The 115,343-nt window shown below is 35.4% G+C and carries 124 protein-coding genes, 4 tRNA genes and 7 pseudogenes (2 of these 135 running past the window's edge); 59 read left to right on the forward strand and 76 right to left on the reverse strand.

The window, feature by feature from the left end; genetic code table 11:
* Positions 1-411 carry the 5' portion of a DinB family protein gene (locus QWZ06_RS15730; protein WP_290299442.1) on the reverse strand. Its footprint begins 93 nt before the window's first position, so the window shows 411 of its 504 coding nt (coding positions 1-411); the start codon lies at positions 409-411; the stop codon falls past the left edge of the window.
* Positions 412-594: 183 nt separating this feature from the next.
* Between QWZ06_RS15730 and QWZ06_RS15735 the strand changes: the two genes are divergently transcribed.
* The 10 genes from QWZ06_RS15735 to QWZ06_RS15780 all read left to right on the forward strand — a co-directional run bounded on the left by QWZ06_RS15735 (position 595) and on the right by QWZ06_RS15780 (position 8,447).
* Positions 595-1,734, forward strand: a complete 1,140-nt coding sequence (locus tag QWZ06_RS15735) for a tetratricopeptide repeat protein (RefSeq protein ID WP_290299444.1) — start codon at positions 595-597, stop codon at positions 1,732-1,734.
* A gap of 338 nt (positions 1,735-2,072) precedes the next feature.
* Entirely contained in the window at positions 2,073-2,585 is a 513-nt protein-coding gene (locus tag QWZ06_RS15740; protein WP_290299445.1) for a hypothetical protein, read from the forward strand.
* 315 nt (positions 2,586-2,900) lie between these two features.
* The gene (locus QWZ06_RS15745) at positions 2,901-3,815 is read left to right on the forward strand and encodes a GNAT family N-acetyltransferase (RefSeq protein ID WP_290299447.1); all 915 of its coding nucleotides are present in this window, start codon (positions 2,901-2,903) and stop codon (positions 3,813-3,815) included.
* 9 nt (positions 3,816-3,824) lie between these two features.
* Positions 3,825-4,616, forward strand: coding sequence for a class I SAM-dependent methyltransferase (locus tag QWZ06_RS15750; RefSeq protein ID WP_290299449.1), 792 nt, complete (start codon positions 3,825-3,827; stop codon positions 4,614-4,616).
* A 10-nt stretch (positions 4,617-4,626) separates the two neighbouring features.
* The gene (locus tag QWZ06_RS15755; protein WP_290299451.1) at positions 4,627-4,962 is read left to right on the forward strand and encodes a nuclear transport factor 2-like protein; all 336 of its coding nucleotides are present in this window, start codon (positions 4,627-4,629) and stop codon (positions 4,960-4,962) included.
* Positions 4,963-5,073: 111 nt separating this feature from the next.
* Entirely contained in the window at positions 5,074-6,063 is a 990-nt protein-coding gene (locus QWZ06_RS15760) for a helix-turn-helix domain-containing protein (RefSeq protein WP_290299452.1), read from the forward strand.
* A 15-nt stretch (positions 6,064-6,078) separates the two neighbouring features.
* Complete coding sequence (locus QWZ06_RS15765) at positions 6,079-6,819, forward strand: GNAT family N-acetyltransferase (RefSeq protein ID WP_290299453.1); 741 nt, start codon at positions 6,079-6,081, stop codon at positions 6,817-6,819.
* Positions 6,820-6,821: 2 nt separating this feature from the next.
* A complete protein-coding gene (locus QWZ06_RS15770) occupies positions 6,822-7,301 on the forward strand; it encodes a DUF7000 family protein (RefSeq protein WP_290299454.1) in 480 nt (159 codons plus the stop codon).
* A gap of 347 nt (positions 7,302-7,648) precedes the next feature.
* Positions 7,649-7,954 (forward strand): thioredoxin family protein, encoded by a 306-nt coding sequence (locus QWZ06_RS15775; protein WP_290299456.1) that lies wholly within the window; start codon positions 7,649-7,651, stop codon positions 7,952-7,954.
* Positions 7,955-7,958: 4 nt separating this feature from the next.
* A complete protein-coding gene (locus tag QWZ06_RS15780; protein WP_290299458.1) occupies positions 7,959-8,447 on the forward strand; it encodes a DUF2938 domain-containing protein in 489 nt (162 codons plus the stop codon).
* 213 nt (positions 8,448-8,660) lie between these two features.
* Here the strand turns inward: QWZ06_RS15780 and QWZ06_RS15785 are convergent, their stop codons facing one another.
* From QWZ06_RS15785 to QWZ06_RS15795, 3 genes are all read right to left on the reverse strand, one after another.
* Positions 8,661-9,128 carry a DUF6624 domain-containing protein gene (locus tag QWZ06_RS15785; RefSeq protein ID WP_290299459.1) on the reverse strand — a complete coding sequence of 156 codons (468 nt, stop codon included), beginning with the start codon at positions 9,126-9,128 and terminating at the stop codon, positions 8,661-8,663.
* A gap of 4 nt (positions 9,129-9,132) precedes the next feature.
* Positions 9,133-9,558 carry a GNAT family N-acetyltransferase gene (locus QWZ06_RS15790; RefSeq protein WP_290299461.1) on the reverse strand — a complete coding sequence of 142 codons (426 nt, stop codon included), beginning with the start codon at positions 9,556-9,558 and terminating at the stop codon, positions 9,133-9,135.
* A gap of 74 nt (positions 9,559-9,632) precedes the next feature.
* Complete coding sequence (locus QWZ06_RS15795) at positions 9,633-10,205, reverse strand: AAA family ATPase (RefSeq protein ID WP_290299463.1); 573 nt, start codon at positions 10,203-10,205, stop codon at positions 9,633-9,635.
* A 16-nt stretch (positions 10,206-10,221) separates the two neighbouring features.
* Between QWZ06_RS15795 and QWZ06_RS15800 the strand changes: the two genes are divergently transcribed.
* Entirely contained in the window at positions 10,222-10,527 is a 306-nt protein-coding gene (locus QWZ06_RS15800) for a hypothetical protein (protein ID WP_290299466.1), read from the forward strand.
* 407 nt (positions 10,528-10,934) lie between these two features.
* Here the strand turns inward: QWZ06_RS15800 and QWZ06_RS15805 are convergent, their stop codons facing one another.
* The 8 genes from QWZ06_RS15805 to QWZ06_RS15840 form a co-directional block, all read right to left on the reverse strand.
* Positions 10,935-11,255 (reverse strand): helix-turn-helix domain-containing protein, encoded by a 321-nt coding sequence (locus QWZ06_RS15805; RefSeq protein ID WP_290299469.1) that lies wholly within the window; start codon positions 11,253-11,255, stop codon positions 10,935-10,937.
* Between the two features lie 43 nt (positions 11,256-11,298).
* Positions 11,299-11,685: a transposase gene (locus QWZ06_RS15810; RefSeq protein ID WP_353959976.1), complete on the reverse strand. Its 387-nt coding sequence runs from the start codon at positions 11,683-11,685 to the stop codon at positions 11,299-11,301.
* A gap of 473 nt (positions 11,686-12,158) precedes the next feature.
* Positions 12,159-12,962 carry a phage tail-like protein gene (locus QWZ06_RS15815; protein WP_290299471.1) on the reverse strand — a complete coding sequence of 268 codons (804 nt, stop codon included), beginning with the start codon at positions 12,960-12,962 and terminating at the stop codon, positions 12,159-12,161.
* 32 nt (positions 12,963-12,994) lie between these two features.
* On the reverse strand, positions 12,995-13,288 hold the full coding sequence (locus QWZ06_RS15820) for a hypothetical protein (RefSeq protein WP_290299473.1): 294 nt from the start codon (positions 13,286-13,288) through the stop codon (positions 12,995-12,997).
* Positions 13,245-13,796 (reverse strand): hypothetical protein, encoded by a 552-nt coding sequence (locus QWZ06_RS15825; RefSeq protein ID WP_290299476.1) that lies wholly within the window; start codon positions 13,794-13,796, stop codon positions 13,245-13,247. The genes QWZ06_RS15820 and QWZ06_RS15825 overlap by 44 nt, the downstream gene beginning before the upstream one ends.
* Positions 13,797-13,825: 29 nt before the next feature.
* The gene (locus QWZ06_RS15830; RefSeq protein WP_290299477.1) at positions 13,826-14,623 is read right to left on the reverse strand and encodes a phage tail-like protein; all 798 of its coding nucleotides are present in this window, start codon (positions 14,621-14,623) and stop codon (positions 13,826-13,828) included.
* 17 nt (positions 14,624-14,640) lie between these two features.
* Positions 14,641-15,759, reverse strand: coding sequence for a phage tail-like protein (locus QWZ06_RS15835; RefSeq protein WP_290299478.1), 1,119 nt, complete (start codon positions 15,757-15,759; stop codon positions 14,641-14,643).
* A gap of 529 nt (positions 15,760-16,288) precedes the next feature.
* Positions 16,289-16,645: a winged helix-turn-helix transcriptional regulator gene (locus tag QWZ06_RS15840; RefSeq protein ID WP_290299481.1), complete on the reverse strand. Its 357-nt coding sequence runs from the start codon at positions 16,643-16,645 to the stop codon at positions 16,289-16,291.
* Between the two features lie 101 nt (positions 16,646-16,746).
* On the opposite strand from QWZ06_RS15840, the gene QWZ06_RS15845 reads away from it, so the two are divergent.
* Positions 16,747-17,898 (forward strand): MFS transporter, encoded by a 1,152-nt coding sequence (locus QWZ06_RS15845; RefSeq protein ID WP_290299484.1) that lies wholly within the window; start codon positions 16,747-16,749, stop codon positions 17,896-17,898.
* 70 nt (positions 17,899-17,968) lie between these two features.
* Here the strand turns inward: QWZ06_RS15845 and QWZ06_RS15850 are convergent, their stop codons facing one another.
* The 16 genes and pseudogenes from QWZ06_RS15850 to QWZ06_RS15925 form a co-directional block, all read right to left on the reverse strand.
* On the reverse strand, positions 17,969-18,604 hold the full coding sequence (locus tag QWZ06_RS15850; RefSeq protein WP_290299486.1) for an ABC transporter ATP-binding protein: 636 nt from the start codon (positions 18,602-18,604) through the stop codon (positions 17,969-17,971).
* Complete coding sequence (locus tag QWZ06_RS15855) at positions 18,591-19,502, reverse strand: hypothetical protein (RefSeq protein WP_290299487.1); 912 nt, start codon at positions 19,500-19,502, stop codon at positions 18,591-18,593. The genes QWZ06_RS15850 and QWZ06_RS15855 overlap by 14 nt, the downstream gene beginning before the upstream one ends.
* A 28-nt stretch (positions 19,503-19,530) precedes the next feature.
* Complete coding sequence (locus QWZ06_RS15860; RefSeq protein WP_290299489.1) at positions 19,531-20,637, reverse strand: hypothetical protein; 1,107 nt, start codon at positions 20,635-20,637, stop codon at positions 19,531-19,533.
* 155 nt (positions 20,638-20,792) lie between these two features.
* Positions 20,793-20,993, reverse strand: coding sequence for a hypothetical protein (locus QWZ06_RS15865; RefSeq protein ID WP_290299491.1), 201 nt, complete (start codon positions 20,991-20,993; stop codon positions 20,793-20,795).
* Positions 20,994-21,128: 135 nt separating this feature from the next.
* On the reverse strand, positions 21,129-22,181 hold the full coding sequence (locus tag QWZ06_RS15870; protein ID WP_353960021.1) for a sodium:solute symporter family transporter: 1,053 nt from the start codon (positions 22,179-22,181) through the stop codon (positions 21,129-21,131).
* Positions 22,100-22,627: a sodium:solute symporter family transporter gene (locus QWZ06_RS15875; protein WP_290299493.1), complete on the reverse strand. Its 528-nt coding sequence runs from the start codon at positions 22,625-22,627 to the stop codon at positions 22,100-22,102. Before QWZ06_RS15875 ends, QWZ06_RS15870 begins: the two co-directional genes overlap by 82 nt.
* A 193-nt stretch (positions 22,628-22,820) precedes the next feature.
* Complete coding sequence (locus QWZ06_RS15880; protein ID WP_290299495.1) at positions 22,821-23,465, reverse strand: hypothetical protein; 645 nt, start codon at positions 23,463-23,465, stop codon at positions 22,821-22,823.
* An 18-nt stretch (positions 23,466-23,483) separates the two neighbouring features.
* Positions 23,484-26,051, reverse strand: coding sequence for a M1 family metallopeptidase (locus QWZ06_RS15885; RefSeq protein ID WP_290299497.1), 2,568 nt, complete (start codon positions 26,049-26,051; stop codon positions 23,484-23,486).
* A gap of 93 nt (positions 26,052-26,144) precedes the next feature.
* Entirely contained in the window at positions 26,145-26,663 is a 519-nt protein-coding gene (locus tag QWZ06_RS15890) for a hypothetical protein (protein ID WP_290299498.1), read from the reverse strand.
* Positions 26,664-26,682: 19 nt separating this feature from the next.
* Positions 26,683-27,018, reverse strand: a complete 336-nt coding sequence (locus QWZ06_RS15895) for a hypothetical protein (RefSeq protein ID WP_290299499.1) — start codon at positions 27,016-27,018, stop codon at positions 26,683-26,685.
* Between the two features lie 93 nt (positions 27,019-27,111).
* Positions 27,112-27,663, reverse strand: a pseudogene (locus QWZ06_RS15900) (REP-associated tyrosine transposase).
* Positions 27,664-28,081: 418 nt separating this feature from the next.
* On the reverse strand, positions 28,082-28,360 hold the full coding sequence (locus tag QWZ06_RS15905; protein ID WP_290299501.1) for a hypothetical protein: 279 nt from the start codon (positions 28,358-28,360) through the stop codon (positions 28,082-28,084).
* Positions 28,357-28,761, reverse strand: coding sequence for a head-tail connector protein (locus tag QWZ06_RS15910; protein ID WP_290299503.1), 405 nt, complete (start codon positions 28,759-28,761; stop codon positions 28,357-28,359). The genes QWZ06_RS15905 and QWZ06_RS15910 overlap by 4 nt, the downstream gene beginning before the upstream one ends.
* Positions 28,762-28,834: 73 nt before the next feature.
* Entirely contained in the window at positions 28,835-29,092 is a 258-nt protein-coding gene (locus QWZ06_RS15915) for a hypothetical protein (protein ID WP_290299506.1), read from the reverse strand.
* An 86-nt stretch (positions 29,093-29,178) separates the two neighbouring features.
* Positions 29,179-29,550 carry a hypothetical protein gene (locus tag QWZ06_RS15920; protein WP_290299508.1) on the reverse strand — a complete coding sequence of 124 codons (372 nt, stop codon included), beginning with the start codon at positions 29,548-29,550 and terminating at the stop codon, positions 29,179-29,181.
* The gene (locus QWZ06_RS15925; RefSeq protein WP_290299509.1) at positions 29,540-29,767 is read right to left on the reverse strand and encodes a hypothetical protein; all 228 of its coding nucleotides are present in this window, start codon (positions 29,765-29,767) and stop codon (positions 29,540-29,542) included. Before QWZ06_RS15925 ends, QWZ06_RS15920 begins: the two co-directional genes overlap by 11 nt.
* 976 nt (positions 29,768-30,743) lie before the next feature.
* Between QWZ06_RS15925 and QWZ06_RS15930 the strand changes: the two genes are divergently transcribed.
* The 9 genes from QWZ06_RS15930 (at position 30,744) to QWZ06_RS15970 (ending at position 40,691) form a co-directional block, all read left to right on the forward strand.
* The gene (locus QWZ06_RS15930) at positions 30,744-31,625 is read left to right on the forward strand and encodes a cupin-like domain-containing protein (protein WP_290299512.1); all 882 of its coding nucleotides are present in this window, start codon (positions 30,744-30,746) and stop codon (positions 31,623-31,625) included.
* An 87-nt stretch (positions 31,626-31,712) separates the two neighbouring features.
* Positions 31,713-32,435: a hypothetical protein gene (locus tag QWZ06_RS15935; RefSeq protein ID WP_290299513.1), complete on the forward strand. Its 723-nt coding sequence runs from the start codon at positions 31,713-31,715 to the stop codon at positions 32,433-32,435.
* Positions 32,436-32,866: 431 nt separating this feature from the next.
* On the forward strand, positions 32,867-33,295 hold the full coding sequence (locus QWZ06_RS15940; RefSeq protein ID WP_290299514.1) for a transposase: 429 nt from the start codon (positions 32,867-32,869) through the stop codon (positions 33,293-33,295).
* Between the two features lie 233 nt (positions 33,296-33,528).
* The gene (locus QWZ06_RS15945; RefSeq protein ID WP_290299516.1) at positions 33,529-34,065 is read left to right on the forward strand and encodes a TetR/AcrR family transcriptional regulator; all 537 of its coding nucleotides are present in this window, start codon (positions 33,529-33,531) and stop codon (positions 34,063-34,065) included.
* A gap of 44 nt (positions 34,066-34,109) precedes the next feature.
* Positions 34,110-34,961 (forward strand): tail fiber domain-containing protein, encoded by an 852-nt coding sequence (locus QWZ06_RS15950; protein ID WP_290299517.1) that lies wholly within the window; start codon positions 34,110-34,112, stop codon positions 34,959-34,961.
* Positions 34,962-35,052: 91 nt separating this feature from the next.
* Positions 35,053-36,747, forward strand: a complete 1,695-nt coding sequence (locus tag QWZ06_RS15955; RefSeq protein ID WP_290299520.1) for a hypothetical protein — start codon at positions 35,053-35,055, stop codon at positions 36,745-36,747.
* Positions 36,744-37,514 (forward strand): hypothetical protein, encoded by a 771-nt coding sequence (locus QWZ06_RS15960; protein ID WP_290299521.1) that lies wholly within the window; start codon positions 36,744-36,746, stop codon positions 37,512-37,514. The genes QWZ06_RS15955 and QWZ06_RS15960 overlap by 4 nt, the downstream gene beginning before the upstream one ends.
* Positions 37,435-38,952, forward strand: coding sequence for a hypothetical protein (locus QWZ06_RS15965; RefSeq protein WP_290299522.1), 1,518 nt, complete (start codon positions 37,435-37,437; stop codon positions 38,950-38,952). The genes QWZ06_RS15960 and QWZ06_RS15965 overlap by 80 nt, the downstream gene beginning before the upstream one ends.
* A gap of 14 nt (positions 38,953-38,966) precedes the next feature.
* Positions 38,967-40,691, forward strand: coding sequence for a hypothetical protein (locus tag QWZ06_RS15970; RefSeq protein WP_290299523.1), 1,725 nt, complete (start codon positions 38,967-38,969; stop codon positions 40,689-40,691).
* 86 nt (positions 40,692-40,777) lie between these two features.
* On the opposite strand, the gene QWZ06_RS15975 is transcribed toward QWZ06_RS15970, so the two are convergent.
* Complete coding sequence (locus QWZ06_RS15975) at positions 40,778-41,377, reverse strand: hypothetical protein (RefSeq protein ID WP_290299524.1); 600 nt, start codon at positions 41,375-41,377, stop codon at positions 40,778-40,780.
* Positions 41,378-41,657: 280 nt separating this feature from the next.
* Between QWZ06_RS15975 and QWZ06_RS15980 the strand changes: the two genes are divergently transcribed.
* From QWZ06_RS15980 to QWZ06_RS16000, 5 genes and pseudogenes are all read left to right on the forward strand, one after another.
* Positions 41,658-42,491 carry a sigma-70 family RNA polymerase sigma factor gene (locus QWZ06_RS15980; RefSeq protein WP_290299526.1) on the forward strand — a complete coding sequence of 278 codons (834 nt, stop codon included), beginning with the start codon at positions 41,658-41,660 and terminating at the stop codon, positions 42,489-42,491.
* A gap of 83 nt (positions 42,492-42,574) precedes the next feature.
* Positions 42,575-42,931: a nuclear transport factor 2 family protein gene (locus QWZ06_RS15985; protein WP_290299527.1), complete on the forward strand. Its 357-nt coding sequence runs from the start codon at positions 42,575-42,577 to the stop codon at positions 42,929-42,931.
* Positions 42,932-43,104: 173 nt separating this feature from the next.
* The gene (locus QWZ06_RS15990; protein ID WP_290299528.1) at positions 43,105-43,488 is read left to right on the forward strand and encodes a hypothetical protein; all 384 of its coding nucleotides are present in this window, start codon (positions 43,105-43,107) and stop codon (positions 43,486-43,488) included.
* 116 nt (positions 43,489-43,604) lie between these two features.
* Positions 43,605-46,414, forward strand: a pseudogene (locus QWZ06_RS15995) (TonB-dependent receptor).
* Positions 46,415-46,417: 3 nt separating this feature from the next.
* Positions 46,418-47,455 (forward strand): phytase, encoded by a 1,038-nt coding sequence (locus QWZ06_RS16000; protein WP_290299529.1) that lies wholly within the window; start codon positions 46,418-46,420, stop codon positions 47,453-47,455.
* Between the two features lie 235 nt (positions 47,456-47,690).
* Here the strand turns inward: QWZ06_RS16000 and QWZ06_RS16005 are convergent, their stop codons facing one another.
* Both QWZ06_RS16005 and QWZ06_RS16010 read right to left on the reverse strand, forming a co-directional pair.
* The gene (locus tag QWZ06_RS16005) at positions 47,691-49,673 is read right to left on the reverse strand and encodes an ATP-binding cassette domain-containing protein (RefSeq protein ID WP_290299531.1); all 1,983 of its coding nucleotides are present in this window, start codon (positions 49,671-49,673) and stop codon (positions 47,691-47,693) included.
* Positions 49,646-49,939: a P-loop NTPase family protein gene (locus tag QWZ06_RS16010; protein WP_290299532.1), complete on the reverse strand. Its 294-nt coding sequence runs from the start codon at positions 49,937-49,939 to the stop codon at positions 49,646-49,648. Before QWZ06_RS16010 ends, QWZ06_RS16005 begins: the two co-directional genes overlap by 28 nt.
* Before the next feature lie 51 nt (positions 49,940-49,990).
* Here QWZ06_RS16010 and QWZ06_RS16015 point away from each other — a divergent pair, with 51 nt between their 5' ends.
* Together QWZ06_RS16015 and QWZ06_RS16020 are read left to right on the forward strand one after the other, a co-directional pair.
* Positions 49,991-50,413: a MarR family winged helix-turn-helix transcriptional regulator gene (locus QWZ06_RS16015; RefSeq protein ID WP_290299533.1), complete on the forward strand. Its 423-nt coding sequence runs from the start codon at positions 49,991-49,993 to the stop codon at positions 50,411-50,413.
* A gap of 64 nt (positions 50,414-50,477) precedes the next feature.
* On the forward strand, positions 50,478-50,756 hold the full coding sequence (locus QWZ06_RS16020; RefSeq protein ID WP_290299535.1) for a hypothetical protein: 279 nt from the start codon (positions 50,478-50,480) through the stop codon (positions 50,754-50,756).
* A gap of 172 nt (positions 50,757-50,928) precedes the next feature.
* On the opposite strand, the gene QWZ06_RS16025 is transcribed toward QWZ06_RS16020, so the two are convergent.
* From QWZ06_RS16025 to QWZ06_RS16085, 13 genes are all read right to left on the reverse strand, one after another.
* Entirely contained in the window at positions 50,929-51,651 is a 723-nt protein-coding gene (locus QWZ06_RS16025; RefSeq protein WP_290299537.1) for a sterol desaturase family protein, read from the reverse strand.
* 168 nt (positions 51,652-51,819) lie between these two features.
* Positions 51,820-52,089, reverse strand: coding sequence for a hypothetical protein (locus QWZ06_RS16030; RefSeq protein ID WP_290299538.1), 270 nt, complete (start codon positions 52,087-52,089; stop codon positions 51,820-51,822).
* Positions 52,090-52,125: 36 nt separating this feature from the next.
* Positions 52,126-53,469 (reverse strand): S41 family peptidase, encoded by a 1,344-nt coding sequence (locus QWZ06_RS16035; protein ID WP_290299541.1) that lies wholly within the window; start codon positions 53,467-53,469, stop codon positions 52,126-52,128.
* Positions 53,470-53,475: 6 nt separating this feature from the next.
* Positions 53,476-54,216 carry a hypothetical protein gene (locus tag QWZ06_RS16040; protein ID WP_290299542.1) on the reverse strand — a complete coding sequence of 247 codons (741 nt, stop codon included), beginning with the start codon at positions 54,214-54,216 and terminating at the stop codon, positions 53,476-53,478.
* A gap of 178 nt (positions 54,217-54,394) precedes the next feature.
* Positions 54,395-54,739: a T9SS type A sorting domain-containing protein gene (locus QWZ06_RS16045; RefSeq protein WP_290299543.1), complete on the reverse strand. Its 345-nt coding sequence runs from the start codon at positions 54,737-54,739 to the stop codon at positions 54,395-54,397.
* Between the two features lie 2 nt (positions 54,740-54,741).
* A complete protein-coding gene (locus tag QWZ06_RS16050; RefSeq protein WP_290299545.1) occupies positions 54,742-54,960 on the reverse strand; it encodes a hypothetical protein in 219 nt (72 codons plus the stop codon).
* A 437-nt stretch (positions 54,961-55,397) separates the two neighbouring features.
* Positions 55,398-56,273 (reverse strand): beta-helix domain-containing protein, encoded by an 876-nt coding sequence (locus tag QWZ06_RS16055; protein WP_494337516.1) that lies wholly within the window; start codon positions 56,271-56,273, stop codon positions 55,398-55,400.
* Positions 56,273-56,695 (reverse strand): beta-helix domain-containing protein, encoded by a 423-nt coding sequence (locus QWZ06_RS16060; protein WP_290299548.1) that lies wholly within the window; start codon positions 56,693-56,695, stop codon positions 56,273-56,275. The genes QWZ06_RS16055 and QWZ06_RS16060 overlap by 1 nt, the downstream gene beginning before the upstream one ends.
* A gap of 334 nt (positions 56,696-57,029) precedes the next feature.
* Positions 57,030-58,334 carry a beta-helix domain-containing protein gene (locus QWZ06_RS16065; RefSeq protein ID WP_290299551.1) on the reverse strand — a complete coding sequence of 435 codons (1,305 nt, stop codon included), beginning with the start codon at positions 58,332-58,334 and terminating at the stop codon, positions 57,030-57,032.
* 31 nt (positions 58,335-58,365) lie between these two features.
* Positions 58,366-59,238, reverse strand: coding sequence for a TonB-dependent receptor domain-containing protein (locus QWZ06_RS16070; RefSeq protein WP_290299555.1), 873 nt, complete (start codon positions 59,236-59,238; stop codon positions 58,366-58,368).
* 8 nt (positions 59,239-59,246) lie between these two features.
* The gene (locus QWZ06_RS16075; protein ID WP_290299557.1) at positions 59,247-61,652 is read right to left on the reverse strand and encodes a TonB-dependent receptor; all 2,406 of its coding nucleotides are present in this window, start codon (positions 61,650-61,652) and stop codon (positions 59,247-59,249) included.
* A gap of 53 nt (positions 61,653-61,705) precedes the next feature.
* Positions 61,706-62,374 carry a FecR family protein gene (locus tag QWZ06_RS16080; protein ID WP_290299558.1) on the reverse strand — a complete coding sequence of 223 codons (669 nt, stop codon included), beginning with the start codon at positions 62,372-62,374 and terminating at the stop codon, positions 61,706-61,708.
* A complete protein-coding gene (locus tag QWZ06_RS16085) occupies positions 62,317-62,652 on the reverse strand; it encodes a hypothetical protein (protein ID WP_290299560.1) in 336 nt (111 codons plus the stop codon). Before QWZ06_RS16085 ends, QWZ06_RS16080 begins: the two co-directional genes overlap by 58 nt.
* Positions 62,653-62,894: 242 nt before the next feature.
* On the opposite strand from QWZ06_RS16085, the gene QWZ06_RS16090 reads away from it, so the two are divergent.
* Positions 62,895-63,521 (forward strand): RNA polymerase sigma factor, encoded by a 627-nt coding sequence (locus QWZ06_RS16090; protein WP_290299562.1) that lies wholly within the window; start codon positions 62,895-62,897, stop codon positions 63,519-63,521.
* Between the two features lie 83 nt (positions 63,522-63,604).
* Positions 63,605-64,090 (forward strand): hypothetical protein, encoded by a 486-nt coding sequence (locus tag QWZ06_RS16095; RefSeq protein WP_290299564.1) that lies wholly within the window; start codon positions 63,605-63,607, stop codon positions 64,088-64,090.
* Between the two features lie 9 nt (positions 64,091-64,099).
* On the opposite strand, the gene hxpB is transcribed toward QWZ06_RS16095, so the two are convergent.
* Both hxpB and QWZ06_RS16105 read right to left on the reverse strand, forming a co-directional pair.
* Complete coding sequence (hxpB, locus tag QWZ06_RS16100) at positions 64,100-64,747, reverse strand: hexitol phosphatase HxpB (RefSeq protein WP_290299567.1); 648 nt, start codon at positions 64,745-64,747, stop codon at positions 64,100-64,102.
* Positions 64,748-64,849: 102 nt separating this feature from the next.
* Positions 64,850-65,389, reverse strand: coding sequence for a helix-turn-helix transcriptional regulator (locus QWZ06_RS16105; RefSeq protein WP_290299569.1), 540 nt, complete (start codon positions 65,387-65,389; stop codon positions 64,850-64,852).
* A 191-nt stretch (positions 65,390-65,580) separates the two neighbouring features.
* Between QWZ06_RS16105 and QWZ06_RS16110 the strand changes: the two genes are divergently transcribed.
* From QWZ06_RS16110 to QWZ06_RS16140, 7 genes and pseudogenes are all read left to right on the forward strand, one after another.
* On the forward strand, positions 65,581-66,207 hold the full coding sequence (locus QWZ06_RS16110; RefSeq protein ID WP_290299571.1) for a superoxide dismutase: 627 nt from the start codon (positions 65,581-65,583) through the stop codon (positions 66,205-66,207).
* Positions 66,207-66,728: a DUF2480 family protein gene (locus QWZ06_RS16115; RefSeq protein ID WP_290299573.1), complete on the forward strand. Its 522-nt coding sequence runs from the start codon at positions 66,207-66,209 to the stop codon at positions 66,726-66,728. Before QWZ06_RS16110 ends, QWZ06_RS16115 begins: the two co-directional genes overlap by 1 nt.
* 6 nt (positions 66,729-66,734) lie before the next feature.
* Positions 66,735-67,298: an NADPH-dependent FMN reductase gene (locus QWZ06_RS16120; RefSeq protein WP_290299575.1), complete on the forward strand. Its 564-nt coding sequence runs from the start codon at positions 66,735-66,737 to the stop codon at positions 67,296-67,298.
* 11 nt (positions 67,299-67,309) lie between these two features.
* Positions 67,310-68,361 (forward strand): annotated as a pseudogene (locus QWZ06_RS16125) (NAD(P)/FAD-dependent oxidoreductase).
* Positions 68,362-68,366: 5 nt separating this feature from the next.
* Positions 68,367-68,690, forward strand: a complete 324-nt coding sequence (locus QWZ06_RS16130; protein WP_290299577.1) for a 2Fe-2S iron-sulfur cluster-binding protein — start codon at positions 68,367-68,369, stop codon at positions 68,688-68,690.
* Positions 68,691-68,827: 137 nt separating this feature from the next.
* Positions 68,828-69,178 (forward strand): 4Fe-4S dicluster domain-containing protein, encoded by a 351-nt coding sequence (locus QWZ06_RS16135; protein WP_290299580.1) that lies wholly within the window; start codon positions 68,828-68,830, stop codon positions 69,176-69,178.
* 109 nt (positions 69,179-69,287) lie between these two features.
* Positions 69,288-70,172 carry an alpha/beta fold hydrolase gene (locus tag QWZ06_RS16140; protein WP_290299581.1) on the forward strand — a complete coding sequence of 295 codons (885 nt, stop codon included), beginning with the start codon at positions 69,288-69,290 and terminating at the stop codon, positions 70,170-70,172.
* A gap of 82 nt (positions 70,173-70,254) precedes the next feature.
* On the opposite strand, the gene QWZ06_RS16145 is transcribed toward QWZ06_RS16140, so the two are convergent.
* The 10 genes and pseudogenes from QWZ06_RS16145 to QWZ06_RS16195 all read right to left on the reverse strand — a co-directional run bounded on the left by QWZ06_RS16145 (position 70,255) and on the right by QWZ06_RS16195 (position 79,434).
* Complete coding sequence (locus tag QWZ06_RS16145; protein WP_290299583.1) at positions 70,255-71,685, reverse strand: tetratricopeptide repeat protein; 1,431 nt, start codon at positions 71,683-71,685, stop codon at positions 70,255-70,257.
* Positions 71,686-71,754: 69 nt separating this feature from the next.
* Positions 71,755-72,084, reverse strand: coding sequence for a helix-turn-helix domain-containing protein (locus tag QWZ06_RS16150; RefSeq protein WP_290299584.1), 330 nt, complete (start codon positions 72,082-72,084; stop codon positions 71,755-71,757).
* Positions 72,085-72,158: 74 nt separating this feature from the next.
* Complete coding sequence (locus QWZ06_RS16155) at positions 72,159-72,647, reverse strand: transposase (RefSeq protein WP_290299585.1); 489 nt, start codon at positions 72,645-72,647, stop codon at positions 72,159-72,161.
* A complete protein-coding gene (locus QWZ06_RS16160) occupies positions 72,629-73,150 on the reverse strand; it encodes a phage tail-like protein (RefSeq protein ID WP_290299586.1) in 522 nt (173 codons plus the stop codon). Before QWZ06_RS16160 ends, QWZ06_RS16155 begins: the two co-directional genes overlap by 19 nt.
* A 9-nt stretch (positions 73,151-73,159) precedes the next feature.
* The gene (locus QWZ06_RS16165) at positions 73,160-74,248 is read right to left on the reverse strand and encodes a choice-of-anchor L domain-containing protein (RefSeq protein WP_290299587.1); all 1,089 of its coding nucleotides are present in this window, start codon (positions 74,246-74,248) and stop codon (positions 73,160-73,162) included.
* Between the two features lie 320 nt (positions 74,249-74,568).
* Positions 74,569-75,503, reverse strand: a pseudogene (locus tag QWZ06_RS16170) (ketopantoate reductase family protein).
* Between the two features lie 430 nt (positions 75,504-75,933).
* Complete coding sequence (locus QWZ06_RS16180) at positions 75,934-76,512, reverse strand: Crp/Fnr family transcriptional regulator (protein WP_290299591.1); 579 nt, start codon at positions 76,510-76,512, stop codon at positions 75,934-75,936.
* 59 nt (positions 76,513-76,571) lie between these two features.
* Positions 76,572-77,366 (reverse strand): class I SAM-dependent methyltransferase, encoded by a 795-nt coding sequence (locus QWZ06_RS16185; protein WP_290299593.1) that lies wholly within the window; start codon positions 77,364-77,366, stop codon positions 76,572-76,574.
* A gap of 241 nt (positions 77,367-77,607) precedes the next feature.
* Complete coding sequence (locus QWZ06_RS16190) at positions 77,608-79,056, reverse strand: T9SS type A sorting domain-containing protein (RefSeq protein WP_290299595.1); 1,449 nt, start codon at positions 79,054-79,056, stop codon at positions 77,608-77,610.
* 93 nt (positions 79,057-79,149) lie between these two features.
* Positions 79,150-79,434: a hypothetical protein gene (locus QWZ06_RS16195; protein ID WP_290299597.1), complete on the reverse strand. Its 285-nt coding sequence runs from the start codon at positions 79,432-79,434 to the stop codon at positions 79,150-79,152.
* 358 nt (positions 79,435-79,792) lie between these two features.
* On the opposite strand from QWZ06_RS16195, the gene QWZ06_RS16200 reads away from it, so the two are divergent.
* Positions 79,793-80,347: a GNAT family N-acetyltransferase gene (locus QWZ06_RS16200; protein ID WP_290299598.1), complete on the forward strand. Its 555-nt coding sequence runs from the start codon at positions 79,793-79,795 to the stop codon at positions 80,345-80,347.
* Positions 80,348-80,742: 395 nt separating this feature from the next.
* On the opposite strand, the gene QWZ06_RS16205 is transcribed toward QWZ06_RS16200, so the two are convergent.
* On the reverse strand, positions 80,743-81,333 hold the full coding sequence (locus QWZ06_RS16205) for a GNAT family N-acetyltransferase (RefSeq protein ID WP_290299599.1): 591 nt from the start codon (positions 81,331-81,333) through the stop codon (positions 80,743-80,745).
* A gap of 310 nt (positions 81,334-81,643) precedes the next feature.
* On the opposite strand from QWZ06_RS16205, the gene QWZ06_RS16210 reads away from it, so the two are divergent.
* From QWZ06_RS16210 to QWZ06_RS16260, 11 genes and pseudogenes are all read left to right on the forward strand, one after another.
* Positions 81,644-82,006, forward strand: a complete 363-nt coding sequence (locus QWZ06_RS16210; protein WP_290299601.1) for a hypothetical protein — start codon at positions 81,644-81,646, stop codon at positions 82,004-82,006.
* A 108-nt stretch (positions 82,007-82,114) separates the two neighbouring features.
* A complete protein-coding gene (locus QWZ06_RS16215) occupies positions 82,115-82,468 on the forward strand; it encodes a hydrogenase maturation nickel metallochaperone HypA/HybF (RefSeq protein ID WP_290299603.1) in 354 nt (117 codons plus the stop codon).
* 1 nt (position 82,469) lies between these two features.
* The gene (hypB, locus tag QWZ06_RS16220) at positions 82,470-83,183 is read left to right on the forward strand and encodes a hydrogenase nickel incorporation protein HypB (protein WP_290299605.1); all 714 of its coding nucleotides are present in this window, start codon (positions 82,470-82,472) and stop codon (positions 83,181-83,183) included.
* A gap of 1 nt (position 83,184) precedes the next feature.
* Positions 83,185-83,661 carry an urease accessory protein UreE gene (locus QWZ06_RS16225; protein WP_290299607.1) on the forward strand — a complete coding sequence of 159 codons (477 nt, stop codon included), beginning with the start codon at positions 83,185-83,187 and terminating at the stop codon, positions 83,659-83,661.
* Positions 83,651-84,664, forward strand: a complete 1,014-nt coding sequence (locus QWZ06_RS16230; RefSeq protein WP_290299608.1) for an ABC transporter substrate-binding protein — start codon at positions 83,651-83,653, stop codon at positions 84,662-84,664. Before QWZ06_RS16225 ends, QWZ06_RS16230 begins: the two co-directional genes overlap by 11 nt.
* Before the next feature lie 95 nt (positions 84,665-84,759).
* Positions 84,760-85,673: pseudogene (locus QWZ06_RS16235) on the forward strand (FecCD family ABC transporter permease).
* Positions 85,670-86,440 (forward strand): ABC transporter ATP-binding protein, encoded by a 771-nt coding sequence (locus tag QWZ06_RS16240; protein ID WP_290299610.1) that lies wholly within the window; start codon positions 85,670-85,672, stop codon positions 86,438-86,440. Before QWZ06_RS16235 ends, QWZ06_RS16240 begins: the two are co-directional and overlap by 4 nt.
* 5 nt (positions 86,441-86,445) lie before the next feature.
* The gene (locus tag QWZ06_RS16245) at positions 86,446-86,967 is read left to right on the forward strand and encodes a GNAT family N-acetyltransferase (protein ID WP_290299611.1); all 522 of its coding nucleotides are present in this window, start codon (positions 86,446-86,448) and stop codon (positions 86,965-86,967) included.
* 26 nt (positions 86,968-86,993) lie between these two features.
* Complete coding sequence (locus QWZ06_RS16250) at positions 86,994-89,429, forward strand: TonB-dependent receptor (protein WP_290299613.1); 2,436 nt, start codon at positions 86,994-86,996, stop codon at positions 89,427-89,429.
* 381 nt (positions 89,430-89,810) lie between these two features.
* A complete protein-coding gene (locus QWZ06_RS16255; RefSeq protein WP_290299615.1) occupies positions 89,811-90,566 on the forward strand; it encodes a helix-turn-helix domain-containing protein in 756 nt (251 codons plus the stop codon).
* Between the two features lie 25 nt (positions 90,567-90,591).
* Positions 90,592-91,755 (forward strand): FAD-dependent oxidoreductase, encoded by a 1,164-nt coding sequence (locus QWZ06_RS16260; RefSeq protein WP_290299618.1) that lies wholly within the window; start codon positions 90,592-90,594, stop codon positions 91,753-91,755.
* A 903-nt stretch (positions 91,756-92,658) separates the two neighbouring features.
* Here the strand turns inward: QWZ06_RS16260 and QWZ06_RS16265 are convergent.
* The gene (locus QWZ06_RS16265; protein ID WP_290299619.1) at positions 92,659-94,080 is read right to left on the reverse strand and encodes a hypothetical protein; all 1,422 of its coding nucleotides are present in this window, start codon (positions 94,078-94,080) and stop codon (positions 92,659-92,661) included.
* Between the two features lie 108 nt (positions 94,081-94,188).
* Positions 94,189-95,619, reverse strand: coding sequence for a tetratricopeptide repeat protein (locus QWZ06_RS16270; protein ID WP_290299622.1), 1,431 nt, complete (start codon positions 95,617-95,619; stop codon positions 94,189-94,191).
* A gap of 488 nt (positions 95,620-96,107) precedes the next feature.
* Between QWZ06_RS16270 and QWZ06_RS16275 the strand changes: the two genes are divergently transcribed.
* On the forward strand, positions 96,108-96,587 hold the full coding sequence (locus QWZ06_RS16275; protein WP_290299624.1) for a GNAT family N-acetyltransferase: 480 nt from the start codon (positions 96,108-96,110) through the stop codon (positions 96,585-96,587).
* Between the two features lie 284 nt (positions 96,588-96,871).
* A complete protein-coding gene (locus tag QWZ06_RS16280) occupies positions 96,872-97,159 on the forward strand; it encodes a molybdenum ABC transporter permease (RefSeq protein ID WP_290299626.1) in 288 nt (95 codons plus the stop codon).
* A 261-nt stretch (positions 97,160-97,420) separates the two neighbouring features.
* Here QWZ06_RS16280 and QWZ06_RS16285 read toward each other — a convergent pair.
* From QWZ06_RS16285 to QWZ06_RS16330, 10 genes are all read right to left on the reverse strand, one after another.
* Positions 97,421-97,493 (reverse strand) — tRNA-Lys (locus QWZ06_RS16285).
* Positions 97,494-97,764: 271 nt separating this feature from the next.
* Positions 97,765-98,466: a DAPG hydrolase family protein gene (locus tag QWZ06_RS16290; RefSeq protein ID WP_290299628.1), complete on the reverse strand. Its 702-nt coding sequence runs from the start codon at positions 98,464-98,466 to the stop codon at positions 97,765-97,767.
* A 249-nt stretch (positions 98,467-98,715) separates the two neighbouring features.
* A complete protein-coding gene (locus QWZ06_RS16295) occupies positions 98,716-99,516 on the reverse strand; it encodes a helix-turn-helix domain-containing protein (RefSeq protein ID WP_290299629.1) in 801 nt (266 codons plus the stop codon).
* Between the two features lie 136 nt (positions 99,517-99,652).
* Positions 99,653-101,158, reverse strand: coding sequence for a beta strand repeat-containing protein (locus QWZ06_RS16300; protein WP_290299631.1), 1,506 nt, complete (start codon positions 101,156-101,158; stop codon positions 99,653-99,655).
* Positions 101,159-101,177: 19 nt separating this feature from the next.
* On the reverse strand, positions 101,178-101,420 hold the full coding sequence (locus tag QWZ06_RS16305; protein ID WP_290299632.1) for a T9SS type A sorting domain-containing protein: 243 nt from the start codon (positions 101,418-101,420) through the stop codon (positions 101,178-101,180).
* Between the two features lie 86 nt (positions 101,421-101,506).
* On the reverse strand, positions 101,507-101,659 hold the full coding sequence (locus QWZ06_RS16310; RefSeq protein WP_290299633.1) for a hypothetical protein: 153 nt from the start codon (positions 101,657-101,659) through the stop codon (positions 101,507-101,509).
* A gap of 173 nt (positions 101,660-101,832) precedes the next feature.
* A complete protein-coding gene (locus QWZ06_RS16315; protein WP_290299636.1) occupies positions 101,833-102,900 on the reverse strand; it encodes a glycosyltransferase family 2 protein in 1,068 nt (355 codons plus the stop codon).
* Between the two features lie 262 nt (positions 102,901-103,162).
* Positions 103,163-103,235, reverse strand: a tRNA-Lys gene (locus QWZ06_RS16320).
* 65 nt (positions 103,236-103,300) lie between these two features.
* A tRNA-Lys gene (locus QWZ06_RS16325) sits at positions 103,301-103,373 on the reverse strand.
* A gap of 70 nt (positions 103,374-103,443) precedes the next feature.
* Positions 103,444-103,516, reverse strand: a tRNA-Lys gene (locus QWZ06_RS16330).
* Positions 103,517-103,903: 387 nt separating this feature from the next.
* Here QWZ06_RS16330 and QWZ06_RS16335 point away from each other — a divergent pair.
* Positions 103,904-104,936, forward strand: a pseudogene (locus tag QWZ06_RS16335) (S66 family peptidase).
* Between the two features lie 162 nt (positions 104,937-105,098).
* Here QWZ06_RS16335 and QWZ06_RS16340 read toward each other — a convergent pair.
* From QWZ06_RS16340 to QWZ06_RS16370, 7 genes are all read right to left on the reverse strand, one after another.
* Entirely contained in the window at positions 105,099-105,731 is a 633-nt protein-coding gene (locus QWZ06_RS16340) for a DJ-1/PfpI family protein (protein WP_290299637.1), read from the reverse strand.
* 95 nt (positions 105,732-105,826) lie between these two features.
* Positions 105,827-106,213, reverse strand: a complete 387-nt coding sequence (locus QWZ06_RS16345) for a helix-turn-helix domain-containing protein (protein WP_290299638.1) — start codon at positions 106,211-106,213, stop codon at positions 105,827-105,829.
* 77 nt (positions 106,214-106,290) lie between these two features.
* Positions 106,291-106,827 (reverse strand): DJ-1/PfpI family protein, encoded by a 537-nt coding sequence (locus tag QWZ06_RS16350; protein WP_290299639.1) that lies wholly within the window; start codon positions 106,825-106,827, stop codon positions 106,291-106,293.
* A 179-nt stretch (positions 106,828-107,006) separates the two neighbouring features.
* Positions 107,007-108,599, reverse strand: a complete 1,593-nt coding sequence (locus tag QWZ06_RS16355; protein ID WP_290299642.1) for an efflux MFS transporter permease — start codon at positions 108,597-108,599, stop codon at positions 107,007-107,009.
* Positions 108,599-109,657 carry an HlyD family secretion protein gene (locus QWZ06_RS16360; protein WP_290299645.1) on the reverse strand — a complete coding sequence of 353 codons (1,059 nt, stop codon included), beginning with the start codon at positions 109,655-109,657 and terminating at the stop codon, positions 108,599-108,601. The genes QWZ06_RS16355 and QWZ06_RS16360 overlap by 1 nt, the downstream gene beginning before the upstream one ends.
* A 4-nt stretch (positions 109,658-109,661) precedes the next feature.
* The gene (locus tag QWZ06_RS16365; RefSeq protein ID WP_290299647.1) at positions 109,662-110,282 is read right to left on the reverse strand and encodes a TolC family protein; all 621 of its coding nucleotides are present in this window, start codon (positions 110,280-110,282) and stop codon (positions 109,662-109,664) included.
* A gap of 20 nt (positions 110,283-110,302) precedes the next feature.
* Positions 110,303-110,983: a TolC family protein gene (locus QWZ06_RS16370; RefSeq protein ID WP_290299649.1), complete on the reverse strand. Its 681-nt coding sequence runs from the start codon at positions 110,981-110,983 to the stop codon at positions 110,303-110,305.
* 132 nt (positions 110,984-111,115) lie between these two features.
* Here QWZ06_RS16370 and QWZ06_RS16375 point away from each other — a divergent pair, with 132 nt between their 5' ends.
* From QWZ06_RS16375 to QWZ06_RS16405, 7 genes and pseudogenes are all read left to right on the forward strand, one after another.
* Positions 111,116-111,913, forward strand: a complete 798-nt coding sequence (locus tag QWZ06_RS16375; protein WP_290299652.1) for an AraC family transcriptional regulator — start codon at positions 111,116-111,118, stop codon at positions 111,911-111,913.
* Positions 111,914-112,073: 160 nt separating this feature from the next.
* Positions 112,074-112,505, forward strand: a complete 432-nt coding sequence (locus tag QWZ06_RS16380) for an RrF2 family transcriptional regulator (RefSeq protein ID WP_250255170.1) — start codon at positions 112,074-112,076, stop codon at positions 112,503-112,505.
* A 57-nt stretch (positions 112,506-112,562) separates the two neighbouring features.
* A complete protein-coding gene (locus QWZ06_RS16385) occupies positions 112,563-112,967 on the forward strand; it encodes a hypothetical protein (RefSeq protein ID WP_290299656.1) in 405 nt (134 codons plus the stop codon).
* Between the two features lie 36 nt (positions 112,968-113,003).
* Positions 113,004-113,780 (forward strand): class I SAM-dependent methyltransferase, encoded by a 777-nt coding sequence (locus tag QWZ06_RS16390; protein ID WP_290299658.1) that lies wholly within the window; start codon positions 113,004-113,006, stop codon positions 113,778-113,780.
* An 18-nt stretch (positions 113,781-113,798) separates the two neighbouring features.
* Complete coding sequence (locus tag QWZ06_RS16395) at positions 113,799-114,221, forward strand: c-type cytochrome (RefSeq protein ID WP_290299660.1); 423 nt, start codon at positions 113,799-113,801, stop codon at positions 114,219-114,221.
* A 40-nt stretch (positions 114,222-114,261) separates the two neighbouring features.
* Positions 114,262-114,987, forward strand: a complete 726-nt coding sequence (gene ric / locus QWZ06_RS16400) for an iron-sulfur cluster repair di-iron protein (protein ID WP_290299661.1) — start codon at positions 114,262-114,264, stop codon at positions 114,985-114,987.
* 13 nt (positions 114,988-115,000) lie between these two features.
* A pseudogene (locus tag QWZ06_RS16405) lies at positions 115,001-115,343 on the forward strand (nitric-oxide reductase large subunit); it runs 1,898 nt beyond the window's last position.

Here is a 115,343-nt window from a genome sequence, read left to right on the forward strand (position 1 = left end):
CTCTGCCCGATGGTGAATCTCATGTTCTACCATTGCTCTAAGCCATTTCCATATTGAGATAGGGTTATTGGCTGGTGTTAAACATTTACGGTTAAGATCTTCATCTGAAAGCCCTTTGATGATTTCTATAGTTTGACGGTGCATCTCATTAAAGAATGTCACACTATTTTCATATCCGTCCGCTAGTTCTTTTCCACAACCCTGATAAGCACTCCTCCTTCCTGAAATGGTTTCACCATACATATATCTTTCTATGGCTGCAATGTGTCTTATCTGATCTCCAATGGTAAATTTCCCTGGTTTATAAGAAAAATCTAGACGTTCCGGAGGTACAATGGCAATAAGCTTATTGGTTCTTGCTCTTATTTTTTCATAATAATCTATGAATGCAGGTATCGATGTGATTTCCATTTTGAAAGGTCTTTAGTCATTAATAATTATTGTTTTTCTCCTTGTGAATATAAGAAATATAGAAACGTACATTTTATTCATCAACACTTATTGTTCAAAACACTAAAAATAATCACCAACAAGTGATGATAATATTTGCAGAATTAATGAATAACCAATATTTTAGTTATAAAAATCACAATAATGAAAATAGGACTTTCTATATTACTTGTGGGTCTAAGTTTCAAAACGATTATTGCTCAGACAGCAAAAATAGATCATGAAAAATTGCTTGGATATTATGAAACTCAGCGTTACTCTGATGCAACCTTATATCTTCAAAGCCTATACCCTGATGGCTCCCAGGACGTAAAAACATTATCTCAGATTGCTTATTGCCAAATGATGGCAGGAAAACTTTCTGATGCAGAAAAAAGCTATATAAAAGTGAATATAATGCAGCCCAATAGTATTCCTGTTCTGTTCAGTTTGGCCGGCATTAGTTCCAGAAGAAGAAATATTTCCTATGCGAAAGACTATCTTCAACAAATCATTCGGCTGGACAGTCTTAATTTCAGTGCTTATAAACAAATGGCAGCTTATGTGGATCAACCTCAAGCAAAGCTTGATTATCTTAAAAAAGCTTATCAACTCAATACAACAGATCTTGATGTAGCCTATGATCTTGCAATGGTATACAATGGCCTCAAGCAATATCAGCCTGCATATGATGTATTGAAAACAGCGATCATTGCTGATCCTGAAAATTTCACATTACAACAGGCACAACTTCCAATCTCCAACCGTTTAGGCAAATATCAGGAAGTTATAGATATGGGTGAAAAGTTATTAAAGGTTCATGAAGATGCTAATATCATGAATGAAATGGGACAGGCCTATTTCTATGTAAAAAAATACCAAAGATGTGTTGAAATTTATAAAATATTGGAAGATCTGGGAATGCAGAATGAGGGAACATTCTATTATATGACATTGAGTTATCGTGAACTAAAGGATTATGATAATGCCGCTCTCTATGCCCGGAAAACGATTGATGAAGCCATTTCAGACCACACTCCCCTTTATTATGCTGCATTAGCAGGAATTTACGAAGCTAAAAATCAATATAATGATGCTTTAACAGCCTATAAAAGAGGACTTACTTTTGGAAACAGCAATATTATTTATTACCGTTTGGCACTTTTATATGATCTTCATCTGAAACAACCAAAAAATGCTATAACCTACTATCATTTATATCTGAAGAATAATCCGGATCAGGAAAGGGAGAAAGAACAGGTTTCTTATGCCAAAGACAGGATTACTCTACTTGCGGCAAAATAAAATAAAGATGTAAGAAGGTTTAATAATACTGAAAACCGGAACTATAAAGTTCTTTTTTCATTTGTTTTTCTTTCTAGTTAAAAATAAAAACCAATAATTTAATTTAACAATAAATTATTCATTTGAATTATAAAATTCACTACATTTAGAAATATATTATTAATTCTAGTCTATACTAAAATCAATAATGTGTCAGCACAGGAAAAACAAGAAATATTCAGGTTATCTGTGCAATAGGGATGTACTTTTATAAATAACTGCACTGCATTATTTAAAGTTCTGTTTTCAAAAGCAGATCATTCTGACCTCATTTTCACCTACTAAAACCATGAAATATTATGAAAACAAATGTAATTACCCGACTTTATGTCATTGTTATTCTATGTCTTTTCTCTTTTTCTTTTGGGAAAAACTCCAATCCTACAGACAAAATTACGATCTATGAAAAATCAGTTGCAGAAGCTACAACCAGTAGCAACAAGATTTTAAAAACTAAAACCGGAGCGCTTTACGAAATGGTTATTATTTCCAACAGCAAAGGAGAAATTGCCAAAATAGACTTGCTCTTCACGAGAGATAAAAATGTTCTTATTGCGTGTATTGGCAGTTGCCCGCAATCTCCAGGAAATATAGATACTCAATGTGCATTAAGCTGTCTTGGAGATTATATGGGAAAGGATCTTAGCGATCCCAACATCATTTCAAAAATTCCTTTCTTCCTTTATTTTCCAATATTGGGCTTAAAATCCAAATTGGAAAACTGTATCAAAACCAATACAGCCGAGCAATGTGTGAATGATAATATAAATGAAATTGATCGCTTAGTTGATCAAATTCTAAAATATATTTAAGCCTATCCTCTAATATTTGATAAAACCCTTGCTTTTTTTAAAGTTGCAAGGGTTCTTTTTATTATTAAAGAAATAGTATTGGTCTTAGTAAGAGTTGATTATTCTCTACAGTATACATTCAGCTTCCAAGCTCCAGAATTTTATGAAAAACTGGGCTTTGAAAAAATTGCTACTAAGCATGATTTTCCCAAGGGTTTTGAAAAATATTATTAGAGAAAAACTTTGCAAAAATCTTAATAAGCTGTAACAAAAAATTAGAGAATAAGACAGATATCATGAAAACTTGGACTGAAACGATATTTAAACAGACAAACAATGAAGACAGAATACGTTTCCATCAACAACAAAAACTACATTTTACACCTTCAGTATCAGGATGATGAAAAACTGCGCCTGGAATTTAACCGCCTGACCCAAAAGGTTTGGAAATTTGATTTTGAAAACTATTATCAATCAGGATTCTGGGACGATAGTTGTATTTTATATTCCTTATTTGATGATGATGCCATTGCTTCACATATTACTGTAAATTTATTTAAAAGTAATATTGATGGCGAATTTAAAAATTTCATTCAATTAGGAACGGTAATGACTGATGAAGCCTACCAAAAGAAGGGACTAAGCCGATTTTTAATGGAAAAAATACTGCATGATTTTAAAGGAAAACATGATGGGATCTTCCTTTTTGCCAATGAAACAGTATTAGATTTTTATCCTAAATTCGGATTTACCCCAACAAAAGAATTCGAAGCCTTCCAAGTTATTGAAAATCTTGATCTTTCGATCCAATATAAAAAGAGAAAATTGGAACTAGATGAAGAAAATGATTTAAAATTATTTGAAGAATTGGTGGAACATACAATTTCCAATACGATATTCCCAACAAAAAATAAAAGTATAACCTTTTTCTACTGTTATGCTAGTCCAGAAATGGGGTATAAAAATTCTATCTACTTTATAGAAGAACTTCATTGCGCTGTTGTCATTGAGACTCAGGATAAAGCGTTGCATATTGTAGAGATATTCAGCCCTGAAGAAATCAATCTTAATCATGTCATTGCAGCTTTTGATGATATTCCGTTTGATGAAGTTGTATTGGGTTTTAGCCCTAAGCATAAAGGCTTCCAGTACAGATTATGGAAGGATGATGTACAGCTTTTTGTAACTCCTGAGTTATTATTGGTCTTTGAGAAATATCAAGTCATTGTTCCTTTACTTTCTCATACTTAAGAGCAGATTATGAAGCAGAATATTTATGATGATCCGAACTTTTTTATTGGATATAAAGCACTACGCGATGGAGATAAAGGATTAAACGAATTATTGGAGCAACCGATAATGAAAAGATTCCTGCATCCTGTTCAGGATAAAATAATTTTGGATATGGGATGTGGTTTGGGACATCAAATCCGATCATTATTGACCCAAAATCCAAAACATATTACGGGGTTGGATATTTCTCAAAAAATGCTGACTGAAGCCCAAAGCAGAGTTTCTTCTTCAAAAGTTGAATGGATATGTTCAGCATTGGAAGATTTTGACTTTGGAGTGAACAGATTTGACATAATTCTTAGCTCAATGACTTTACATTATATTGACAATCTGGAAACTCTTTTTCAAAAAATATACAACGGATTAAAAACAGGAGGACAATTTTTATTTTCCATGGAACATCCTATTTGTACGGCAGCATTAAAACCTTGGAAAGAATTGAATGGCGAAAAATACTGGTTAATCAATCGTTATTCTGAAGAGAACCTTAGAAAGCAGGATTGGTTTGTTAAAGATGTAGAAAAATACCATCATCAGTTAAGTACTATAATCAATGCTTTGCTAAAGGCTGGATTTACTCTTAAAAATATAGAAGAGCCAAGTCCTGACAAAGAACTGTTACAACTCCGACCTGATTTTGAACAACATACCCACTGCCCTCCTATTGTAATTATCAATATTGAAAAAATAAATAGCTCCTCATTTTGTGACGATAGTCACAAAGAAGATCACTTTTTATCCATTAATTTTGCTTTATAAAACAAAGTTTATGAGTACTACAACCCAAAACATCGCGGAACAGTTTATTCAGTATTTAAATGAAGAAGATTTTGATAAGGCAGAAAACTGTCTGGATCCTGCATTTAAATTCATAGGGGTACTGGGAACAAGAGAGAATGCTTCCATCTATATGAAAGACATGAGGCAGATGAAGTTTAAATATCAGATTATTAAAACCTTTACCTCAGGAGAAGACATCTGTTTCTGGTACATTATTGAGATTGGAGGTAAAACGATTGAGTCTTCCGGATGGTATCAGATCATCAATGGAAAGATCCATTCTTTAAAAGTATTATTTGATCCAAGACCACTACTGAACGATTAGTAGTGATCTTTCGAATATACTATAATGTAGCAGCTATTCTTTGAGAGTGGCTGCCTTATTCAAAGTATCTATGCAATTCATAGATATTTTGCTGTGTAAGAGCCGAGATCTGTGCCTATCTTTATAGCAACAGAACCTTTGGAGAAAAATATGAAACAGTCTGAGATCAGGGAACTGAAAAATGAACAAGATTTTAAAGATTTTTATCTGAATAATGCACCAGCCTCATTCTGTGAAGAATGTAGCAATATCACTTATGCCCATGGAAACGGATTTTTAGAATTGGCCAAGCTAGAAGAACTCAAAAAAGGACAAAAGTCTATAGAAGGAAAGCAGACAAGACGGAAATTTTACAGTATTATTTTGCTTACAGAAGGAGAAATAGAAGAGAATATTGGTCATCATCTCTATCACTTTCTGCCAGGAACCCTATATTTCATTGGAGAAAATCAGCTCCATGCGGTAAAACATTGGAGTGATGATGTAAAAGGAATTTTCTGCATGTTTGATGCTGATTATTTCCTGCTCTGCATTAAGCATCAGATCAAGCTTAATCAATTTCCATTCTTTCAGGTAAACCATGAACCGTTTATCAAACTTTCGGAAAGAGAAACCCAGATGATGGAACATCTTTTCTGGAAATTAAACAGCGAAAAATGCCAAAAGACAACTTTCAACGATGATCTTCTCACCCGCATGTTTCTGAATGTGATTCTTTTAGAAGCAGAACGCATTTACAATAAACAAACTTCTTCCGATATTTTCTCTTTATCCAGAAAAGATCAACTAACGGCACAATTTCAGTTACTGATTAATCAGCACTTTATAGACAAAAAACAAGTTACCGATTATGCAGAGCTTCTGCATGTACATCCCAACCATCTCAATGATGTTATTAAAGAAGTGACCGGATTCCCTGCCAGCCATTTTATACAAAAACAACTGATACAAGAAGCTAAATCGCGGCTTATTCAAACCAGTGACACCGTTTCTATGATTGCTATGGATCTTAACTTTACGGATGATTCTTATTTTGGCCGCTTCTTTAAAAAGCAAACCGGTTTTACTCCATTTCAATATCGTAAAAACCATAAACACTAATCAAATAAAAACAGAATGCGCACTACCAAAATCACATCACCTATTGTTCAGGAATATTGGAATGATCAGTTTCAGGGTGAAGTACTCTGTGATAATCCTACTTTTATCTTATTTCTTAATGATGAACTGGAGGAAGACAGTCAGATTATGACTTTAGAATTTCCAATCGGAAACAGCTGGGCAGTCATTAATTCTAAAGTGGCTCATTATTTCAAAAATATCAATTTTACCACGCTTAATTTTGAAAAGTTTGTGGCTATTTTAAAAGATAAGCACATCTTTTTATATGGAGCAGACTATATTTTCTATTTCTCTGAAGAGGAGAAAGCCCATATTTTAAATATTGAATCACCAGACAACACACGCCCTTTAACAGAGAATGATGCAGAACATTTCTCTACTTTTGAATCTTTATCCACGGAAGAAGATCTTGATGGTGCCTATGTAGAACTGGATCATTGGAAAGTATATGGAATATTTGAAGATCAGCAGTTAGTAGCCGCAACGAGTATGTATCCATGGCAGGGCACCAAACTGTCGGATATAGGGGTGATTACTCTGGATGAATTCAGAGGAAAAGGCTATGCTAAACAAGCTGTACAGGTTATTTCAAAAGCAGCATTAGAGGATGGATATGAACCGCAATATCGTTGTCAGTTGGATAATACGGCTTCTGTTGCCCTTGCTAGAAAACTAAATCTGAGCTTATTTGCTAAATGGAACTTTATTTCACCAGAATCTATAGAGAAATTATAGCCATGAAAGACATCAATATAACCATAAAATCTTATCAAAAAATAGTGGCGAAAAATGAGATCCCACAGGCTTATATGTACCTTATGCGTCTTATGACAGCATTAAAAGCTGATTTTTCGAGGCATTTTGAAAATAAGTTTTCTGTAGGAAATATTTCTCCCGGCTATATGGATTATACTTATTTTCCGTTTTTTGATGCTCCGCTTCGTGAAAACAAGCTCCGCTTCGGAATTGTTCTCAATCATAAAAAAATGCAGCTAGAATTATGGCTGATGGGACAAAATGCAGAAGTACAGCAAGAATATTGGGCAATCCTAAAGTCAACACCATGGAATAAACACCTGACATCCATGCCTAAATATTCTGTATTAGAGACTGTTTTGATAGAGAGTCCCGATTTTGAAAATAAAGAGGTTATTTATAAAGCCGTCATCAACAAAACATTAGAAATCGTTCCTGAAATCATGAAACTTCTGTCATAAAAAGAGTAATAGAAATATCTCATCATAACGAAACACATCAATAAAAATTACTGGTTTTCTCTTTATCAGCCAATACATTTCTGAAAAGCCTATGACTCGTTCATAATCTTTGAGGGAAAGAATCCAAACAAGATTCATTGGGAAATACGGATGAGAAAAACAACAAAAATAAAACTCACATTTATACCCATCATAAAAGCTCACTTTAAATACGACACTAGCTCCCGCCTCCCAGGCTTTATCTTCTTTTCTTAAAAAAATCTTTGATTTGTACCATTTTCACTCCGATTTGTGTCAGCAAAATCACTTGAGGTGTCTCTAATTTTGTATCAATAAATTTAAGAACAATGACAGAGAGAAATCAGAACGTACAGGAAATTGATTCATTGATGCTTTTTCAGTTTTATGCTGAATGGTGCTACCCATGCAAAATGATGATGCCTGTAGTAAATACCTTAAAAGTAAAATTGGAAGACTGGCTGAATGTACATCAGGTAGATGTAGATGAACAGCAGGAGTTGGCCGTTAAATACGGAATCAGATCAGTTCCTACATTTGTAGTTTTAAAAAACAATGTAGAAGTATGGCGCAGTTCAGGTGTCCTTTCGGAAATGATATTAGAACAAAAACTGAACAGTTTAAGATCAATCTAAAAAAATGAACGTGTTAATTGATGCTGTGTTACTTGGTGTAGGAGCGACCATCTTTATGGATGTGTACGCTCTTATCATCAAGAAATTATGGAATATTCCTTCCCTAGATTATCGTTTTTTAGGACGATGGATCGGACATTTCAAAAATGGAATATTTAATCATCCTAATATTATACAAGCAACTCCCATTAAGGGAGAAAAAGCTCTTGGATGGATGGCTCATTACTCCATCGGAATTGTATTTGCCTATGTCTTGCTTTTCATTTGGGGAGAAGGCTGGCTGATATATCCTACTGCCTTTCCTGCTATTTTTATTGGTCTTGCCACAACCCTAGCGCCATGGTTTATGATGCAGCCTGCTTTTGGTTTTGGTATTGCAGCCTCTAAACTACCCAATCCTATGATTGCCAGATTACGAAGTCTGCAGGCACATCTTATTTATGGTATTGGACTCTATTTGGCAGGATTATGTATTTCCATCTTATTTAAATAATGATGAAAACCAAGGATTTTAAATCCATAAATCAAAGTATAAGAAAACGGGCTTAGACCCGTTTTTTTTGTGGATATAACCGCAATAATGATGAGCAGTAATCAACACTACTGAATTCAATTTAAACCCAGCCCACTTTCTTTCTCCATTCCAAATACACCTCATCTCTATTATCAATTTCAGGTATTTCTTCCGGATTGGAAATTTGATGTATTACTTTTTCGATAAAGGCGGCAGATTTACTTTCTCCCGTTCATTATTCAGATTTTCTTTATTTTCTACCGGATAAGGAATTCCACCCGTAATAAGCTGGGTTCCATACTTCTGAGGTTTACCTTGAAAAACCTGAATCCTATCATACAAATATGCTTTATTTTTAAGATGAATATCATGACTGTTCTCTTCCATCATCCTATAACACGCTTTCATAAATTCTGGTTCACCAATAGAATGCTGAATAATAAGCCACGCAGCATCACTTGCTTTAGAGCCTACTTTTGATAACGTTGGAAACCCAATTTCACTTATTATTTCCCTAAGTCTTTGAGCATTGCCTTTATGCACACGCTCCATTTCCGGGTGATATCCTTCTGTTAATGTTCCTTCTGCAGACAGTTTTTCTCTGACTTCAAGATCATGATCTGCAAGATGAATGATTTCTTTTTCAAAGGGATAAGCCATCTTATTACAATTTTTTAATCAAATATTTAGGAGACTCTGTATACCCTTGTCTATCGTAAAACCGATGGGCTCTTTCTCTGTGGGAATTACAATGCAGCTCTATTCTATTACAATTTCGTTCTCTGGCTATTTTCTCACAGTACTCTTCCAGCAATTTCCCTATTCCAGAACTTCTGGAGCATTCATCAACGGAAAAATAACTTATTCTGGCAAAGTCTCCTTTGAGGGCAATCTGCGGAATGATATGAATGGAAATAAACCCCGTAACATTTCCTTCCGAATCTTCTGCAATAGTAAGATATTCATCAGAGTCTTCTAAAAGACTTTTAATTTTGAAGGGTAAAAATTCATTAGCATCAGCATATCCCAATTGATCCAATAGTTTTATAACAACTTCCAGATCTTTTTCATTCATTTTTCTCAGATTCATAACTAAATATTTAGAATATGTTCATTTAAAATTACAAAAAATGAACATTAGGGAAGTAAAATAGATGAGAAAACTCAAGATTTACAGCAATTTTCAACCGTATCCAGGATAAATCTGATTCGTTGATATACTGTTAGTTTTGGAACTTCAATCATGTGATAGCCATATCCATGATAGGTTTCATACATACATTCAAAGGTTTGTTCAGCTACTTTTAGAGTTTGTTTTCTTTCGGAATCATTTTCATAAATTTCTTTCCAGGGTGGAAGGATAAAGACATTTCTGTTATACTCCATTTCACGGGCTATAATATCCATTTCTTTGGGGATAGGGATATTTTCCAATTTAAGATATCCAATCGTATCTATTATTCCACGATCAAAAAAGACAGGATCAGCACCCTTTTTTTTAATCATCTGTTGATAAATTTTTACAGAAGCATTAAACATCAATTTGGCAAAATATTCTTTATTGATCCAAGGCAATCCATCGCCGTTGAGGCTCAATTGTTCTTTAATAATTCTCCGCCCTTCTTCTGCTGCAGTTGTAAATCCTATATGGTCAAATTCGTTCAACAAAGTGGTTTTTCCGGCTCCCGGGCCACCAGTGATGATGTAAAGAGGTAAACTATTATTGATCATTTTCATAGTATGGGTTAAAATTATGTTTGGCTCATTAAAAGTCAAGTATTTAGTATTAAAGGTTGGGAAGGATGTTTTATTTATGTTTTTATTTCTGGTGTCCTATAATAGTCATTCTCAAGAAGACGATTATCGTTTCTTTAATTTTCCGTTGAGAAAAGAAATCAAACTGTTAACCGTTGAGAATTACAACGAAAGCAGGGAAATTATTGAGAGATATTTGAAAATCGCAGAACAGGAATGTTATGCAGAAGATAAATATTGCTGTTATATCAATCAGACAGAGCTTAACGTCAGTATCAGAGACTTTAGTAATTCAACTTTATGATTGAAAGATATAAATATGACAGACAGCTTTGCATTGAACTATAATACTAAGGCCATGCAATATATGAAAAAAATTAGTGAAATCCTGAAATCAAAAGTCAGGATCATAGAATTATACCGTCATTAATTTTCGGCAGTCATCTAATAGATTTTTTTTAAGAAAAACAGCTGTATCAAAAGCAGATTGTTCTCAGAAGATTGATTATAGTTTGATAAGGGGGACAATCTGTTTTTAACGCACAAGAATAATGAACAATATCTGCATATAGAGGCTTTGTTTAAAAAATTAATTTGAATTACCTCTTCTTCTTATTCCTAAAGCGATCCTGTCTGAAAAGTAAAACTTAAAATTATGGGAATGCGTTCTTTTGATACAACTGTATAGTTTTATTAAATGTTATATTACTTCTAAGCAAATAGTCTTCTCCATTTGGTTACTGTATTTCTACTCAGTTTGAAATGCTGGGCTAATTCACTGTTGTTGAGATGTTTTTCTTTTTGAAAACTCAGAATACTTAAAATGGTTTCTTTATCATAAGAACGATGTTTCTGATTATCCCGAGCTTCTCTATGAACTTCAAAAATTCGGTTATTGATCTCTATTACATCCAGATAAGACAGCTCTTTTTTAGATATCATTTCTTTAAGTTCCTCTTTTTTTTCCGGAAATTTTAGAGTAAGAATATCATTAAATATTTTTTGATAGTTGGGGGTATTTCTATTCTTCATGTTTAATTTGGTATATAGGTTTAGTCTTTATCTTCTATCTGTTCTATTTCTTTTTTGTTTCACTGTATTTCGCAATCCATTTGTACAATGTGGTTTTAGGAATACGATATTCTCTAACAATCTGAGCCTTTGTTTTCTTACCGGCAGATATCTGTTCCAATATAAAGTCTATTATTTCTTTGGTATATAAGTTTTTTCGAAATTCAGGAAATGAGCTTTTTTCTCTTTTATGTTCAGTATTTTCCTGCTTTCCTGGTGGAGAAAACAAAATCAAATGCTGTGAATAGAGTCTGAAAAAATCATACCCCAGTATTTTACTGAATTTGAGAAGAACATCCGTCGACAGATTTTCACTTTGATATATTTGTTCGAGTTCTTTATCTGTACATTTCAGATAATTGCAAATCCGTACAATATCAACATCTTCCATCCTGATCTTTTCTTTTATCAATTCCCTATATGAAGTTCTTTAAAGTTAATTGACATATTTTCTTTTGTCTTTATCGAAGTTATTCTAAAGTTCTGCCAGCATCTATACTTTTATTTGAAAGGCGTTCCAATACCAACTTATTAAAGCTTGAAAAATCAAGTGAAAATTTTGTGATTCAAATCATTATTACTTGTTTCCGTCAGCCTAATTTCTATTTTGGATATTGTTTTGGAAAAATTTTCCAGAGAAACTAAAAGCCTTCAAAAAATCTATTGGATTTAAGAAGACCTTTAGTTAAAAAATCATCATTTAACTTAGTGTATTAACCCCACTGTGTTTTTATGTCTTAAAGATGGGAACTCCATTCTCAACAACCAAAAAAATGCATCAGACACAGATAGGACATTATCGCAAAATACTAAATTTCAACACATTACACTTAAGTCCTAATCTTAATCTACAAAAACCCTTCATTATCTTCCTGAAACAATAAATGTAAAAGGCCGGTTAGATGATTTCCCAAATTGGTCTCCCGTTTTTATTCTAATGACCGAATTGGATAAGAAAGCAACCTGAGTATTATCATTGGTTTTTAATCTTGTCCCCGGGAATCTGGAATCCGGATAATCTCCGGTATTTATTCCACCTCCGCTTTGACCATAAGCATCTACAATATTGGTGGATATCCCGTAGATTTCCGTCAATGGAGTATCGAACATAATGTCAAAAACACCATCACTAGGATTGGAAATTTTATATCCGGTTCCTTTAGCAGAATCAATTCCGCCTTTGGAAGAAGTAGTCTGAACTGTTCCCACATTATATCGTTGTCCGGGTGCTCCGCCAATAATTTGGGAATTAGGAAGATAATTATTTGTAGAATTTTGTAATGAATTGAACCTTACATACACTGTTCCGCCCAAAAAGCGGGAAGCATCTGTCATAGACTGGCTGCCAGCCTTTAACCCAACCCATACCGAGCCATCAAAATAATAATATCCTGGGGCTGTAATGGCTGCCGTCTTTACACTCATTGTAGCTACTTTTTCGCTCACATATACAAAACTACCTGCCTGATCATTTCCGTACGCTGTATCTTTTGCCTTTAATTCGTTTCCTGTTACTCTGGGAGCAATCATTCCTACCGCTAAATTCGGATTGGTATTCGGATCAGATACATCCAATGTTGCTTGAGGCTGGTCTATATTAATCCCGACTTGCGCGTAAGAGAATAATCCAAAAAATAAAGTAACAATGACAAAAAAATTGTTTTTCATAGTGTTTAATTAAATTAAGAAAGTACAAATCTCTATTTACCTGTTATGACAAAGGTAAAAGTCCTGTTAGACAGGTCTCCAATACTGTTTCCTGTTTTGATTCTGATAATTGAATTGGATAAATAGGCAACTTGGGTATTATCCTTTGTGTTAAGTCTACTCCCTGGCCATGTAGAATCTGGATTAGCTCCTCCTGACACCCCTCCACTTCCATTTCCATAAGCATCCAATGTATTTAAAGCCACCCCATAAATATCCTGATAAGGTATATCAAACTGGATATCAAATTCCTTGAGCAGGATTGGATATTTTATAGCCATTTCCATTCATGGTCATTACACCACCTACTCTGGCGGATTGGCCTGTAAGAGATCCTACACTGTAAGTTCCCGAGTTGTTTTGAATCACTCTGTTATTGGGTAATGTTCCGCCACTCGAGTTATCGAATTTTACATATACCGTTCCACCAAGAAATCGTGCTGCATCTGTAGATGGCTGGCCAGCTTCCTTAAAAGCAACCCAAACTCCGGCTCCTCCAAAATAATAGAATCCTGTAGATTTGATATTGATTGTTTTAGCAGAAGTCGGATTGGGAATTTCAGTTACATATACGATAGTTCCTACTTGCTCATTGCCGTACAGATTATCCTTAGCCTTAAGATCATTCCCTTTTATTCTTGGCGGAATAAGGCCATCCAACACTTTAGGATCCGTAGATTTTCCTGAAACATCAAGTGTAGCCTTTGGAATATCTGTTCCTATTCCTATCTGTCCGGACATATAGGTTCCTGCTGCCATGACCAAAAGCCACGTTATATAAGTTTTTTTCATCATTGATCAGTCTGTTTTTGTGAATAAGAAATCTATTGGCCTGAAACCAAAAAACTAAAAGGTCTGTTGGATAAACTTCCATTGCCACTTCCCGTCTTTACCCGAATAATAGTATTGGAAACATAGGAAACCTGAGTATTATCAGTCACTAATAAAATATTTCCCGGCTCTGTTGTTTTCGGAGTTGCCCCCCCTGAAAGTTGTCCTTGTGTTCCTTGCCCGTAGGCATCTAGAATATTCAGTGATATTCCATAGATTCTTTGAAGAGGAGTATCAAACTGGATATCATAAGTACCTGCAGAAGGGTTTGATATTTTATATCCCTGACCATACAATTGGGTAATGCTTCCTTTTGAAGACCTTTGATTTCCAAGATTTCCGACACTATATATTGTATTTTCAGCATTACCTATTATCCTGTTATCAGGAATATTACCTCCAGTAAGAACTGAAAAATTAACATATACAGTTCCCCCCATGTATCTTGTAGCATCCGTGACAGGATTGCTTGAAGCTTTAAAAGAAATCCAAACATTGGCATTCCCGTCAAAATAATAGTAGCCGGGGTTTGTAACATTTACCGTTTGTCCTTGAGGTGATGTATCAGCTGTAGTTATATATACCATTGTCCCGTTCTGTATGGGAGTATACGTTTTGTTTCTCAATTGTTGTCCTGTTAATCTGGGAGCAATAATTCCATCTGCTTTTGTGAGATCAGCAGCAGCTCCTACGATATCCAATGTGGCCTTTGGAATAGAAGTATTAATTCCAAGCTGCGCAAAAGAAAATGTACCAAAAAGCAAGGTACAAAGTGTTATTTGTATTTTCAAAGTGTTCGAAATAAGGATTAATTTAGACGCTGAGCCGTCATATAGAAATAGTAATTATTATTGTCCCTAGTGGCGTGCCAGGTACAGTTGTACCATTCTCCATTGTTAAATGTTATCATGGCATTCACATATTCTGCCTCAAATCCAACAGAACAAGAAAAGTCATCATTTCCATCAATATTGTAACTATAACTGTTTGTTGCAATCACTGTGCTAACTCCTGATTTATAGCTGTCGTTTGTAGAAAGGGAACTGATATTATAAGTTATAGAGCTTGAAGTTGTATTAAAAAGTTTAGGGCTCACTGAGCTATCATTCCAGCTTTCAATAAAATCCATCCTGAGTCCATTGATAATAATATACTTTGACTGATCTAAAGAAGAGGCCAATTCATATGCAGACCTTCGGTCAGTGTTTACAATATCTGTTACTCCTTTATTATTCATCATTCTTCTGGAGCCTCCATTAGCTATGAATGGAGCAGCTGGAACAGTTATTCTAGAGCTTTTAATTTCTCCTATCTGAAAACTAGAGCTGTTGTTTCCTATTGTTATACTACAACTTTTACCAAGAAAATTCAACGGAACAGAGATCGTACTTGGAGAACTAAAGTTAGGTGTTCCTGAAATGGTATAGGAAACTGTTCCATTACCATTATTGAGTGTTCCAGCATTCTCAGTAAAGATAAGTCCATTTTGAATAAACGAGGTCCCAGATAAATAACTTCCTCCATTTCCTCCGGAGTAAGGGACATTAATTGATCCATTGTAAGGACTTCCTGATGTAAAAGTTAAAGGAAAAGCAGAAGCTGAACTGCAATTGAGTCCTGTAATAGATGGATTAATTGTAGAAGTATTGTTGAGAGATATCCATTCCTTTCCATTCCAGTAGACAAAGCCTTTATAATTAAGAGTATTCTCCCCTGTGTTATATACCATTAAACCTGTTGCCGGAGTTGGTATGGTAGAAGTATCACCTGAGCCTGTAAGTGCTACTCTAGGGATTAGAATTCCTTTATTTGCAGATTGTAACTCTAATATGGCAGAAAGATCAGGGGAAGCTGTTCCGATCCCAACTTGACTCCATAAAGATAAAGATGCAAGAAATGCAAATGGCAGAGTAATTATCCGTTTCATGAAATAATTTTTAAAGTTTTTTGTTGAAAATGTGTTTTTGTGAAATAAAAGGAGCAGTAAGAATTTTTTGGAAAAACTAAAAGCTTTCTGAAATGCTGAAAGCTTTTAGTAGAAATCAATCCTCATTTTTCATCATCTTTATGACCCTTGTGTTTTCGTTTCAAATTTGAAGAAATAAACCTTTAAAAAACAAAAAAACACATCGGACACGCATCGGACACGAATGTAAACAACTGAAAAACAGTATTATAATTTTTAAACCATTTTAAACCAATCTATAGGATTATTTACATGTAATTACAAAAAATAGTTCTTGAACATCAAAAACATTTTCCTTTTTGCTTAATTTCTACAGAAATACCTTTTTTTTAAGTAAAAAAAAGAATAGCTCTTCTTAGTTTATTCGATATTTGAGGGGAAGTTTATATCATAAAAATATAAGTACTATATCAATGATAATAGATACGACACATCAATCCCCGTTCAAAAGAAAAATAGGATTGGAAAATCATATAAAAAATAAATAAGTTTAATCTTTGGGCGGAAAAGTAATTCCAGCATCCTGAATTAGATCATACCCATATTTCATGATAGTTTCAATAACAGGAATAGATTGTTTGCCTTTCTCAGTAAGACTGTACTCTACCTTCGGAGGCACAACGGGATACACTTCGCGATGGATCATTTCTTTGCTTTCTAATTCCCTTAGCTGGCTGGTCAGCATTTTGTCTGTAATATGGGGAATATCCCTTTTCAGCTCACTAAAGCGAAGGGGCTTTTCTTGTAATCTCCATAATATAGGCATCTTCCAGGTTCCGCCAATATGACTTAAAGCAAACTCAATAGGTGTATAATACAATCTTTTATCGTGGAAAAACTCAGGCATAATTATTTTTTCAAATTCACTTTCAAAAAAGTAAGTATAGCACCAAAAGGTAAGTATATAGTTTTCTGATAGTTCATTATGCAAATTTGCACAAAAAAATTATGAAATCGAAAAGAAATCTTTATGTGCTTGCTCTTGGGGTATTCGGTATTACAACCACAGAATTTGGCGTGATTGGCGTATTGCCGGAAATAGCATCAGCTTTCCAGATATCCATTGAAAAAGCAGGCTGGCTGCTAAGTGCTTTTGCCTTGATTGTAGCTGTCTTTGGTCCGTTTATGCTTATGGCATTATCTTCATTCAAGAGAAAGGGTTTATTGATTTGTTCTCTGCTTATTTTTACCGGAGCCAATATTCTATCTGCCTATATTGGGAACTTCTATGCTTTATTAGCAGTCAGAATGATTCCTGCTTTTTTCCATCCTGTTTATTGGTCAATTGCTTTATCCGTAGCCGAAAAATCTTCTGAATCTTCTGACAAATCAAAGGCGGTAAGCATTATTTTCTCCGGACTTACTCTGGCTACTGTGTTTGGTGTCCCATTGGCCACTTTAATGTCTGATCTATTTTCCTGGCAATCTTCATTTCTGCTTACTGCTTCCATTAATATAGTAGCGTTAATTGGAGTTCAGGTTTTACTTCCAACCATTGAAAAAGAAAGTGACCCACCAATGGAATTTGATCTTACCATTTTTAAAAATAAAAGTCTATGGATGGGTTTATTCATTGCCTTTTTTACCATTGCGGCCATGTATTCTACCTATGGATATATGGCAGATTTCCTGAAAAATGTAACACGAATGAATGGCAGACAAATCAGTATCATGCTTTTTATTTTCGGTACAGTTGGGATTCTTGGAAATAAACTGGCGGGAAAGTATATGAGTAGATTTCCATTTCAGACCACTTGCTTATTCCTGATTGTATTAGCAGGTATCCATATACTGATCTATTGTTATGGAAATCTTTTTGTTCCTACGATCTGGATTATCGGTTTTTGGGGATTGATTCATTCAGGAGGGTTTCTCATCAGCAATATGAATGTTACCTCTACTGTTTCCGGCTCCTCCGAATTCATCAATAGTATTTTTACATCTTGTGGAAATTTTGCAATAACAGCAGGAGCTTTATTTGGAGGTTACTGGATTGCTCATTACAGGATTGAAAACGTAACAGGTTCAAGTATGATTGGTTTTATCTTAGCCATGATTATGGTATTATTAAAAAATAAACTGATACAATCTAAACGTTAATATAAATAAAAAGTCCTTCCAGAGAACCTGAAAGGACTTTTTATTATTTAAAGTACTCCTGATCTTTATTTTAAAACCTAAGTGTGTTCAATTGACTAAACTCTTCTTTGTTATATATCGTTTCAATGTTTCCATTTTGCAACAATGCGATTTTATCACAGGTATGGAAAAGAGTTTCAATAATATGAGAGCTGATTATCACTACTTTATTCTGAGATTTTAGCTGTCTGATAATATCATAAAGCAGATGCACCCCTTCAAAATCAACTCCGTTGAAGGGTTCATCCAGAATATTGATGGGTTTATTCAGCATGAGCATCCCAACCAGAGCCAGCTTCTTCTTCATTCCGCTGGAATAGTATTGTACATATTTTTTCAATGGGAGATTGAATTTTTCAATGATTTCTTTAATCTCACCTTCTTTTTGGGGAGAAAAATAAGACAGATATTCTTCTCCTGTAATATAAGGATAAAAATAATTTTCTGTTTCCAGATAGGAGATTTGTTTCCGTTGTAAAGGCTTGTTTTTCCAGGTAATACTTCCTGAAAACGGCAGACTTTGATATACGGATTCAAACAAGGTAGTCTTCCCTGCCCCATTCTTGCCCAGGATTCCCAAAATGCATCCTTCTTCAATCGATAAATTTAAGTCGTTTAAAACTTTCTGGTTCTTAAATTCTACCTTTACATTCTTAATTTCCAACATAGGTTTTGATATTTTGGTTAGCTTTTTTGATATTGGAATTAATCATCCAAAGCGCAGGAATAATAGTCATACTACACAGGAAGTATTCAAAATACACGCCCATATTGTAGTCGCTTTCTTTATTTTTATGTTTATAATTTTTATATTTTCTGAGAAGAATCAACAGGAGATAAAGGTTCATAAAGGCAAAATAGTACAATACATATAAGCTTTGATAAGGGTTTAAAATCAAAAAAGAGCAGCCAACCGGTATAAGCAGTGCATTAAAAAACAAGGTGTTTTTTCTTATTTTTTCTTTCAAAGTATGTTTTTTGAAGTACATTTCAAGCATTTCTTTACTTTCATGCGGCTGGTATACAGGAGAAATAAAATCTAGAACAAAAGTTCCTGCCAAGATCAATGTTGCCGGATGATAAGATGAACATAAAACAACGATGAATCCCAAAATCACTTTCCAACTATTCTTTCTTAAAAAGCCTTTCCACTCGAACAGACTGTTGGGTATAAAGTCCCATCCCAGGCTCAGCCACGGTTTTGTTCTTGGAGGAATAAAAGTGAGCAAAACAATCAAAAGATATAAAATGAGACCTGTTTTTTCTGTTTGGTAGTGGATATTCCCAAATAATAAAACACTATACATGATCAAGGTTTCCAATACAATGATCCATCGCCAGCTTTTCACAAAGACTTTTTTCAGAAAAGGAATGTCTTTCCTTTCGCCATGAAAAAGGGCTATAAGAGTAAAAAATATGATTGGATAATAATAGTTTTCCGGCATTTTTACAGCAATCAGAGCGCCAAAAACGAGTAAGACAGGAATGCTTACTTTAGGATTCAGATTGAGTATTCTAACACTCTGACTGAGTCTAAATTTAAAATGGTTGATTAGTTTTTTCAAAAGATTCTTAATAATATCTAATAACAGTTTATTGAATAGGTTTTATCAAATACAATTTGTTTTCACGGGTTGTAAAAAGCTGAAAATTGAGATTTTTATCTGAAAAATACAAATAAGGGGTATATTGTTTTTCCAATTCAGCTTTCAATTTACGAATATCTTCGCCTTTCGTTTTATAAAATTTTTCGGTAGTAAAGTTTTCATTAAAGGACATTGCTTTTTTAAATTTCAAGGTATCTCCTTTTATTAAAAGCTGGCAATACAAATCTCCAGCCCAACTTTTTGAAGTGTTGGATATGGCTCCTCCCGATGTACTGGATGTAAATTTGTCCAATTCTCTTCTTTGAAAATAAACAGGCATGATATTCGGATATCGGTTAGGTTCCAGTTCTTTTCTTTCAAAAAGACCTTCTCCGAAAAGGCTGTTATTGTACCCAGGATTTGCTTTGGAAGATATTCCTTTTGAGAGTTTGGTATTGGTAAACAATTGATACCATTTACCGTTCATGTAATATGTGGTACATTCTGAATCGCCATCATGATCTCTTAAATAATCATCCGCATTTTCGATAACATTATGAAACTGACGAATCTGCTCGTCCTTACTCCATTTCAGGTCTTCATTTTGAATAATCATAGGTTTCCTCATGGTGTCACCATCTTTTATCCAGGTTTTATAGTATTTTTTATTGTAATTCACAATGAAATCTCCAAACAACAATTCGTTCCAGTTTTCACGGGTACTTTTATAAGTATAGTGATCTATACTATTTCCGTCCTTATCCAGCTTATAAAAATGATAATCCATATAAAAACGGGTACTTCCTACGGCACCATCTTCTTCTATTTCTTTCTGGTTTCTGTCTTTTGGAATTTCATTGGTCACAATAATTACATTGCCTTCTGAACTTATAAAATGTTGAATGCGAGTATAGCTTTCCCACATCAGTTTTATTTCATGATGTCCAAAAGTGATAGATTTAGTGCTGTCTATATACTGATAGTTTTTATATTTTTCAGGGAGTGTCGATCGGTTCATCTTATTGAGAAGATAGACATCCAGCCCACCAAAATTGTAAAATAAAACAACAGCCAACAGGAAAACAGCTCCTATAATGAGCGGTATTTTTTTCATTTCAATTTATGATCCTTTAAAGATAATTAAATTCTCTTCACAACTTTGGAAAACTTTTCATCCTTAATGATCATAGAAAAATCAACGATAAGCTAATGTATTAATTTTGAGAGTTCTTTTAGAAACTCATCTTTTCCTATCTCAACGCTTCCCATTTAGTTATAGTAAACTTCATCGGAAATTCTAATTATATCTTTTTCTTTTTCAAAGGTAAACCGATCAAGGTTAAGATCCATATAATCATGTTTTAAAATGACGGCATACAGCTTTTCAAGTATTGATTTGTTATAGCTGGATAAAGCACTGAAAAGCTCTTGTTTAAAATCCTGTTTGTCCATCTTTATATTGTATTTCAATGGTTCTAGTTATAAATTTACTACTATTTTCAGTATCTTTTATTTCATGACACCATACTTTTGAGTGAAAGTTATTCAAAACAAAACCCTCGCTATACAGCAAGGGTCTATTTCTATATTATATTACGGTTACCATTACGGCTCCTGCATAATTTTTTTAACTTCATCAAATTCGTTTTCAATCACTGCATCAGGCTTATAGGTAGCTAAGGAAACAATAATATTGGTAAGCAAAGAAAGAATGAATCCAGGGATAATTTCATACCAATCTTTTAAAGGATGCTGAAGATATACCCATGCTAATACTGTTATTCCCCCTACCAACATTCCGGCAAGTCCTCCCTGCCATGTTGTTTTTTTCCATAAAAGAGATAATAGGATCAACGGCCCAAATGCTGAACCAAAACCAGCCCAGGCATTTCCAACCAGATTAAGGATACTGTCTTTAGGATCTAATGATAAGAGTACAGCAATAATTGCTACTAATAAAACAGAAAGTCTGCTGGCCATCAAAAGTTGTTTAGAGGTTGCCTTTTTATTCACGAAAGCTTTATAAATATCTTCTGTTAATGAACTGGAAGTTACCAATAACTGAGATGAAATGGTACTCATTACGGCTGCAAGAATTGCAGTAAGCAAAAACCCTGCAATAAACGGATGAAACAGAATACGGGAGAAATAAATGAAAATAGTTTCTGCTTCTGTTTTTGATCCGTCAAACTTCATCATTGTTTCAATATCGAATTTTTGCAGGTAAGCAATTCCTACCAAACCAATCGCCAAAGCTCCGGCAACGGTAAAGATCATCCATGTAATCCCAATTTTTCTGGCTTTAACTAAATCTTTTGGTTTATCAATGGCCATAAAACGAACTAAAATATGCGGTTGTCCGCAGTATCCTAATCCCCAAGCTAATAAAGAAACAATACTTACGGTAGTGGTTCCTCTGAATAAATCCAGATATTTTGGATCTTTAGCTTCAATAAGAGATAACGTTTCTCCAACTCCTCCAATTTCGATAATGGCAACAATCGGTACAATCACTAAAGCCAATACCATAATGGTTCCTTGTACAAAATCTGTAAGACTTACTGCCAGGAAACCGCCTAAGAAGGTATATAAACGACCACTAAACTTGTCAGCAGCAGTCCTACAGTATAATCCATTCCGAAAGCTGATTCGAACAATTTTCCGCCGGACACCATTCCAGCTGAAGTGTAAAGGGTAAAAAACACCAAAATAAAGATAGAAGACGTAATCTTCAGAAGATGGTTTTTGTTTTTAAACCTGTTTTCAAAAAATACAGGTAATGTAATCGCATTTTGAGCCACTTCGGTATAAATCCTAAGTCTTGGTGCGACAATAATGTAATTGAGGAATGCTCCAAGCGTTAATCCTATCGCGATCCATGAACTGGAAATACCGGACAGGTACATCGCTCCCGGAACTCCCATCAGCAACCAGCCACTCATATCAGCAGCGCCTGCAGAGAGTGCCGTAACAGCTGCTCCCATCTTTCTTCCTCCAATTAAAAACTCCTCTGAGTTATTTGTTGATTTTCTATAAGAATATATGCCTATACCTATCATCAATAATAGATACAACCCCACAGAAATCCCTTCATATAATTGCATATCATTTTTTTTATGAAGCCGAATATAGCCATTTTCTGAGAAACTTAATGTCTGTTGCAGCGTAATTATGTTATCGAATAACAGAAAAAACAGTGTAAATTTTCAATCGAAAAACGATTTGCTTTTAATTACTTTCTACCGAAAAGAATTGAAAATTTAAATTATTAATCTGAAGTTTAAGCTATATATTGGATTACCAACTAAGAGAATTTGCTACATATATATTTTCAAAAACGTTATGCTCCAGCCTGCTTATTCCAGGTAAAAAATGATCCTCTTTTTTATGAATGAATACTTTTATCAAATCTCCTTGGTGATGATATCCATTTAACACAAAGGCACGTAACCACTTGGAATCTATCATTTTAACACAATTCTTAAAACGAATTAAAGGATCGATGGCATCAAGAAAATGTAAATCGAGATCGTCTATATGCATTGTTTCATCAACGATAAACTGGGTTAGATTACGGGCAATATTAAAGGCGGAATATTTATTAAATGCTCCGTCAGCAACAGCGTAATCGGTTTCTATCATATCCAGATACACTTTCTTACCTGAAGAAATATAGTCTTTGTACCTGAATGTCATATCGGATGGAAGCTCAATAGTATGTCTTCTGAAAACTCTCTTCCATTGATCAATTTTTTCCAGAAGAGTACTATCTCCATATTCCCATAAAAACGAGAAAACATTTCCATCAATATTTAACAATTCTGCAAGTCTGAATTCTTCATCACGATCATAAAATACCCACGAACTTGTAAACTGTCCAAGGTCTTTAGAATCAAGATATTTCGCCAAATAATAGTGGTTTACATCTTCATAATACTTCATATACAAATTGTTTACCTCTTATTTTAGAAGGGTCTGGGCTCTCCTCAAATTGTCCGTTGCCTGTAAGATCTTATTTTTTAAAATACGATTATAATCAGGATTTTTCAAAAGGAATTGATTGACCGCTTCAAGCGCTTTCGGATCCTGATAGCTGCTAAAGGTGGAACGAAGCCAATTATCCGGGAAAAATATAGCTCCTGTCTGTTGGATTTCCTGCAGAACATCTAAAGTTTTAGGAAGATAATGAACAGAAGTTTGCTGTCTTAGCGGATGATGGAGATAGCTTAATGCTGCCCCAACAGCTGATTCATTGGTTCTGTTCTGTTTTTGCATAAGCCCATTGAAGAAATCGTCACGCACTTTCTGTTCGGAAGAAGCTGCTTGCATAATGATCTTAAAACGGGTGATGCGATCAGGGTTTTCAATTCTTGTCAGCTGCTCCTGTAGTAGGTCTTTATTATTTGAATTTCGCAAGGACAAAGCAAGAGCCAGGTTTGTGAAATCTTCATCATTAAGAGATACATCTTGTGGTGGTGTCTTGGATTTCCAGATTTTATACAAAGTATCATATGCCTGCTGTGACTGGAAAATATCCTGATAAGCATCAAACATAATCTTCTTATTATTTTTTGCGGTCTGTACCTGTAAAGCTTTCCAAAGTTTGTCCTCAATATTTGCAGATTCCTTCAATCTGGTATTTTCAGGGAGAAAATTCCAATAAATAGAGGTAAGATATCCCGTAATTAAGCGAAGGTTCAGTTCTGTAGTTTCTTTTGGCAACTGCTCTGCAAAAAAGCTTAATAAATCCTGTGTACTAACTCCTGAGCTATTCAGCATATTTTCATATAAGGAAATATAAGCACTGGCACGGCTAATCGGATCTTTCACTAAGGAAAAATTTGAGATCACCGCTTTATCGGTTTTGAATACGCCATAGCCTATTCCCGATGAATTTTGCAGGATAAACAAAGGTTTCATTTTCCCTTTTAGTTCGGAGATATCCTGTTGTTTTCCTTCTAGCTTTATATTAACTTTTTCAACCCGGTCTGTATAAAATAAGCTGATTTCAAACTCCTGCGGCCAAGATTTTTGTTCTTTTCCATATTCCGGTTTCTGGAAAATGGTAAAACGTTCTATCTTTTCACCTTTATATTGTACATTATAATCGATAATTGGTCTTCCCGGATCATTCACCCATACTTTATTCCAACTCTGCAGGTCTTTCGGAGTATGTTTGTCAAGAATGGTAATAAGATCCGGCCAGCTGGCATTATTATAAGCATATTTCGAGAGGTATTCGTTTACTCCTTTTCGGAAAGCTTCTTCTCCTATTAATAATTCCAATTGTCGCATCATGATAGGGGCTTTATCGTAAATAATCGGCCCGTACATCATTCCCGCATTTTGCAAATTATCTAAAACCTGACGAATTGGATTTGCTCCCAAAGTACGATCTACAGAATAAGCAGCCGGATAATGGGCTGTTAAAAATTTGAGATCATATACACTTTTATCAGTGGAAGCTCCAGTACTTTTATCTGCCATAAAATTGGCAAAAACTTCTTTCATCCATACATCATTAAACCAATCCATCGTCACCATATCCCCGAACCAAAGATGAGCCACTTCATGAGCAATAAGGTTAGAACGGCTGTTGAGTTGGTTCTGTGTTGCGTTTTTATCTAAAAACAAAACGGAATTCTTAAATAATATAGCGCCCGGATGTTCCATACCGCCGAATTGAAAATCCGGAATAACGGCCATTCCATGTTTTTGAAAAGGATGTTTGATGCCCGTCCATTTTTCATAATAGGCGAGAGAATTTTTGTATATCGTGAAAATAGAATCCATGCTGTTCTTAATTTTCACAGAATCGGTTTCGCGGTATAACATTCTGGAATCCTGTTGGCTGATTTTCTCCGTATGGTTTTTAAAATCTCCGGCTGCAAAAGAAAACAAATACGTTGGAAGTAGATCTGACTGATTAAACCGTAATGTTTTCTGTCCTTGTTGTACAAAAGTATCTTTCAGTTTTCCGTTGGATATTGCGCTCCATTTTTCAGGGATTGTCAGAGTCAGAGAATATTTTGCTTTCAGATTGGGTTGATCGAAACATGGAAACATGGTTCTGGCACGATCAGGTACAAATAAAGCATACAGGTAACCATCACGTCTGTTCAATGCTCCATCTCCTGCCAGGAAATTAAAATGAATCTGGTTGGAGCCCGATTTCAGGTACTGGGCATCAATAACTACATGTTCATTTTCCAGCATCGGTTTTATCGTTTTCCCGTTCACTGATAATGATAAAAGCGAAGTAGGATCTTCTTTAAAGTCTATTAGTAATGATGCCTCATTTTGCTTCTTATAGGTAAATGTAAGCACTTCAGCTCCTGCAATTCTTTCCAATTTACTTTCAGGAATTTTCAGATTGAGCTCATATTTAATATCACTTAGTGTACTTTTTCTCAACTGAGCCAGTTCATAGGATACTCCAGATTCGATCTTAGATGAAGATTTCGTTTGGGCATGGAAACCAGTATTGAAAGCAACAAGAAATAATGCTAATAGATGTACTTTTTTCATAGATCAAATATAAGAATTTTAAGCGGGACACGAGCTAGAAGCTCGCGCCAGCGTGGGCTATTGCAAGGGCTTTGTTGTTATTTTGAGCATAAGCTAAGGGGTCGTATCAGTAGAAGTATTCATCTCAACAATTTCATACCCTTTATACTTTGAAAGGATTTCCCTTTGAAAATCATTAATATCAAAATTAGCATAATTTACAAATATTCCCTGTTGAGGATTTAGTTTATAAATTTTATTTATTTTAATATTATAAGGATCTAAACAGTTTCTGATCGTGATCTGTTTGATAATATAATCCAAGCTCTCTGCATTTTTAAAACAAATTAATTCAGCATAAAAAACATTCTCCTTTTTCTTATTAAATAAATTAAAAGTCTTCTCTATGTTATAATATTCTGTTTTATAACCAATGCCACAATGAGTAGTATACAATTTAACAAAGTCTAATTGATTTTTACTACTATCATCCACAAAATAAGTTTTATTGTATTTTCTATAGATAACGGAAGAAAGCTCTTGCAATTCTGTTGTATTACAGTTATTTCTCTTCACCTCTTTACAGGATATACAAAACGAAAACATCATAAAATACTTCAATATATTTAGCATCACTTTGTCTTTTTATATTCTAGTTGATATTATCTTGTTCCAAAAATGCAATTCCCTGTTCAGAAGTTGTAAGAAGTATTTCAGTCTGTGATTCATTATTATAATCCAGCAGCTCTTTTATTACACCATCATTTAAAGAAAATTCCTGGATGAGTATTTCATCGCCATTAAATTTTTCTCCTTTAAAGAAATTAAGAAGCTGATGGGTGTAAGCCTCTTTTAAAGCTTCCGAAAATGTAGAAAGCTTCTCTTCCGAATTTCCATATTGAACATAATCATGAAAACATTCCCAAAGGAAATAATAATCATCCACAATGCTGTCTAGTATGATAATGATATCTTCTTTATATTTCATCAATAAGAATAGTTTTGATTTGTAACTGTTCTAATTTAGGACTCTGCCTTTTTCGCTGGCGCGAGCTTCCAGCTCGTGTCCTTCACATAGTAATTATAAATTTATATCTATTTCCAATATATCCTGATGATCGTCACAATAATTTCCAGCACTACTATATTTCCATTCCCATGGCTCTATCACAAAACCGCTCTTAACAGGGTTTTGATGAATATAATTCAATTTCTGTTCAAATACTGTAAGAGACCATATTTCTATTGGATTATTATGCTGTTGCCAAAACTGGTATTTTTTGATGTTCGAATTTCTTTCTCCTGCTTTTTCAAACATCCACAACAACCATTCTTTTTTACTTTCCTGGGTATTTTCTTCAATAGCTTTTAATAATTTTCTTGCTGTAAATCCTTGAAAATCTCTAATCAATTCTGACGGCTCTCCCAATTCTGATCAAAAAATCAAATGAATATGACTAGGCATAATACAATATCCAAAAATAAACATCCCTTTATTTTTTCTACAGTAATCTAATGCATTGATAATAATATCAAAATATTCCATCCTAGTAAAAATATCTATCCAGAATACAGTAGCAAAACTTATAAAGTAAGCTCCATCCTTTTCATGAAATTTATATTTTCTACTCATAGCCAAAGTTTTTCAATAATGTGTCGACACGAGCGTGGGGGTAATTCTGATCCCGATCTATATCACTGGACAGATATATCCTTATGATTTAAACCCCAAATCAGGATCACTACTGATATGATAATAATTGTCCAGGAAAGACGTCTTATTTCTTTCTTTTTCTCTTTACAAAACAGCTCGAAGGAGAGCTTCTCATCATTAAAAAAGATATAAAGAACAACCGCTGATACAATATCAATTGTATATCCGGCAAATATATCTATCAAATTCATTTTATTTTTATTGATTGATTAAACCAATTTTTCATCATTCTTTATTTTTCAAAACTAATATTTTCAACTGCTCTTCTCTATCTGATCATCATTTACATCTTCCCAGCAGGATACACATAATGTAATATCATGATCTGACAACAGCTTCATTTCATCAGGAGAAATTCCATATTGCATTGTCCTGTATACACTTTATAAAGCCATACTGAGATACATGTTCTGATAACACCTATTTTTTCCAATTCATTACGTTTATGTTCAATAAGTGACATAAAATAAGGTATTGCCGCAGTGAATCCATTATCATTCTCCTTAATAGACAATTCCCAAAAATAGTCAGATGTACTGGGCTCAACTCCCAAAATACCGGTTATCTGAGGGAAAAGCTCTTTAGAAGCTTTTATTTTTAATGCATATTCTGTCATTTGTTATTATAAATTATTAATACCCCACCTAAAAAATCTGTTATCTTCATAAATCTGTCTTTGAAACAATCTATCGAATGCCATGACATTCCTGCTGTATGGACTACCAAAGCATTATTTTCCTGTAATAAAAGATAGGAAACAGTCATCACCATCTCAGAATATTCTGCATCTTCTAGTTCAAAATCTTCCCCGATGATACGGCTTATCTCTCTTTTTGCCTCTGTAATGAAACGATTCTTAACTTTCTTATAATAAGAATATACTTTTAATGAATTCTCATCCGGAAAATTCAGAAATATGTATTTCCCAAAATGTTTCTTTAAGTCACTTTTCAGATGCTCGGACTTTGTGAAATCATGATCATTTACAATATATACTTTACCTTTTTCCAGATGCATATTTGTTATTTAATAAGTTCTAAAATTCTGATACAGGCGACAAGGATCCAGAAGAAGAGTTCTATTCTTTGATTCATGCTCTGGTATTTTTAATGATATTTCTAATCATTTCATATAAAATGGTCAGGATTACAGCTCCGGCTATGATCATCGCCCACCAATAAGGAAGCACCCAGAACAGAAAATATTGCATTGCATTCATACAATAGGTTAAAATATTACTTGATGTATACACTTCTTGAAAGACATCATCTGTAAGTCCTAAAACGCATGCCAAAACGGATAGCAATATTACATTTACAATAAAAACTTTTATGCTTTTCTTTGTCATCGTTTGGTTGTTTTTTCATTCCAGCTCTTTAGTCATTTGTTCTTTTTAAAATTACAGTTATTTCTAAATGTATTTTCAGAAATACATCAATATTTTACAATTTGGTAACCCCTTATTTTGAAAACAAAATGCAACCAGTCATACTTCACAAAAATGGCAAGACTTTTATTTTTACCGGTTATCTTAATTTCACTTTCCTGAAAAAAATAGAAAGGAATTCCGTTGGCAACTTTCACTTCTGCATGATCAATATCCATTTTCAGCAGCTGATCTCTCAGATCATTTCCTATATTTTCGATACCAAACCCAGTAAAATTTTTATTGGTTTTAAATTCCAGATGTTCAATATTCCGTGTGTTGATATTCTTTAGATTATCTTTAAGATTCGAATTCACCCATTGCTTCATAAGAAATGAAACAATAAGCACAGAAAAAAGAAACTTGGTATTAGCTTTCATTGGCATGATCATTATTTCCTTTTATAATTACATACAGCCAGAATACTGTACACAAGCCCAACAGTCCCAGATAAAACCAATGCATCCAGACATAGTAATAGAAGAAGAGTAAGGGGAGATCAACATCTGTAAGGAATTTGTCTGCAAGAGTTACTGTTATTATACAAGTAATCCAAAATAGAAATGACAGAGCAACTCCTATCTTATACCACTTCATTCTTTTTTTATATAAGAAATAGGAAATAATATAAGGAGCCAGAAACAGAACAAGTATGATAATGTACATGATAAAGGCAGGTTATAGGTTTAAATATTTAAGCTAAAAAAGAAAACTGCTAATCTACTTCTTCATTCTGAAAAAAATCGGCAAATTCATCATCAATAGCATCATTTTGTGCCACACTTTCTGACTAGTAGGGAGCATGCACAATATGCCTTCTCACTTCCCAAAAAGTGTACTGGCCTCTCAGTCTCCTGTTCATCAAAAAGTGAGATTCTCCCTGGGATAACCCTTCTTTTTTAAATTTTCTATAAGCTGATCTAGGGGCGTCTTTGTAGTGTATACCTTATCGAAAACAGAGTCAAAATATTCATCGTTTCTTTCCATCTTTGTGTTTTATTAATAGTAATTTATGGGTCTTTAAATTTCATCAAAAAAAGGATTATCTGTTAAAATTTCCAACCTTTCATTATTCAGATAAAAATATATTTACGTATTTATTTTTTTAATTTCCGAACAACATATTGCATCAAGTAATAAATTGATACTACAGAAAGAATAATCAAAAATAGATCCATATTCCTTTTTTCTCCTAAAGGGAAATATTTCAAAAAAAGTATTATCATAATTGCTACAATCAACCCTATTGCTACAAAAACTGCTACAAACAACACTATTCTAAAATTATTGTTCATCCTTTTGACTAATTTTACAGATTGTAATTTTTAAGTTTTCTCCATCTTATTTTAAGATTAATACAAGATACGTAGTATTGATTCATCATACAATACTATTTTTCATATCATCTACTCTATTTTTTAAGTAAAAAAGGGCAAACAATCCTATTAATAAAGACTTTATAAAAAATTTTATCAGGATGTCTTTTTATTTATTTATATTAATTCCAGATAAACGAAATTATTTTCATCTATTATCATAAATTATTAATATTTTAGCGGTATAATTAGAACGAATGGGAATAGCCCTTAAACCAATAGATATTGTAGATGACATTTCACAGGAAGATTTCCGTGAAAAATACCTAAAACCACGCAGACCAGTGGTAATCAAAAACATGGCAAAAAATTGGCCTGCATATCAAAAATGGACAATGGAGTACATGAAAGAAGTTGTAGGCGATGTTGAGGTACCTCTATACGACAGCGCTAAAGCCGATCCTGCAGCTCCTATCAATACTCCTACGACCAAAATGCCTTTTGGGGAATATGTAGACCTCATTCAACGGGAACCTACGGATCTGAGAATTTTCTTTTTTGATCCTATCAAATTTGCGCCTAAATTATTGGATGATTATATCCCGCCTAAGACTCTGATGGGTGGATTTTTGGATAAATATCCTAGTATGTTCTTTGGAGGCAAAGGTTCTGTGACTTTCCTACATTATGATATCGATATGCCTCATATCTTTCATACCCATTTTAACGGAAGAAAGCATGTCCTTCTTTTCGAATACAAATGGAAAACCCGTTTATATAAACTTCCTTATGCAACTTATGCACTGGAAGACTATGATATTTCCAACCCTGATTTTGAAAAATTCCCGGCCCTGGATGGCATTGAAGGAATAGAATGTTATCTTGAGCATGGTGATACCCTGTTTATGCCTACTGGCTGGTGGCATTGGATGAAATATCTGGATGGTTCTTTCTCTCTTTCTCTTCGTGCATGGGATAAAAGCTGGGCAGTAAAAGCACATTCTCTATGGAATCTGGCTGTTCAAAGAAACTTTGACAACTTCATGAAAGGAAGGTATAAAAAGAGATACATGGACTGGAAGGAAAGAAAATCCGTTGAGAGAGCGAATATTGCTCTAAAAAAAGGACTTCCTAAATAAATAGCTTTTCATTCACCGGTATTATGCGATATGCAATTTAAAAATGATTAAATTGCATAGTGAATCCGTTCCCTTAATACCTCGTGTATGTTCGAAAAATTGATTGATAGCTTTGAGAAGCTATGTCTTCAGATCATTATTGAAATACTGCTGGTACCGGTGACAATTTTTAAATTGTTTCAGAACTCCCGCCGTTGCTACGACCTATCCGTTCATGAAATGGAAAAGGAAGAAACAGAACGCTTTCATGATTACCTATCTCCTATCAAGCTTTCTGTGTATACTTCTGTGATCATTTCTGTCCTTTTAATGGATTACAGTGGTCAGCAGAATATCCTTTCGAAGATCAAGGGATTGAGCATGGTAGAAAAAGCTTTATTTATCTTTTTGATAAACAATTTTACGGCAGTGGTATTCAGTGTTATATTGTTATGGTATAAAAAGGAAAAAGTAAATACGGTGACTTTTCGTACTTTGCTTTTTTCTTTTATTTATACAACCGTTTACACGTCTACTCCATTTTTCATTCTGATTATTTCTGCTATGTTTTTGGGGCAGACTATCAATGTGCAATCTTATCTGGATCATTTTAATAAAATATCAGATTCCGGGGATTATAGTTCAAGAGATTATATCTTTCTCATTATTTTTTTCCTGTTTTTTGCCATAGGAATGATTGGATTAGTTAAGCTATTCAAAGCACTCCATTATATCCTGAAGGAAAACTTTCGGTATCATCCTTATGTAGTATGGTTCTTTACTTTATTATTTTTCCTCATCCAGCTTTATTATGCCCGCGGGTTTGTATAATGAGAGATCAAAGGAATACCATTATCAGCTGATAATTTCGTCTGAGTATCAAAAAAAAGATATAAAATCCATTCCCAGGTTTTTACAAGCTACTACAACTATCCTTCAACAAAACGTAAATGCAATGCAAATACAATACTTTACAAAGATGTAGCACATAAGTAGACCTTAATTCTTGTCTAAGGATAATCGTTTTTCATTAACATTGTATTGATATAAAAACACAAAGCTTATTCCATTAAATTTTGAAATCCGAAATGCTGCATTTCTATCAAAGTGGATATCACCGTGAAAAATATTTTAATAGTAATTACTCATTATTTTCTTCATAAGCAGAACTTATAAAACTCAAGTTGGTATAAATTCCTCAAAAAGTACATCTAAAAATGTAGCAGAGAGTAATCAGCAAAAAAACACAATACCCTGTATTAATGAACCTCAAAAAAATACATATTGGCAAGCTTATACAAATAAGAGTTGAAGAAAAAGAAATAGACTTAGCTCGTCTATGCAACTACTTCAAGTGTACAGAAGATGAACTTAAAAGAATATATCAATCTGAAGGTATTTCAACAGCATTACTTTTACAATGGAGTACGTTATTGGAATATGATTTCTTTAGGCTTTACTCTCAACATCTTATTTTTTATTCTCCACTCAACATTCATAATTCTCAGAAAGATGCTGGTTTAAAAACCTCCCTGCTTCAATTTAGAAAAAATATTTATACCATTGAGATGATTGGATTTATTCTGGAAATGATTGGCTCCGGGATAAAAACCAAACAACAAGTCATTACGGAATATAGAATTCCCAAAACAACGCTATACAAATGGATTGAAAAATATTCATCCTCATAAAATACAGTCTTTACTTATGTACTATGGAAAATATATTCAACCAAATAACAAAATCTTTTCTCTTCTAAAGCTAAACTAATCAACCATATTCAGTAGGGATCTTATACAGCAGTGAACATTCATTGCTGTTTTTATCTGTTATTTTCACATTAATAATAAAGTAGTTACATGTTTTTTTAACAAACATACCAGTCTGTTCATTTTTTAATTACATTTGTGAAAATTTTTAACCAATGTCTCGACCTCGCGAAAGAATATTAAGTACAACTTTGCTCTTGTTTCATAGACAAGGTTTTAATAGTACTGGCATTAATCAGATCATTGAAGAAGCCAAGGTTTCAAAAGCCAGTTTCTACCAGCATTTTAAATCTAAGGATGATTTGTGTATTGAGTTTCTCAACAAAAGATATGACTATTGGGTATCTGAGTTGGAAAAATTCATATCCGGAGCTTTAACCTCTGAAGAGAAGATACTGAAGTCTTTCGATTTTCTTATTTATATGAATCAAAAAGAAGATTTCAGAGGCTGTAGCTTTTGGAATATTCTATCTGAAATACCTGCTGATAAGGAGGAAATTCATGTTGTCCTTCGTTGCCATAAGAATAAGTTGAGAATATTCTTTAACGAGGAAGCTAATGACGAAGCTTTTGCAGCTCATATTTATCTCCTTTTTGAAAGTTCAATCCTGACCAGCCAGCTCTACAGGTCAAACGAGTTCATAGAGACATCAAAAACAATTATTAAAAATATCCTTCACTCCTCACACTAGGGAAGAATTAATATACTCAATCAAAAAAAACAATTAAAAAAACTATGCAAAACTCTACTTTTCTGCAGAAGACTCATTCTGCAATGTTCAGGCTATGCCTTATCGGAAGCACATCCATCAGCTCATTGATCTATTCTCAGGCCGGGATCAATACTCCTAACCCCAAGACTACCCTTGATATCACCGCCAAAACAGATGGAAGTTCACAACCGGAAGGTCTTATGATACCACGGCTTACCGGAGATCAGATTCAAACCATGACGGCAAACATGCAACCTGGAACAGAATCACTGATGATCTATGCAACAGTCTCTCCTGTTTCTCCTACTTCGAAAGTAGCCAAGATCACACAACCTGGATATTATTTTTGGAATGGAAGTAATTGGGAAAGTATGGGAGTCAACTCCAACCTCTATACCTCAGATGGAGCGATCGTAACTTCTTTAGCCTCAAGAAATGTAGATTTGAACGGCAAAAATCTTGTCTTTTCCGGAACTGGTAGTGTAGGGATTGGAACTACTCCTTCTGCTTCTGCTAAACTAGATGTTGCAGGAACGGTAAAAGCAAGTGCTATAGACTATAATTCAGATGAAAGGTTGAAACAAAATATCACTGAAATAAAAGCGTCCAACGAAATCATTAATAAACTAAGACCAGTTTCTTATTTCTGGAACGAAACAGGAAAAAAGAAAGGCGGAAATGCTCAACTTCAGTACGGTCTAGTTGCCCAGGAAGTGGAAAAAGTACTTCCCAACATCGTCAGCACCGATAATGACGGATATAAGTCTGTAAATTACAATGAGCTGATTCCGCTCTTATTACAAACCATTCAGGAACAGGGTAAAAAAATCGAAGAATTACAAAGAGAGATACAGCAGCTGAAAAAATCGAAATAACTCATGAAGAGAACAATTTTGATGCGTTTGCTCTTATCAAAGCCGGGCTATCTTGTCTCTGCTCATTATTAATCTTGTAATTCAAAAAACCATGAAATTTAAATTATATCTCATTCTACTCTTTCTGATCAGCCAGAGTATTTTCGCCCAGAATAATTATTACTGGGTAGGCGGCGCCGGTAGCTGGAGTGACCTGAATCACTGGCGAATAGGCTCTACATCAGGACAGGCCGCTACTATTATTCCTTCCCGCTATGACAATGTTTATATTACTTCAGGAAGTGGTTTTCTTGCTAGTGGAGGAACATTAACCATCCCATCATCAGCTACGTGTAAAGATTTCATTATAGATGATTCATTTACTACTAAACTGAGCTTCCCATCAGCAAGTATTTTTAATGTTTATGGAAATCTAAAATGGAAGTCCAATGCCGCGGCATTGTATAATCTTACGATGAATCTGTTTTCAGACGGTTCCAATCCTACTCCCAACCTGATTGATGTTCCTGATAATATGATTGATCCTTCTTCTATCAGCGGGAACTATCCATCTAACTTTAATCTTAACGGAAACGGAACTTTCAAACTTGTGAAAAATTTTGCAAGCAATGGCTTTTTCTTTTTCAACGTCAATGACAATGCTTTTTTAGATACTGACAATAAAAATATCAATACGATGGTATTCAGCCATAGTTCAGCCGCTGCTTCCAATTTCAGGTCTTCAACAGTAACTACCACGAGTACTATGACTTTCAATTCGACAGCTAATCTTACCCAGGCTACGATTTCTTTTCCTGTACTTACGATACAAACTACCCAGAATATCAAAAAAATACTCCTGACAGCTTCAAACTATTCCCAAATAACAAGCGGAAATCTTCTTACAGTAGATGAAATAACCGGAGTAGGTACAGCAGGAGGTAATTTTACCGGAACTCAGTTTAATTTTAATAAGGTTAATCTGTATGCCTTCTACATGAATGCTAATCTATATAAAGCCAACGATATGGTTTTGGGTGATGGAAGTGCCGAACTGATAGGAACACGATTTGAAATAAAGAATATGACCCTGGGAAAGGGAAATAATATATTCAGAGCTACACAGTTTGATATCAATAATCTTACTTTGAATGGCGGACAGTACAACTTTAGACAGACTGCGGCTAATCCTTATTTTCAAGTTAATCAAACCCTTATTGCCAATACTTCATGTAACGGAATCATTCCCAAGTTTGCAGCTGTAGAGCCTACATTACCATTAAATCTGATTCTTCCGGGTTCTATTAATGGAAATGGAACAGTCGCTTTTAATGGATATAATTTAGCTTCTGTAAAGCTTACAGGAGGAGCTTCTGTAACAGCAGGCATAGATGGAGGCAATAATACCGGTGCTATTACTTATCCGGGGATAGCTGCAAAAACATATTACTGGATAGGCGGCGGTGGCAACTGGAATGATCCTGCCCATTGGTCATTCACATCAGGAGGATCTTCTGCCAATTGTATTCCTATCATGTATGATGATGTGATCTTTAATGAAAACTCAGGTTTTACTTCGGGAAATAACATCGTTAATAATGGCGGAACAACAGCTTCAATAAGGAATATGACCTGGAATAATGCTCCTGCCAACCCTATTTTGAATATTATTACCACATTGTATGGTAATCTTTACCTTCAGAAAGATATGTCTGTTCCTGTGGCAATTAATTTCCTTAAATATAATACAGGAGACCCAACCGTTAATCGATATATGAGTTTGAAGGTCAGAAAGTCAACCAATTGAACATCTATGGAAATGATAATTTCTACCTCATGCCCTCTAATTCGGGAACTCCTTATGATGTAGAGGTAGGAGGTATTTTCAATTTTGATAATAATGCCCTAACCAGTAACCTTTATGCTGACGGAAGAAAAATAAAAGCTGGTGAACTTTGGCTGGGAGGTAACAATGTTAATATAGATAATGCTTTGCTGAATCAAACTCTTTTAAATGTTCTGACGAAACAAACCATTACCGCTCCTAATACGTCTGTATATTTTCAAAATTACAACGGACGTTATTACAGCTCGGGAAATAACGGGCATTTCTTTGGTAAAGCCTATAAGGAAGGAAATTTATTGGGAAATATACAGTATCTGAACACTAACACTTTTCAGGTAAACAATGGTGATATCAGGTTTTTTGGAAATATTAATACAAAAAATGTAGCCATTAATGCGGCTTCCAATATTACGATTTTTGATACGACAACAAAACTTACAATAACCGACAGCTGGATATTCAATCGTGCAGACTGTGATCTTATTCTTAATTTAACAGGTCAGGGTGGAAATAATCTGATCCTGGGCAACAATATCAACGGAAATGGATTCGTTGAACTGAATAGAATGAATATTTCCGGGATTAATGCAGTCTATAGTACTCCTGTTGCAGGGGCTAAGCCTATCAACGCCAGCAATTCTATTGACAATGGAAATAATTCCGGGATCAATTTCAAGACCACTAGTTCTAAACTTCTATTGGAAAGGAGGTGGCGGAAGCTGGAATGATCTCAGCCATTGGTCTCTGGATCCTTCAAGTGCAAGAACAACAGCCAACTGCGGTCTTCCTACCATTAACGATAATGTTTTCTTTGACCAATATTCGGGGTTTTCCACCACTGGAATTACACCCATACAGATGAGTAATGATGTTTCAGTAAATGATATTACATTCAGTGGATTAACTTCCGGATCAAGATCTTATTTTGGAGGAACTAACAATTACTACAAAATAAATGTCAACGGAAATATGGTACTGCATGCCGGATATTATGATGCCGGATACTTCAGTGGATTTACTTTTATCAACATCAACAAACCTACTGGTGTTTTAAAAAGTGTAACTCCCAACGGGGCAACAAGCGCTTTCAATTTTTCAGGGGATGCTCAATGGAAAATCAACAGAGGATCTTCACAATATGACCTTACCGGTTCTTCAATCATCAGCCAAGCCGATATTCCCGGTAATAATCTGGATATAAGTGGTACTGTACTTAATCTCATCATTTTTAATCTCAATGGTTCGAAGCTGGTGATGGACAATGCAGATCTTACAGTCAACAGCAATTTCACAATTAATACCAAGCAACCGGTCATCAACACCTCAAATAGTGTGATTAAATTATTCAGGTCTTCCGGTGGCTCTGATGTTGATATCTCGTTCAGCAACTTAAATCATTATTTTGAAAGAATAGAATACACCAATACAACGACCAATACTGATTATATTATTTCCTTTAATTTTCCGGGTGGGATCATCAATAACTTTATCATCCGTTCGGCAATGAATTCAAGAATTGATAAAATAAATCCATCCATTGTTCTTAAAACACCAATGTCAGTCAATAATCTGACTATTGAAAAGAACAATCATGTCGCTTTAGAAGGAAATTTGCAGGTCAATCAGTCTTTGAAGATTTTGGGTGACTGTTTGGACAGGGTTACTTTTGCATCGTCAAGCGCTCAGTTGAGAACCTTAGTACTGCCTAATTATAGTACCAATCCATCCAATTATGCAATAGATAAGGTACAATTAAAATCTATTACCTCTTCCGGTGGACAAATATACACTGCTACTTCAAGTACAGATCTTGGTGGAAATAGTGGGATTAATTTCCAGGATGCAATTTCTTCTGTTTCAAGAAATCTTTACTGGATCGGAGGGCAAGGATTGTGGAGAGATCCTCAACATTGGTCTTTAACTTCTGGCGGAGTCCCTGTAAACGCTTGTGATATTCCCACTGCAGTGGACAATGTATTCTTTGATCAGAATTCAGGATTCACATCCACTCTGAATAAGATACAAATCAGAGGAGCCAATCTTTCAAAGCCAATAATGTTACCTTCAATAACGCAGCCAACCAACCGGTTCTTGACTTCACTACAGATGGTGGAAATCCTTATTACCTTAGCGTTTATGGAAATATTAACTTACAAAGTGATGTAAAAACTATAGTTCCGATGTCTAGTTTTGGGCTTACCCGAAATATTATTATGGCTCAGGGAACTGCCACCGGAAAAACGCGATATATTGATACAAAAGGAGCTTTCATCCATTTGAATGTAAATGCTCAGGATTATTTTGAACTGAAAAGTCCATATCAAGGAGATATTAACTTTCTTAATGCAGCAGGGTTCAAAACCAATAGCCATCCTATGACATTGGTTAATTTCAGCTGGAATCAATCCGTTAATAATAATCCGGTTGTAGATCTTGGACAGTCTGTTCTTACAGGGACTAGAACTAACAGTGCGGGTACAGCCAATTATTATATGGCCTCTCTTCCTTTTTATAATTTTTACAGTCCTTATTTCTTGATCTCGTCAGGCACTAATCCGCTTACATTAAATGCTGCTGATGTGAAAGCCGATATGGGATATTTTACTACCAATACTTCTGCAGGTTTCAATTTTGGAGATCTGACGGTTTGGAAAGATGGTATTGTAAATACAGGAGCAAGAGTCTGGAGTTTCAACAAAATGACCTTTCTCGGAAGTACAACCACCAATAGTGTAAGTACTTTAACTTCTTCAGGAAAATACAAAACCTTATACTTCAATCCGGGATCTTATCAGGTAGATAACAGCCAAACCGTTACGCAAAACCTTTTTATGACAGGAACTCCTTGTAACAGAATTTCTGTACTGAGATCTACAGCAGGACAAAATACAATTAATCTGGATCCAGCAGCAACATACACGATGTTCTATGCCTCTATCCGGGATATGAACTTTTCCCGTGCGGTAAATGCTTATGGAAATAGCCAGGATTTAGGCAATACTTCTAATCTTTCGATTATTCCTACAGATGTTCAGGCTGCAGGGTTTGGCGGAAACAAGGCAATTTGTGCTTCAGATTTCCCTAAAACCTATAATGCTTCTACTTTATATGGTACAGATCCTAATGCAACCTATACCTGGACAAAACTTAATACCCCCAATTCGGGAGTAATAGGTACAGGTTCATTAGTAACATTTACACAGCCAGGAAATTACAGAGTAAATGTAACCTACGGCCAGGATGGATGTAATATTACAGAAGATTTTACGATCTCTTCAATTGCTTTACCTACCGATAATACAACATCTTCATCCATAAGTGCCTCCAAACAGGCAGCTGGAGATCTACAGGTAAAGTTTAAAGGATCTCTTGCTCAAACCTATATTTTCACTTATTCGATGAATGGTGGCCCGGATCAGACGATTACCTCAGCTCCTAATGGTGAAGCGATTATTCTTCATTCTAAAGGGCAGACGGGAACGGCCGTATATCGTCTCAAAAGCATCCGTTTTGCTAATGGGGAAGCCTGTCCGGTTGCCATCAACAATAAAGAGATCATTGTCAATATTAATCCGGATTGCCCTACTCCAGGTGTGATGATGGTCATGGATAATGTGCTGAGAGGTTGTACTTCTGCTATGGGAGCAAGACGTTTATCAGAACTAAATCCGGTAACAATTTCCAATCCTCCGGCAGATGCTGGTGTGACAAGAATTATCTCAGGAACAGGCGTTGTAGTAAAGGAAGGAAGTGATGTATTTATGATCCGAAATAACAATACCTTACCAGAAAACCTTACTCTTCCAGCCAACAAATCCCATATTCAGGGTGCTATCATTTATCATAATGATCATTTCTATGAAGGAATAGAAAACGGAAAATGGATCAGAGTAGATAATGATTAGAAATCATCAGAAATTCATTCAAACCAACTAATAACCATGAGCCGCATTGAAGTCATTTCAATGCGGTTTTTTATTGATTTATTCCTTTATTTTTTCATCCCATCAAAAAAATCACGTATCATTTTTGTACTCTCACTAGAAGCTCTCAAAGGAACAATTTCTCCGTGTTCATCGGTTGTAATATGTCCTTTAAAAGCATCCGGCATTCTTTCATATTGTTCATTTACCTGTGCCAGGAATTCTTTGAATGAAACATAATTATATTTTTCAACCAAAAAAGGAAGTGCATTCTTTCCTCTTAACAGTTCATATTCCTGGTAATTATAAGGAGTCGTGGTCTCAGTTTTGGCCAATGAGATTTTAAGTTTATCAATCCGCATTATGATCTCTTTTTCTTCTGCAAATTGAGCCAGTCCACGTAAGGCATACACTTTCATATCATGATACCTTTCTTTTTTATATGCTTTTTCAAAAAATAACTGAAGTTCAGGATCTTTATGATTATACAGTAGTTTTAGGATTCTGTTCCGGTAAGAAATTTCTTTAGTAGTCGTATAAATATGGATCAAAAATCCCAAATCTTTAGCTGTGATATCTTTAGCATTAAGATCAAATAATGCTTTTTTAAAATCAGGATGCCTTTGTTTAGCATTTTCATCTGTTAAAATCTCTGGGAATGAGTTCATCTTATTGATTAATTTTAAGGTTTGGTATTTTGTAAATGCAAATTGGGAAAAATAATTTATAATGCTGCCATGTTGTTTCAGGTTTTGGCTAAAGCCAATGGAATGCTGATTATTTTATGTGTTGAGCGGGCTAAAGCCCGCCCCTATTGATGTTGATATCCGTATGGATAATTATTGTTTAGCGAAAAACTTTTTACTTTTTACTTTTTACTTTTTACTTTTTACTTTTATCCAAATTCGTCACGTTTTCTTCACTAAGTTTGTCTTAAAAAGAAATATCATGCAGGAAAATTACAACAAACTGCTTACCTATGCCTATAATATTACCGGTTCTTATGAAGATTCTCAAGATCTGGTACAGGATGTAATCGAAAAATATATTTCTTTAGATAAGTCTGAAATCAGGAATGAAACCAATTTTTTGATCAAAAGCACCATTAATCATGCTATTAATTTTAAAAATAGACACAGCAAAAAAATGGTGTATGGAGAATGGCTTCCTGAGCCTCTTTCTTTTGAAAATGCAGAAAATAAACTCATTAAGGAACAAACGACCCGCTATACCCTACTCGTTCTTCTAGAAAAGCTGAATCCAAGAGAGCGTGCAGTATATATTTTGAAGGAAGCATTTGATTATTCTCATCAGGAGATCGCAGAAACTCTTGATATTTCGGTAGAAAATTCCCGAAAGCTGCTAAGCCGTGCAGGAAAACAATTACAAAATATACAATACAGGCCGGATAACATGAATACCTCTATCCATACTGATATTCTTCAGCAATATCAGCTGGCATTGAGTGAAGGCGATATTCCTAATATTGAAAAACTTCTTATTGATGAGATTAAGCTGTCTGCAGATGGTGGAAAACGTGTTCGTGTCATCAAAGCTGTGGAAGTTGGAAAATCAGCTACAGCGCAACTTTTGGCATATGTACAACAGCAATTTCTGGGTAAAAAGCCTCATAGTTTTCATATTTTTAATCATCAGCCGGCTATTTGCTTCTGGCAGGATGATCGTATTTATAACTGTCATATTCTAGATATTGATGCTAGCGGAATGATCCGTGAGATCTATTCTATTGTGGATCCTGAAAAATTAAAAAGACTGCAATAAACTGTCACGTTTTAAAAATACAAGGGGTCTTTACAAAAAGTTACCTTACAACAGTCTGAAACTTTAAAACAAATCAATTCATTATGGAACAGATCAAACAAGCAATCGAAAAATTTATTAAAGGTGGTGATAATAGTGATACAGCACTTCTGGAAGAAATCCTTCATAAGGATTATCAGAATATCCAGGACGGATTCTTTGACAAGCCGGGGATCATTGTCATTCCCAAACAGGAATATATTGGATTAGTAAGGGATAAAATATTTGGTGGAAAACCTCGTGAAATTACTTATCATTCTCTGGAACAAAAAAATAATATTGCTTATGTTCAGGTTTCACTGGAAAGTTCAGCATTATTATTTTCATCCCTTATCACTTGTGTCCGGGAAAACGGAAAGTGGCAGGTTATTACCAATATTCCTTCCATAGAAACTAAATAATTAAGATTCCACGGGTTTACGAATAAAAATGCATAGGTGAAAATAATTGGTAATATTTGTGGATTCGTGGCTCAATAAAGAATCTGTACGATTATTTTTTCAATAAACTGTTTACAAATGTTATCGTTTACTCATCAGGTTTGATGATAATTTTGTTTCATAACAATACCCTTATGAAACATATTATCCAAAAGGTTTTCACCGATGTTCTAGAAAATCCTGTATTTAACTTATCATCTATTGAAACCTATTTCTCCAAAGATTACACACAGTTTGTAGATCATCATCAGCTCAATTATGACGAGTTCGTCTTGCATATTAAAAAACTTAAGGAAAAAGTGGCTGAGCAAAATATTAGCCTCATCAATTATGCTGAAAATGGAAATATCATTTTTACCCATCACATCGCAAAATCAGTATTGAAAGACGGAAGTACTGTTCTTCATAAAGTACTCGCTGAGTTCACGATTCAGGAAAATAAAATCATCAAATGTGATGAACTTACTTTTATGTTGGAAGGAGATCTTTCTGCAAAAAATCTTGGATCTGAAATTTAAAAAACTTTCAGTTTGATTCCAGTATTAACAATTCTTAAAGTAACCTTAATTTTTATTTCAACTCATTTCCCAAACAGACGTTTAATTTTGTTTCAATTTTAATCGATAAAAAGAAAGTGAAGAAAATTTTTACATCTGTTTTGTTTTGTGCTTCTCTATTTTTCTATGCACAATCCGGTACTCTTTCCGGAAACATTAACGACGACGCCAGAATTGCCCTGCCGGGAGCCAAAATCTCTCTAAGCCCTGGCAATATCTATACTACTTCTGATGAACATGGAAATTTCGTTTTCCTGAATGTTCCCCCAGGAAGTTACTCCATGAAGGTGGATTACCTTGGTTACGGAGCGCATCAATATAATGTAATTGTAGAGTCTGATAAAAACACCAAGCAAAATATCATTTTTGATAAAAAGGAAACAAGTATTGGAGAGGTTGTAGTATCAGGAACAACATTAAAAAATCAGGCAAGAGCTTTAAACAAACAGAAGAATAATGCCAATATTACCAATGTAATCTCTTCTGATCAAATCGGACGTTTCCCAGACGCCAATATCGGAGATGCTTTAAAACGTGTTCCGGGAATTACCATACAAAATGATCAGGGAGAGGCCAGAAACCTTATCATCAGAGGTCTTGCTCCCAACCTGAACTCTGTCACTTTAAATGGTGATAGAATTCCTTCTGCGGAGGGAGATAACCGTAATGTTCAGATGGATCTTATTCCTTCTGATATGATTTCCACTATTGAAGTGAATAAAACTTTAACTCCGGATATGGATGCCGATGCTATTGGAGGTTCTGTAAACCTGATTACAAGGGCTTCTCCCAATGGACAAAGGATTTCCGCAACATTGGCAGGAGGATACAATCCTATCCGTGAAAAAGGAAATTATACCGCCGGATTTGTTTATGGAAACCGTTTTCTCAACAAAAAATTAGGGGCTGTATTCAGCTTCTCTTATAACAATAATAATTTCGGTTCAGATAATATAGAACCTGTATGGAGCCAGGCCAATGACGCTGCAAAAACCATTTACATCAGTAAAATGGGTGTTCGTTCCTATAATGAGCATCGTATCAGGCATAGTTTTGATTTGAATATGGATTATGAATTCAATTCTAAAAACAAGATCTATGCTTCAGCTATGTATAACTTCAGAAATGATAAGGAAAACAGATTTGCACTCGGCTACAAAATAAAACCGGTTTATAATGCTGATGAATCTGAAATCATAGATTGGAAAGGCAGCATCACTAGACAGAATAAAGGTGGAGATTCTCATAATGACAACACTCGTCTTGAAAAGCAAAAAGTACAAAATTATGCTCTGAGAGGAGAACACTTACTAGGCTCTAAAGTAGATCTAGACTGGTCTATGAATTATGCAATAGCAAGTGAGGACAAACCCCATCAGCGTTATATTGAATTCGAAAACAGCAAGATGAGTTTCTCGCCTGATCTTAGTGATCCAAGGAAACCAATGATTAATCTACTTGCAGCCGATAATTTAGGAAGTTACAAACTAAGCGATCTTTCTGATGCTAATAGCTTTACTCAGGAAAAAGAATTTGGAGCGAAAGTGAATGTCCGTTTTCCGTTTTCTGTGATTACAGATCAAAAAGGAAGGCTTCGTACCGGCTTTCGTATGCGTTTAAAGGAAAAAGAAAGAAATAATGATTTTTTTGCTTTCACTCCTAACAGCAGTATGGGAAGTTTACTTTCTGTGCCAACAGTATACCTTGATGGAAACAACTTCCAGCCTGGAAATTATGTTCCGGGCACATTTGTAGATCCGGCGTATCTGGGCGGATTGGATTTATTTAATACCAACTTATTTAATGGGAAGTCGAAACCCTCAAAATTCCTTTCCAATAATTATAGTGCAAAAGAACAGATCTATGCCGGGTATATCCGTTGGGATCAGGACTTTAATGATCAACTTTCTATGATTGCCGGAGCTCGTGTAGAAACCACTCAGATTGATTACACCGGAAATTACGTGATGAATGAAAAAGATTTGGTTGGAAAAATCAACAATACCAATACCTACACCAATCTACTTCCTAGCTTGTCATTCAAATATGTTCCGATTCAGGATCTTGTACTTCGTGCGGCATTTACCACAGCACTTGCTCGTCCAAATTACTATTCATTGGTTCCTTATCTTAACGTTATTTCAGAGGATGAAATCATTTCAGCAGGGAATCCAAACCTAAAGCTACCTATTCCTATAATTTCGATTTCATGGCAGAGAAATATTTTAAATCTGTGGGAATTCTTTCCGGAGGTCTATTTTATAAAAACCTGAAAGACTTTATTTATACTTTTTCACGAAGAAACTATACTGCCAATGACTTTGCTAACGATTTTGCAGGACAGTCCAACCCTATTCCTGCAGGAGAAAGCAATTGGAAATTTACCCAGCAGCGTAATGGAGACAATGTAGCAATCTATGGTTTTGAAGTCGCTTTACAAAGACAATTAGATTTTATTCCCGGAGCATTTTGGAAAGGAATGGGAATTTATGTCAACTATACCTATACTCATTCCAAAGCTAAAGGAATCACCAGTGAAGATGGAACGGAAAGAACAGATGTAGGATTTCCGGGAGCGGCTCCTCATATGTTCAACGGCTCTCTTTCCTGGGAAAACAAACGCTTCTCTGCAAGAGTTTCTATGAACTATGCTTCTCATTATATTGATGAGCTGGGTGGCAAATCTTTTGATGACCGTTATTATGACAAACAGTTCTTTCTGGATGCTAATGCTTCCTATAAAATTACAAGTCAGTTAAGAGTTTTTGCTGAGGCCAATAATCTGACCAACCAACCGTTAAGATATTACCAGGGAATTCCAAGCAGAACTTCACAGGCAGAATACTATAGACCTAGATTTACCTTAGGAGTAAAATTTGATTTTTAAAAGATGAAAAAGATAACATATTATATAGCAGCACTTGCTGTTTTCCCTCTTGTGATAAGCTGTAAAGGGCAGAATCAATCAGGAGAAAAATTAAAACCAACGGTTATTACAGAAACGGTAGTTCATGATACCGATGATCCTGCCATATGGATCAATCCCAAGAACGCATCAAAAAGCATCATTATCGGAACAGATAAAGATACTAATGGCGGACTGTACGCTTTTGATTTAAATGGTAAAATCACCCATAAAGTTTTGGGACTTAAGCGCCCCAACAATGTAGATATTGAATATGGTTTTGTTTTGAATGGGAAAAAGACAGACATCGCAGCGGTTACAGAACGGGAGACGAATAAAGTAAAACTTTATACTCTTCCTGAGCTGAAGGAAATAGGTGAATTTTCTGTTTTTGACGGGGAAGCTGAACGCGGCCCTATGGGGGTTTCAATGTATAAAAACCCGAAAACGGAAGATATTTTTGTGATTGCCGGAAGAAAATCAGGACCAAAAGACGGCTATCTATGGCAATATAAACTTTCTGAAAAAGACGGAAAGATTACAGGCGATGTGGTACGAAAGTTTGGAAAATATAGTGGTTTGAAAGAGATTGAAAGTATTGCTGTAGATGATCAGATGGGATATATTTATTATTCTGACGAGCAATTTGGAGTACATCAGTATCATGCAGATCCGGCCAAAGGAAACGAAGAGCTTCTTGTTTTCGGGCAAGGTGATTTTAAATCTGATGTAGAAGGGATTTCGATTTACCCTACTTCTCAAAATACAGGATATATTTTGGTATCTAATCAGCAGAATGATACGTTTAATGTCTATTTAAGAGAGAATCCGGCTAAAGGAAGAATTGCAGAAATTCCTGTTTCTACTCTTGAAAGCGATGGCTCTGAAGTAACGAATGTTAATCTGGGATCAAAGTTTCCTAAGGGAATGTTTGTTGCGATGAGCAATGGCAGGGTTTTCCATTTTTATGACTGGAGAATTGTTGAAGAAAGAATACAGGCTGCTATAAAGGCAAAACAATAATTTTTAAACACGAAGAACACTAATACTTTCACAAATAGCACAAAGAGTATTGTGGACATTGTGGTTCTAATTGGTGACATTTGTGGTTATAACATCGTTTTAAACCATTAAGATCTCATAAGGGTTTAAGAAAGGTTAAGAAAGAGCTTTGCTTTAAGAGTTAGGGCTTATAAAAATCGTAAGATTTTCTCTTAACTATTCTTATTTTCTTTAAAAAATCTTAATGGTTTATTTTTTATTCAATATGCTGTCTCAAAAATTCTGCAGTATAGGATATCTTATTTTTCAATAAGTCCTCGGGAGTTCCTTCAAACAAAACTTTTCCACCAAATTTTCCAGCTCCGGGGCCTATATCAATGATCCAATCGGCTTGAGCAATGATATCCAGATTGTGCTCTATAACAATTAATGTATTATTTTGATCAACAAGATCATTAAAAAAAGATAACAATTTTTGAGTATCACTTGGATGGAGCCCTGTGCTTGGCTCATCCAGTACAATAATTTGATGGGTATTCTTCAGTTCCTTTGTAAGTTTCAAACGCTGCCTTTCGCCACCGGAAAAACTGTCCAGTCTTTGTCCCAGGGTCAGGTAGTCTAATCCTAACTTTATCAGCAAATCAAAATTTCCAGTGATATTCTGATCCGAAAAAAAATGTTTTGCTTCCCATACCGTCATATTCATCACTTCTACAATATTTTGATGATTGTATTGGTATTTCAGAACTTTCGGATCAAAACCAGAGCCGTTACAAACTTCGCATGGCTGTTCAATATCATCCATAAAAGCTAAATCTATTTTTTCTACTCCCAATCCTCTACAATTTTTACAACTTCCTCCACTATTACGGCTAAAAAGCTTTTCTGAAACGTGATTAGCTTCGGAAAATAATTTTCGTACAGTATCGGAAACATTCAAGTAAGTGAGAAGATTAGAACGGGCACTGGCTGTAAATAATGACTGATCTATCACCGTTAAATTAGGATAAAATTGAGGTAAAATGTCATTAATTAAAGTACTTTTTCCGGAACCAGCAACTCCGGTAACAACGGTCATAATCCCAGTGGGTATATTAACACTCAAATTTTCAATATTATGAAGACTGGCATTCTTTATTTCAAGATAACCTGTAGATTTCCTGAATTGCTCCTTAATATTGGCTTTTTTATTAAAATAGGACCCTGTTTTTCCTTTGGACTTTTTTAAATTTCCAAAAGTTCCTTCGTATATCACTTCGCCACCATTTTTCCCGGAGCCCGGTCCCATATCAATCACCCAGTCTGCCCTTCGGATCATATCCGGATCATGTTCCACTACCAAAACAGAATTCCCTTTATCTTTAATCTGTTGAATGATCGTATTAATATTTTGCAAATCCTTTGGGTGTAAGCCAATGCTTGGTTCATCAAAAATATACAGCAAATCCACCAGACTGTTTCCCAAATTTCTTACCATTTTTATTCGTTGAGATTCTCCTCCTGAGAGAGTATTTGTACTTCTATCCAATGTCAGATACTGCAACCCGATATTCATGATGTTCTGTAGTTTACCGGAAAGTTCTTTGATAATAACTTCATAAGCTGCTGACTCGAGACTGTTGATAAACTCCAATAGCTCATCGATAGAAAGTGCAGTACAATCTGCAATATTTTTATCCTGGATTTTACAGCTCAGAATCTTTTCATTTAACCGCTTTCCTTGGCAGGAAGGGCAAACTTTTGTAATCACCACATTACGTAATGCTTCTTTTCTCGTTATATTTTCTTTAGAATCCTTTTTAAGAAATGTTTGTTCAATTCGTGGGATAACTCCTTCGTATTTCACAGTTTTGCCCCAACTTTCATCCGGATGTTTAGGTTTATGTTCCTGCGCATATAAAAGGATTTCCCGTTCTTTAGGAGTAAAGTCCTTCAATTTTTTATCATTATCAAAATAACCAGACTGGGTATATCTTGTGAGACGCCATCCACCAGGCTGAAAGGTCGGAAATTGAATAGCTCCTTCATTTAAAGACTTTGTTTGATCAACTAGCATATTAACATCCACTGTTTGTACATAACCCAATCCTTCACATTCCGGGCACATTCCCTGCGGATTATTGAATGAAAATACATTAGAATACCCTACAAAGGGATGTCCCATTCTTGAAAACAATAATCTCAGAGAAGCATAAACATCTGCAGCAGTTCCTACAGTAGATCTAGCATTTCCTCCCAACCTCTTTGGTTGATAATAATAGGAACATTCAGATTTACAATCTTGTCTACATCTGGAATCCCATAATGTTGCAAACGGTTTCTGATAAAACTGTTCTGTGTTTCATTAATCTGCCGTTGTGCTTCAGCTCCTATAGTTTCAAATACTAAGGAAGATTTCCCTGATCCTGATACTCCCGTAAAAACCACGATCTTATATTTTGGAATTTGTATGGAAATATTCTTGAGATTATTCTGTCTTGCATGGGTAATTTCTATGTTTTCCATTTCAAAATCATTAACTTTGTTAATAGTTAACTAAGTTAATCAATTTATTACATGAAACCAATTGAAAAGAAATTTTTTGACACATTTACCGATTTCCAATGTCTTATTCTCGCTCATATGAACAGAGGAGACATCAATGGAATTACGGCTTCTCATTATAACATCCTTGAGTTTGTTCTGCGAAAAAACAGAGCAACGGGAAAAGAAATATCAACAGCGTTTAAAATTACCCAAGCCGCAGTATCGAAACAGCTAAAAACACTTATCAACAATGGCTTTATGAATCAAAATCAGGATGAAACAGATCGGAGAAAATTCAATCTCACTGTTACTGAAAAGGGCAGATTTGTAGTTGAAAATTCTGAAACATTCCGGAAAAGCATTACGCAACAAACCGCTAGTATCCTTACATCTGCTGAACTCGAGCATTTTAATTACTTACTGAACAAAGTGTTACATGAAATTAAACTTTAGCCCTTCTGATTACTCATAATTAATTGTATTTTTGGGAAACATTCCTCCCAATACAGATTCTAAAATGTCAAAGAAATATACAGAATGTTCTATGCATGGGAAGCAAGAAATTGGCTTATTGTGTACTCATCTCGCCTATAGTCTTTTGGATCAAATCTCTGTAGGTTTTCATACATATGATGAAGGTGATCTTGGGCGTCCCGATGCCTGGTGCAATCAGTGTGAACAAGATCAAGAGCATATTGAAACAGATCAGGATCGTGAAAATTGGTTCATCCGTTGTGACTACAAAATCCTTTGTGCAGCCTGCTGGGATGAAGCAAAAGAATTGAATGGAAATTGAGTAAACTGTTTTATTATTTTAAACACAATAGACGCAAGGAATTTCTAAAATAATGAGTAAAATAGTGTTCGCAAGGGCGTTTCACTCAGCGAAGGGTCATTAAAACGCATTGTAAATAGAATCCTAGTCGTGGATTCGTGACAATGGAATGTCTTTTGAGGACTGCTATCTCTTATTTATACGTTCCAAACAATCTGTCCCAAATAGAAGTATAAAATCCAAAATTTTTAGTCTCATCCAAATGATGTTGATTATGGAATCTGGTGGTTCCCACAAAGAATCGATCAAACCAAGCTGGGAAAAACTCTCTGTTCAGATGTCCTATCGTTCCCCAAATAAGATTAATCAACAAATAAATGGAGATGGAAACGATAGAAAAGTTATATCCTATTAGTAAAACCAACATCATCAGTCCAAAACCTATGGTTTCAAAAGGATGTAGCACAAAAAGGCTCAGATAATTGGTACTTACATGCTCATGATGTTTTCCGTGTATCATTTTATAGACAACAGGTAAATGAGCTGCATAATGAAAGAAATACATGAAAAGATCCATTAAAAGGAGGAGCACTATAATTTCCAGAATGATCATCATTCCAGATTGGGTATTTCCCAGCTCAATCCAGCTATTTTTCCATAGAAAAACACCTATCAGCATCACAAGACTATTACAGATAACCGTAAAAAGGCTCAGGTAGAAGTCTGATGTTGACACAGGATGATCTTTATCCTGCAATGGACTTTTACGACAGGTTTTATCAATAAAGAGATATAATCCTATTGAAAATAAATACAAAAAAACATTGCTCATCAGACTGAACACGATCCATTGTGGCCAGGAAAACTGCCAAAACATATGTACATAACCAGAAAGTACCGTTTCATTAAGATTCATAAAAGCATCGTCTTTCAACTTGATGTCATAAATGTATGAATTTTCAAATAAGGAGAGAAAAAACCTTATAAATATCTTTTGAAATCATCAGTTTTAAAAGAGGTCTTCATATTGATCTCAAAATAAAATTTTATGATTTAATTTTCATGATAACGTATTACAAATAAATTATTTTGCACGTGCTTTTCTCTTGATTTCACGAAGCCGTACCGTCAATTTTTTTCTTAGATCATTATGATAGGCTCTATAGCTTTTTATACTTTCTTCAAGGTTCTTTTTATTCTTCAGATATTCTTCATACAAATTGGCCAACTCAGCAATTTGTGTAATAACATCGGAAGAATGCGCTTCAGAATGATCTGCAGCTTCTATCAGCAGTCGGTAATATTCGATCCGACTGGTCAGGTTAGTGTGAAGTTTTGGTTCAATTCCCTGCATGATTTTAATTTTTCTTTAATTAAGAATGCTATGGTATCAATTTCTACCCACAGATATAGGAGGAACATCACTTTGATATAAGACCTTCACATTTTCGGAAGATATTCCTTGATTTACAGATTTAAACTGAGCTCCATTCAAAACTGAAGAAATCAAAGTTTCATTGGGATCACCTAAAGGTAATAAAGGCAATACTGTATACTCATTAACCGAAATCTGCGGTGAAATCCCATTGCTGTATTCTCCGGCACCATTAGCATTAAATACTTTATAAATAACCGGATGCAGCTGCCAATGGATTTTTTGAGGCTTACGTTTATCTTCTACGGTGAACCCTGCCATATCTTTTCCTAAGGTTACATCTCCCACTTGAATAACCTGAAGATAGGGTTTCAAATTATTAATAACTATTTCGGCTGCAGAAGCTGTACTGTTTGAACTCAAAATGTATACTTTATTGAGTCCTAATGCATTTGTACGTAAAGTATTAAAATCAAGCGCTTTTGGATCATAGGTAATCTGTTGGGAGAAAGTTCTTTTCACTTCACCGCCGTTTTTATTTCCTTTAAAAATGATGAATGGGGAATTAGATGAGATCCCCGGAGGAATCAGAGAGCAAAGGGCAGCAGCGGCTGATACAGAACCTCCATAGTTATACCTCAGATCAAGGATCAGCTCCTGTACTCCGGCAGCTTTAAACTCGGCAAACTTCTGACTAAGTTTCTGCGTCATCCCATCCGGAAAGTCATAGATATATAAATACCCCGCCTTTTTACCTTTTTTTTCAAATATTTTAGACAATAACGGCTGGTCAAAAGAGACTCCATAATAGACTTTTATTTCTTTTTCATTGGTAATGGCTCCGTTGCTCCAATTTCCTACGTTAAGATCCAGCACTGTAAGATCTTTCATGGTTGAAGCTACAGATTCTGCATTGCTTGCCGTCACTGTTTTTCCGTTGATTTTGGTAATAATCATTCCCCGTTCAAGTCCAGCATTGAATGCCGGGGAATCTTTAAGTACCAGTTTAATCATCGTTATCACATGACCATTTGCCTGCTGAATCACGGTATAATCAAAGCCATACATATTCCGGATCGAACGTGGATAGCTGGAAGGATCCTCAGTATTTACGATAAAAGAAAACCGATCCTGAGGAGCCAGCATACTTTTAAAAAAGTCTTTTACAGGAAGATGATAATCTGGCTTTGATGGCATCTGATCTGCCCAGTAATAATACCGTTTCAGGCTATCCTGTACCCAAAGATTAACAGATTCTGTACTTCCTTCAGGAAATTCAGGTGCTTTTTCATCATTATCTGTACACGAAATCAGGATGATGATTAAGACTATGAACTGAAGTTTTAAAAATTTTCTCATCCCAAATTATAAGTATTCTGCTACATCAACATCTCCTTTTACTACCCATACTCCATTTTCTGTTTTTTCCTGAAGTATGATCATATTAGCACCCATATCTTGTTTTATTTTCACCTTAATCATTTCTGATCCTGCATAAGGTTCTGTAGTTCCAGGTTTATACAATTCCAGATATACAGGGGCTGTAATACCGAAAGAGCTGTATATCTTCACCGGAGTAAAGCTCTTTTTTCCAATATTATCAAATTCTGCCAGTACCACCCCATTTTCTCTTTTTAAAACTCCTTTCACATTTTTAAGGGATGATCCTGAAAACTCTCCTAAATTCGGAAAAATAAATTCAAATCCCACCCGTCCAAGGTTGACCTGTGGTTTTATAACCTCAGCCTCCAGAAAGATTCCCGGAAGATGGAAGAAGTATAATTTCTTATATTCATCTACATTATTATAGGTAATATTGTATCGTATAACCTCCTTCCCTGTTTCATGATTATATATTGCCAGTTTGTTGGTTTCTCCCTGATCCTGCACAAACTGAATCGTGGTTTCTATTTTGTTGGTATAAGAGGTTTCCCCACCAATAGATATAGGTTCTCCGTTGAATCTCAGCTGAAGTACATCAGGTTTAGAGAATCCTTTGACAGTGACTTCTCCAGGTTTTTGTACCTGGTCATATTTCTCCATCACAGTATTGTCTGTACAGGAAAACAATATCATTAATAATATGAGTGCAAAGATTTTATTCATCTTTTATCTTGTTTTAAACTTAAAAAATATTGCCCAGCCCATTGTGCCGGGCAATATAACAATTATAAAAAAACTATTTGGATATGTTCTGGATAGTCATTTCTTATCAAAATGCCCATCCATTATTGTAAATTAAAATTTCATATTTTCTTTCATGATCAGCTTAAAAACAGTACGTCTATTTTTTAATAAAACTCAAACGTTCTGTTGTTTTTCCATCAGTCACTTCCGCTATATACACTCCTTCTGATAAATTTGCGATGTTGATTAATTTAGAGTATTGAGTGGTAAGTACTTTTTGCCCTGCAGCATTATAAAGATAAACTGTTACTCTATTTTCTTTTAATGCTGGATTAAGCTGCAGTTGTAAATATTCTTTTACTGGGTTTTCTGCAATTTTTGTAATATTTTCTTTCTTTTTTATATCTTTTGTGCTTAAGGTTAATGAGGTCGCATAGATCGCCATCTCATCAATATTAATGTTCATAATATTATTTCCGCTGGCATTTCTGTTTGCCCACATTCCTATATAAATTTCTTTCCTGCAAAGGCCGAAAGGTCTACAAGACTTTCTGCAAATTGAGTAAGATCTGATGGAAAAGGATTTGTAGATGAACCTACCTGTATTTTATATGGGCTTTGTAAATAATTTCCTGATCCATCTACTGTCATAGCCTGAAAATCTGCTAACACAGGAACTGCTTTTTGAGGAGTACTTACATAGATATAAAGATCCCGGCTCACAATAGTATGTGTGGCTCTCTGTCTTCCGATATAAGAAGCAAGAGTGATTGTTCCCGCAGCACCTGTAAGGTCAATCTGGGGAGAAATAATCCAGTCATCTTCTGTTCCAAATCCGGCTGCACTTCCAGTAGGAACCAGATTCGTAGAATGCCTTAGAACACCTGTGCTTCCGTAGGCTAAAGAGGTTCCATTGTGATAAATATTGAAACCTTGAATCCATCCATTGTTATTGCCATTCAGATCATGGAATGTCCATCCCTGAAGATCGGCAGGAGTATCAAAAGAATTTCCCCATACCAGAGATTGTGCTGTAGCCAGCTGAGATAAACAGAACAGATGATAAAATTATTTTTTTCATGATACTGAGTATTAAGAGTTTTTTTTAAGAAAAGGAAAGCAAGGAATTAGCCTAAGCCATTCCTTGCTTTCATTATTTTTTAGTTTACAATAGCAAAATTGTATTTTGTCCAAGCCCCTTGGAATCCACCGCAGTTTCTTGGAGATACATTCCAGCTTCCTTCATTAAAGAATGGCTGGCTCATTCCCCATAATGCGGCAGTACTTCCTGTAAGAAGGTTAGATGCCGGAATTCCTGCTGTATCCGCTCCTATCACAGAAGTTGTAAAGCCATGAACCTGAATGGAAGCAAGGTTTGAAACTGAAGAAAGTTCAGATCCTGTACCTTCTACTCTGATTCCTACAGGATATCCTGTTACTACAGCGTTGTTTAAAGTTAATTTACCATATCTTCTGATGTGGATACCGTTTTCATAAGCTGCTCCTTGTCCTGCAGCACCGAATTTAGCTCCTACGATAGTAAGGTTGTTAATAACAGGGTTTGTAATTAAAGAAGTCGCTGTACCTGTTGCATTATTATCAAGCTCAATACCGTTAGAATCCGGGCTTCCGCCACTTACTGTGTGTGCTGAATTGTAATCAGCTAAAGAAAGAGCACATGTAATGGTTCCAGTATATCCGTTATCAAAGTCAAAATTATCATCTTCTGCAGCAAAAGAAATCAGGTTCGAAGCATTCACAGTTCCCCCGAAGAATTCAAAAGAATCATCCTGACCGTAAGACACTTGGATATGGTCTAGAACAGTACCATTTCCAACTCCTCCTAATGATAAAGCATTTACTTCGTTACCAGAGTTAGCTCCTACAAAGTCATACCCTGCAAACTCAATACGTACATATTTCATTGTTCCGGCATCATGAGAAGGATTAGTTCCTCCGAAATAATAATCACTACCGGTTAATCCTTCAATAGTTGTTGTAAAAGGTACGTTCGTAGGGGCATCACCTAAAAGGATTACTCCTCCAAATCTCCTGGAGTAGCTGTAGTATCTTCATCTCCATCTAAAAGTTTGTAACTTGTAAAAACAATTGGCTGAGATTCAGTACCTGTAGCATTGATTTTACCTGTTTTAGTAATAACCAGAATTCCTGAACCTTCTCCTATTGCATTAGGTTTTGCTTTAATAAATGTCCCAGGCTGAATCGTAAGCGTAGCTCCGTTTTTAACGGCTACAGTACCATCAATTTCTATGACACCGCTCCATGTTGTATTAGACGTAATAGGTCCACTCACTTTAGTAACAGGAAGTGCAGAAGCTGTAAGATACTCAGCTGAAGTAGGTTTCATTTCAAAAGGAGTTGAAGAATCTGCTAAATGATCGTTCTGGCAAGCTGTAAGAGATAATGCAGCAGCTGCAATTAGAGTTAATCTTTTCATTGTTATAATTTTTGATAGCTCCGGTTATTTATTTTTATGACCGGAAATTTTTAATATTCAGAAATATTCGCCTCCATATTTCTGCGATTTGGTTATTGTTTTCATCCTACAGATCAGGAGGAGCTGAGTTGCAAGAGTTCCCTGTTGATCCACTATTTTCCGGGAAAAGGCAATAGTAGCCGGTTTTTGATTGATTCGGTACTGTTGTGCGCATCATCAGTAGTATTCCAAGTCATTTTCAGGATTCCGAAACCTGTGCACATCTATATTTAGAGCTCTTTTTTATCTTTAGGGATACCGGAGTTTGTATATTCAACATCTCTGTTTTTAGCAATTATTCCAAAATCGAGAAATCATATTTTGTCCAGTTTCCCTGAAATCCGCCACAATTTCTTGGAGACACATTCCAGCTTCCTTCATTGAAGAAAGGTTGGTTCATCCCCCATAATGCTGCTGTACTTCCTGTAAGAAGATTAGCTGTTGGGATTCCTGCTGTACCTGAACCCATAACAGAAGTACTGAACCCATGTACAAGGATTGAATTTAGGCTAGAAGCTGCGGAAAGCTGTGAACCTGTTCCTTCTACCCTGATTCCCGTTGGATATCCTGTTACAACAGCATTGTTTAATGTTAGTCTTCCATTTCTTCTGATATGAATCCCGTTTTCATAAACAAGTCCCTGTCCTGCGGCTCCATATTTTGCCCCAATGATCGTAATGTTGTTGATGGTAGGATTTGTAATCAAGGAAGTGGCTGTACCATTGAAATTGTTATCTAATTCGATACCGTTAGAATCAGAACTTCCACCGCTCGTGGCATGATAGGAACGATAATCTCCTAAAGAAAGAGCACATGTAATCGTTCCCGTATATCCGTTATCGAAATCGAAATTATCATCTTCAGGAGCAAAAGAAACCAAATTGGTAGCGTTTACTGTACCTCCAAAAAATTCGAAAGAATCATCCAGGCTGTAAGACACCTGAATATGATCTAATATAGTTCCGTTCCCAACACCTCCTAATGTCAAACCATTCACTTCATTACCAGAATTGGCTCCAGTAAAATCGTATCCTGCAAACTCGATGCGTACATATTTCATAATTCCGGCATTATGAGACGGATTAGTTCCTCCAAAATAATGATCACCACTAAAACCTAATCCTTCAATAGAAGTTGTACTAGGTACATTCGTAGGAGCATCTCCTAAAAGGATCACTCCTCCAAAATCACCCGGAGTCGCTGTTGTATCTTCATTTCCATCCAGAAGCTTATAGCTTGTAAAAATAATGGGCTGAGATTCTGTTCCTGTTGCATTGATCTTTCCTGTCTTGGTGATTACAAGAATTCCATTAGCAGCTGCCCAATCATTATTCGGTTTTGCTTTAATATAGGTTCCTGGAAGAATTGTTAATGTAGCTCCATTTTTAACCCTAATAATTCCATCCATTTCAATAACACCACTCCAGGTTGTATTGGAAGTGATATCCCCACTCACAGAAGTGACAGGAAGTTCAGAAACGGTAATATATTCCGCTGAAGTAGACTTCATTTCAAAAGGAGCAGGAGAATCTGCTAAGTCATCTTTTTGACAGGCTGTAAATGAGAATAATGTTATCCCGGTTAATAGTAATTTTTTCATTTCTTAGTTTTCTTTATGTGTTTGATGATTTTTAAAAGGTATAAATGACATTTAACCCAAATATTCTTCCGCTGTAAGCACGGAACAGGATCTTATCAATATCTTTATCATATCTAGTTGTTGCACCAGGCACCAGGGTCTGCAATTCCCGAGCTGTCTTATTTCCTGTATTGTCTGTGTGCCCTAAATAAGAATTAAAGTTGTTATAATACTCCTTTACCGTATTGAAGAGATTCCTTACATTCAGTTTTACTTCCAGATTTCTGTTTCTTAAGAGTTTATATGAGATCTGGGCATCTGCAACAGCATAAGGACGTTGGATTTCTTCTCCGTTATAAGCATATCCAACTGTTATATACTGATCTCCTTTGGCATTGTATAAAAAGTTGAAACCCAATCGATCGCCATCATACATCAATCCGACATTATATGCATATGGGGTTTGCCCGTAAAGAGGTCTGTCTACTTCATAGGTTTCATCATTCTCGCCTGTTTTATACTGATCTTTAAAAGCGATTACCTTTGTTGTATTGTAAGTGAAATTCCCACTGATAAAAAGTTTTTCAAGAAATGATCCTTCAGCAATAAATCCAAGATTTTTTCGTACCTCTACTTCTACTCCTTTTAGTTTTGCATTTTTTGAATTTCCATTGAACAATGATAGATTTCCATCGTTAGAAATACGTCCTTCACGCTCAATAGGTCGATCAATATCCTTATAATATAATCCGGCAGAGAATATTTCCCCCAATCCCGGAAACCACTCAAATTTAAAATCGTAATTATTGACTGTAGAGGACACCATGTGTGTGTTGTAAATCAACCCGTTGGCTATAGGATCAAAGTAAGGCAATCCGGTTCTCTCATTAAACTGAGGGCGAATAACGGTCTTCCCATAGGCCAATCTCAGATTTATTTATTGGTGGGACTATAGGTAAAATTGGCTGAAGGCATCCATTGCCATGGTTTATCATCTATTCCTACTTCAGCGAAATTATTGGAATCATTCTTAGATTCAATTTGCTGAAAAATAGGATCATATTGAAAATATTCAGCACGCAATCCCCATACTAATCTGAATTTATTTTTCCAGCGGTTATCAAACATCACATACATAGCGTGTTGTTCAACTTTCCCTTCATATTTTCCATCATCTACATACAATGGTCTGGTCTCCCATCCGATTCCTCCGGGTGCATAATGAGAACCATCAAACCAATCAGCAAGAGATCCATACATTTCTAAAAATTTTGGATTCGGGACATCCCTTTTTCCATCTACTCTCAATAAAAATTTCTGTTGTTGATTTGTATTGGATTTTGAAGCTCCGGCATATCCTACCTTAATATCATTTTTAAAACTTCCTCTGTCAAGTCCCCATTTAAAAGAAGCTCCATAATTATAATCTGTTTCTTTGCTGGTAATATATCCTCTTGCAAAATCACTCGCACTATTATTGGCTACATGATAATTCAGGATCTCACGCCCTATAAACTTATATAAAGTCTTGTATTGAGTATAATCTTTCGTGTCTGATGAAACTCCAGTTCTGGCAGCGAACCAGTTGATTTCCATATTTCCAAGCTTATGGCTTCCTTCCAGTTTATTCTGTAAAAACATCTGATAAACAGGATACACCGTATTCTCCGTAAAAGGTTTATCTAAAGATGGAATTTTTGAAGGATCATTATTGGGAACAATTCCATGATAAAAGTAATTGTACGAAGCTTCTGCTGCTGCAGGTGAACCACTTCCATTGGTATTTTCATCCCAGCCTGTAATTCTTGTCAATGTATTATCGTAAATATGAGTGTATGAATTACGGAATGAAATTCTACTCTTTCCCAGTTGCAACCCAAAATTTAGCATTCCTGCTACTGTAGAATTATAATTATAGGAAGCTCCTGTATTTTTAAAATTATAAAAAGGCATTTTTCCATTGGCATCAAAAGCAAATCCTGTAGTATCCAACCAGTTTCCTCTCCCTGTATGGTCTATATCCAGCTTATTCTGCTCATTTCTGATAATAAATGCTCCGGCAAAACCCCATTTATTATTATTTTTAAGAGCATATGTTCTTCCTAATGCCAATTGCAAATTGGAACCCATATCTCCTCTGGTCTTATAGTTGGTAAAGTTATCGTTCTTGAACTGGCTGGATTGTTCAAAAAACATAGGATTATCCCATTTCATAGGCTGAAGTCCCTGAGGGAAGTCTCTCGTTCCGTCATCATAACCAAAATAATCGTATTTTCCACGCTTACGGGTCAGAAATTCTTTAAAAGCAGTCTGATCATTATAAGACGTTCCCATACTTACAGTTGTAAAGTTTTCATTGGGAATATCTTTGGTTCTTACCTCTACAAAACCTCCCGCAAAACTGGCATTCATATCGGGCGTTGCAGATTTACTGACAACAACGCTTTCCACCATAGCCGTTGGAATAATATCGAAAGAAAAATTCTGATTGTAGGCTTCAGTACTTGGCAGATTGATACCATCCATCGCTGCTGTATTCCATCTTTCTCCCATAGATCTTACAACTACATATTTGTTATCTATAGTTGTAATTCCCGTCACTCTTTTCAAAGTACCCCCCACATCATTATCAGGAGTTTTAGCAATCTGTTCGGCAGAAATTCCGTCGCTCATTTGTGCTGCTTTTTTCTGCTGAGCCAATAATCCTGCCTGAGTATCTGCTTTACGGGTTGCTGTCACAACCACTTCTTTGATGTCTGTAATTTTATCCGATGCCCTGTTCAGTGCAAAGGAAACTGTATTTGTTTCTTTATTGGTAATTGATAATTTTTCTACTCTGAGTGTGTTGTATTTTGGAGCTTTGATTGTCAAACTATAAAGCCCTGAAGGAAGATCTACTGAAAAATCTCCGTTATTATCAGTTAAGGCTGTTTTCCCTGCAATATTGATCTCTGCTCCGATAACAGGATTTCCCACTTCATCAACTATTTTCCCTGAGATACGCCCGTTTCCCGGTACGCCTGCATTTGAGCTTTCATACTTTATTGAAATGAGATCTCCATGTAAACGAAAGACTACCGGAAGACCGTTGGTAATGTCTTTCAGACAACTATTGATAGAGGAATTTTCACATTTCACCCCTTTTACCTTCAGCTCTTTAATATCATATTTTGAGTAGGCCAGCCTCATTCCTGTTTTTCCTGCAAATTCTTCCAAAATTTCAATTAATGGTCTGCTTGCAGGTACAGAAAATGAAACTTTCTGAACCAATTCCTGCGCTTCTGCTGCAACAGTAAAAAATAAGGCTGCTATGGTAAAACCACATTTCAAACTTTTCATATCTAAGTGTTCTCTTTTGATTAAGATGATCTGATTATTTATTTTTTTGATGATTATTTTTTCAGGATGTAGACATTATCTTGTTTCTGAATTTCAAACCCCAGAATAAAGGCTAGGGCTTCAATATTTTCATTAACAGTTCCTCCTGTAAAATCAGCGGTAATCTTTTTATCTTCAGCTTCTTTCGGATAATGTATTTTTGTACTATAATTGCCTTCCAACACCGTAATTACCTCTTTTAAAGGAACATCATTGAAACTTAAAGACAATAATTTAGGATGTTGTTTCCCTGAGATTTTATCCGTAGCGAATGAAATAATAGCTGTAGTACCGGCAACCCCCAGATTCGTCCACTTTTGATTAGGTTTCAGATAAGAAACAGGAACTCCTTCAGAAGATACCGCCACTTTTCCTTCATAAAGATCTACTGCTTTTTTCTTCCCCGACTGAGAAACTTTGAATACCGTTCCCAATACTTTCGTACTGAAACCATCTGCATGAACTATGAAAGGGTGAGTTTTTGATTTTGCTACAGAAAAGAGAGCATCTCCTTTTAAATCAACGACTCTTGTAGCTGCAGGAAATGATTTTTCAACCGTAAGTTCTGCTCCGGGTAATAAGGTTACTACAGATCCATCTTCAAGATGAACAATTCTATTTCCGGCTACAGCTTGATAAACATCCGGCTTGAAGAATGTATGATACGTAAGTATTCCACCCAATGTGAAAAGTAAATAATGACTGCTGCAATTTTGTAAAGATTCTTCGGAAAACGATTTCTGTATCCTATTCTTTCATAAGGAACAAAATAATGTTCAAGTCCAGCCAATACTCTTACTTTAGATTCCTGAAGATGAACCTCATCCAGATCATTTTCTGCATAGGTTTTCCATTGCTTTAAAATTTCATTTTCCTTTTCGGAGATTTTTTCCTCCGAAACTTCACGTGTCCAAAGTCTGAAAACAAAGGCCTCGATATTTTTATAATTAAAACGTTTCATAAAATATTTCATAGTATTCACCGATACTTCTATCAATAAGACTATGAAAATGAGAAACTTCCCCAGCGTATTTTTAACATTTTGTTCATACTAATATCGAAACTCAAATGTTTTTCAACCTATTTTACAATTCCTAAACATTAAATTCACAATTAAGGGATAATTCCTAGAAATATTTAACCTTACCATAATTAAAGTTCACAAAAAGTTAATTTTCCTTTAGGTAATTTTGCTCCAATACTATGAACCTAACAGACTCTACTTTATTAAAGAAAATAAAATCAGGCGACCGCCCTGCATTTATGCTGTTGTATGACCGATACTGGGATCATCTGTACCGTTTCGTTTTCGTTCGAACAAAGGATAAGGAGGTTTCTGAAGAAATCCTTCAGAATTTATGGATAAAGATTCTTGAGAATACGGAAGTGATACAAACCGATGAGTCGGAAAGTGCAAAAGGATATTTACTACGTCATCTGCATTACCGTATTCTGGATTACTACAATAGCTATAAAAAGATCCCTCCAACATTGAGTATCGATGAATTTGATATCCCTGCGGAGATCGATATATCTGACCATGACTATTTTGAAATTCTTGAGGAAAACGAGATCAGTGTTTTGCTATCGATGATCGATGAGGTCGTTTCACAGCTTCCAGCTACTGAACAACAGGTCTATGAAATGAGAATCCGAAGAAATATGTCTGTTAATGAAACCGCAGATGCTTTAGGAATAAGCAATAAAACGGTTAGCAATAAACTAAGCAAAGCACTGGGAGAGATTCGTGATCAGCTAAGTCCCGAGTATCAGTCTTCCAAAAAACTAATATCCATTTTAATGCTGATGGAGTTGCTCACTAAATATTGATAGTATTTCAGCAAACTAAACTACAGCTTTATTGTTATTTTTGTTACATTGCATCATATTATCCTATTAATAAAAACACGAATATGATCTCATCGGAATATTTACCAATACTTATTTCAATAATCTTCTTTTTCACTGTCATCATTGGGTCAATCCTTGCTTTTGTAATTCTGAAAAAAATCAGAAACCGACAAAATGCACCCATCACGGAAGGCTCAGATCATACTATTAATGTACCTCTGATTGCTTCATTCATTGCAATCAAAGGGCTTTATCCTATTTCCATAGCGAACAACAGTATTTCGCCACGTCTTATACTCCATGAGAGCTTTGTAGAATACAAGGTCTTATTCACGAGAAAAAGATCATACAATGAAATACAACAAGTGCATATCTTCCTTGCTCCCTTTACCACCAATATTATTCTGGAGTTTAAAGATAGTAGAAAATCGTTTGCCGGAAATCTCAACAACAAACAAAAGCTGGCGGATGTATTGAAAATCTTAAAACAGAAATGTTCCCTTTCTTTAAAAGCACAGCAATTTTTGGAAGAAGCTGGGCAGATATAATGTTATAAACTAATTGATTAAAACGGGTAATAATCCTTCTTTAAAATCCTGTATTTTAAAATCTGCCAAATCAAAGTCTATGTTGTTATCATTATTGGTAAAAACAATAGTCTTCATTCCGGCAGCTTTGGCAGCCTTTAATCCGGAATGGCTATCCTCAATAGCAATACAGTGTTCCGGTAATATACCCAATTGCTGAGCAGAAGTAAGGTATACAGCAGGATGAGGTTTTCCTTTTTCTTCAAATTCTGCAGAATGAATGGCATCAAAAAGATCACGAACCTGAAGTTTTTCAAGAACGGCATCCGCAACCCTTATAGGAGCATTGGTAGCCAACCCGACTTTATATTTTTTATTTTTAAGAGCCTTAATAAATTCCTTTATTCCCGACATGGTACAGTCTTCAATCTGTATCAGTTCAATGACTTTAGAGACAACTTCTTGCTCTACAGAAGATATATCCAGATTTTCCCATGGAAACTTTCCGTACCAGAACTCTGTAACCTCCGTTGTTGTCATGTATTTGGTTTGTGAAGCCAACTCATCAGTTACCTGAACTCCATATGATGAAAATACTTCCTGTTCTGCTCTTGCCCAAAAACCTTCAGAGTCTACAAGAACACCATCCATATCAAAAATTACCGCCTTTAAAGCCATACTTAAAAATAGATTGAAATCATTAATGACTGATTTTATATACACAACGTTGACCTCCTGAAATAATATGGTCTATTCTTTCTACGGTGTAGTCTTTACCAATCAATGATTGAAATTTGAAAGTTCAGCTCTGCAAAATCCCTGGCATTCCGTTGCTGCAGCACAGATTGGACAATGGTTTTCGATCAGAAAATACTCCTCGCCTTCTTTTTTCCATTCGGCCATGTATCCTTCTTTGCTTCTGACTTCTGCAAGGGCATCCAAACGTTTTTCTATCGTTTTTGTTTTAGAAAGAACCTTTTCATAGCGTTCATAGGTATTCTTTTCCCGGTCACTAATCAATAGATCCAGAGCATTTTCTCCTAAAAGATTTTTTACAGATTGTAAAAGCTGAACCGTTACTTCCGCATGGGTATCCGGAAACTGAGCCAGCCCCTTATCAGTAAGTGTATAATAAGTGGAAGGTCGCCCTACTCCTTCACTCTTCATTGTAGGTTCAATCAATCCGGCTTCAGCAAGGTTGAGTAAATGCTTTCTCGCTCCTTCTTTTGTGATGGATAATTCTTTAGCAATCAAAAGTGAAGTTGTCTCACCTCTCATCTTTAAAAACATCAAAATGCGATCTGCTGCCGGCTTTTTCATTTGACAATGTTTAGGTTGTTTTATTTTTCAACAACAAAGATAGTCATTTTCTATAATCTCAAATTCAAAACAACAAAACACTCATTTACAACATTTTACTAAAAAAGCAAGAAGAACTAATAAAACAACCTAAAAGTTGTTTTATTGAAATATATTTCTACCTTTGTCCCACATTAATAAAAATAAATGCGATGAAACCATTTACATTACCTCAGTTACCTTATGCATATGATGCTTTGGAACCTTTTATCGATAAAAATACAATGACTATTCACCACCAGCGCCATCATCAGGCTTATGTAGATAATCTGAATGCTGCTTTGGAACAAACCAATGAAACCAGCCCTGATCTTGATTCTCTATTGCAAAGAATCAGCGAATACAGTCCGGCGGTAAGAAATAATGGTGGTGGCCACTTCAATCATTCCTTATTCTGGGAAATTCTTTCTCCGACACCTAAATTGAATCCTGAAGGAAAACTGAATGAGGCCATCACTTCCACATTTGGAAGTCTTGAAGATCTTAAAGCAGAAATGAAAAAAGCAGGTCTTGGGCAATTCGGATCCGGATGGGTTTGGTTGTTTGTAAAATTCAATGGGTCTCTTGCCGTAAGTGCTACCCCTAATCAGGACAACCCTATGATGGATATTCTTCCGGTAAACAGAGGATTCCCTATTCTTGGAATCGATGTTTGGGAACACGCTTACTATCTGGCCTATCAAAATAAAAGGGCAGATTATCTGGATTCATTCTGGTCTGTATTGGATTGGACTTCGGTAGAGAAAAAATATGAAGAAGTGCTTTCAAAAATAAGATAATGTGTAATTGCAACCCCGTTATGAATCAGGAAACTTTTATTAATAAAGCAAAAGCCTCAGGCATCATTGCTCTTGATCTTTTACAATATAAGCCCACTACCGAGATTGTGGAATTGGATATCAAAGATCATCTCTTTATGGGAATGATCGTTAAAGAAAAAGAGTTTAAAGAATCAATTGCTGCAGTAGATTTTTCTATATATGACGGAAAAGCGGTAGGAATTATTTGTTCTACAGATGCTATTATTCCGCCATGGGCATATATGTTTCTTATGGAAAAACTAGCTCCTTATGCTGTTTACGTAGATTTAAACAATGCAAAAACAGTACTTATTGATCTCTGGAAACGTCGTCTCATCTATGCAGACCTGAAACATTATAAGGATCAGAAAGTGGTTGTGAAGGCAGGACCTGATATTGCTCCGGCACTTTACCTTTTAGCAACTTCATTATTGCAGCCTTTGGTCAAAAACCTTATGTATGGTGAAATAGGACTTCCAAAAGTAATTTTCAAAAAATAAAACAAAATGAAAGCAATTATATTCAACGGATCTCTGGAAAGAAGAACAGAATCTACTTCCGGCCTTATTGCAGCTTATGTATCAGGGCATCTGAAAGCACTTGGAATAAAGACTGATATTTTTACACTCGCTGATTCAGGAATTCCTTTATATGATGTCACTCTTACCAAAACCCCACTGGCAGTGGAAAGGATGACCCAGATGTTTCAGGATGCAGAGCTTCATTTCTGGCTGGCTCCTTTGTATCACGGAAGCATTCCGGGGGTGATGAAAAACTGTCTCGACTGGCTGGAAGTGACAGCCAATACTTATGAACCTTATCTTACTGACAAAACCATAGGATTAGTATGCTGGGCAGATGGTTTACAGGCTATGCAAGGGATCAATGCGATGGATACCATTGCCAAATCATTGCGAGCATGGCCACTTCCCTTTAGCGTTCCGATGCTGAGAAATTCTTTATTTGATAGTGAAAATCCAAAACAGATCTCAGCATTCTATTCTGGAAAACTCAATAAGCTTATCAGCATAGCCACAACAAAGAAAATAGAAAAACTACAACTACAATAAATCATCATAACATGATAGAAACAGATATACTGATCATTGGTGCCGGCCCTGCGGGGTTATTTACAGTTTTTGAAGCCGGCCTTCTCAAAATGCGTTGCCATATTATTGATGCATTACCACAAATGGGAGGCCAGTTATCAGAATTATATCCTAAAAAACCCATATTTGATATTCCGGGATTTCCCAGTGTACTTGCCGGGGAACTGATTGATAATCTATATGAACAGGTCAAACAATTTGAACCCGGTTTTACGTTCAATGAAACGGCTGTTCATCTTCTTAAACTGCAGGAAAACCTCTTTGAGGTCATCACAGATAAAGGAACAATACACAGATCAAAAGCGGTGATCATTGCTGGTGGCCTTGGAAGTTTTGAGCCTAAAAAACCTCCTATTGAAAACATCTCTTTATATGAAGAGCGTGGTGTCAATTATTTTATCAAACGCCCGGAAGATTATGCCGGAAAACATGTTGTCATTGCCGGCGGTGGCGATTCTGCATTAGACTGGACGATTCATCTTGCTGAAATAGCTTCATCACTCACTTTAATTCACCGAAGAAATGAATTCCGAGGTGCTCTGGATTCTGTGGAAAAAGTGAAAAAATTGAAGCATGCAGGGAAGATCAACCTGATCACACCTGCTGAAGTAATCGCCCTTAAAGGAGAAAATACGCTACAGGAAATTGTAGTGGAGAAAGAAGGGGCTATCCAGACGATTGAAACAGATTACTTCATTCCTTTATTCGGATTGGTTCCTAAACTGGGTCCATTGGCAGACTGGGGACTGGAACTGGAAAAAAATGCCATTAAAGTAGATAACAGCACTGATTTCCAAACCAATATTAGTGGAGTTTATGCTGTAGGAGATATCAATACATATCCTTATAAATGAAACTGATTTTATGTGGATTTCATGAAGCCGCTATTGCCTGCCAAAGTATTTACCAAAGGCTGAATCCTAACAAAAGGTTTGTATTAAAATATACTACCGTAAGTGGTGTAGAAGGTTTTGACGGAACTAAAAAACAAGCAGAAAAACAAGTAGTAGCAACGATTGACTAATAACCATGAAAGACGAAATAACAATCACAGTGACAGATCAGACCGGTATTCAGCATACCCTGATCTGCCCACTGGAGATGGGACTTACTTTAAAAGATATCTGTAAAGCCTATGAATTACCTATGGAAGCCATGTGCGGTGGAATGGCCATGTGTGCGACCTGTCATTGCTATATTCTGAATGGAGCGGCATCATTGTCTGAAAAAAATGATGTGGAAGATGCCCTTCTTTCAGAACTCTTTACTTCTAAGGAAAGCAGCAGGCTAGCTTGCCAAATCTATCTGACAGCCCAAATGGATGGGCTTTCTATAGAAATTGTGGCAAATTAACAGATTCAAGATACAAGTTTGCACAGTTTATGATGTGATAAATTGTTGGAACTGTTTTAATTAAGTTTAGTAGGGATTTCTAAGACAGTACTATGTTGAAGAAGTCCCTTTTTTACAACCTTTAAAAAAATAAGAATATGGCAATAAAAATAACAGATGACTGTATTAATTGTGGAGCCTGTGAACCGGAATGTCCCAATTCAGCCATTTACGAGGGAGCCATCGACTGGCGTTGGCAGGATAAAACCAAACTTTCAGGGGCTGTAACCTTCCCTGATGGAACTGTGGCAGATGCCAATGCATATAATCAGGCTGTATCTGATGAAGTGTATTATATTGTATCCGGAAAATGTACAGAATGTAAAGGGTTTCATGAGGAGCCTCAGTGCAAGGCTGTATGTCCCGTAGACTGCTGTATTGATGATCCCGATCATAGAGAGTCTGATGAAGTCCTACTGGATCGACAGAAATTCATGCATGAAGTTTAATTTTTTTATAGAATCCATTCCTTCAATTTGTTTTGTAACAAGAACTTACCCTTTCTATACTAATCGGGAAACGAAATATCAATAATAATTGAAACCCTTATTATAAATTATGAAACCGATATTATTTTTTCTCGTCATGTTGTCTGTTTTATTATCAGCACAAACCGATGTATCAAAGCTCAAAAAAGAGTATGCTCAGCTTTTAGAAAAATCCAATTATGGAAATAATCCAAAAGCAGGCAAATATTATGAGGTCAATGGAATCAAAATGTACTGTGAAGTCTACGGAGAAGGCAAGCCATTGCTTCTTATCCATGGAAATGGAGGCTCAATTGTAGATTTTTCCAAACAAATTCCTTTTTTTTCAAAGCATTATAAAGTGATCGTTGCCGATAGCAGGGCACAAGGGAAATCAACAGATAAAGGCAGTGCCCTTACTTACGAAATGATGGCTGATGATTATGCCGAACTGCTTCAAAAAATGAAAATTGATTCCGCTTTTGTAATAGGCTGGAGCGATGGAGGAATTAATGGACTTTTGCTCAGCATGAGACATCCGGAAAAGGTAAAAAAACTTATGGTTACGGGTGCCAATTTAAGACCCGACTCTACAGCAGTGCAAGCTGATATATTTAAAATGGTAAGTAATAACTATGCAAAATTTAAAGAAATATTTGCTGCTAAAAAGGACAAAACAGATCTGGATTATACGGTTCTCAAACTTAAAAGATTGTTGAGTGAGCAGCCGAATATAGATCCTAAAACTTTATGGAGTATTAAAATTCCTGTCCTTGTTGTCGGCGGTGATGATGATGTAATAAAACCGGAGCATACTTTGGAAATATTCAGGAATCTTCCCAAAGCTAATTTGTGGATTTTACCTGATTCCGGGCATAGTACCTTGGTTGTTTATACTGATGAATTTAATGCTAAAGCAGATACTTTTTTTAAAACAAAATACAGGGTGATCAAAGATAGAGATCGTGAGTTTTAAACATAAAACAACACTACCCTCTTCATTATATTTAAATTTCTACACCATTAATAAAGGCGGATGACAACCCGCCTTTATTATTTTATAAATTTTGAAAAAAGACAAACAAATCCTGATGATCAAAAATTCCTAATCTTTTTCTGATTCTGCTTTTCTTTTGTTGTACAGATCTATGTTGAATAAAAGTATAATTAGCAATCTCTTTGGAAGTAAAATTCAATTTGATCATCGCACAGAACTCCAGTTCTGATGTGGTAAGATCCGGATTGATGTCTAAAAGTTTGGGAATAAAATCAGGATATACCTTTTCGAATCCAGCCAGAAATGATGAATCATTTTCTTTAGCCATTTCGATCAATGCTTTAAAGTCCTCATCAATCCTTGTTGTTTCTAAATGATCAATCAGCCTTACTTTCTTTTTGAATCTTTTGTAAATGATTAAAACGATAATAAAAACAATAACGATTGCAATAAGACCATATATCAATATATTTTTCTTAAAACTGCTTGTCTGCTCATTTTGGTTTTTAGAAATTTCTTCAGCAACAGCATGATTAACACCCTCATCCTGAACATGATCCAGACTTTGCTTCGATTTAACATACTGCACCAAATATTGCTGTTCTTCACTTTTCTTGTTAAGCCTTCTATAATCCAATGCTATTGCTTGATAAAGCCCTGGAAGATAAAATGTACGATGTGTTTTTTCATTAATCAATACTGCTGCTTTATAATGTACAATGGCCTTTTCATACTCTTTCCTGGCCCCAAAATAATCCCCGTAAACCAAATGAAAAAAACCTTTTCTGGCAGTATTTATTTTATCATTCTTCAATAATACCTGGGCTTTTTGAAGATAGATAAGTGATGAATCCAGGTTGTCTGAAATATGATACTGAGCTAATTGAGTATGGGTAAGAGGAGAATTATTAATCCATAAAGCCTTATGAAAATAGGTCAGTACCGAATCAATATTATCCTGGCTCATTAAAATACTGGCTCTGCCAGAATACAATTTATCTAAAGAATAATTTTTTTTGTCCTCTTCAGAAATATCTTTTAGATAAGATATCCCTTTTGTATTATACTTTAATGCCGTATCAAACAATCTTAAAACAATATCAATTTCCGCATATTCATAAGAAATACGAGCCAGCAAAACTTTATTATTGGTTATTTTTAATATATTTTCAGCACGTTTATGATAGGAAAGAGCAGCTTCATAATTGTTGATGGTGGCATATATATTAGCTATATTCATATAGCATAAGGCTTCTCCGTCTTTGTACCCCTTTTCTTTTGCTTTTTTAAGATATTGCAGATTAAGCCTTACCAGATTTACATAATCTCCTGATTGTCGTAATGTTTCATTTCTTTTTAATACTGTACGATCAAAATTTTCGTAAGATAATTCTGTGTTTTTGCTATCGCAGCCGGAAAATATAATCAAACAGATATATCCAAAAATAAAAGGAACATACCTGAGCGTATTCTTTAAATAAAATTTCATCATATTGGCATTACAGATCTTTACATCATAAGAATAAATCAAAGACTAGTTATCACAAATGTATTGATATTTTTAATAGAGAAACTTTTTTTTCCATTTTGTCACTGTATTCCTGCTTAGCTTGAAATGATTGGAAATCTGGGTATTGTTAAGTCTGTTTTTCTTTTGATAATCAAGAATTTTCAAAATAGTAACCTGATCATAGGAGCGGAAACTCTGATTAGATAATACATGATCCGTTTCAGAATTTGAGGTTAGTATTTCATTAAGTTTAATAACATCAAGAGCTGAAAGATGATCCTGAGATAAAATACAAGAGCATTGTTCTTTTTTATTTGGATAACAAGCCGCAATAAGGTCTGTATAAATTCTTTTATAATCTGGAAACTCGGAATTTTTCATTGAAATTAATAATATAAAAATAATAGATCTATAGAATTTTTGGCCGAAAACATACTACATAAATAGCTTCCATGTCAGGAAACATAAACAGAATATTTTCTGATCCATGTATATAAAGTAGTTTTCGGAATTCTATAGTCATCCATGACCTGTTGTTTTGTTTTTTCCCCAGAAATAATGAGCTTTAAAATAAACAATATCACCTCTTTGGTATAAATCTTCTTGCGAAATTGAGGTAAATTACTTTTTTTCTTTACATCCGGCTCTGATAAACCGTTTTTTTTAGGAGGCGCATACAATACCAGATGCTGAGAATACAGACGAAAGAAGTCGTACTCCAGCAACTTACTCCATTTCAAAACAATATCAGTGGAAAGTTCTTTTTGTAAAAAAAATTGATGAATGTCCGATTCGGTACATTTCATAAACTGGGCAGCTCTTTCCATCGTAATATTTTCTTCAGCAATTTTTGTCTGAATAAGCTGCCCTATATGAATCTCTTTAAAATTTAACATATTGGTTGATACATTTAATACAACATCATTTATTTCCAGTAATTCCATACTTTTCCATCAAAAAAAGCAACACTTTTACTTGCTCTGTCATAGCACATCATTCCTGGATAAGGATTGGCAACGGAAGTATGCGGATTGGTAATCTGCGGAAGAATAACAGCCTTATTACTGCTTTCGAGAATAAGAACTCCTTTTGCAGCAGATGAACTACTTCCCATGATAATGCTTAATGAAGAACCTGGTGAAGTATTTGGCATTATATTATTACGGCTTCCTACAGAAGAGATATCTATCCAGGCATCATTCTGATACATTCTTATTTTGGAAGTACTCTGATCAAAAATAAAAGTTCCGTTGTTGGCATTGTGAGTTCCTTTGTAGACAGGCGAATTCTGTACAGCCGGAAGAATAATTCCCCTGGTGTTTCCTGCACTGTTGTCAAAATCTAAAATAGTGCTGGTTCCCGTGATATTTGCTTTACCTATTGCAATCTGAGTATAAAAGGTAGTCGGCAATAAAAGGAGTAAGATATTGATGATATTTTTTTTCATAATGATCGTTTATTGGTTACAGCTTTGCTCAATACAATTCCAATGGGTTCCGTTATACAGTTTTACACATTTATCAGCAATGCTATATATCAGCATTCCCTCGCGGGGATCACTAATTGAAGTATCATTATTTACACGACTGATTACAAAGCCTTTGTCCGGAGACTCCAACGCAATAAAACCGTTGGAAATATTTTCCTGCCATCCGGGATTTCTTGTTGTATGACTGGTAATTCCTATCATAGAGGGTATAGTACTCTTTCCTGTTAACAATGGGGGCTGGGTACATTCATCAGGAGCTTTGAAACTTCCTGCTTTGAAAAACAACCAAGAGTCATAGATATTATCATAGATATCTTCTACATAGATCGTAATTGTATTGAGGCCTGCGTGAAGATTGCTATTGAATGTGAGCGTTTTTGAAATTCCATCAGGCTCTGCATAATAAGCTCTTACTCCGGACATATTCCAGTCATTATTCACAAAAAGATTTGAATTTTCTATATTGTTGATATTATCTACAGAAACTTCTCTTCCATCCGGTGTCAACAAAATATTATTCCCGTTTACGATAATCCGGCTAACATCATTAGCAAGGCCTACATACTCCAGATATTCTTCCGATCCAAATACAACCTTACCGCTGAAAGTTCCTGCCGAAGGAGCATTATAGGTAAAAGATATTCCTGCTTTATCAAAATACGTTTTATTGACAAAAGGATCAATTCCGTTTATCCCACTTCCCGGATTGTTTGTAAAACCTGCAGATGTATTATCTGCTAATGAAAATGTTCTTCCAGTTGAAAACAGAAGGGCTTTATCAAAATCTGCAAAATCCGGAGCTGAAGGATACACTTTCCCTATTTTACTAAGGTCATGCATTCCATAAATTGAAGTATTTTTTCCCCAGACCTTAAGATTAGAAACTCTGGAAGAAATATCCTTTCCAAAAAGAAGATTTAATAATTGGCTATCACTCCATCCACTTGCAGCAATAAATCCAGGAGTTCCTGTATTCGAAATTACAGGTACAGCCTGAGCCTTTCCATAAGTAGGAAGTACTAAAAAGAATATATAAAACAGATAAAAGCGGTTCATTGTCTGAAGTATTAGAGTAAGTTTTAATAATAAAATAGTGTACGTTTTTTTCTTTGCAAATTTGATCATGAATACTAGCTCATTACAAGAAACAGGATACAACATATATACTACATACCCTGTAAAATAAGGCACTCATAAATACTTCATCCATTATTTTATCCACCTGATAACAACAATAATAAATTCAACAAATAGTCACCTAAATATGAGTTATCCAAAAGAGATAATTCAAATCATCATTATATTTTGTATATAAACAAAAAAGGTGAGCAAAGCCCACCTTTTTATTATATGATAATTCCTGTTTTTATTGAATACTATTTCCCTTTAATCTCATTGTATATCTTTTGGGTAAAAGGAGTATCTACCTGAAGATCTTTACCATATTTCAAAACGGCTCCGGCAAAAAGTTCCAGTTCATTCTCTTTTTTTCCTGAATGAATATCCAATTGTAGAGATGTTGGCGTTTGGAAAGGAAAAGTGGAAGCTTTTTCAAAAGTTTTTGCTATAATATCTTCCACAAGATAAATTTCTTTTTTGTCTGCAATTTGCTTTATTTCTTTCATAATTTCTGTTGCTTCATGCTTCTGCTTTTCGTCAGTACATACAGTTCCAATAGATGAATTATGTTTAGCCGTTACCAAGCCAAAACTTGCTATGAAAATGAACTTGGTCCAGATATCCGTTAAGGAATTGTCTTTGAAATCAAAATCAATTTTACTTTCCTTAAGAAGATCGACTACCCAGGCCACATCGCTGGAAAAATGTTCCGGATCTTTTCCTAAAATCATCTTTCCTGTTTTTCCTTTATGCTCCACGATTCCTCTTTCTTTAATATGGGAAGCCACATAAATACAGGTTGGTAAAATGACATGTTCAGGAATTATGTTTCGGATTCTGTCATAAATATCCGCTCCATTCATCATGGGAAGCAATATTGTATCTTTGGTAATGACCTCTTTAAGTTGTCTGCAAACATTTTCCAGATCATATTCTTTTACACAAATCAGCACAAGATCAGGATTTTTAATATCACTGATATTCTGCTCGATTGCATTGGGATGAGTACGGTCATTGGGATGTTCCTGCGAAAGTAAGATCAATCCGTTTCTTTGACTTTATTGTAAGTTTCTCCTCTCGCAATAAAGGATACCTTATATTTTCCGGATGCTTCATTAACCTGGTTGATTTTAAAGCCAAAATATCCACCAACACCCCCTAACCCTATAATGACAATGTGTTTTTTGTTCATAAAACTATTTTTCAACAAAGATGGATGAGAAATCTGAATCCATCACTTGACAAATGAAAAGAAATGGTGAATTTTGAGAAAATAAGGGATCGAAGCTGGGAGCGGGAGGCAGGAAATTATAGAGGTTCAAAAACAAACTTCATTCTATTTTTACAGATTTTTTATTATTTGAATGGATTTGTTGGAAATCGCGAAGGCGCTAGAAGATATAAAAAGGTGAGATTATTTAAGACGCAATGATTTTATCTCCAATAAAATTGTACACTGCAGATTTAATAAATACTTCATTCAGTAAAAAGATTATCATGAATAATATGTCTGCAATAGCTTCCCTCTTCACTTATTCACTAAACACTTCAATTAAATAAAAAATCATCAGAAATAGGTCGTCCGCAATAACTCCCAGCCTCCAGCTTCCCGCTTCCATCCTTTATTTACGAATTTCCCTACGGATTCGACTTAATGAACTGTCTTTAATTCCCAGATAGGATGCAATGATCTTCAACGGAACATGTTGAAAAATATCAGGATCTTTTTTCATCAGGCTACAATATCTGGTAGATGCCTTCTGGCTTGCCATTTCAATCAATCTGTCATGAATATTATGATAATTTAGAACAAAAAGAAGCCTGCTGAATTCCCTAAATTCCGGAATATTATGAAAATTATACTGTACATTTTCCAACCCGGTTTCCCAAAACGTACAATCTGTTACAGCCTGATAGGTTTCTTTGGTGGGTTGTTGCCTGAAGAAAGATAAAAAATCATTTACAAAACAAGGTGCTGCATAAATATTGGTCGTTATCTCCTCGTTATCTTCATTCAGCAGATAAGAACGTACATATCCTTTTTCAAGAAAATACGTTTTGGTGCTGATGGTATTTTGATCCAAGAGAATAGCATTAGCCTTTAATTCAAACTGAATAAAGGTTTCCGTGATTTTTTCAACTACCTCTTCCTGAATGCTGAACAAGGAATGGAAATAATTGTTGATCGATGATTTATCCATTAGAAATACAATACTACCTATTTGGCCGACTAAAGTAGTGATAATTCTATGAATTTCATTTAGTTTAGTTTCACCGCTTTTGTTGCCATAAAAGTTGGCAGGTATTGATCAATTAAAAATCTTGGATGGGGCTGCATTTCCTCTGTAAAATCGGCAATCATAAAACCAGCCTTCAGCTGCCCTCCAATCAGATCAGAAAGCGTATGTCCAAAAACCAGCGCTTCCTGATTCGCTATTTTTCTGGCAATCTGCTCTTGATCCAGGTCTTTGATATCCGCAAAAGGCAATGTATATTTGGGTCTGATAATCCCATCTGCCATGTCCTGTGGATTGCGATCTGCTACAAAAACAACCGGGTTGAAAAAGCTGGCCAATAAAGAACCTCCTCTTTTTAATACTCTGTACGCTTCTTGCCAGACAGGATTTACATCTTCCACATAATGATTGGAAATAGGATGAAATACAATATCAAAAGATTCGTCTTCAAAAGCGCTGAGGTCTCTCATATCTCCCTGAATGGTTTTTAAAGACAACCCGTCTCGTTCTGCCACCCTTTCATCCTGTCTCAGCTGTTCTTCCGAAATATCAAAAACGACAACATCAGCCCCTGCTGCAGCCAGTACCGGAGCTTGTTGCCCGCCCGCAGATGCTAAACATAAGATTCTTTTCCCTTTTATATCACCCAGCCATTCTTTCTGTAAAGGCTTGGGGGTAAGGTGTACTTCCCATGTCCCTTCTTTTGCTTCATTGATCAGCTCTGTGCTTACAGCCTTAGACCATTCGTTTTGTTCTAATGCCTGTTTATTCCAGGCTGACTCATTGTGATGTAAAAAGTCAATTTTTTCTTCTTGCATATTAATTATTCTTTTTCATTGGCATTATAAAACATTTACAATGCATTACAGTATTCAAATATAGAGACTTTAAGAGGTATCGGCATTGAGAACACTATTCATTTTCATGAAAAAGAACTGAATTTGTCCTTTCCTGATTGGTTATAAAAAAAACGGCCGAATCTTTTTCATAAAATTTAAAAATCACAAACCAATAAAAAAAGCCCGACATATTGCCGGGCTTGTAGAATATCTCATCTGCTTATCTCGAAAGAATAATCTTACGGGAATACAACTCCCCTTCTTTTGTCTGAAGGTTAAGAATATAGACTCCTCCAGGAAGAACAGCTGGCAATTCAAGCGTTTTTGTTCTGAATACTGAACGATAGACTTCTTTTCCGGAAATATTAGTAATGGAAACAATGGAATTTTCCAAAGGAATATTGCCCTCGAGAGTGATTTGTCCTGTAGTTGGATTAGGGGAAACTTTAAAAATTTCCTCTATAGAAACTGTATTGGAACTTATTTTATTAGCACGTCGACTACAGAAAGCCATATTTGTACCATAAGAACAATATAGATCCTGGACTTCATCATCAGTAAATTTTCTATTATAAATTACTAATTCGTCCAGTTTACCCTGATTAAGAGAAAGTGTAATCGAATCCATTTGGCTTCTTCTCACCGGATCCCATTCTCTACAAGAGCCTACAGGGCTAATTGGAAATCCATCTAGATACATACAAATATTATTACCACTATACACCAAAACAAAATGCTGAAGCTTATCTCCATTTCCGGTAAGATATCGAAAAGTGTTTGGATCGTTATTTAAGTCTGCATAACCAGAAAATAGTTTTAATTCTGCTCCAAAAGCCGTAAGACGGAGTATACCAGCATCCATACGAGCCCAGAAAGAAACTGTAATATCACCAGTTTTAAGTTGAGAAGGTATCTGTGGGCTTATAAGTCTTATTTCTTTGTCAGAAGAAGATGTAGCAAGCCCCTGATCACAAATCAGATTATTCTGATACAGAGGACTATAGTCAGGATAATTAGGATAGGTTGGATAAGGTGTAAAATTAAATCCGGCTATACTTTCATTACTATTTCCATTAAATGAATAGTAGTAAAAAGGGTCAAAAGGAGGTAAACCACAGCTTGTAAAATAATAAGCATAGTATATTCTAAGCTCATCATTCAGATCAAGCAATCCGCCATCCAGTTTTACCCTTACCCTGTCAAATCTTTTCTTTGGGGTCAACTCAATTGTTCCTCTTTTAGTTCCCGGATCGGTATTTAGCATGGTATCATCTACCTTTTTAGCATCTCCATTAGAGACATTTCCTAAAAAAGTTTCGACCTCCATTTTTTTCAACAAGCCAACAGATATCTCAGAATTCTTAGCGCCAATACCAATAATGACTTTTCGAAAATTACCAGCAACAGCCTCAGGAAAGATTAAAGTTTGTGTAACATTGGCTCCCAATAAAGATAAAGGAACCTTTATTGTAGAATAATCATTTTCATTATTCCCTATAGCATTTTGAGGATTCGCTACAGAACAGTTAACACATAGCCCACTCACTGCATTAGTCTGGCTGGTTACATAGATCTTGTTTTGTGCGAACGAAATAGCACTTAAAAACATAAAAAAGTTCAGCCATGATATCTTTACAAGATAACGATTGGATAAAAAATTAATTTTCATAGTATTAAAATTTAGGTTTGGTTTATATTTTGAGCATACCCAAGCATAATCCCATTAAAAATGGCATCATCTTCTATTTTTAAAAAGTGAGACTTAACGGATAACCGTATATCTGCGGATATTTCTATCCTTTATCTGTACTGTAAGACTATAGCCCTCCAAAGCATCAGACAGAACTTCAAATACTTTTGATTTGAGTTTTCCATGATACAACTCTTTTCCGGAACTATTACAGATCAAAATATCAGGAGCTAGTAAAGGAATATTTTTGTCAATCCTTCCCCTCTTGTAAACAGAACTTTGGCAAGCAGATACAAATGCCTTTGCAGAAACAGTCTTAAGGGAAAAACATGTCTCAGGTAATAAACTAATTTTCATGTGTGTGGCGTTTTAAGTTTTAAACTTATTCAAATCTAAACATAATAACAATATTATTGTCATATTTCCCTTGATAATTGCAATAAAATATTAATTCAATAATAAAAATTAACATTATTGGGAATTTCACAACATGAAAAATAAAATTTAAACATTTAAATACCAATACATTACAAGATGAGACTCGTCCATAATCTTGACAATTATCCCAAGATGAGACTTTTTCAATAAAGGAATGTATTACATACAAAGTAAATAACCCAAGAGAGTAAAATCTATTTCCATTCTTATGTTATGTACTTACAAAATCTTTTTATTATTTTGCCTGTTCTATTCAATCAAAAAAGCTAATGACTAGATGAATGATATTATATTAGAATCAAAACGTTTAACCTTACGCCCATTCGGTGAACAAGATCTTCCTACTGTGCATGAAATGCTTATAAAGCCTGAAAGCACATTATTCAATCCCAGTTCTTACGCTGAAGATGAAAAGGAAACAAAAAAAATAGTGGATGCCTGGAGGTCAGAAACAAAAGATGGGCAAAGCCGTAAAAAGTTTACTTTTTTAATAGAAACAACCACGGATTTTACCTTTGTGGGCATTATTGCCATTGATCTTATTAAACTTCATTACAAAAATGCTGAAACATGGTATAAACTTAGCCCTGAAGTCTGGGGAAAAGGATATGGAACGGAAGCATTAGAAAGAATCATTCAATTTGGCTTTGAAGAATTAAAACTCCACAGAATTGAAGCAGGCTGCGCTGTTGATAATATTGCTTCTTATAAAGTCATGGAAAAATGCGGAATGACAAGAGAAGCCCATCGCAGGAAGTTACTTCCCTTACAAAGTGGATGGAGTGATAATTATGAATATGCTATTCTCGAGGAAGACTATTTTGCGAAATAATAAACTAATCAATAGTTTTTTGGGTAATCCGCGAAATAAAAACATGAGGTTTTATGATTCTTAGAACTCTAGTTTTTATATCACGCAAAGATTTATTTTCTGATGACATACTCTTAGAAAGCTAAGGGAGAATCTACAGAATTGATTCATCTCTTAGCTTCCTTAAAAATAAAACATATTTTAAATAGAATTTTGCGTTAAATTTATAATTCAACCATTACTTTTTTTTAAAGCTGAGATTCAAACAAGTGTAAACAAAAGTATTAAAGTGAATACAAAATAGAAATTCATCCACAAAAAAGATCCATATCTAAAAATATTGAAAACATTTTTTAAGCCACGAATGCACGAATGCCTTTCTATTTGCACATTCATGGCATTTATTAAACAAATTATCAAACATTTTCTTCTATAAAATGTACTTTATATCTGTTCCAATATTCCATATAAACACGATCTGTATCCCCATCTAAATTCAACTGGTACAATCTGAAAGTTACCAAAATATCTTTGGGCTGCCATTGCTCTTCATAGGAATAACAATATTTCATTCCTATTTTCTTCATAACATTCCCACTCCGTTCATTATGAATATCATGTGTTGCTGTAATATAAAGGAGATTGGAAGCTCTCAAATGAACCAATAGTGCCTGACATGCCTCTGTAACAACCCCTTTATGCCAATGCTTTTTACTAAGTCCATACCCAAGATCATTACTTTCATGGTGTGCAATATTAATATATCCGATAGGCACATCATTGGTCTTCAAGCATATTGCATACCGGTATCCTGTTTCATTTTCATACGTTTTAATATAATGCTTTACTAAGTATTCTTCTGCTTCTTCTACGTTCTCAAATGGTAATAAAGGTAAATATGTATTCACTTCAGGATCATTCATCATGTGATAAAAAGCTTCAGCATCTTCCAGTCTAAATCTCCTCAGGATCAAACGTTCTGTGTGTATATCAGGGGTATTCTTCATTTTCTTTAACTAATCAGTTATATTTAAAATACAGTTTCTGTACCATATCGACTTATTAATATAATAAAACATACTATTTTTCATCATATCAGGCTCTTTTTTTAACATTATTACAAAGGCATAGAATTTTAAAAACATCACAAACACAAACACAAAATACTGATTTAAAGCAACATAAAACATAAAACACACTAAAAAGGCATAAAAACAGAACCATTTCAACAAGCTCATTCAGTCCTGATTTTGAACATTTTTAAAAGGTTTTTGGTAAGAATGCAGATGCTGAAATGATGTAAATTTGCTATACTCAATGAAGAAGTCTCTTTACATATCAATTACTTTTATACTTGTCCTGTTTTTTACATTACTACTGGGCTTTGCTCACCACAAGAAAAGTAATATCTCTGTGAGTTCTTCACAAGATCAAATAAGTTTCAAGGTATCCAATTCTGTTCAGCAGCATGACTTATTGTTCATGACCTCAATTGCTGAAAATGACTTTGATGTTGACAAAACTTTTTTTGATCTGCCTTTTGTCCTTTTTGAAAAAGAAATGTTTTCATGGGGATCTGCATTAAATTCTAATGTGATAATGAATTCTGAAACAGAATGGGTACATCATTATCATCTTCCGAAATATCTTTTATTCCATAATTTAAAGATTAGAGCATAAGCTCTTCCCTTCTTGTAAACCTTAATCAATAAGGACTTTACAAATATTCTCTCATTAAGATTATCCGAAAAATTCAGATAATCAGTTTCACCTATAAAAATATAAGCTATGCATGAATTGAGTATAGTGAAGGATATCTTTGACACTTTGGAAGAGCATTATGATGCTAAAGTTGAAGATATCCAACAGGTTCAGGTAACGGCAGGACTCCTTTCCAATGTTCAGCCCGTCCTGATTCAGAATGCTTTTGATGCCTTCATTACCGATCATCCGTACTATCGGGAAATGGAACTCGAAGTACTCGTCAATGATATTATTGCTCATTGTGACCTGTGCAACAAAGACTTCCAGGTCAGGTATCACAAATTTGTCTGTGAGGACTGCAAAGCTCCCTCTTCCAATATCGTCCAAGGGAACGAACTCTTTATTTCAAAAGTAATTTTTAAACAAAAAGACCATTAATATGTCAACAGCTAATCCAAAAAGTTTAGGAAACCGCGTAGGATCGGTTCAATGTGATAATACCACTCTTCATTTATTAAAGGCTAATGATTTTGTAGCCAAAGCCATCAGAGACCGCTTAAAAGATGTCTGCGTGATCAATGTGTGCTCTTCTCCAGGATCCGGGAAAACAACATTAATGCAGGAAACCGGAAAACGACTGGCACAGGATCTTACTATTTCAATCCTTGTGGGCGATCCTGAAACAGAGCGTGACGCCATCAGAATGCGTGAAGCAGGAATCAATGCTTTACAGATTGTGACTGGCGGAATGTGCCACATTGAGGCTCAGATGATTTTGCAGGCCTTAGATCATATTGATTTAGAAGGGTTAGACTTATTATTCATCGAAAATGTAGGAAACCTTCTTTGCCCGTCTGCTTTTGACCTTGGGGAAGATTATCGCGTCACTCTTCTAGCTTCTACTGAAGGGGATGATAAACCTAAAAAGTATCCCCGCATGTTCCTAACCAGTGAACTGATGCTTGTTTCTAAAGCGGATTTACTTCCTTACGTTCCATTCTCTGTAGAAGCGGTAACAAAAGATGCCCATGAAGTAAACCCTAATCTTGAAGTAATGACCATCAGTACGTTAAACGGTGACGGAATTGACGAATGGTGCAACTGGCTGAAAGAGAAAGTGAAACTGAAAAAAGAAAGCGCAAAAGAAGCTTAGTATGAATACAGTACAACCAGTCGTAATTGATGAAGTAAAAATGGGAATTGATCTGAACGGTCAACATTCTGACATTCTGGAACTCGAATGGTTTGAAAACAAAAAGCAAAAACTAACCCGGACTACCAGATCCGGGCTCGTTTTGGAATTGAGATTAGGAAACATCAAGGAATGGCAACAGGGAACCAGCTTATATAATAATGGTCAACTGATCGCAACTATTGCCATTAAAACCTGCCTTACCATAAGTTTTCTTGCTGAAAATGATGCCGAAGCGGCAGACTTCTGTTACTTTATCGGAAATCAGCACCTTCCGGTATTTATCACATCAAATCAACAGTTCGCTGTTCCTTATGATGGTCGTCTGTATGAGCAGCTTTCTTTAAGGTACGGTAAGCGTATTGAGCTGATGGATGCTCAGCTTTTATCCCATCAATCCTTACGTTATCTAGCAAAAAATAGAATCTATGAAAATTAAAAGTTTGTTTATTATAAGTTTTTCTGCGATGCTGCTGGCATTTCAAAGCTGTAATAACCCGAAAAATTCCAGTCCTAAAGAAACCTCAGCGAATACGAAAGTATCAGCAACCGACAGCAGAGGTAAAAAAATTATTCTTCCTCATGAAGCCATGCGCATTGTTGTGCTATACAACGCATTGGTTGATGATGTTTATATGCTTCAGGCTGGTGAAAAAATGGTAGGAATTCCCCAACAGATCTACGAAATGGAAGATACCTACAGATTCCTTTCCAAGCTTGATGATCGTATTAAAAACAAAAGCATTGCGACTCCTACTTTCGGTGGACAGTCCAGTAATGCGGAAAGCATTGTAGGCTTAAAACCCGATTTGGTACTGACCTTTAATACAGATGAGGATAATATCAATCAGATTGAAAACCTTGGAATTCCGGTATTTACTTTTTCTTCTTTAAATGATGAAAAGATCCTCGATGAATTAAAAAATGTTGGAAAATTGCTTGGAAAACAGAAACGTGCTGAAGAAGTTACAGGATATGTTGCTGAGGAAGTAAAAAAAATGAGAGCTTCTCAGGTTACTTCTCCTAAAAAGATCTACTATGCATGGTCAAAAGGGCGTATCATGTCTACATCAGGAAAAGGAAGCCTTATTGATATGGCGATCACCCTTTCCGGAGCTCAGAATGCCTGCCTTGTTCCGGTGGAAGCACCCAATATCAGTGCCGAGACCATGTACAAGTGGAATCCTGATCTTATCGTGCTGTGGAATTCAAAACTATCGGACGTTTATAGCCTTAAAGAACTGGAAGCGCTTCCTGCTGTAAAAAACAAGCAGGTATTTGTAATGTCACCATCGTTTCCATATGATCCGCATACCGTGAAGTTTATGTTGTTTGCTAAGCAACTGCGTCATTGGTGTATGCCGGAATATACACAGGAACAACTCGATCAGGATGTAAAAAATGCATTTGAAGTAATCTATGGTAAAAAAGGATTAATCTGATGATAAAGAGCATTAAAACAGTTTCTCTACTCATCCTGCTTCCTATACTTTTGGTGTTTGTTTCACTGATTATAGGTTCCAGCCAGAATATTGGCATGGGAGAACTGTTTCATCATATCGCTCTGGAATTGGGAATTTCTAAAGATGAAGCGGTTTCTCAAGGAAGTCTGCATACAATTTTATGGCAGGTTCGCTTACCAAGGATTGTTCTTACATTTCTTGTTGGGGGTTCTCTGGCCTCTGCCGGAGGGGTTCTGCAGTCTGTTTTCAGAAATCCGATCGTTGATCCGTTTACATTGGGAATTTCTTCAGGTTCCGCATTTGGAGCAGCATTAGCTATGTTGTTTCCCATAATGGCAGTCAATGTTTCGGCATTTATTTTCGGAGTTGTAGCAGTGGTCATTACCTATCTTGTCTCGTATGCCGGAGCTAAAACATCTATTGTCAGTATGGTACTTGCCGGAATGATCGTATCAGGGGTATTTACAGCTTTCCTTACCGTTTTACAATATCTGAGTGATCCTTATAAATTACAGGCTATTGTACAATGGACTATGGGAAACCTGCATACCGCTTCATGGCAGAAAGTTCATACAGCTGTATTTCCCATTCTTATTGGTTTAACAGTCATTGTTGTACTTCGCTGGAAACTTAACCTTTAGCGTTGGGAGATCATGAAGCCATGGCCGTTGGAGTAAATCCAACAGTATTGAAACTGATTTTAATGGCAGTAACTACGATGATTACGGCTTCATCTGTAGCTGCAGTGGGGGTCATCAGTCTGTTTGGATTGATAGTTCCCCATATCAGCAGAATGATTTTTGGCCCGAACAACAACATTACCGTTTGGGCGAATATCAGTATCGGGGGAACATTTTTATTATTGATTGATGATTTCTCGCGTACTGTAATGCCCTTTGAAATTCCGATCGGAGTATTTACCATGATTATCGGAGCTCCTATTTTTATTTATCTCATGCGTAGAAACGCTATAAACTGGAACTCATGAACAGTGTGATTAGTATAGAACAGCTTTCTTTTGGTTATGGAAAAGATCAGGTGCTGAATAATGTCAATGCAAAATTTGCAAAAGGAAAACTTTCGGTCATTCTAGGAAGAAACGGAAGTGGTAAATCTACCTTGTTTAAGATCATTGCCGGATTAGAAAAAGACTACCAAGGAAAAGTATGGATTGCCGATAAAGAACGCCGAAAAATAAAAATAGGAAATACATCACCTGTTCGCCTAGGATTTTTAACCCAGTTTCATCAGACTACTTTTCCCTTTAAAGTTTTTGATGTGATCTTAACAGGCCGTGCTTCTTTTTCCAAATTCTCCCCTAAACAATCGGATTATCAGGAAGTAGAAACCATTCTGAAGAAATTTAATTTAACCCACTTAAAAGATAAGCCTTATACTTCTCTTTCAGGTGGTGAACGTCAATTGGTTCTTTTGTGCCGGGTATTGGTTCAAAAACCGGACATTCTCATGCTGGATGAACCTATCAATCATCTGGATCTGCATTATCAGGTTGCTGTATTGGAAGCCATTCGTCAGTTGGTGAATGAAGGAACTACGGTTTTATGTGTTATGCACGATCCCAATCTGGCCTTCATGTTTGGTGATAATTTTTTTGTAATGCGTCACCATGAACTGGTAGCTGTTCAGTCGTTGGAAACAGATGAATTGAAACAGCTTCTTGAAGAAACGTATCAGGTTCCTTTACTCGCTCTGGATAATCAGGGAACTCCCATATTTGCCCCTCAATTAAAATAAAATATATGAAAGATCATGAAGAAATAACAATTTCATTGGTTCAGGATTACCAGGTATTTGAAGTCCTTCCTTATGTCATGGAATTCAGACGCCAATTATATCCTTTATTGGATCCATTGATTGTACCTAAAGACCTTGTCAATTTTGAACAAAATTATCTACTCTCTCCCACCGGAGCCTTTTTACAGGCTCGAACCACAGCCGGAAAACTCATTGGTGTTATCGGAATGATGCCCTTTGACTATCGTTTTCCTCATCTGGATATTGATGAAAAAACAACCGTAGAAGTCGCAAGATTATTCGTCAATCCAGAATATAGAAGAGCAGGAATTGCCACCCGACTGTTCCAGGAACTGGCAAAAACAGCTCAACAGAAAAATATAAAAAGATTATACCTGCATACCCATCCTTTTCTGCAGGGAGCGTATGACTATTGGCTCAAACAGGATTTTACACTTCTAAAATCTTGCTATGAAGGAACTTACCCTACCCTCCATATGGAGCTTATGATTTCAGAAGAACAATAAATACTACAATTGCGTAGAAAGATACAATGAAACACACAACCAAAAAAGTATTGTACATCAATGGTATAATGCTCTTAGTTCCTTTTGCTTTATCCGCACAGGAAACCCATCCTATTTTCGGAAAAATATTGAATCAGGAGGGAAAAATAATTTCTAATGCCTCAGTTTCCATCAACCAGGGAACTACGACTACAACGAGTAAAGACGGGAAATTTCAGTTTGAAACCCCGGTTCAGTATCCTGCTCAATTAATGATTGATGCCAAAGGATATTCCGGATCTCATATCACTCTGGATTCTCTTTCTTATGACGATAAAAATGGGATTACCATTCATTTGGCTGAAAATCAAACGGATCTTCAGGAAGTTCTAATTACAGCCCGTAGAAATAACTCTTACCTTACCAATAACCTGGAATTGGGTGGTAAATTTTCAGGAAACCTAAAAGATCTACCACAATCTGTATCTATTGTCAGTAGTGAATTTATGGAAGACAAACAGGCATATACTACCCGTGATGTCGTACAAGATTTAGCAGGCGTAACTACAGCTTCTTCTTATGATGACCTTATTATCCGCGGGTTTAAAAGTGGCTACGAAACCGGAATCCGACTTGTGAATGGACTCCGTTCGGGATATAGTTATGGGAATAGTTACTACCGCTCGCCTTTAACAATAAACCTGGAAAGTGTTTCTGTTTTAAAAGGCCCTGGAGCTTCATTATTCGGAGATGTAACTCCCGGAGGAACCATCAATATGGTGACTAAAAAGCCTTTGGATAAACAAAAGGGATCTATTAATTTCTCCGTTGGTAGTTTCCAGACGATTCGTACCAGTGTTGATTTGACAGGACCATTGGATAAAGAAAAGAAAATCCTATACCGCCTGAATGCAGGGTATGAAGACAGCAAAACCTTCCGAAATGTCAATAAGCAGAAAAACTTTATGATTGCTCCATCATTTACTTTCAAGCCTCTTGACGGAACTCAGGTAGATATTGATCTGGTATACGACCAGTTTCATGGATTTCTTGACAGAGGAATGGGGTTGAGAAACAATGACTTTTATGCTCTGGATCGTTCTTTTACATTAAGCCAGCCATCGGATTTTTATAATACCAAAACCTTATCATTCAGTGCAAGACTGAGCCAACGTCTTACCCATAACCTTTCATTGAATGCAAGCTATATGAAATCCATCTATCAGGAAGATGTGAATGAACACCGTACTCTGAACAGCTATGCAGATGCCCCCAACAACACCATCATGAATATGCGTTTCTTTGACCGTCATGGAAAAGATTATACGGATAACTCTGTAGTGTATTTAAAATGGGATCTTACCGGTCATAAGATAGAAAATCACATCGTAGCGGGAGTAGATTATGCCCAATATGAAGGAGACAGCAATAATCAGCAAAGAGAAGCAAGACAACAAAAAATTGATGGAAAAAACATTCCATTGACATTTGATCTTAACAATCCTACTTATACTACTCATGACCTGAGTAATTATGTATGGCTGGCACAAGGAAGTTATCCTTTTTTAAGCCCTTATAAAACAACCGGAATCTATGTACAGGATCAGATTTCATTTGCAGACCGATTCAAACTTATTGTGGGACTTCGTCACGAACATTATTATTCCGAAACAGTAAGTGGTAAAGATCGCTTTAATGCTACTCAGAATGCTTGGTTACCTCGTATTGGACTGACCTATCAGATCAATGATCAGATCAATTATTTTGCAAGTTACTCACAAGGATTTGCTCCTGTTGGGGCTAATTTTATCCAGAACTATCAGGATTATGGCGCTGATAAACCTTTTACCGCCGAACATAGCTTCCAGATTGAAACTGGACTTAAAACCGGATTCTTTAAGAACCAATTACAAATGGATTTATCTCTTTTCCAGATTGAGCGTAAAAATATGCTGATTGCAACAGGTGAAATCAGTACAACAGGGTTTCCTGTCTACAGACAATCCGGTGAAGCGGTATCAAAAGGTGTAGAACTGGACATCCGTGGACAGTTGACCAAAGAGTTTCAGGTTATGGGAAATTATACCTTTAACGATACTGAAGTAAAATCTTCTTCCATCGCCTCTGAGGTAGGACAAGCTCTCCCAGGAGCCCCTAAAAACATGGCCAGTATATGGTTAAAATACGTCATCTCAACCTCAGCTTTAAAAGGGCTTGGTTTTGGTACCGGATTGTATTATGTAGATACCAGACGTATGGACAACAGCATCGGAAAAGACAGCAACGGAAGTGCTCTTTGGGGGCAATGGCCTTCTTACACCACTGTAAATGCAGCCGTTTACTATCATATCGGAAAAATGAAAATGGCAGTGAACGTCAACAATATTTTCGATAAATACTACTTTCTTGGTGGGTTCGATTATACACGAGCCTTTCCGGGAGCTCCAAGAAATGTAACAGTTTCTGTGGGGTATTCTTTTTAAACTTATTTTTAATCTTGATAAAGCCTGGGCTGTTTTTTACAGTCCGGGCTTTTTATTGGATTGGAAAGCGCAAAGACACAAAAGAATGTAAATGGATATCTTTTTAAGACGCGAAGATTTTATCTCCGATAAAATTGAATACTGCTAAGCTTTAATATGGCCACGGATTAACGAATAAAATGATTTGACATTGGCTTACAAGCCCGTGTAATCTATATGGTTCAAAAAAATTAACCACAAAGGGAACATAGATTTTTGCGTTGCATATAAATTATTTATTCGTGAATTCGTTGCTTAAAAACAGTTATTCATTAGCTAATGTATTAATTATTAGCCTATTTTTGTAACTCAAATCTATTAAAGACACTGCTATTTTTCATTATGGATAATGACTTCCAGTTTCATTTCATCGAACCAGATCATAGCATTGCAGATTTTGTAGAAAATCTGGGAACATTCCATAACCGATCCAATGAAGTGAAAGAAGTGGTTATCATTCCGGATGGAAGGGTTGATCTATTTTTTATGCAATCACCTTCAGAACCATTTCACATTGCTCTTATCGGATTGGAAACCTATTCTGAGCAAAGACAGATAGCCCCACAGACCCAAGCTTTTGTAGTAAGCTTTAAGCCCATTGCTGTTGAATATATTTTACATACAACTATTGCTGATGTATTAAATTCGGCTAAGGAGTTACCTCCTGATTTCTGGAACTTTAAAGCTGAGGATTTACAGGATTTTGAACTTTGTTGTACAAAAGCACTCCAAAAGATAAAAGAGCTTATTCCTCAGAAAACAGATGAAAGGAAACATCTACTTTTTGAGCTGATCTATGCATCAAAAGGAGAAATGAGTGTGACTGAACTTTCTGAAAAAGCGGGCTGGAGCAGCAGGCAGATTAATCGTTACTTCACGAAACAGCTGGGATTATCTTTAAAGGCCTACTCTACTATTCTTCGTTTTAGAGCTTCTTTGGAACATATTGCACAAGGACGATTATTTCCAGAGCTTAACTATACGGATCAGAATCATTTTATTAAGGAAGTCAAAAAATTTTCAGGAGTGGCTCCCAAAGAATTATCAAAAAATAAAAACGACCGATTTATACTATTATCAGTGTTGAAAGGAAAGTAATTTTGTCCTATACAATTTAAATACAATGCTGATAGACAATATATCAATAGCCATCGTTGGTGGTGGTCCTGCCGGACTTACCCTGGCCAGACTTTTACAGCTGAAGAATGCCCATGTAAAAGTATATGAAAGAGATTTTAATAAAGAAGCACGTGTGCAAGGGTCTCCGCTTGACATGCATGAAGATTCCGGACTGGCAGCTCTGCGCAAAGCAGGATTGTTAGACGAATTTAAGAAGACATTCCGTCCTGGTGCTGATAAGATGCTCATTGTAAATGAGCACGCAGAAGTAGTGTTCAGCGACCATGATACTAAACCGCAAGAGGATTTCGGAGCGGAACATTTTCGCCCTGAAATAGACCGCGGCCCGTTGAGAAATATGCTTTTGGAATCTCTTCATCCGGAGACTGTTGTTTGGGACAGTCACTTTCTCTCTATGGAACCTCAGAATAAAGGCTGGCTACTTCATTTTAAAAACGGAACATCTGTTTATGCTGATCTCGTGATTGCAGCAGATGGAGCCCATTCTAAAATCCGGCCTTATCTTACAGACAACAAACCTGTTTATTCAGGAGTGATTATGCTGGAAGGAATGGTTTCAAAAGAACAAGCCCCCAACATTAATGCATTGATTAATGGCGGGAAAATAATGGCTTTTGGCAATACCCAAAATATCCTATTAGGCCAAAAAGGAAACGGTGACCTTGGTTTTTACGCCAGCTTTAAGGCAGATGAAAATTGGGCCAATAATATTAATCTTGATTTTTCAGATTCTAAAGCTGTTCTCCAGTGGTTTAAATCAGAGTATCCGGAATGGAGTGAAATATGGTACGAATTGTTTGAGAATGCTACTCCTCCTTTTATTCCCCGTCCTATTTACGCCATGCCACTAGATCAGACCTGGAAAACCCAATCTAACTTAACATTAATGGGCGATGCCGCCCATGTTATGCCGCCGTTTGCAGGAGAAGGTGCCAATATGGCAATGCTCGACGCCCTTGATCTCAGCGAATACTTAACAGATACCTCTTATCATACTTTACAGGAGGCTATTTCCCAATATGAAATCAATATGCAGAGACGAGCTGCAGCTGCGACTCGGGAGTCTCTTGAAAACGGAGAGCGGATGCATTCTGAAACTGCTTTAGCCACCATGTTGGAATTCTTTAATGGACATATTTTGCCCTAATTTAATTTGAACTCGTTCGAGGTATTAGCATCATGAAAAAGGCTGCCTCATATAAGACAGCCACTTTTCCCCACTAAAAAAAATAATTCTTCTTCTCTCCGTTAGATCCTGATTTTGGAGATTCATTTGTGTTTTTAATTTTTTTATTCTTAATATCTACTATTTTTCTAAGTTTTGATATTTATAATAACATCCGATAGGCGAAGCGGAGATTAAAATACCTGTTCTTTTATTACCTGTAATGATATCTCATCTGAACCTATCTGCAAATCTATATTTTAAACTCAAAAAAGTAAAAAATTAACCTACTACTCTGATACAGCACCAAATTAAACAACTAATAAACAACTATTTAAATCCAATTTAAAATAAAAATAAATAGTATCAAAAATCATAATATGAAGAGAAAAAGCGTAAAAAAAACATAGAGGATGTATTTTAGATGTAAATCAATAAATGCATATACAAGAGTATATACCGCATATCTTTTTCAAATTTCTACCCATTTTTAACAAAATCACAAACACCTGACTAACAATTAATTGAATGCGATTATATCAGCTGTAGTATTCGTGTAGTAGAGTGTTTTTTCATTATTTGATAAAAATTTTTCAAATTTGAACCGAGAGACCACAAAGAAACTGAGTGGCGAAAAAAAATATTTCGAATACTGTCTGATATAATGAATCAGGCAGTTTTTTTTCATGAGTCCAAATGGTCAGAAAATAGATAAGAATTATTTTGTCAGAATATTGAACTTTCTGAGTCTAATTTATTTTTGAATGTTTGGAGTTAAATAATGATGTAATGATTATCTTCTTAGAAGCAGCACAAAGTGTCCACTGAGCTTAAAAATCTTCATAGCGAGGATTATTCCATACAATACTCAGATTCCTTTCTTAATCACTTTATATTGTCAAAAAAAACATAAATATCTGTTTCCGTAGGAATATTCATTTTTTTTCTGATCCTATACTTCTTCTGCTGAATGGTTCTATGCTGAACAAGTGTATAGCTGGCAATTTCTTTGGAACTGAAATGCAGCTTCAGCATGGCACAAAAAATCAATTCTGAATTTTCCAGACTAGGATTAATGGCTAAAAGCTGATCTAAATATCCAGGATATAATTCTTTAAAATAAGAAAGAAATTCAGGATCATTTCTCTTAACCAATTCGATTATTTCTTCCTGTCTGTTATCATTAATCTGAATTTTCAGATTTTCAGCTTCTGATGTAAGGTCTGCTTTTCTTTTTCTTAATGTATTGATGATTCTCCACGCATATATGGCCAACAATGAAAGTCCGGCAAAAGATAAGAAAACGACCCATTGCACCTTATTTCTATGCTGCTCAGTACCCGTTTTTGCTTCTGAAATAAAAAATTCCATATCCTGGTTAATTGTTGCCAGTAAAGCGGTATTGGCTTTATTCTTAGCTTCAGTATATGCATTCAGATAAAAATAAGCTTTTTCTTTATCTCCTGTGGCTGCATATAAAGACCTCAGATCATTATAAATATATTTAGTGTATTGTGCAAAAATACGCCTGGTCTTCTTATCGATTTCCAAAGCTTTCATAAATTCTTTTTCAGCTTTATCATATTCTCCATAAGCTACATAATACTCTCCCATTACCGTATGGATATTAAGAGCTATAGCATCGTCTTTTTTAGACATACTCATTTTATCATAAGCTCTTGTGATGTATTTATAGGCTGAATCTTTATTTTTATAGTTGTAGATGTAATCACATATAGCACCATCTGCAATCCCGGTATTATCCAGCATTCTTGCTTTATGGAAATATTCCAGTGCTTCCTTAGATTTCTTTTTTTGGGTGTAATAATCTGCTTGCTGTAGATAAATATTATAGAGAACCGTCTTTTTTAATTCGGAGTTTCTACTTTTTTCAATATTATTAAAAGCCTCATTATTATACTCAAATGCTTTATCAATTCTTCTTAATTCAGAATTAAACCTGCCATAATTATTATAGAATATTGCCTTATGCAAAGGATTATCAGAATTTTTCAGAATTTCTTCGGCATTATTAAAAAGGATATTGGATTTCTGATAATTTTCCAATGACATATTAACCCGGGCTAGATTGATATAACACAATGCTTTTCCATCTTCATATCCAATCTTATCTGCTTTTCTATAGTATTTTTTATTAAGATTAACCAATAAGTTATATTCACCGGCAAGACGCAGCTCTTCATTCTTCTTCATCAAGGGAATATCAAAGCTCTTTTCATATTTCCCGGAATCAGGACTGCAGGAAATTAAAAGAATAAGTACAATAGAAAGTAGGATGCGGATCATAATGCTTTTTCCCTTTAACTGAATTTTTGTAAAAAATAAGATTAAAAAATGTTTTTTTCCAATTTATGATATTACATTTTTTTTAAATGATCTATCAATTCATAATATTTAGCTGTTTATTGTATCAAAAAAATCATAGATATCCTCTTCTCCAGGAATATTAAGTCTCTTCCGGATTCTGTATTTTTTCTGTTGTACAGACCTATGCTGAACAAAAGTATAATCAGCAATCTCTTTGGATGAAAAATGAAGTTTTAACATTGCACAAAAAGCCAGCTCAGAGTTTTCAAGATCCGGGTTGATCTTTAAAAGAGTGCTTATAAAATCCGGATACAGCTCCTTAAACTTCATCAGAAAGGAAGAATCATTTTTTCTGGCAAGTTCAGTAACCTCCTTCAGCATCTTTACTTTAACATGAGTCTTTAATTCTTCGGTTTCTTCTTTTAAAGCTTTCTTTTTTAACCTCTGTGATTGAATTGTCTTTTTAACATATATACCGGAAACCGTAAGCGCAGTAATTGATAATGCAATGGCTAAAGGCAAATCACTTCTATGCCAATCTGATTCGGGCTTCATTTCAGAGATAAAGTTCTCCGTAGCCTTATTCATAGTATTTAATCGGGCTACATCCAGCCGCCCCTCTTCTTCCATGTACTTTTGCAGATAATAATAAGCTTTACCACCATCATCTTTCTTTTTATAGAGTTCTGCAAGAGATTTGTATACATTATTGATGTGCGAAGAATAAGTTCGTCTTGTTTTTATATTGATTTCCAGTGCTTTTTTAAGCGCTTTTTCAGCTTCATCATTATTATTGATCGCATTATAATAATATCCCATGGTATAATATACCCAAAGAGATTCTGCATCACTGGTTTTTTGGCTGAACATCTTCTCTTCTGATTTTGCAATATAAAGTCCAGCAGCATCAGACTGATGTCTGAAAAGATAATACTGAGCTACCATACAATTGCTATATGCTGAATTTTCCAGCTCGTTCCCCTTCAAAAAAGACTTTAAAGCTGTTCCATACCAAGCCTTAAAAGTAAAATAAATTCCCTTATTGATATAAAGCCGGGAAAGGAGCTTATTTTTAAGTTCCGAATCCTTTGCTTTTTTCAGATAAGAAAATGCCTGGGTATTATATTCTATGGCCTTATCATATAGCTTAAGATGAGAATAATATTGGCTAAAATCATCATAGAAGGCTGCTTTATGAAAACCGTTTTCGGAATTTTTCAGATCTTTTTCAGCTTTATTGAAAAAAAACAATGCTTTTTCATAGTTTCCGGCAGATACATTTACCTCTGCCATATTAAGATAGCAAAGACCTATCCCTTCTTTGTATCCCATTTTAGCTGCTTTTTTCAAGTATTCAATATTGAGTTTGATAAGCGCCTCATATTCTCCGGAAAGCTGTAGATCTGAGCTCTTATTAATCAAAGCAACATCGAAGGCATCTCTTTCTTTATCCTGAGAATTCGTATTGCAGGAAACCATGTACAATAGCAGCCCCATGCTTACAGCAAAGACCATCATCCTTCGTATGATTCCTGTATATGTTTTATTATTTTTAATAATGATCTATTTTAATTTTTCTCCTTCTGCTCCATTTAAAATACTCAGTATCCTTACTTATTATCCTTTATGAATGGGTAAAAAATAGACTATAAAATGGATATTTCAACCAATCTCTGTTATAAATATACATAATTTATACCATCAATTTTCAAATAAAATCGCTTCAATATGAAAAAAGAGACTAATATCCATTGCCTTCTTTTCCCATATTATATTTTAAATTTTGATTCTATTTTTTGATTAAAACCCTCAATCCTTCCCCAAGGTTATAAGATTAAAATAAGTATTCTGTACTTACAATAAGACTCTCTGAAATTACTTTTGTTACATTTTCGCTTCCATTTAAATAACTCATTTAGTTATTTTTTACTTCCAATAAAAACGAACCTCCTATATTTCTATGTTTAGAAAAATTAATTCTAAATTTATGATCACAAAAAATAATCATGGATATTGAATATCGAAAATTGGTTCCCTACGAAAGCAAAATGTATAGGAAGATTCGTCTGGAAAGTCTTCAACAATTTCCAGACTCTTTTGAAACCAATTATGAAGAAGCGTTGAACACAGAGAAACTCAGAATGGAAATTGATATAGAAAATCAAAATCCTAAAAAATTTGTTTGGGGTGCTTTTATTGCTCAAAAACTCATTGCCCTTTGTGCTTTTGTTATTGATGACAATAATGTGGGAAATATTTATCAGATGTATGTAAAGAAAGACTTTCAGGGGGAAAATATTGGTTCAGGATTAATACAAAGCGTCATTCAAGAAGCCAAAGAAAAATTCAATATAACCGAAGTTTTTTTGGAAGTTGCTGTTAAAAATCATCCAGCCTATTATCTGTATAAAAAAAATGGATTTGAAGAGGCTGATTGTGAAAGAAACGAGACTTCAGAGGTCATTGTCATGAAATATACACTATAATAAACAAAAAAGAACTACTGAAACGGTAGTTCTTTGTATTTGTGACCCCCATTAAACATGTTTCGATTATACTTCACTTTCAGAAGAACAGCAATTTTTCTTTCGTTATTTTGGTGAAAAATTTTGGCAACGAAAGTTCAATGAGTTTTGAGTTCATAGCTAAGAAGAAATCAGAATAGGATTATATATTAAAAATAGCCTGAATATTTACTTCGTTTATTCTTTTTTATCACACTTATAAGAATTATTTTTTTTAAATTTATACAACAAAAAAAAACACAACTATGGATTATACAGCACTTATTATGGGGCTTTTCTTCTTTATTATTGGTATTGCCCTACGCTACTGGATTAATAGAAGAAAATTCAATCGACGCAACGCTTCCGGTTTGGAAGGTTTCTCCAATTATGAACGGGCTACTGCCACCAGGTTTCTTGAAAGGATCGGTAAGCTGATTGCTTATGTATGTATCGCAGTTGGTTTATTATTTTTACTAATGTTCTGGCAGGATAAAAAGAGATTGGACAAAGAAGCTCAGAAAAATATAGAAATGCAAAAACCTCAGAAATAATCTTCCGCAAAACTCGTCTATCAATCAGGAGATAAAAATCGATTAAGCTTAAAATATATTTACCCAAGCCTTTACCCTCTATTGTAAAGAAAAAATGGATACAATACGTAAGATTTTATGTTTGGTTTTTTCAAAAAATTGGAATTCAACGGAACAGCTTTTCCAACACCAAAGATAAATTCCGCACTACAATCTATATTATTAATAAACAATATAAAAAAACAAAAAAAGAACTACTGAAACAGTAGTTCTTTGTATTTGTGACCCGGCTGGGATTCGAACCCAGGACCCATACATTAAAAGTGTATTGCTCTACCAGCTGAGCTACCGAGTCGGCCACTTACTTTTTAAAGTAAATCCCTTTGTTTAAGAGGTTGCAAAGATATGAAAATATCCTTTAAATACAAGCTTTCCGATGCTTTTTATCGAAAAAAAAACGATTTCTATTTCCGAAAATTATTCATCTATTTCTTAATACCTAAAAAAAACACTACCCAATAATCTGACCTCTAATTATTTGTAAAAAATACGACATGAAAAATTCCCATATCGTATTCTAATAATTCTATCGAAAAAATTATTCTTTAGATGAATTCATGTTTTATTTACCAAAGAAGTGGAGCTTTATCCCCTTGTTTATTTTTAGCATAATAAAGAGAAGGAAGCACCTTAGAGAGATAAGTAAATTCACTATAACAATGTTCCATCAGTCCAAATCCCACGTCATCCGATAACGGACTTTCACTATCTGCCATTAAAGCGCCAAGATAAAAGTGACTCCTCAATGTACAGCCCTGTACCGTGTCCCGAACCACATGAAACATATAGCCATCGATAGGATCACAATTGGCATCCATTGGAGTATTTTCACCAAAACCAATTCTTCCATACACAACAGCACTTACAGCTCCATCAGCATAAGCCTGCTTTAAAATATCAGCATCAAAGATTTCTGCAGGATCATGGAATTTTATGGTAGCAGATACAGGAGGAATGTCTCCCAGAGATTCCGTAGCATGAATTGTTGCCCCAATATAATTTTCATTTTTGATCCAGTTGTTATCCCAACCTCCATGTTCCACATGATCATGAGGATGCCAGAGCTTAAGATCTTCCGTTGTTTCAAAATACTTAAACCACCAATCCAACATTTTTCCTTTACAATGATGCAAAACGTTCCTCATAGCAATATGAAGCATTCCGTTCTCTACTCTCCGGATTCCAGCCTCCAGTGCGATAGGTTGAGGAGATAAAAGCGCATTAATATCCCTGAACATTTGTTCTTCTGTTTCCTTTGTCGGTTTCATACGTGATATTTTAATTACATTATTTGATTTTACAATCGAAGAGCTACCAAGGCTGAAGTATATTTTGATTTCTTCCATAGCCATCTTGATTGTTATACAAATTTAGATTAGCTGATCACAGTGATTATTGTATTATTTTCTAATCCAACAGGACAATTTGGAAATTGAAGACCACCAAATTACCGGCTTTCTGATATCTAAGCCATACAACGTAAAAATGTATTTTTAAAAAGAAGGTGACAACTGTATTTACAAGCAATTGTTATTTTTTTTGAAATCCTCTGGGGTATGTCCAGTTTGTTTCTTATAAAATCGGGAGAAATAGGCCGGATCGTCAAAGTTAAGATCAAATGCAATTTCTTTTATCGTTAATTCTCCGGAAATAAGCATTCTTTCTGCTTCTACTACAACTCTTTCATGCAGTAACTGTGTAAGGGTCTTGTTCATTTTTTCCTTCAAAATCTGATTGATTCGTTTTTCACTGATCCCCATTTTTGAAGCATAAAATTCTGCTTTACGTTCAGTTTTATAATAGTCATCCATCAACATAATGAACTGATATACCCTTTTCTGATGGAGATCCTGGTTCAAAAAATAGTGTTGACTGGCACGAATCAGGTTTAACAGAAAGGCTTTCAGTAATGATTTTAGAACCAGATAACTTCCCATTGAGTTTTGACATTCTTTCTCCATCAATATTCTGAGGTATTGTAGTATTTCTACAACATCATTATCCAAACGAAGATGAGTGTACTGTCCATGCATATTGAAAAGATTGAAAACATCAATTGCAAATTCCTTATCATCTTCTTCCAGATATTCCCTTTTAAAGGCTATGACACAACCTTTCTTCTTTTCAAAACTTATTCTTTCGGAACGGTATAACGGAATTAAATACATAGAATCTTCATCATTAATTTCCGGATCATTTTTGGACCAAATCATTTCAAAAAAGCCAGCCCGCTGAGGATTCTGCATATAAGTATCCTGGCAATGTTGGAGGTCAAAAAAAGTAAACTTTGATGGATCGATCTGGTGAATGAATTTCATATTCCTGATTCAATTGTCCTACAAATATACGTGACTATTAGGTGGGAATACAATAAAAAAGAACCACTGAAACAGTAGTTCTTTGTATTTGTGACAGCACAGAGGTGTGATTTTACATTTTTATAAAAAATTAACCTTACTTGATTACTGTAGCTTTAAAAGAAAAAGATAAGCCAGCAATAGAACCAGCATCATACATATAAACAGTTATCGTATTGGCGGACGTTACTTTAGCAGTGTAGATTGGCGGAAAATCTCCTGTTGGAATGTTGCCTAACGGGTTTACAATAACCGCATCCCCTACCGCTGCTCCATTGACTGTTATAGTAAATGCATTAGGTGTACTCGCTCCCGGCATAGTCACAGTATTAGTTCCTGTTAGCAGTTGTGCTCCGCCACTACTGCTTGGTGCAGCCCAGGTTCCATCGCCTCTAAGATAAGTAGAAGAACCTGCAGTACCTGCAGTAGTCGCTATTTTTGCTACTGTTACAGAAGCATCTGCTATCTTGGTTGTAGTTATCTTATTGGTTCCAATGGTTAATGCACCAGAAGCATTTATAGTGGCATCTCCACTCATATTCACAGGAACTCCAGGTGAAAAAGGTGCTGATGAATTAGTCAAAAACAATTGTCCCCCGCCAGTTCCATTAGAAAAACCTACCCCCGTAACACCAGTTGCTCCTGTAACTCCCTGAATACCTTGAGCGCCAGTAACACCAGTAGCTCCGGTAACTCCTTGAATACCTTGAGCGCCTGTAACTCCTGTTGCACCAGTAATTCCCTGAATGCCCTGAGCGCCCGTAATACCAGTAGCTCCGGTAACTCCTTGAATACCTTGAGCACCTGTAACACCCGTTGCACCAGTAATTCCCTGAATACCTTGAGCGCCTGTAATACCAGTAGCTCCGGTAACTCCTTGAATACCTTGAGCACCTGTAACACCCGTTGCACCAGTAATTCCCTGAATACCTTGAATACCTTGAGCGCCTGTAACTCCTGTTGCACCAGTAATTCCTTGAATGCCCTGAGCGCCCGTAATACCAGTAGCTCCGGTAACTCCTTGAATACCTTGAGCGCCTGTAACGCCAGTAGCTCCGATAGCTCCCTGAATTCCTTGAGCACCGGTAGCTCCCGTTGCACCTGGAATTCCTTGAATACCTTGAGCGCCCGTAATACCAGTAGCTCCTGTCACACCCTGGATACCTTGAGCTCCGGTAGCTCCCTGAGGGCCAGGAATAGAACTTCCTGAAGTTTTTGCATATAAAGCATAAGGGACACTTAGCAACTGTGATGTTCCTGTTATGGTATAATTATTGGCTCCATTAGGATCCGTTTCTATTTTTATAAAGTAAATATCTGCCCCCCAATTAATGGTAGAATAAGAACCACTCACTAAAGTACCAGTTCCGATTTTTACACTTACTAAACCATTATTATTGGTAGATTGAGTTTGAGTTTCTGAGTATACTACAGTTCCTGTTGTGGAGCCTTTCAATATAGAAAATCTCATTCCTACATTCTGGTTACTTACCAATTGATTACTTGAATTTCTAATAATAGCCTGGTAGCTCATTGCATCCTGCACTTGCGAGAACATGAGAGCAGAAGCCAAAGAGGCTGCTAGAATGGAAAGCTTTTTCATAGGTAATTAGTTTTATATTTTATTTATTTTTTAGAACCTTAAAGATTTTGATATCTTTCCCTTCTTTTGATATTTTTAGTAAATAAACAGAAGCAGGATAAGACGTCATTGTAATTTGAGTTTGTGACTGAGTGATAGGCTGACTTGTCAGTAATTTACCGCTGCTATCAAAAAGGTCATAACGGTATTTATTGTAATCTTTAAATCCTACTTTCAAATTAAGAATATCTGTTGTAGGGTTGGGAAAAACAGCTAAACTCAAATTGATTTCAGCAATCTCAACTCCTAATGTCGGTATGATCTCATAAGGCCGCTGAACACCAGCTGCAACACTTCCTGTAGAAGAAGTTATTGTTTCATAAAGCTTTGGCCCACAGAAGCTGTAACACTTCCAGTACTCCCTGACATATTATTTCCACTAGTATTTAATGTTTCCTGCGCAGAAATCTGAATAGAGAAACTAACAAAAAATAATGAAAGTGTAAAAAATGTAGTTTTCATATCATACATGTATATATTATTAGTTTTTCAAATATTATTCAAATATATAATTATATTATGATAAGTATATTAATATATGATTAAAAATATAAACATTACACCAACGGTGTAATATATTCCTTATTTATACGATCATTTATAGCTTCTCCATTAGATCTTAATGTTTGAAAAGACTAGATAAACTCTCTTAAATAATCCCTATTTTGCTTTACAGAAGGACAATTTGGTCTTAGAAGAGCTGCTTTTTCATTATATTCATTAGCTTTTTTATATTCACCTAAAAAAGACAGGCACACACAAGCTTCAATATTCGGTATATATCCAACATAATCAGAAAATACAAAACCTACTGAATGAGATTGAGGTAATCTCGTTGCCAAATCAAACCATTTAAAAGCCTGATGATAGTTTTGCCTATCTTTATAATAATATCCTAACTCACAACAGATTTCCGGTCTGGGAATATCATATTCAAAGCTTTTCAACAAGGTTGGTAAGATTTTCTCTTGAGCACCAATTCTTTTATATTCAATCGCTAATTGCTGGCAGCAGGTAACCACATCTTCTATCCAACCTGATTCTGATGCTAAAAATTTTTCAAAAAAAGTGATTGCTTTAGTTGTTTCATTATGGTCTTTCAATTCTCTTGCATAATAATACAGCTGCCTTGCAGAAAATTCCTTCCCACCAGCCTCTAAAGCTTTATATATATCAATATTTCTTGTTGAAATCGCTTCAGACCCCTCTTTTTTATGCCAAATTTCAATGTCAGTATGGTGTATATTACCCACCAAAGGAATACATTCGTGAACAGGATCAATCCATTGATAATTTTTACTCTTTTTGAATAATCTTTCCCGTGTTGAATAAAAAGCCGGATTATCGTTGTGGTCGAACGATAAAACATATTTCATCGTAACCATTTCAACATCATCATTCAACATTTTCTTCAATTCATTAATTTCCTTCACTGATTTTTCTGGCACCACATCATCAGCATCTAACCACATCTGATAGCTCATGGTCGCTTTAGAAAATGCAAAATTACGTGCCGCTGAAAAATCATTAATCCATTCAAAATCAAAAACCTTGTCTGTAAATTTCCTAGCAATTTCTTTGGTTCTGTCTGTAGACCCTGTATCTACTATAATAATTTCGTCTGCAAATTTTGTTGCACTTTCCAAGCATCTGCTTAAAAACTTCTCCTCATTTTTAACAATTAAGCACAAACTTATTTTCATGGATTTTTAATAATTTTTATGGATATAAATATACCAGTATTAATTGTAGATTGTAATATGTATTCTTATTGAAATAGTCATTCAGATTCTTCATTTCGGATCAGTATTAAAAATGGGGAAGCAAAATATTATGGGTATTGAATTCTTTTAAATTTAACTGAACGTTACGATTGAATTCTATCCTAAGAAGAAATAACAATATGACTATAAGAAGGGAATAAAACGAAAAAAGAACCACTGAAACAGTAGTTCTTTGTATTTGTGACCCGGCTGGGATTCGAACCCAGGACCCATACATTAAAAGTGTATTGCTCTACCAGCTGAGCTACCGAGTCGGCCACTTACTCTTTCAAGTAAATATGTTTTAAGAGAAAACTACTGAAACAGTAGTTTTTATTTGTGACCCGGCTGGGATTCGAACCCAGGACCCATACATTAAAAGTGTATTGCTCTACCAGCTGAGCTACCGAGTCGGCCACTTACTCTTTCAAGTAAATATTTTTTTTAAGAGAAAACCACTAAAACAGCAGTTTTTTTTGTTTGTGACCCGGCTGGGATTCGAACCCAGGACCCATACATTAAAAGTGTATTGCTCTACCAGCTGAGCTACCGAGTCGGCCACTTACTTTTTTAAGTAAATCCCTTTGTTTAAGGGACTGCAAAGATAGGAAAATCTCCTTTAAACCCAAGTCTTTTTAGACTTTTTTATCATAAATTTTCACGCAAAATCAGCAAACATCTGTTTATAAATTAATTATGTTAATTATTTTTTTTTCAAAAATTCCAAATTGGTCAAATCCTCAGAGAATCTTTTGATCAATCAGAGCCTGTACATCCTCAGATAAAAATCATTTCATTTATTTTTACTGTTTATCATTGGATTTCTGATAAAGATGTTTTATTTTTGAAAAAAGTGGTTATAAAAGCCATTATTTGGTTTATTTTCTCACAATTAAATCATTCTCAATCAAATCTTTCTGTTTTATTTTGCAGTTCAATATTTATGAAATTAATTACTCCCAAAAGATTAGTCGATGGTGATAAAGTGGCAAGCATTTCTATGTCATGGGGTGCAGCCGGTGATCTCCCATACCGATATTTAAAAGGCAAAGAGCGATTGAATAAGATCTTCAATCTGGAAGTTACTGAAACTGAGCACGCCTTGCAACCAGCACAATGGATCTATAATAATCCGGAAGCAAGAGCTCATGACCTTATGGAGGCATTTCTGATCCTTCTATAAAAGCCATTATTTCAAATATTGGTGGGGATGACAGCATCCGAATGCTGAAATATATTGATTTGGATATCATTAAAAATAATCCTAAAATATTTCTAGGCTTTTCAGACAGTACTATTACTCATTTTATCTGCCTCAAAGCAGGTTTAAGCTCATTCTATGGCACTTCCCTACTGGTTGGTTTTGCAGAAAACGGAGCCATGCATGATTATCAGATTAATGATATTAAACGTACTTTGTTCTCTCCTTCTGTAATCGGCCAGATTCATCCTAACCGGGAAGGCTGGACGACTGAATTTCTTGATTGGTTTGATATTTCCCTACAGGATACTAAAAGAAAATTAACTCCACCTTCAGGATGGCGATTTATGAGAGGAAATTCTATTGTTCAAGGACATTTGATTGGTGGTTGTATGGAAGTTTAGAAATGCTTAAAGGAACTGACTATTGGCCAGATCCTGCTATATGGAAAGACTGCATCCTCTTTTTTGAAACATCCGAAGGCAAACCTCATCCTGATTATGTCAGATATTGGCTTCGAAATTATGCGGCAACAGGAATTTTGAAAAATGCTAAGGGAATAATTTTCGGGAGACCTTATGACAATCTTTATGCTGAAGAATATGAAACAGAAATATTAAAGGTTCTGGATGAAGAAGGTTTATATGATCTGCCGGTTATTACCCAAATGGATTTTGGGCATACCTGCCCTACTTTTACTCTTCCTTACGGAAGATTGGCTGAAATCAACTGTATACATAAGACGTTCTCTATTCTGGAAAGCGGAGTTCTGTAAAGGATCATAGTATTGGAGGTTTTTCGGCGGGCCTTTGGCCCGCCGAAAAACCTCCAATACTCCATCTGCAAAATGAATTTTTATATTTTCTCACAGATTTCACGGATCACGCAGAGCTCTCCTCTTTATAAATACTTATAATGTATATTAGTTGTCTAAATATTAATATTTAAGTTCTTTCTGCTGGTATTCAAAAAGCTCTACAATAGTATTTGCCAATTCCTTTCCATGATGCTTTTCAACCAAATATAGCGCAGCATCTATTCCAGCTGTTATTCCCGCTGTAGTAATCAATTGTCCTTGATCTACAAACCGAACATTTCTTTTCACTATGCTTTCCGGATTATATTGTTCTAAGGCATCCAGCAACATAGAATGGGTGGTAATTTCCTTATGATTCAGGATTCCTGTTTTAGACAGATGCATACTTCCTGTACAAATTGTAAAAACAACAGCTCCATTTTGATATTGATCTTTGATCCATTGCATGACTGTATTCTGAAAATCCTTATTCTGTAAGTATTCCATCACATAATCCGGATTAGCTCCTGGAATGACAATCATATCTGGCTTGGGAGCTGTTTGTATATCATAAGTCGGAACAACAGTCATGGTATTAGCTTCCATGCATACAGCGTCTTTTGTTTTCCCAACCGTATAACAATGATAGCTTCCTGTAGATATGAGATCCGCTTTAATAAAAACATCCAGCGGACCATTCAGGTCAAGAGCTTCTACCTGATCATAAATCAAAAATGCTACATTCATTGTCTTGTTCTTTTGTTGTTGATTCATAATGATATTCTAAAAATTAATAGTTTAAATAAGGATATGTTTTTCCTTGCTGACAATTGGTTATCAGCCTTAATAGATTATAAAGAGTAAAAGAATTATTCGATTCCCGTACAGGTTTTACGGTATTGTACCGGAGAAATGGAGAGATATTTTAAAAATAGCCGACGAAGAGAGACTACGCTTCCAAAGCCACACTTTTCAGCAATCATTTCAATGCTCATTTCTGTATATTCCAACATATTTTTAGCCTGATCTAATCTCATTTTTTCAAGAAACCGACCGGGAGTCATTCCTGATTCTTTCAAAAAGACTCTGGAGAAATTACGAACACTCATATGTACAGATTCGGCTATAAATTCTATGCTGATCGCCTGCCCCAATTTGTCTTTAAGCAAATCCCTGATCTCCTTTGTGAAGGGCGACAGTATTTCATAATCAGAAATAGCATTTCCAAACTGAGATTGTGTACCTGGTCTTTTCAAATGTAACACAAGATGCTTGGCTACTTCTGAAGCAATTGACTTTCCGAAATCCTCCTCTAATAATGCCAGCGCCAGATCTATTCCGGAAGATACACCTCCTGAAGTATAAATTCCGTGATCATGAATAAAAACGGATTAATATTCACCTCCAGTTCAGGATAAGTCCGTTGCAGTATATCAGCATATTTCCAATGGGTGGTCACTTGTTTTCCCTTTAACAATCCGGCTTTAGCTAAAACAAAAGCCCCCACACAAACTGAACCTATACGCCTCACCTTTCCCGTCATATTTTGCAGATAGGAATAAAGGTCTGCATTGATCTCATGTAAGGTTCCAAGATCTGTACCCGCCACCAACAGGGTGTCTATCGGAAAGTCTATGTCATAAATGGTATGGGTACATGACAAAGGAATTCCTGAACTTGAGTATATTATTGTATTGGCGGTTCCGGATATTAAATGAACTTGATATTTTTGAAGGACTTTATCATCTGACAAAAAGAGATTAGCTCCTGTAAATACATCACACGGTCCCGCAACATCCAACAACTGAACCTGTGGTAAGACTAAAAGTGCTATATGTTTTATTCCTGATTCTTTTCCTGCATTTTCCATATCTCAATTTGTATGATACAAAGGTACAGAGAATGTAATATGGCTGCAATGACAAAAAAACAACAGTTTCGGCCATCTTTATATTTATTTCTATCATCAAAAAAGAGACTGCCTTAAAAGGCAGCCTCAGCACTCTCACTATAAAATTAGCTAATAAGCTATACTTTTACATTAAACAATTATGCGGGCGATAACCTGCGGGATTTTAAATAAAGGGCTGTACGATTCAAATAGGGAAATAAGATGATCAATAGTAATGCACCTGCTAAAAGCCATACCATCATTTCATAATAGTCCATCGCAAAACGGACATGATCCTGAACGTTAAGCCTTCCTACCAACAATTTATTGGAAGCCTTTACCGCATGATCTTCAAGCATTCCTTTGGCTGTAAGTTTGGCAGTCTGTTTATGAAGAAAGTCTTTTACATAGGGATCAACCGCTGTTACATGATCCTGAAAAGCATTATAATGACGACTTTTTTCAAAAAGTTCAAAAAAGTTGATCAATGCAATACTGGCACAAAATCCAAAATAACGAATCGCTAAAGCGGTTGCTGCTGCAGATGGCCCCATAGAGGCCGGAACTGATGATATGATATAAATAATTGTCGGAACCATGATTAATCCTACTCCCAATCCCTGAAGAAATAATGGAATATAATAATTGAATTCATCTGCCTGTACATCAAAGGAGTAATACATCAAAGCATGAAATAAAAGCAGCATCAGAAAACCCGGCACCCAGATATATTGTATCTTTTTTTTCTGTAAAACCATACAACAGGCTATGATAACTCCAATAATTAACCCCGAAAGATTAAATACATTGATATAAGAGATATAAAATGGATCCAGATGCAGTTCTGTTGCAAAAAAGCTGTTTGTAATTCCTGAAGCAAAACGACAAATATACATGACGAAAAGAATCAATACTCCGACTTTAAAATTTCTGTATTTGAAAACCCTAAGGTCTATATAAGGTCTTTTAATTGAATTCTGACGGAAAATAGATATCCCGATCAAGATAATGATCGTTATTACACTTCCTAAAATCCGGTTATCTTCCAGCCAATAATATTCCTGTCCAAAAATGCTTATATATCCTACCAGCACTAAAATCGTACTCAAAACAGCAAAACTCTGCCAATCCAATTTATACAAATGAAATCTCACATTGGGTCTGTAGTTCGTCATGGACAGTGTCAGAAAAATAAGTCCCGGCAGATATGAGAAGATCGCTGTTTTATACACGATATTAAAATTATAGGAATCTATAAGATCTGCCGTTAGCAGGTTATTAAAAGGTAATGCACAGATCAGAATTCCAAAAAACACGGAAAAACTGACTTCCCTTCCCCTTTCACTGTTTAACCGCGTAAAAATCAAGGTCAATGAAAGGTTGACATTTCCGGCAAATAACATTCCCTGAATAAAACGTATGGGAAAAAGAATATAAACTTCACGGGTAAAATAACATATAAGACAAGCTACAATCTGCAAGGTCGTAAATAGAAGAAAATATTCCTTCGCGGCCAGAAAACTGAAAAATCTTCTTTCCAGGCTATAAAATCCAACATATCCGGCATAGAATAAGGCTACTGAAAACTGTATATCAGCAGGTTCACTCCCATAATATCCTGCCGCTGCATTAATATTGGTCAATGGGAGAAAGAAAATGATAATTCCCGGTAAAGTCATGGAAAAAAGAATAATTTTCACCAGCCATTCCGGTGCCCACCTTTTAAAAAAGGGCATTTGTCTTTTAGCCATTAGGAATGCTTTTTATTCGCATATACATTTACATTCATTCCCATTTTGAGAATGTCGATCTCTCGTTTTTTCCCTTCTACTCTAATTCTTACAGGAATACGCTGAACAATTTTCACATAGTTTCCGGTAGAATTATCAGGAGGCAGTAATGAAAAACTGGAACCTGTAGCCGGAGACAATGAAATAATAGTTCCTTTGAATTCTTTATCAGGATAAGAATCTGCAACAATTTTCACCTGATCTCCAATTTTCATATCCTTGATCTGGGTTTCTTTATAATTAGCCACTACCCATTTATCAGTTTCGTTATTAACGATAAATGCAAGTGTTTCTCCGGCATCGATCATTTGTCCGACCTCAACAGTTCTTCGTCCCATTCGCCCATCATATGAAGCTACTACAGCGGTATAACTCACATCGAGTTTATGACGGTCTAATAAAGCTTCTAATCTTGCAATTTCAGCCTGAACGACGGTTTTTTCGACCTGAATATCACTAATTTTAGATACAGAAGCAGCATAATTATCCTGGGAAGATTTATAATCACTTTCGTTAACATCCAGTGTTGCTTTTACATCTTCAAGTCTCTGTTTTGTAGCAGATTCTTCATCATAAAGCTTTTTATAACGGTTGTAATCAAGTTGTTGTTTCCACACTTTTGCCTTATTAGCATCTACTTGTGCCTGTGCAGCAGCAGCTTCCTTCTCGGTTGTCCCCGTAGTACTTTGTAAGACTTTCAATTGTGCACGGGTTTTCTGAAGAGCAGCCTGAGTTTGTTTTTGCTGAAGAACATATTCACGATTATCAATTAATAAAAGAGTATCTCCTTTTTTTACTTCCTGATTTTCCTCAAATTTTACGGCTACAATAAACCCGCCTGCTCTTGAAATAACAGGATTTATATATTCCTGAACCTGAGCATCATTGGTCTGTTCATATCTGTAATAATTTTTTAGAGTAAAACCGCCCCAAACAGCAAGTGAGGCAACGATTAAAACTGAAATCCATCCTGTGATCTTTGTGATCAATCTGTCGGTTGGGGTATATTTTTTTTTCATTGTATTATAAAACGCCTGTAATATTTTGTAGTAAATAATAATTGTTCTGTGCCATGATTTTCGCTGCTTCCAATTCAAATTTTGTCTGAAGTACCTGGATATCTGCATCCAAAAGCTCTGTAATAAGGGAGGTTTGGTTGAAATAAGTATTTTTGATAATACGTGCATTTTCTTTAGCTTGGGCGACATTGGTTTCAGCAACTTTGATCTGTTCAAGAGCCTCCTGATATCGTAAATAGGCTTCTTTTACCTGTTGTCTTACCTTATCTTCCGTATCTTTATGTACCTCTTCTTCTTTTTCAAACTCCAGCTTAGCAGCTTTTACTTTATTGGTATTGTGATACAGCGAAGAAATGGAAAACGAAGCCTTAAGTCCCACTATCCCTAATGAATACCAATAAGGATTATAAGGGTAAAGGAAAATCTGTGGATTGGCATAATAAAATTCCCCATACATTCCTATTTTAGGGAGTACATTAGCTTTTACCTGCTTCAATTTCAGTTTACTTAATTCTGTTCCCTGTTCAGAAACATGATAATCAAATGAATGCTCCATCGCCAGTTTCAAATATTCTGCGTAGGTTGTATTGGCATCCCATTGTACAGAAGGAGCTTCCGGAATCACGATCTGCTCATCAGGAACTCCTAAATAATATTCAGTTTCTGCATGGCAATCAGAATATCATTTTGAATCGTAATCAGGGTCATTTTACGTTTTGAAAGTTCAAGTTCTATTCTTAAAACATCACTTTTCAAAACCACTCCGTTCTTATATAAAGACTTGATTTCTTTAAGCTGTACTTCCTGGTCTTTAATATCCTGTTGAATAAGATCTCTGAATATTAATGTTTTCTGAAGTTCTAGATAAAGGGCTGCTGTTTTATAATGAATATCGGAAACGGCCTGTTCTTTTTGAATTTCTTTAACCTTCTGCAAAGTTTGGTTTTCTTTGATCTTAAGATTAAGCTTATTTCCGTTGTAAATGTTCAGGTAAAAATCGGCTCCTACTCTGTAAAGGGTGTGGATGACCTCATGTTGGGTAGGCTTGGAAAATATTCCGTTTTCATAGATGGGGATGTTGGACGCTTTTTCTGCAGATCCTTTAACTTGTATTTCCGGAAGTCGCTCTCTTTTGGTGTCTTTTACTTCGGCTTCCGCGATGTCTACATTAATGGTATTGATTTTAATATGACGGCTGTTTTCTTCAGCTCTTTGCCATGCGTCTTTTAGGGAAATCCGTATGGTATCATTTCGTGGACTGCCTGTCTGAGCTGATATTGTGTAGGAAGCTCCTAGCATCAGCAATCCGGTGACATACATTTTCATTTGAATTTTTCGAATTATTGCACTGCAAATTTATTGGCAATCCTGAAATTATTTTTATCTAAAATAGTCAAGTTTTACATGATTCCGGCCAAATTGTTATATTTGCATTTTCATCAATATTTTAGTTTTAATATGGGATTAATTGCAGCACTTCCTGACATCGATAAACACGAGAAAAGTGTATTCGTTATGCATGAAAAATCAGAGAAACTCATCCCTTTTCATAAACATACCAAAGGGCAATTGAGCTACGTGGAAGGCGGTATTGCCTATATTACCATCAGTAATCGAACCTATGTAGTTCCTGCCCGACACTTCTTTTGGATTCCTCAGGGAATGGAACATATTTTAGAAGTTGGGCATACGGCTACCGTTCTACGTTCTTTATATTTCTATGCCTATGATGATTTTTTGGATCCTTTTTATGGCAGACTGGGAATATATCCGGCGTCGGAACTTTTAATCCAAATGATCAAATATACAGAGATATGGGACGAAAAACATGTTACTGATAAAGATGAAAATTTTGAGTTCTTGGTTGCTTTAAAAAAAATTCTGCCTAAAACCCATAAACAACCCTTGCCTATTATTCTTCCTGCCACTCATAACAAGCAGATGATGAAAATAGTTTCTTATCTGGAATGGAATATGGGAGAAAAGTTAACCCTTACCAATGTAAGTGACAGGTTCGGATTGAGTGAGCGCTCTATGTCACGCCTCTTTAAAGCAGATATGGACATTTCCTTTCTTCAGTATCTGAAAACATTAAGGATTATCAAAGCCATAGAACTTCTTCTCAGTACGGATAAGCCCATTAATGAGATCGCGAATGATGTTGGCTATAGTTCAATCAGTGCTTTTAGTGATACGTTTCATGAGTTTACGCAGTCCCGACCTTCGGATCTTAGAAAAAGTAGTAAGGCTTTCTGATCATTTGCGCATAAGATTTTGAGACCATTTCATCATAATTTATTTGAATTCCGCCAACCCATCCGTAAGATGGAAATAATATGATCTTCATCAAATAAAAGACTATTTTGTCTTTTATTAAAAATAAATTTATACCTTTGTCCTATAAAATTCAGCTAAAATGTTTTCAAAAACCTGCGAATATGCCTTAAGAGCACTAATTTACATTGCCCAGCAATCTAAAAATGACAGCAGGGTCGGTATTAAAGATATTGCAAAAAGCATCAATTCTCCCGAACATTTTATTGCTAAAATTCTACAGGATCTGAGTAGAAAAGGATTTGTACAATCTGCAAAAGGCCCCAACGGAGGATTTTACATGGATTCTAGAAACCTGAATACCAGCATTGCAGATATTGTAAGGGAAATAGATGGTGATAAATTATTTTCAGGATGTGGGCTTGGGCTTAAGCAATGCTCAGAAACTCATCCCTGTCCGCTTCATGAACAATTCAAAAGCATCAGACAGAACCTTCGCATTATGCTTGAAACCTCTAAAATACAGATGTTTGTGGATAACCTTGATTTAGAATTGACTTATCTTAAAACGTAAAAAAAAATTTAAAACAATAAAAGATAAAAAGGTCTTAATATATTTAAATTAAAAAAAATGAAGATTCATCTCAAAAACCCTTTCGTACTCATGTTATTCAGCTTTATGGCAGGAATGTTTATAACGGTTAGCTTTTTAGAAACTCCCTTGAAGTTTCAGGTACAGGGAATCACCTTAACAACAGCTTTAGGGTTGGGAAAAATTATGTTTGGAATCTCTACTAACATACAATGGATATTTTTGATCCTAATTATGATACTTATGCTAATTAGTCGTAAAAACTATACCAGAACCGACTTTATGATCTTTACAGCTTTAGTCTGTATCCTTGCTTCAGAACATCTTTGGATGTTGCCAATTCTGAATTCAAGAGTTGATTTACTTTCATCTGGTAAGCCTTTATCACCTACTCCACTGCATGATTATTTATTTATGCCGAAACAGGAAAAGCTATCCTTCTAATGCTTGCCATCATATTACAATTTAAAATTCAGTCTCATGAAAACAGATCCTATTGAAAAAATGTCTGCTCATTGGTTATTAGCTAAGATGGGCAAAAAAGTACTTCGTCCAGGTGGTATTGCCCTTACTCAGAAAATGTTATCGATGTTAAAAATAACAATCAATGATGATGTAGTAGAATTTGCTCCCGGCCTTGGGCAGACAGCACAAATAACCTTAAAAAAAAGACCAAAATCTTATACAGGGATCGATGCAGATGAAAATGCGATAAGCTATTTGAATAGAAAATTTGAAAAAAGTCCTGCTGTATTCCGATTGGGGAGCGCAGCACTAAGCTCTCTGTCTGAACAATCCGTTAACAAAGTGTATGGAGAAGCCATGCTGAGCATGCATGCGGATCACAGAAAATCTGAAATTATTCAGGAGGCTTCCAGAATTTTAATTCCAAAGGGATACTATGCGATTCATGAGCTTGCCTTAGCTCCTGATAGTTTGGATGAAAATGTAAAAGTACAGATACAAAAAGAACTCGCTGTAACCCTGAAAGTAAATACAAGACCATTAACGATCTCAGAGTGGACTCGTTTATTGGAAAAAGAAGGATTTGAAATTATAAAAGTGGAAACCGCTCCCATGAATCTTTTAAAACCTCAAAGAATCATCAGTGATGAAGGGTTTTCCGGATTTCTGAAAATTGCAGGGAATATCTTAACACAGCCTAGAATCCGATCCAGGATCATAAGAATGAGTAAAACTTTTAAAAAATATGAGGATTGCCTTTGCGCGGTTGCCATTCTTGCTCAGAAAAAATAATTATAAACGATACTCATTATGAAAACACAATTTTTTAATACCACAATTATCCTGGCTTTCAGTTCTATTTTATTATCCTGTTCAAAACCAGAAACCACGCCTATTCCACAAGCAGATCCATATTCTACACAGCAAACATCTCAACCTGTAGAAACTCCAGCCCCGCCGGTGGTTGCCAGTACAGCTTCTTTAGATGAAGGTTTAAAATTAATTCAGGGAATGGACTGCCTTACCTGCCACAAAACAGATGCAAAATTAATAGGCCCCTCCTATCAGGAAGTCGCTGCAAAATATACTGAAGCAGATATTGATAGGCTGGCTCAGAAAATCATTGAAGGGGGAAAAGGAAATTGGGGTGATATTCCAATGGCTCCTCATAATGGCTTGAGTAAAGACAACGCAAAACTTATGGTGAAATATATTCTTTCATTAAAGAAATAAAAAAAATTTAAAATAATAAAAGACAAAAAAGTATTATATTATGAACGCAAAAACAGATTTTATAGGAAATATGGTAGCTGAAGACTTCAGAACTGCTGCTATTTTTAAAAGACACGGAATCGATTTCTGCTGTAAAGGCGGAAGAACAATAGAAGAAGCATGTAGCAATAAAAAACTTGATCCGGAAAAAATTTATGAAGAGCTGGAAGCTCTCCCAAAAAATGACGGCACTTCTATCGACTTCAATAGCTGGCCACTGGATCTTCTGGCAGATTATATCGAGAAAACACACCATCGGTATGTGGAGGAAAAAACTTCCGTTTTACAGGCTTTTCTTGATAAATTATGCAAAGTTCACGGAGGCAGACATCCGGAATTATTTGAGATCAACGCCATATTTAATGAATCTGCTCACGATCTGGCAGCTCACATGAAAAAAGAAGAACTGATCCTGTTTCCTTTTGTAAGAAATATGATAAAATCCAAAACATCCGGAAACAACCTGGTACAACCGCCATTCGGAACAGTAGAAAATCCGGTGCATATGATGCAGCATGAACATACAGTAGAAGGAGACCGTTTCAGAAAAATTGCAGAGATTACTAACGAATACACTCCTCCTGCTGATGCGTGCAATACGTACAAAGTGGCTTTTGCTATGCTCCAGGATTTTGAAAATGACCTTCACAAACATATTCATCTTGAAAATAATATTCTTTTCCCGAAAGCTATCCAATTGGAAAAAGAATTTAGTATTGAACCTTAAAAACTGATATCAAATGACACCTAAAAAACTTTGGAGATGGCTTGCTGTAGTAATGGTTGCTTCGTTTGCTGTCCTTATATTTTACGGAACTGAAATTTACAGGAAAATCCCTCCTATTCCTAATCAGGTCGTAAGCACCGATGGTACAGTACTTGCTACGGGACAGGACATTAAAGACGGACAGAATGTTTGGCAATCTATTGGAGGACAAACCGTAGGAAGTATATGGGACATGGTGCCTATATTGCTCCCGACTGGACTGCCGATTACCTTCACAGAGAATCTCTTCTCCTGCTTGATGAGCTGGCTAAAAAAGATAATAAGATCTATAAAGAACTGCCTGATGACGAACAGGC

Origin of the sequence: Chryseobacterium tructae, assembly GCF_030409875.1 — a bacterium.
Taxonomy (GTDB): Bacteria; Bacteroidota; Bacteroidia; order Flavobacteriales; family Weeksellaceae; genus Chryseobacterium; species Chryseobacterium tructae.

What these genes read in the sequence shown, in the direction of transcription:
- QWZ06_RS15735 (WP_290299444.1), top strand. Translation starts at nt 595, where the DNA reads ATGAAAATAGGACTTTCTATATTACTTGTGGGTCTAAGTTTCAAAACG.
- QWZ06_RS15740 (WP_290299445.1), top strand. Translation starts at nt 2,073, where the DNA reads ATGAAAACAAATGTAATTACCCGACTTTATGTCATTGTTATTCTATGT.
- QWZ06_RS15745 (WP_290299447.1), top strand. Translation starts at nt 2,901, where the DNA reads ATGAAGACAGAATACGTTTCCATCAACAACAAAAACTACATTTTACAC.
- QWZ06_RS15750 (WP_290299449.1), top strand. Translation starts at nt 3,825, where the DNA reads ATGAAGCAGAATATTTATGATGATCCGAACTTTTTTATTGGATATAAA.
- QWZ06_RS15755 (WP_290299451.1), top strand. Translation starts at nt 4,627, where the DNA reads ATGAGTACTACAACCCAAAACATCGCGGAACAGTTTATTCAGTATTTA.
- QWZ06_RS15765 (WP_290299453.1), top strand. Translation starts at nt 6,079, where the DNA reads ATGCGCACTACCAAAATCACATCACCTATTGTTCAGGAATATTGGAAT.
- QWZ06_RS15770 (WP_290299454.1), top strand. Translation starts at nt 6,822, where the DNA reads ATGAAAGACATCAATATAACCATAAAATCTTATCAAAAAATAGTGGCG.
- QWZ06_RS15775 (WP_290299456.1), top strand. Translation starts at nt 7,649, where the DNA reads ATGACAGAGAGAAATCAGAACGTACAGGAAATTGATTCATTGATGCTT.
- QWZ06_RS15780 (WP_290299458.1), top strand. Translation starts at nt 7,959, where the DNA reads ATGAACGTGTTAATTGATGCTGTGTTACTTGGTGTAGGAGCGACCATC.
- QWZ06_RS15785 (WP_290299459.1), bottom strand. Translation starts at nt 9,128, where the DNA reads ATGGCTTATCCCTTTGAAAAAGAAATCATTCATCTTGCAGATCATGAT.
- QWZ06_RS15790 (WP_290299461.1), bottom strand. Translation starts at nt 9,558, where the DNA reads ATGAATCTGAGAAAAATGAATGAAAAAGATCTGGAAGTTGTTATAAAA.
- QWZ06_RS15795 (WP_290299463.1), bottom strand. Translation starts at nt 10,205, where the DNA reads ATGAAAATGATCAATAATAGTTTACCTCTTTACATCATCACTGGTGGC.
- QWZ06_RS15800 (WP_290299466.1), top strand. Translation starts at nt 10,222, where the DNA reads ATGTTTGGCTCATTAAAAGTCAAGTATTTAGTATTAAAGGTTGGGAAG.
- QWZ06_RS15805 (WP_290299469.1), bottom strand. Translation starts at nt 11,255, where the DNA reads ATGAAGAATAGAAATACCCCCAACTATCAAAAAATATTTAATGATATT.
- QWZ06_RS15810 (WP_353959976.1), bottom strand. Translation starts at nt 11,685, where the DNA reads ATGGAAGATGTTGATATTGTACGGATTTGCAATTATCTGAAATGTACA.
- QWZ06_RS15815 (WP_290299471.1), bottom strand. Translation starts at nt 12,962, where the DNA reads ATGAAAAACAATTTTTTTGTCATTGTTACTTTATTTTTTGGATTATTC.
- QWZ06_RS15820 (WP_290299473.1), bottom strand. Translation starts at nt 13,288, where the DNA reads ATGGAAATGGCTATAAAATATCCAATCCTGCTCAAGGAATTTGATATC.
- QWZ06_RS15825 (WP_290299476.1), bottom strand. Translation starts at nt 13,796, where the DNA reads ATGATGAAAAAAACTTATATAACGTGGCTTTTGGTCATGGCAGCAGGA.
- QWZ06_RS15835 (WP_290299478.1), bottom strand. Translation starts at nt 15,759, where the DNA reads ATGAAACGGATAATTACTCTGCCATTTGCATTTCTTGCATCTTTATCT.
- QWZ06_RS15840 (WP_290299481.1), bottom strand. Translation starts at nt 16,645, where the DNA reads ATGCCTGAGTTTTTCCACGATAAAAGATTGTATTATACACCTATTGAG.
- QWZ06_RS15845 (WP_290299484.1), top strand. Translation starts at nt 16,747, where the DNA reads ATGAAATCGAAAAGAAATCTTTATGTGCTTGCTCTTGGGGTATTCGGT.
- QWZ06_RS15850 (WP_290299486.1), bottom strand. Translation starts at nt 18,604, where the DNA reads ATGTTGGAAATTAAGAATGTAAAGGTAGAATTTAAGAACCAGAAAGTT.
- QWZ06_RS15860 (WP_290299489.1), bottom strand. Translation starts at nt 20,637, where the DNA reads ATGAAAAAAATACCGCTCATTATAGGAGCTGTTTTCCTGTTGGCTGTT.
- QWZ06_RS15875 (WP_290299493.1), bottom strand. Translation starts at nt 22,627, where the DNA reads ATGCAATTATATGAAGGGATTTCTGTGGGGTTGTATCTATTATTGATG.
- QWZ06_RS15880 (WP_290299495.1), bottom strand. Translation starts at nt 23,465, where the DNA reads ATGAAGTATTATGAAGATGTAAACCACTATTATTTGGCGAAATATCTT.
- QWZ06_RS15885 (WP_290299497.1), bottom strand. Translation starts at nt 26,051, where the DNA reads ATGAAAAAAGTACATCTATTAGCATTATTTCTTGTTGCTTTCAATACT.
- QWZ06_RS15890 (WP_290299498.1), bottom strand. Translation starts at nt 26,663, where the DNA reads ATGCTAAATATATTGAAGTATTTTATGATGTTTTCGTTTTGTATATCC.
- QWZ06_RS15895 (WP_290299499.1), bottom strand. Translation starts at nt 27,018, where the DNA reads ATGAAATATAAAGAAGATATCATTATCATACTAGACAGCATTGTGGAT.
- QWZ06_RS15905 (WP_290299501.1), bottom strand. Translation starts at nt 28,360, where the DNA reads ATGACAGAATATGCATTAAAAATAAAAGCTTCTAAAGAGCTTTTCCCT.
- QWZ06_RS15910 (WP_290299503.1), bottom strand. Translation starts at nt 28,761, where the DNA reads ATGCATCTGGAAAAAGGTAAAGTATATATTGTAAATGATCATGATTTC.
- QWZ06_RS15915 (WP_290299506.1), bottom strand. Translation starts at nt 29,092, where the DNA reads ATGACAAAGAAAAGCATAAAAGTTTTTATTGTAAATGTAATATTGCTA.
- QWZ06_RS15920 (WP_290299508.1), bottom strand. Translation starts at nt 29,550, where the DNA reads ATGAAAGCTAATACCAAGTTTCTTTTTTCTGTGCTTATTGTTTCATTT.
- QWZ06_RS15925 (WP_290299509.1), bottom strand. Translation starts at nt 29,767, where the DNA reads ATGAAGTGGTATAAGATAGGAGTTGCTCTGTCATTTCTATTTTGGATT.
- QWZ06_RS15930 (WP_290299512.1), top strand. Translation starts at nt 30,744, where the DNA reads ATGGGAATAGCCCTTAAACCAATAGATATTGTAGATGACATTTCACAG.
- QWZ06_RS15935 (WP_290299513.1), top strand. Translation starts at nt 31,713, where the DNA reads ATGTTCGAAAAATTGATTGATAGCTTTGAGAAGCTATGTCTTCAGATC.
- QWZ06_RS15940 (WP_290299514.1), top strand. Translation starts at nt 32,867, where the DNA reads ATGAACCTCAAAAAAATACATATTGGCAAGCTTATACAAATAAGAGTT.
- QWZ06_RS15945 (WP_290299516.1), top strand. Translation starts at nt 33,529, where the DNA reads ATGTCTCGACCTCGCGAAAGAATATTAAGTACAACTTTGCTCTTGTTT.
- QWZ06_RS15950 (WP_290299517.1), top strand. Translation starts at nt 34,110, where the DNA reads ATGCAAAACTCTACTTTTCTGCAGAAGACTCATTCTGCAATGTTCAGG.
- QWZ06_RS15955 (WP_290299520.1), top strand. Translation starts at nt 35,053, where the DNA reads ATGAAATTTAAATTATATCTCATTCTACTCTTTCTGATCAGCCAGAGT.
- QWZ06_RS15965 (WP_290299522.1), top strand. Translation starts at nt 37,435, where the DNA reads ATGGAAATAATTCCGGGATCAATTTCAAGACCACTAGTTCTAAACTTC.
- QWZ06_RS15970 (WP_290299523.1), top strand. Translation starts at nt 38,967, where the DNA reads ATGTCTAGTTTTGGGCTTACCCGAAATATTATTATGGCTCAGGGAACT.
- QWZ06_RS15975 (WP_290299524.1), bottom strand. Translation starts at nt 41,377, where the DNA reads ATGAACTCATTCCCAGAGATTTTAACAGATGAAAATGCTAAACAAAGG.
- QWZ06_RS15980 (WP_290299526.1), top strand. Translation starts at nt 41,658, where the DNA reads ATGCAGGAAAATTACAACAAACTGCTTACCTATGCCTATAATATTACC.
- QWZ06_RS15985 (WP_290299527.1), top strand. Translation starts at nt 42,575, where the DNA reads ATGGAACAGATCAAACAAGCAATCGAAAAATTTATTAAAGGTGGTGAT.
- QWZ06_RS15990 (WP_290299528.1), top strand. Translation starts at nt 43,105, where the DNA reads ATGAAACATATTATCCAAAAGGTTTTCACCGATGTTCTAGAAAATCCT.
- QWZ06_RS16000 (WP_290299529.1), top strand. Translation starts at nt 46,418, where the DNA reads ATGAAAAAGATAACATATTATATAGCAGCACTTGCTGTTTTCCCTCTT.
- QWZ06_RS16010 (WP_290299532.1), bottom strand. Translation starts at nt 49,939, where the DNA reads ATGGAAAACATAGAAATTACCCATGCAAGACAGAATAATCTCAAGAAT.
- QWZ06_RS16015 (WP_290299533.1), top strand. Translation starts at nt 49,991, where the DNA reads ATGAAACCAATTGAAAAGAAATTTTTTGACACATTTACCGATTTCCAA.
- QWZ06_RS16020 (WP_290299535.1), top strand. Translation starts at nt 50,478, where the DNA reads ATGTCAAAGAAATATACAGAATGTTCTATGCATGGGAAGCAAGAAATT.
- QWZ06_RS16025 (WP_290299537.1), bottom strand. Translation starts at nt 51,651, where the DNA reads ATGAATCTTAATGAAACGGTACTTTCTGGTTATGTACATATGTTTTGG.
- QWZ06_RS16030 (WP_290299538.1), bottom strand. Translation starts at nt 52,089, where the DNA reads ATGCAGGGAATTGAACCAAAACTTCACACTAACCTGACCAGTCGGATC.
- QWZ06_RS16035 (WP_290299541.1), bottom strand. Translation starts at nt 53,469, where the DNA reads ATGAGAAAATTTTTAAAACTTCAGTTCATAGTCTTAATCATCATCCTG.
- QWZ06_RS16040 (WP_290299542.1), bottom strand. Translation starts at nt 54,216, where the DNA reads ATGAATAAAATCTTTGCACTCATATTATTAATGATATTGTTTTCCTGT.
- QWZ06_RS16045 (WP_290299543.1), bottom strand. Translation starts at nt 54,739, where the DNA reads ATGTGGGCAAACAGAAATGCCAGCGGAAATAATATTATGAACATTAAT.
- QWZ06_RS16060 (WP_290299548.1), bottom strand. Translation starts at nt 56,695, where the DNA reads ATGAAAAGATTAACTCTAATTGCAGCTGCTGCATTATCTCTTACAGCT.
- QWZ06_RS16065 (WP_290299551.1), bottom strand. Translation starts at nt 58,334, where the DNA reads ATGAAAAAATTACTATTAACCGGGATAACATTATTCTCATTTACAGCC.
- QWZ06_RS16075 (WP_290299557.1), bottom strand. Translation starts at nt 61,652, where the DNA reads ATGAAAAGTTTGAAATGTGGTTTTACCATAGCAGCCTTATTTTTTACT.
- QWZ06_RS16085 (WP_290299560.1), bottom strand. Translation starts at nt 62,652, where the DNA reads ATGAAACGTTTTAATTATAAAAATATCGAGGCCTTTGTTTTCAGACTT.
- QWZ06_RS16090 (WP_290299562.1), top strand. Translation starts at nt 62,895, where the DNA reads ATGAACCTAACAGACTCTACTTTATTAAAGAAAATAAAATCAGGCGAC.
- QWZ06_RS16095 (WP_290299564.1), top strand. Translation starts at nt 63,605, where the DNA reads ATGATCTCATCGGAATATTTACCAATACTTATTTCAATAATCTTCTTT.
- hxpB (WP_290299567.1), bottom strand. Translation starts at nt 64,747, where the DNA reads ATGGCTTTAAAGGCGGTAATTTTTGATATGGATGGTGTTCTTGTAGAC.
- QWZ06_RS16105 (WP_290299569.1), bottom strand. Translation starts at nt 65,389, where the DNA reads ATGAAAAAGCCGGCAGCAGATCGCATTTTGATGTTTTTAAAGATGAGA.
- QWZ06_RS16110 (WP_290299571.1), top strand. Translation starts at nt 65,581, where the DNA reads ATGAAACCATTTACATTACCTCAGTTACCTTATGCATATGATGCTTTG.
- QWZ06_RS16115 (WP_290299573.1), top strand. Translation starts at nt 66,207, where the DNA reads ATGTGTAATTGCAACCCCGTTATGAATCAGGAAACTTTTATTAATAAA.
- QWZ06_RS16120 (WP_290299575.1), top strand. Translation starts at nt 66,735, where the DNA reads ATGAAAGCAATTATATTCAACGGATCTCTGGAAAGAAGAACAGAATCT.
- QWZ06_RS16130 (WP_290299577.1), top strand. Translation starts at nt 68,367, where the DNA reads ATGAAAGACGAAATAACAATCACAGTGACAGATCAGACCGGTATTCAG.
- QWZ06_RS16135 (WP_290299580.1), top strand. Translation starts at nt 68,828, where the DNA reads ATGGCAATAAAAATAACAGATGACTGTATTAATTGTGGAGCCTGTGAA.
- QWZ06_RS16140 (WP_290299581.1), top strand. Translation starts at nt 69,288, where the DNA reads ATGAAACCGATATTATTTTTTCTCGTCATGTTGTCTGTTTTATTATCA.
- QWZ06_RS16145 (WP_290299583.1), bottom strand. Translation starts at nt 71,685, where the DNA reads ATGATGAAATTTTATTTAAAGAATACGCTCAGGTATGTTCCTTTTATT.
- QWZ06_RS16150 (WP_290299584.1), bottom strand. Translation starts at nt 72,084, where the DNA reads ATGAAAAATTCCGAGTTTCCAGATTATAAAAGAATTTATACAGACCTT.
- QWZ06_RS16155 (WP_290299585.1), bottom strand. Translation starts at nt 72,647, where the DNA reads ATGGAATTACTGGAAATAAATGATGTTGTATTAAATGTATCAACCAAT.
- QWZ06_RS16160 (WP_290299586.1), bottom strand. Translation starts at nt 73,150, where the DNA reads ATGAAAAAAAATATCATCAATATCTTACTCCTTTTATTGCCGACTACC.
- QWZ06_RS16165 (WP_290299587.1), bottom strand. Translation starts at nt 74,248, where the DNA reads ATGAACCGCTTTTATCTGTTTTATATATTCTTTTTAGTACTTCCTACT.
- QWZ06_RS16180 (WP_290299591.1), bottom strand. Translation starts at nt 76,512, where the DNA reads ATGGATAAATCATCGATCAACAATTATTTCCATTCCTTGTTCAGCATT.
- QWZ06_RS16185 (WP_290299593.1), bottom strand. Translation starts at nt 77,366, where the DNA reads ATGCAAGAAGAAAAAATTGACTTTTTACATCACAATGAGTCAGCCTGG.
- QWZ06_RS16190 (WP_290299595.1), bottom strand. Translation starts at nt 79,056, where the DNA reads ATGAAAATTAATTTTTTATCCAATCGTTATCTTGTAAAGATATCATGG.
- QWZ06_RS16195 (WP_290299597.1), bottom strand. Translation starts at nt 79,434, where the DNA reads ATGAAAATTAGTTTATTACCTGAGACATGTTTTTCCCTTAAGACTGTT.
- QWZ06_RS16200 (WP_290299598.1), top strand. Translation starts at nt 79,793, where the DNA reads ATGAATGATATTATATTAGAATCAAAACGTTTAACCTTACGCCCATTC.
- QWZ06_RS16205 (WP_290299599.1), bottom strand. Translation starts at nt 81,333, where the DNA reads ATGAAGAATACCCCTGATATACACACAGAACGTTTGATCCTGAGGAGA.
- QWZ06_RS16210 (WP_290299601.1), top strand. Translation starts at nt 81,644, where the DNA reads ATGAAGAAGTCTCTTTACATATCAATTACTTTTATACTTGTCCTGTTT.
- QWZ06_RS16215 (WP_290299603.1), top strand. Translation starts at nt 82,115, where the DNA reads ATGCATGAATTGAGTATAGTGAAGGATATCTTTGACACTTTGGAAGAG.
- hypB (WP_290299605.1), top strand. Translation starts at nt 82,470, where the DNA reads ATGTCAACAGCTAATCCAAAAAGTTTAGGAAACCGCGTAGGATCGGTT.
- QWZ06_RS16225 (WP_290299607.1), top strand. Translation starts at nt 83,185, where the DNA reads ATGAATACAGTACAACCAGTCGTAATTGATGAAGTAAAAATGGGAATT.
- QWZ06_RS16230 (WP_290299608.1), top strand. Translation starts at nt 83,651, where the DNA reads ATGAAAATTAAAAGTTTGTTTATTATAAGTTTTTCTGCGATGCTGCTG.
- QWZ06_RS16240 (WP_290299610.1), top strand. Translation starts at nt 85,670, where the DNA reads ATGAACAGTGTGATTAGTATAGAACAGCTTTCTTTTGGTTATGGAAAA.
- QWZ06_RS16245 (WP_290299611.1), top strand. Translation starts at nt 86,446, where the DNA reads ATGAAAGATCATGAAGAAATAACAATTTCATTGGTTCAGGATTACCAG.
- QWZ06_RS16250 (WP_290299613.1), top strand. Translation starts at nt 86,994, where the DNA reads ATGAAACACACAACCAAAAAAGTATTGTACATCAATGGTATAATGCTC.
- QWZ06_RS16255 (WP_290299615.1), top strand. Translation starts at nt 89,811, where the DNA reads ATGGATAATGACTTCCAGTTTCATTTCATCGAACCAGATCATAGCATT.
- QWZ06_RS16260 (WP_290299618.1), top strand. Translation starts at nt 90,592, where the DNA reads ATGCTGATAGACAATATATCAATAGCCATCGTTGGTGGTGGTCCTGCC.
- QWZ06_RS16265 (WP_290299619.1), bottom strand. Translation starts at nt 94,080, where the DNA reads ATGATCCGCATCCTACTTTCTATTGTACTTATTCTTTTAATTTCCTGC.
- QWZ06_RS16270 (WP_290299622.1), bottom strand. Translation starts at nt 95,619, where the DNA reads ATGATGGTCTTTGCTGTAAGCATGGGGCTGCTATTGTACATGGTTTCC.
- QWZ06_RS16275 (WP_290299624.1), top strand. Translation starts at nt 96,108, where the DNA reads ATGGATATTGAATATCGAAAATTGGTTCCCTACGAAAGCAAAATGTAT.
- QWZ06_RS16280 (WP_290299626.1), top strand. Translation starts at nt 96,872, where the DNA reads ATGGATTATACAGCACTTATTATGGGGCTTTTCTTCTTTATTATTGGT.
- QWZ06_RS16290 (WP_290299628.1), bottom strand. Translation starts at nt 98,466, where the DNA reads ATGAAACCGACAAAGGAAACAGAAGAACAAATGTTCAGGGATATTAAT.
- QWZ06_RS16295 (WP_290299629.1), bottom strand. Translation starts at nt 99,516, where the DNA reads ATGAAATTCATTCACCAGATCGATCCATCAAAGTTTACTTTTTTTGAC.
- QWZ06_RS16300 (WP_290299631.1), bottom strand. Translation starts at nt 101,158, where the DNA reads ATGAAAAAGCTTTCCATTCTAGCAGCCTCTTTGGCTTCTGCTCTCATG.
- QWZ06_RS16310 (WP_290299633.1), bottom strand. Translation starts at nt 101,659, where the DNA reads ATGAAAACTACATTTTTTACACTTTCATTATTTTTTGTTAGTTTCTCT.
- QWZ06_RS16315 (WP_290299636.1), bottom strand. Translation starts at nt 102,900, where the DNA reads ATGAAAATAAGTTTGTGCTTAATTGTTAAAAATGAGGAGAAGTTTTTA.
- QWZ06_RS16340 (WP_290299637.1), bottom strand. Translation starts at nt 105,731, where the DNA reads ATGAATCAACAACAAAAGAACAAGACAATGAATGTAGCATTTTTGATT.
- QWZ06_RS16350 (WP_290299639.1), bottom strand. Translation starts at nt 106,827, where the DNA reads ATGGAAAATGCAGGAAAAGAATCAGGAATAAAACATATAGCACTTTTA.
- QWZ06_RS16355 (WP_290299642.1), bottom strand. Translation starts at nt 108,599, where the DNA reads ATGGCTAAAAGACAAATGCCCTTTTTTAAAAGGTGGGCACCGGAATGG.
- QWZ06_RS16360 (WP_290299645.1), bottom strand. Translation starts at nt 109,657, where the DNA reads ATGAAAAAAAAATATACCCCAACCGACAGATTGATCACAAAGATCACA.
- QWZ06_RS16370 (WP_290299649.1), bottom strand. Translation starts at nt 110,983, where the DNA reads ATGAAAATGTATGTCACCGGATTGCTGATGCTAGGAGCTTCCTACACA.
- QWZ06_RS16375 (WP_290299652.1), top strand. Translation starts at nt 111,116, where the DNA reads ATGGGATTAATTGCAGCACTTCCTGACATCGATAAACACGAGAAAAGT.
- QWZ06_RS16380 (WP_250255170.1), top strand. Translation starts at nt 112,074, where the DNA reads ATGTTTTCAAAAACCTGCGAATATGCCTTAAGAGCACTAATTTACATT.
- QWZ06_RS16385 (WP_290299656.1), top strand. Translation starts at nt 112,563, where the DNA reads ATGAAGATTCATCTCAAAAACCCTTTCGTACTCATGTTATTCAGCTTT.
- QWZ06_RS16390 (WP_290299658.1), top strand. Translation starts at nt 113,004, where the DNA reads ATGAAAACAGATCCTATTGAAAAAATGTCTGCTCATTGGTTATTAGCT.
- QWZ06_RS16395 (WP_290299660.1), top strand. Translation starts at nt 113,799, where the DNA reads ATGAAAACACAATTTTTTAATACCACAATTATCCTGGCTTTCAGTTCT.
- ric (WP_290299661.1), top strand. Translation starts at nt 114,262, where the DNA reads ATGAACGCAAAAACAGATTTTATAGGAAATATGGTAGCTGAAGACTTC.